Origin of the sequence: Pseudomonas arsenicoxydans, assembly GCF_900103875.1 — a bacterium.
In the GTDB taxonomy this organism is placed as follows: Bacteria; Pseudomonadota; Gammaproteobacteria; order Pseudomonadales; family Pseudomonadaceae; genus Aquipseudomonas; species Aquipseudomonas arsenicoxydans.
This window is the reverse complement of the sequence record NZ_LT629705.1, coordinates 5,355,778-5,468,252: the sequence shown is the minus strand read 5'-3', so window position 1 is coordinate 5,468,252 and position 112,475 is coordinate 5,355,778. Positions and strand designations below refer to the sequence as shown.

103 protein-coding genes, 4 tRNA genes and 1 pseudogene (2 of these 108 only partly in view) are annotated in these 112,475 nt (G+C 59.3%); 57 read left to right on the top strand and 51 right to left on the bottom strand.

Annotation, left to right across the window (positions count from 1 at the left end):
- Together BLQ41_RS25495 and hemB are read left to right on the top strand one after the other, a co-directional pair.
- A protein-coding gene (locus BLQ41_RS25495; protein ID WP_090186032.1) for a PhzF family phenazine biosynthesis protein crosses the window boundary here: on the top strand, positions 1–80 show its 3' portion. 763 nt of this gene lie to the left of the window's left edge; only the last 80 of its 843 coding nucleotides appear in the window; the start codon falls outside the window, past its left edge; the stop codon is at positions 78–80.
- Positions 81–212: 132 nt separating this feature from the next.
- Complete coding sequence (gene hemB / locus BLQ41_RS25490) at positions 213–1,187, top strand: porphobilinogen synthase (RefSeq protein WP_090186029.1); 975 nt, start codon at positions 213–215, stop codon at positions 1,185–1,187.
- 18 nt (positions 1,188–1,205) lie between these two features.
- On the opposite strand, the gene BLQ41_RS25485 is transcribed toward hemB, so the two are convergent.
- Entirely contained in the window at positions 1,206–2,741 is a 1,536-nt protein-coding gene (locus tag BLQ41_RS25485; RefSeq protein ID WP_090186028.1) for an FAD-dependent oxidoreductase, read from the bottom strand.
- Between the two features lie 161 nt (positions 2,742–2,902).
- On the opposite strand from BLQ41_RS25485, the gene BLQ41_RS25480 reads away from it, so the two are divergent.
- On the top strand, positions 2,903–3,997 hold the full coding sequence (locus BLQ41_RS25480; RefSeq protein WP_090186025.1) for a DUF1615 domain-containing protein: 1,095 nt from the start codon (positions 2,903–2,905) through the stop codon (positions 3,995–3,997).
- A gap of 79 nt (positions 3,998–4,076) precedes the next feature.
- On the opposite strand, the gene BLQ41_RS25475 is transcribed toward BLQ41_RS25480, so the two are convergent.
- Entirely contained in the window at positions 4,077–4,517 is a 441-nt protein-coding gene (locus BLQ41_RS25475) for a phage infection protein (RefSeq protein WP_090186022.1), read from the bottom strand.
- A gap of 226 nt (positions 4,518–4,743) precedes the next feature.
- Here BLQ41_RS25475 and BLQ41_RS25465 point away from each other — a divergent pair, with 226 nt between their 5' ends.
- A complete protein-coding gene (locus BLQ41_RS25465; RefSeq protein WP_090186017.1) occupies positions 4,744–5,364 on the top strand; it encodes an isochorismatase family cysteine hydrolase in 621 nt (206 codons plus the stop codon).
- A 92-nt stretch (positions 5,365–5,456) separates the two neighbouring features.
- Positions 5,457–6,080: a glutathione S-transferase gene (locus BLQ41_RS25460; protein WP_090186014.1), complete on the top strand. Its 624-nt coding sequence runs from the start codon at positions 5,457–5,459 to the stop codon at positions 6,078–6,080.
- A 67-nt stretch (positions 6,081–6,147) separates the two neighbouring features.
- Here BLQ41_RS25460 and BLQ41_RS25455 read toward each other — a convergent pair whose 3' ends face one another.
- Positions 6,148–6,588 (bottom strand): CBS domain-containing protein, encoded by a 441-nt coding sequence (locus BLQ41_RS25455; protein WP_090186012.1) that lies wholly within the window; start codon positions 6,586–6,588, stop codon positions 6,148–6,150.
- 262 nt (positions 6,589–6,850) lie between these two features.
- Between BLQ41_RS25455 and BLQ41_RS25450 the strand changes: the two genes are divergently transcribed.
- Positions 6,851–9,211, top strand: coding sequence for a DNA polymerase II (locus BLQ41_RS25450; RefSeq protein WP_167360507.1), 2,361 nt, complete (start codon positions 6,851–6,853; stop codon positions 9,209–9,211).
- On the opposite strand, the gene BLQ41_RS25445 is transcribed toward BLQ41_RS25450, so the two are convergent.
- The 3 genes from BLQ41_RS25445 to BLQ41_RS25435 all read right to left on the bottom strand — a co-directional run bounded on the left by BLQ41_RS25445 (position 9,176) and on the right by BLQ41_RS25435 (position 11,820).
- A complete protein-coding gene (locus tag BLQ41_RS25445; protein WP_090186007.1) occupies positions 9,176–9,646 on the bottom strand; it encodes a DUF1810 domain-containing protein in 471 nt (156 codons plus the stop codon). The genes BLQ41_RS25450 and BLQ41_RS25445 overlap by 36 nt on opposite strands.
- Before the next feature lie 30 nt (positions 9,647–9,676).
- The gene (locus BLQ41_RS25440; RefSeq protein ID WP_090186004.1) at positions 9,677–10,498 is read right to left on the bottom strand and encodes an aldo/keto reductase; all 822 of its coding nucleotides are present in this window, start codon (positions 10,496–10,498) and stop codon (positions 9,677–9,679) included.
- A gap of 173 nt (positions 10,499–10,671) precedes the next feature.
- Positions 10,672–11,820, bottom strand: a complete 1,149-nt coding sequence (locus BLQ41_RS25435) for an aldose epimerase family protein (RefSeq protein ID WP_090186002.1) — start codon at positions 11,818–11,820, stop codon at positions 10,672–10,674.
- Positions 11,821–12,071: 251 nt separating this feature from the next.
- Here BLQ41_RS25435 and BLQ41_RS25430 point away from each other — a divergent pair, with 251 nt between their 5' ends.
- Together BLQ41_RS25430 and BLQ41_RS25425 are read left to right on the top strand one after the other, a co-directional pair.
- Positions 12,072–12,821, top strand: coding sequence for a hypothetical protein (locus BLQ41_RS25430; RefSeq protein ID WP_090188821.1), 750 nt, complete (start codon positions 12,072–12,074; stop codon positions 12,819–12,821).
- Positions 12,822–12,955: 134 nt separating this feature from the next.
- Positions 12,956–13,741, top strand: coding sequence for a sulfite exporter TauE/SafE family protein (locus BLQ41_RS25425; protein ID WP_090186000.1), 786 nt, complete (start codon positions 12,956–12,958; stop codon positions 13,739–13,741).
- Between the two features lie 165 nt (positions 13,742–13,906).
- Here the strand turns inward: BLQ41_RS25425 and BLQ41_RS25420 are convergent, their stop codons facing one another.
- On the bottom strand, positions 13,907–15,442 hold the full coding sequence (locus tag BLQ41_RS25420) for a diguanylate cyclase (protein ID WP_090185998.1): 1,536 nt from the start codon (positions 15,440–15,442) through the stop codon (positions 13,907–13,909).
- 145 nt (positions 15,443–15,587) lie between these two features.
- The gene (locus BLQ41_RS25415; RefSeq protein WP_090185996.1) at positions 15,588–15,956 is read right to left on the bottom strand and encodes a VOC family protein; all 369 of its coding nucleotides are present in this window, start codon (positions 15,954–15,956) and stop codon (positions 15,588–15,590) included.
- Between the two features lie 179 nt (positions 15,957–16,135).
- On the opposite strand from BLQ41_RS25415, the gene BLQ41_RS25410 reads away from it, so the two are divergent.
- Both BLQ41_RS25410 and BLQ41_RS25405 read left to right on the top strand, forming a co-directional pair.
- Complete coding sequence (locus tag BLQ41_RS25410) at positions 16,136–16,699, top strand: DUF4174 domain-containing protein (protein ID WP_090185993.1); 564 nt, start codon at positions 16,136–16,138, stop codon at positions 16,697–16,699.
- 351 nt (positions 16,700–17,050) lie between these two features.
- The gene (locus BLQ41_RS25405) at positions 17,051–17,428 is read left to right on the top strand and encodes a DUF6124 family protein (RefSeq protein ID WP_090185990.1); all 378 of its coding nucleotides are present in this window, start codon (positions 17,051–17,053) and stop codon (positions 17,426–17,428) included.
- 81 nt (positions 17,429–17,509) lie between these two features.
- Here the strand turns inward: BLQ41_RS25405 and ampC are convergent, their stop codons facing one another.
- On the bottom strand, positions 17,510–18,676 hold the full coding sequence (ampC, locus tag BLQ41_RS25400) for a class C beta-lactamase (protein WP_090185988.1): 1,167 nt from the start codon (positions 18,674–18,676) through the stop codon (positions 17,510–17,512).
- A gap of 162 nt (positions 18,677–18,838) precedes the next feature.
- Here ampC and BLQ41_RS25395 point away from each other — a divergent pair, with 162 nt between their 5' ends.
- Positions 18,839–19,717 (top strand): LysR family transcriptional regulator, encoded by an 879-nt coding sequence (locus BLQ41_RS25395; protein ID WP_090185985.1) that lies wholly within the window; start codon positions 18,839–18,841, stop codon positions 19,715–19,717.
- Positions 19,718–19,847: 130 nt separating this feature from the next.
- Here the strand turns inward: BLQ41_RS25395 and gudD are convergent, their stop codons facing one another.
- Complete coding sequence (gene gudD, locus BLQ41_RS25390) at positions 19,848–21,191, bottom strand: glucarate dehydratase (protein WP_090185982.1); 1,344 nt, start codon at positions 21,189–21,191, stop codon at positions 19,848–19,850.
- A 24-nt stretch (positions 21,192–21,215) separates the two neighbouring features.
- Positions 21,216–22,562, bottom strand: a complete 1,347-nt coding sequence (locus BLQ41_RS25385; RefSeq protein WP_090185979.1) for an MFS transporter — start codon at positions 22,560–22,562, stop codon at positions 21,216–21,218.
- A gap of 280 nt (positions 22,563–22,842) precedes the next feature.
- On the opposite strand from BLQ41_RS25385, the gene BLQ41_RS25380 reads away from it, so the two are divergent.
- On the top strand, positions 22,843–23,556 hold the full coding sequence (locus tag BLQ41_RS25380; protein ID WP_090185976.1) for a FadR/GntR family transcriptional regulator: 714 nt from the start codon (positions 22,843–22,845) through the stop codon (positions 23,554–23,556).
- Between the two features lie 92 nt (positions 23,557–23,648).
- Entirely contained in the window at positions 23,649–23,876 is a 228-nt protein-coding gene (locus tag BLQ41_RS31240) for a hypothetical protein (RefSeq protein WP_090185974.1), read from the top strand.
- A 478-nt stretch (positions 23,877–24,354) separates the two neighbouring features.
- Here the strand turns inward: BLQ41_RS31240 and BLQ41_RS25365 are convergent, their stop codons facing one another.
- Positions 24,355–25,761: a hypothetical protein gene (locus tag BLQ41_RS25365; protein ID WP_090185969.1), complete on the bottom strand. Its 1,407-nt coding sequence runs from the start codon at positions 25,759–25,761 to the stop codon at positions 24,355–24,357.
- 89 nt (positions 25,762–25,850) lie between these two features.
- Positions 25,851–27,176, bottom strand: a complete 1,326-nt coding sequence (gene trhP / locus BLQ41_RS25360) for a prephenate-dependent tRNA uridine(34) hydroxylase TrhP (protein ID WP_090185966.1) — start codon at positions 27,174–27,176, stop codon at positions 25,851–25,853.
- A 176-nt stretch (positions 27,177–27,352) separates the two neighbouring features.
- Here trhP and BLQ41_RS25355 point away from each other — a divergent pair, with 176 nt between their 5' ends.
- Positions 27,353–28,414, top strand: coding sequence for an AI-2E family transporter (locus BLQ41_RS25355; protein ID WP_090185964.1), 1,062 nt, complete (start codon positions 27,353–27,355; stop codon positions 28,412–28,414).
- Here BLQ41_RS25355 and BLQ41_RS25350 read toward each other — a convergent pair.
- The 3 genes from BLQ41_RS25350 to BLQ41_RS25335 all read right to left on the bottom strand — a co-directional run bounded on the left by BLQ41_RS25350 (position 28,411) and on the right by BLQ41_RS25335 (position 30,426).
- On the bottom strand, positions 28,411–28,593 hold the full coding sequence (locus BLQ41_RS25350) for a hypothetical protein (protein WP_090185961.1): 183 nt from the start codon (positions 28,591–28,593) through the stop codon (positions 28,411–28,413). The two genes, BLQ41_RS25355 and BLQ41_RS25350, sit on opposite strands and share 4 nt — an antisense overlap.
- A gap of 100 nt (positions 28,594–28,693) precedes the next feature.
- Complete coding sequence (locus BLQ41_RS25345; RefSeq protein WP_003179723.1) at positions 28,694–28,888, bottom strand: hypothetical protein; 195 nt, start codon at positions 28,886–28,888, stop codon at positions 28,694–28,696.
- A gap of 1,169 nt (positions 28,889–30,057) precedes the next feature.
- Complete coding sequence (locus BLQ41_RS25335) at positions 30,058–30,426, bottom strand: hypothetical protein (RefSeq protein ID WP_090185955.1); 369 nt, start codon at positions 30,424–30,426, stop codon at positions 30,058–30,060.
- Positions 30,427–30,671: 245 nt separating this feature from the next.
- Here BLQ41_RS25335 and BLQ41_RS25330 point away from each other — a divergent pair, with 245 nt between their 5' ends.
- Positions 30,672–31,490, top strand: coding sequence for a shikimate 5-dehydrogenase (locus BLQ41_RS25330; RefSeq protein WP_090185953.1), 819 nt, complete (start codon positions 30,672–30,674; stop codon positions 31,488–31,490).
- A gap of 74 nt (positions 31,491–31,564) precedes the next feature.
- Positions 31,565–32,083 (top strand): cupin domain-containing protein, encoded by a 519-nt coding sequence (locus BLQ41_RS25325; RefSeq protein WP_090185950.1) that lies wholly within the window; start codon positions 31,565–31,567, stop codon positions 32,081–32,083.
- Between the two features lie 119 nt (positions 32,084–32,202).
- Here BLQ41_RS25325 and BLQ41_RS25320 read toward each other — a convergent pair whose 3' ends face one another.
- Positions 32,203–32,850, bottom strand: a complete 648-nt coding sequence (locus BLQ41_RS25320; protein ID WP_090185946.1) for a YceH family protein — start codon at positions 32,848–32,850, stop codon at positions 32,203–32,205.
- A gap of 312 nt (positions 32,851–33,162) precedes the next feature.
- Between BLQ41_RS25320 and BLQ41_RS25315 the strand changes: the two genes are divergently transcribed.
- The 7 genes from BLQ41_RS25315 (at position 33,163) to BLQ41_RS25285 (ending at position 39,685) form a co-directional block, all read left to right on the top strand.
- Positions 33,163–34,140, top strand: a complete 978-nt coding sequence (locus BLQ41_RS25315) for an NAD-dependent epimerase (RefSeq protein WP_090185943.1) — start codon at positions 33,163–33,165, stop codon at positions 34,138–34,140.
- Between the two features lie 44 nt (positions 34,141–34,184).
- A complete protein-coding gene (locus BLQ41_RS25310) occupies positions 34,185–34,925 on the top strand; it encodes a glycosyltransferase (RefSeq protein ID WP_090185940.1) in 741 nt (246 codons plus the stop codon).
- The gene (locus BLQ41_RS25305; RefSeq protein ID WP_090185938.1) at positions 34,922–35,200 is read left to right on the top strand and encodes a lipid-A-disaccharide synthase N-terminal domain-containing protein; all 279 of its coding nucleotides are present in this window, start codon (positions 34,922–34,924) and stop codon (positions 35,198–35,200) included. The genes BLQ41_RS25310 and BLQ41_RS25305 overlap by 4 nt, the downstream gene beginning before the upstream one ends.
- Before the next feature lie 3 nt (positions 35,201–35,203).
- Positions 35,204–36,712: an ArnT family glycosyltransferase gene (locus BLQ41_RS25300; RefSeq protein ID WP_090185935.1), complete on the top strand. Its 1,509-nt coding sequence runs from the start codon at positions 35,204–35,206 to the stop codon at positions 36,710–36,712.
- 8 nt (positions 36,713–36,720) lie between these two features.
- Positions 36,721–37,662 carry an SdiA-regulated domain-containing protein gene (locus BLQ41_RS25295; RefSeq protein ID WP_090185932.1) on the top strand — a complete coding sequence of 314 codons (942 nt, stop codon included), beginning with the start codon at positions 36,721–36,723 and terminating at the stop codon, positions 37,660–37,662.
- The gene (locus BLQ41_RS25290; protein WP_090185929.1) at positions 37,662–39,080 is read left to right on the top strand and encodes an ArnT family glycosyltransferase; all 1,419 of its coding nucleotides are present in this window, start codon (positions 37,662–37,664) and stop codon (positions 39,078–39,080) included. The genes BLQ41_RS25295 and BLQ41_RS25290 overlap by 1 nt, the downstream gene beginning before the upstream one ends.
- Positions 39,081–39,175: 95 nt before the next feature.
- Complete coding sequence (locus BLQ41_RS25285) at positions 39,176–39,685, top strand: DUF1993 domain-containing protein (protein ID WP_090185926.1); 510 nt, start codon at positions 39,176–39,178, stop codon at positions 39,683–39,685.
- Positions 39,686–39,848: 163 nt separating this feature from the next.
- Here the strand turns inward: BLQ41_RS25285 and sstT are convergent, their stop codons facing one another.
- A complete protein-coding gene (gene sstT / locus BLQ41_RS25280) occupies positions 39,849–41,081 on the bottom strand; it encodes a serine/threonine transporter SstT (protein ID WP_090185923.1) in 1,233 nt (410 codons plus the stop codon).
- 279 nt (positions 41,082–41,360) lie between these two features.
- Between sstT and BLQ41_RS25275 the strand changes: the two genes are divergently transcribed.
- The gene (locus BLQ41_RS25275) at positions 41,361–42,515 is read left to right on the top strand and encodes an MFS transporter (RefSeq protein ID WP_090185920.1); all 1,155 of its coding nucleotides are present in this window, start codon (positions 41,361–41,363) and stop codon (positions 42,513–42,515) included.
- 4 nt (positions 42,516–42,519) lie between these two features.
- On the opposite strand, the gene nhaR is transcribed toward BLQ41_RS25275, so the two are convergent.
- Positions 42,520–43,419 carry a transcriptional activator NhaR gene (gene nhaR / locus BLQ41_RS25270; RefSeq protein WP_090185918.1) on the bottom strand — a complete coding sequence of 300 codons (900 nt, stop codon included), beginning with the start codon at positions 43,417–43,419 and terminating at the stop codon, positions 42,520–42,522.
- Positions 43,420–43,553: 134 nt separating this feature from the next.
- Between nhaR and BLQ41_RS25265 the strand changes: the two genes are divergently transcribed.
- Complete coding sequence (locus BLQ41_RS25265) at positions 43,554–43,796, top strand: hypothetical protein (RefSeq protein WP_090185914.1); 243 nt, start codon at positions 43,554–43,556, stop codon at positions 43,794–43,796.
- 28 nt (positions 43,797–43,824) lie between these two features.
- The gene (locus tag BLQ41_RS25260) at positions 43,825–44,574 is read left to right on the top strand and encodes a TerC family protein (protein ID WP_090185912.1); all 750 of its coding nucleotides are present in this window, start codon (positions 43,825–43,827) and stop codon (positions 44,572–44,574) included.
- A gap of 73 nt (positions 44,575–44,647) precedes the next feature.
- On the opposite strand, the gene BLQ41_RS30745 is transcribed toward BLQ41_RS25260, so the two are convergent.
- On the bottom strand, positions 44,648–44,818 hold the full coding sequence (locus tag BLQ41_RS30745; RefSeq protein ID WP_167360506.1) for a hypothetical protein: 171 nt from the start codon (positions 44,816–44,818) through the stop codon (positions 44,648–44,650).
- Between the two features lie 167 nt (positions 44,819–44,985).
- Here BLQ41_RS30745 and BLQ41_RS25255 point away from each other — a divergent pair.
- The 3 genes and pseudogenes from BLQ41_RS25255 (at position 44,986) to BLQ41_RS25245 (ending at position 46,252) form a co-directional block, all read left to right on the top strand.
- A pseudogene (locus BLQ41_RS25255) lies at positions 44,986–45,713 on the top strand (peptidase C39 family protein).
- Positions 45,714–45,807: 94 nt separating this feature from the next.
- Complete coding sequence (locus BLQ41_RS25250; RefSeq protein WP_090185906.1) at positions 45,808–46,014, top strand: DUF6021 family protein; 207 nt, start codon at positions 45,808–45,810, stop codon at positions 46,012–46,014.
- Between the two features lie 22 nt (positions 46,015–46,036).
- Positions 46,037–46,252 (top strand): hypothetical protein, encoded by a 216-nt coding sequence (locus BLQ41_RS25245; RefSeq protein WP_090185903.1) that lies wholly within the window; start codon positions 46,037–46,039, stop codon positions 46,250–46,252.
- 55 nt (positions 46,253–46,307) lie between these two features.
- On the opposite strand, the gene pbpG is transcribed toward BLQ41_RS25245, so the two are convergent.
- Both pbpG and folD read right to left on the bottom strand, forming a co-directional pair.
- Entirely contained in the window at positions 46,308–47,246 is a 939-nt protein-coding gene (pbpG, locus tag BLQ41_RS25240) for a D-alanyl-D-alanine endopeptidase (protein ID WP_090185900.1), read from the bottom strand.
- A 236-nt stretch (positions 47,247–47,482) separates the two neighbouring features.
- Positions 47,483–48,337, bottom strand: coding sequence for a bifunctional methylenetetrahydrofolate dehydrogenase/methenyltetrahydrofolate cyclohydrolase FolD (folD, locus tag BLQ41_RS25235; RefSeq protein WP_090185897.1), 855 nt, complete (start codon positions 48,335–48,337; stop codon positions 47,483–47,485).
- A 275-nt stretch (positions 48,338–48,612) separates the two neighbouring features.
- Between folD and BLQ41_RS25230 the strand changes: the two genes are divergently transcribed.
- The 11 genes from BLQ41_RS25230 to BLQ41_RS25180 all read left to right on the top strand — a co-directional run bounded on the left by BLQ41_RS25230 (position 48,613) and on the right by BLQ41_RS25180 (position 59,085).
- Positions 48,613–48,689 (top strand) — tRNA-Arg (locus BLQ41_RS25230).
- Between the two features lie 32 nt (positions 48,690–48,721).
- Positions 48,722–48,797 (top strand) — tRNA-His (locus BLQ41_RS25225).
- 57 nt (positions 48,798–48,854) lie between these two features.
- Positions 48,855–48,939 (top strand) — tRNA-Leu (locus BLQ41_RS25220).
- A 77-nt stretch (positions 48,940–49,016) separates the two neighbouring features.
- Positions 49,017–49,092 (top strand) — tRNA-His (locus BLQ41_RS25215).
- Between the two features lie 398 nt (positions 49,093–49,490).
- Entirely contained in the window at positions 49,491–50,801 is a 1,311-nt protein-coding gene (gene tig, locus BLQ41_RS25210; RefSeq protein ID WP_090185894.1) for a trigger factor, read from the top strand.
- Positions 50,802–50,894: 93 nt separating this feature from the next.
- On the top strand, positions 50,895–51,530 hold the full coding sequence (gene clpP / locus BLQ41_RS25205) for an ATP-dependent Clp endopeptidase proteolytic subunit ClpP (protein WP_008062468.1): 636 nt from the start codon (positions 50,895–50,897) through the stop codon (positions 51,528–51,530).
- 111 nt (positions 51,531–51,641) lie between these two features.
- On the top strand, positions 51,642–52,925 hold the full coding sequence (gene clpX / locus BLQ41_RS25200; RefSeq protein ID WP_007946893.1) for an ATP-dependent Clp protease ATP-binding subunit ClpX: 1,284 nt from the start codon (positions 51,642–51,644) through the stop codon (positions 52,923–52,925).
- Positions 52,926–53,087: 162 nt separating this feature from the next.
- Complete coding sequence (gene lon / locus BLQ41_RS25195; RefSeq protein ID WP_090185891.1) at positions 53,088–55,484, top strand: endopeptidase La; 2,397 nt, start codon at positions 53,088–53,090, stop codon at positions 55,482–55,484.
- A gap of 148 nt (positions 55,485–55,632) precedes the next feature.
- Positions 55,633–55,905 (top strand): HU family DNA-binding protein, encoded by a 273-nt coding sequence (locus tag BLQ41_RS25190; RefSeq protein WP_002552737.1) that lies wholly within the window; start codon positions 55,633–55,635, stop codon positions 55,903–55,905.
- Between the two features lie 233 nt (positions 55,906–56,138).
- The gene (locus BLQ41_RS25185) at positions 56,139–58,010 is read left to right on the top strand and encodes a SurA N-terminal domain-containing protein (RefSeq protein ID WP_090185888.1); all 1,872 of its coding nucleotides are present in this window, start codon (positions 56,139–56,141) and stop codon (positions 58,008–58,010) included.
- A 229-nt stretch (positions 58,011–58,239) separates the two neighbouring features.
- The gene (locus tag BLQ41_RS25180) at positions 58,240–59,085 is read left to right on the top strand and encodes a DUF2242 domain-containing protein (protein ID WP_090185885.1); all 846 of its coding nucleotides are present in this window, start codon (positions 58,240–58,242) and stop codon (positions 59,083–59,085) included.
- Between the two features lie 348 nt (positions 59,086–59,433).
- On the opposite strand, the gene BLQ41_RS25175 is transcribed toward BLQ41_RS25180, so the two are convergent.
- A complete protein-coding gene (locus tag BLQ41_RS25175) occupies positions 59,434–60,474 on the bottom strand; it encodes an AraC family transcriptional regulator (RefSeq protein ID WP_090185883.1) in 1,041 nt (346 codons plus the stop codon).
- A 3-nt stretch (positions 60,475–60,477) separates the two neighbouring features.
- Positions 60,478–61,608 (bottom strand): carbon-nitrogen hydrolase family protein, encoded by a 1,131-nt coding sequence (locus tag BLQ41_RS25170; RefSeq protein ID WP_090185881.1) that lies wholly within the window; start codon positions 61,606–61,608, stop codon positions 60,478–60,480.
- Positions 61,609–61,818: 210 nt separating this feature from the next.
- Between BLQ41_RS25170 and BLQ41_RS25165 the strand changes: the two genes are divergently transcribed.
- Both BLQ41_RS25165 and BLQ41_RS25160 read left to right on the top strand, forming a co-directional pair.
- Complete coding sequence (locus BLQ41_RS25165; protein ID WP_090185878.1) at positions 61,819–63,858, top strand: oxidoreductase; 2,040 nt, start codon at positions 61,819–61,821, stop codon at positions 63,856–63,858.
- Positions 63,859–64,023: 165 nt separating this feature from the next.
- Positions 64,024–64,941 (top strand): 1-aminocyclopropane-1-carboxylate deaminase/D-cysteine desulfhydrase, encoded by a 918-nt coding sequence (locus BLQ41_RS25160; protein ID WP_090185876.1) that lies wholly within the window; start codon positions 64,024–64,026, stop codon positions 64,939–64,941.
- A gap of 7 nt (positions 64,942–64,948) precedes the next feature.
- Here the strand turns inward: BLQ41_RS25160 and BLQ41_RS25155 are convergent, their stop codons facing one another.
- From BLQ41_RS25155 to BLQ41_RS25145, 3 genes are all read right to left on the bottom strand, one after another.
- Positions 64,949–65,497, bottom strand: a complete 549-nt coding sequence (locus tag BLQ41_RS25155; protein ID WP_090185874.1) for a cytochrome b — start codon at positions 65,495–65,497, stop codon at positions 64,949–64,951.
- 188 nt (positions 65,498–65,685) lie between these two features.
- Positions 65,686–66,513 (bottom strand): phosphonoacetaldehyde hydrolase, encoded by an 828-nt coding sequence (gene phnX, locus BLQ41_RS25150; protein ID WP_090185871.1) that lies wholly within the window; start codon positions 66,511–66,513, stop codon positions 65,686–65,688.
- Positions 66,514–66,574: 61 nt separating this feature from the next.
- Positions 66,575–67,684 (bottom strand): 2-aminoethylphosphonate--pyruvate transaminase, encoded by a 1,110-nt coding sequence (locus tag BLQ41_RS25145; RefSeq protein WP_090185868.1) that lies wholly within the window; start codon positions 67,682–67,684, stop codon positions 66,575–66,577.
- Positions 67,685–67,799: 115 nt separating this feature from the next.
- Between BLQ41_RS25145 and BLQ41_RS25140 the strand changes: the two genes are divergently transcribed.
- The gene (locus tag BLQ41_RS25140; protein ID WP_090185865.1) at positions 67,800–68,657 is read left to right on the top strand and encodes a LysR substrate-binding domain-containing protein; all 858 of its coding nucleotides are present in this window, start codon (positions 67,800–67,802) and stop codon (positions 68,655–68,657) included.
- Positions 68,658–68,816: 159 nt separating this feature from the next.
- On the opposite strand, the gene BLQ41_RS25135 is transcribed toward BLQ41_RS25140, so the two are convergent.
- A complete protein-coding gene (locus BLQ41_RS25135; protein ID WP_090185862.1) occupies positions 68,817–69,689 on the bottom strand; it encodes a LysR family transcriptional regulator in 873 nt (290 codons plus the stop codon).
- Positions 69,690–69,954: 265 nt separating this feature from the next.
- Here BLQ41_RS25135 and BLQ41_RS25130 point away from each other — a divergent pair, with 265 nt between their 5' ends.
- Together BLQ41_RS25130 and BLQ41_RS25125 are read left to right on the top strand one after the other, a co-directional pair.
- Positions 69,955–71,280, top strand: coding sequence for an MFS transporter (locus BLQ41_RS25130; RefSeq protein WP_090185859.1), 1,326 nt, complete (start codon positions 69,955–69,957; stop codon positions 71,278–71,280).
- Between the two features lie 12 nt (positions 71,281–71,292).
- The gene (locus BLQ41_RS25125) at positions 71,293–72,684 is read left to right on the top strand and encodes an FAD-dependent oxidoreductase (RefSeq protein WP_090185856.1); all 1,392 of its coding nucleotides are present in this window, start codon (positions 71,293–71,295) and stop codon (positions 72,682–72,684) included.
- A gap of 6 nt (positions 72,685–72,690) precedes the next feature.
- On the opposite strand, the gene BLQ41_RS25120 is transcribed toward BLQ41_RS25125, so the two are convergent.
- The gene (locus BLQ41_RS25120; protein WP_090185854.1) at positions 72,691–74,007 is read right to left on the bottom strand and encodes a type VI secretion system Vgr family protein; all 1,317 of its coding nucleotides are present in this window, start codon (positions 74,005–74,007) and stop codon (positions 72,691–72,693) included.
- A gap of 231 nt (positions 74,008–74,238) precedes the next feature.
- On the opposite strand from BLQ41_RS25120, the gene BLQ41_RS25115 reads away from it, so the two are divergent.
- Positions 74,239–74,946, top strand: a complete 708-nt coding sequence (locus tag BLQ41_RS25115; protein ID WP_090185851.1) for a YebC/PmpR family DNA-binding transcriptional regulator — start codon at positions 74,239–74,241, stop codon at positions 74,944–74,946.
- Between the two features lie 147 nt (positions 74,947–75,093).
- Here the strand turns inward: BLQ41_RS25115 and BLQ41_RS25110 are convergent, their stop codons facing one another.
- The 9 genes from BLQ41_RS25110 to BLQ41_RS25070 all read right to left on the bottom strand — a co-directional run bounded on the left by BLQ41_RS25110 (position 75,094) and on the right by BLQ41_RS25070 (position 84,295).
- Positions 75,094–76,407: a leucine-rich repeat-containing protein kinase family protein gene (locus BLQ41_RS25110; RefSeq protein WP_090185846.1), complete on the bottom strand. Its 1,314-nt coding sequence runs from the start codon at positions 76,405–76,407 to the stop codon at positions 75,094–75,096.
- Between the two features lie 99 nt (positions 76,408–76,506).
- On the bottom strand, positions 76,507–77,634 hold the full coding sequence (gene zapE, locus BLQ41_RS25105) for a cell division protein ZapE (protein ID WP_197678901.1): 1,128 nt from the start codon (positions 77,632–77,634) through the stop codon (positions 76,507–76,509).
- 147 nt (positions 77,635–77,781) lie between these two features.
- Positions 77,782–78,828 carry an ABC transporter substrate-binding protein gene (locus BLQ41_RS25100; RefSeq protein ID WP_090185840.1) on the bottom strand — a complete coding sequence of 349 codons (1,047 nt, stop codon included), beginning with the start codon at positions 78,826–78,828 and terminating at the stop codon, positions 77,782–77,784.
- Positions 78,829–78,846: 18 nt separating this feature from the next.
- On the bottom strand, positions 78,847–79,962 hold the full coding sequence (locus tag BLQ41_RS25095) for an NAD(P)/FAD-dependent oxidoreductase (RefSeq protein WP_090185837.1): 1,116 nt from the start codon (positions 79,960–79,962) through the stop codon (positions 78,847–78,849).
- Positions 79,959–81,314 carry an FAD/NAD(P)-dependent oxidoreductase gene (locus BLQ41_RS25090; RefSeq protein WP_090185834.1) on the bottom strand — a complete coding sequence of 452 codons (1,356 nt, stop codon included), beginning with the start codon at positions 81,312–81,314 and terminating at the stop codon, positions 79,959–79,961. Before BLQ41_RS25090 ends, BLQ41_RS25095 begins: the two co-directional genes overlap by 4 nt.
- Complete coding sequence (locus BLQ41_RS25085) at positions 81,311–81,601, bottom strand: (2Fe-2S)-binding protein (RefSeq protein ID WP_090185832.1); 291 nt, start codon at positions 81,599–81,601, stop codon at positions 81,311–81,313. The genes BLQ41_RS25090 and BLQ41_RS25085 overlap by 4 nt, the downstream gene beginning before the upstream one ends.
- 7 nt (positions 81,602–81,608) lie before the next feature.
- Positions 81,609–82,403 carry an ABC transporter permease gene (locus BLQ41_RS25080; protein WP_090185829.1) on the bottom strand — a complete coding sequence of 265 codons (795 nt, stop codon included), beginning with the start codon at positions 82,401–82,403 and terminating at the stop codon, positions 81,609–81,611.
- A gap of 6 nt (positions 82,404–82,409) precedes the next feature.
- A complete protein-coding gene (locus BLQ41_RS25075; protein ID WP_090185826.1) occupies positions 82,410–83,279 on the bottom strand; it encodes an ABC transporter permease in 870 nt (289 codons plus the stop codon).
- The gene (locus BLQ41_RS25070; protein ID WP_090185824.1) at positions 83,276–84,295 is read right to left on the bottom strand and encodes an ABC transporter ATP-binding protein; all 1,020 of its coding nucleotides are present in this window, start codon (positions 84,293–84,295) and stop codon (positions 83,276–83,278) included. Before BLQ41_RS25070 ends, BLQ41_RS25075 begins: the two co-directional genes overlap by 4 nt.
- Positions 84,296–84,539: 244 nt before the next feature.
- Here BLQ41_RS25070 and BLQ41_RS25065 point away from each other — a divergent pair, with 244 nt between their 5' ends.
- A complete protein-coding gene (locus BLQ41_RS25065; protein ID WP_090185821.1) occupies positions 84,540–85,376 on the top strand; it encodes an IclR family transcriptional regulator in 837 nt (278 codons plus the stop codon).
- 133 nt (positions 85,377–85,509) lie between these two features.
- On the opposite strand, the gene BLQ41_RS25060 is transcribed toward BLQ41_RS25065, so the two are convergent.
- Both BLQ41_RS25060 and BLQ41_RS25055 read right to left on the bottom strand, forming a co-directional pair.
- Positions 85,510–86,262, bottom strand: coding sequence for an anti-sigma factor family protein (locus BLQ41_RS25060; protein ID WP_090185819.1), 753 nt, complete (start codon positions 86,260–86,262; stop codon positions 85,510–85,512).
- Positions 86,259–86,765 (bottom strand): sigma-70 family RNA polymerase sigma factor, encoded by a 507-nt coding sequence (locus BLQ41_RS25055; protein ID WP_090185816.1) that lies wholly within the window; start codon positions 86,763–86,765, stop codon positions 86,259–86,261. Before BLQ41_RS25055 ends, BLQ41_RS25060 begins: the two co-directional genes overlap by 4 nt.
- Positions 86,766–87,084: 319 nt before the next feature.
- On the opposite strand from BLQ41_RS25055, the gene BLQ41_RS25050 reads away from it, so the two are divergent.
- The 5 genes from BLQ41_RS25050 to BLQ41_RS25030 all read left to right on the top strand — a co-directional run bounded on the left by BLQ41_RS25050 (position 87,085) and on the right by BLQ41_RS25030 (position 92,537).
- On the top strand, positions 87,085–88,638 hold the full coding sequence (locus tag BLQ41_RS25050) for an amino acid adenylation domain-containing protein (protein ID WP_231997131.1): 1,554 nt from the start codon (positions 87,085–87,087) through the stop codon (positions 88,636–88,638).
- Entirely contained in the window at positions 88,635–89,960 is a 1,326-nt protein-coding gene (locus BLQ41_RS25045) for a ferredoxin reductase domain-containing protein (protein WP_090185810.1), read from the top strand. The genes BLQ41_RS25050 and BLQ41_RS25045 overlap by 4 nt, the downstream gene beginning before the upstream one ends.
- Before the next feature lie 54 nt (positions 89,961–90,014).
- Positions 90,015–90,779, top strand: coding sequence for an enoyl-CoA hydratase-related protein (locus BLQ41_RS25040; RefSeq protein ID WP_090185806.1), 765 nt, complete (start codon positions 90,015–90,017; stop codon positions 90,777–90,779).
- Between the two features lie 121 nt (positions 90,780–90,900).
- Positions 90,901–91,995, top strand: a complete 1,095-nt coding sequence (locus BLQ41_RS25035) for a catalase family peroxidase (protein WP_090185802.1) — start codon at positions 90,901–90,903, stop codon at positions 91,993–91,995.
- Positions 91,992–92,537 (top strand): cytochrome b, encoded by a 546-nt coding sequence (locus BLQ41_RS25030; protein ID WP_090185799.1) that lies wholly within the window; start codon positions 91,992–91,994, stop codon positions 92,535–92,537. Before BLQ41_RS25035 ends, BLQ41_RS25030 begins: the two co-directional genes overlap by 4 nt.
- A 43-nt stretch (positions 92,538–92,580) precedes the next feature.
- Here BLQ41_RS25030 and BLQ41_RS25025 read toward each other — a convergent pair whose 3' ends face one another.
- Both BLQ41_RS25025 and BLQ41_RS25020 read right to left on the bottom strand, forming a co-directional pair.
- Positions 92,581–93,732, bottom strand: a complete 1,152-nt coding sequence (locus BLQ41_RS25025; protein WP_090185796.1) for a M14 family metallopeptidase — start codon at positions 93,730–93,732, stop codon at positions 92,581–92,583.
- A gap of 481 nt (positions 93,733–94,213) precedes the next feature.
- A complete protein-coding gene (locus BLQ41_RS25020) occupies positions 94,214–94,555 on the bottom strand; it encodes a DUF6124 family protein (RefSeq protein WP_090185793.1) in 342 nt (113 codons plus the stop codon).
- Positions 94,556–94,684: 129 nt separating this feature from the next.
- Here BLQ41_RS25020 and BLQ41_RS25015 point away from each other — a divergent pair, with 129 nt between their 5' ends.
- Positions 94,685–95,332: a LexA family protein gene (locus BLQ41_RS25015; protein ID WP_090185791.1), complete on the top strand. Its 648-nt coding sequence runs from the start codon at positions 94,685–94,687 to the stop codon at positions 95,330–95,332.
- Between the two features lie 39 nt (positions 95,333–95,371).
- Here the strand turns inward: BLQ41_RS25015 and BLQ41_RS25010 are convergent, their stop codons facing one another.
- The 4 genes from BLQ41_RS25010 to BLQ41_RS24995 form a co-directional block, all read right to left on the bottom strand.
- Positions 95,372–97,327 (bottom strand): acetyl/propionyl/methylcrotonyl-CoA carboxylase subunit alpha, encoded by a 1,956-nt coding sequence (locus tag BLQ41_RS25010; protein ID WP_090185788.1) that lies wholly within the window; start codon positions 97,325–97,327, stop codon positions 95,372–95,374.
- Positions 97,327–98,139 carry a gamma-carboxygeranoyl-CoA hydratase gene (locus BLQ41_RS25005; RefSeq protein ID WP_090185785.1) on the bottom strand — a complete coding sequence of 271 codons (813 nt, stop codon included), beginning with the start codon at positions 98,137–98,139 and terminating at the stop codon, positions 97,327–97,329. Before BLQ41_RS25005 ends, BLQ41_RS25010 begins: the two co-directional genes overlap by 1 nt.
- Positions 98,140–98,152: 13 nt before the next feature.
- Positions 98,153–99,757 carry a carboxyl transferase domain-containing protein gene (locus tag BLQ41_RS25000; RefSeq protein WP_090185783.1) on the bottom strand — a complete coding sequence of 535 codons (1,605 nt, stop codon included), beginning with the start codon at positions 99,755–99,757 and terminating at the stop codon, positions 98,153–98,155.
- A gap of 97 nt (positions 99,758–99,854) precedes the next feature.
- Positions 99,855–101,018: an isovaleryl-CoA dehydrogenase gene (locus BLQ41_RS24995; protein ID WP_090185780.1), complete on the bottom strand. Its 1,164-nt coding sequence runs from the start codon at positions 101,016–101,018 to the stop codon at positions 99,855–99,857.
- Positions 101,019–101,195: 177 nt separating this feature from the next.
- Here BLQ41_RS24995 and BLQ41_RS24990 point away from each other — a divergent pair, with 177 nt between their 5' ends.
- A complete protein-coding gene (locus tag BLQ41_RS24990) occupies positions 101,196–102,893 on the top strand; it encodes an AMP-binding protein (RefSeq protein ID WP_090185777.1) in 1,698 nt (565 codons plus the stop codon).
- 612 nt (positions 102,894–103,505) lie between these two features.
- Here BLQ41_RS24990 and BLQ41_RS24985 read toward each other — a convergent pair.
- The 3 genes from BLQ41_RS24985 to BLQ41_RS24975 form a co-directional block, all read right to left on the bottom strand.
- Positions 103,506–104,405: a hydroxymethylglutaryl-CoA lyase gene (locus BLQ41_RS24985; RefSeq protein ID WP_090185774.1), complete on the bottom strand. Its 900-nt coding sequence runs from the start codon at positions 104,403–104,405 to the stop codon at positions 103,506–103,508.
- 147 nt (positions 104,406–104,552) lie between these two features.
- The gene (locus BLQ41_RS24980; RefSeq protein WP_090185772.1) at positions 104,553–104,954 is read right to left on the bottom strand and encodes a MerR family transcriptional regulator; all 402 of its coding nucleotides are present in this window, start codon (positions 104,952–104,954) and stop codon (positions 104,553–104,555) included.
- Positions 104,955–105,133: 179 nt separating this feature from the next.
- Positions 105,134–106,063, bottom strand: a complete 930-nt coding sequence (locus BLQ41_RS24975; RefSeq protein ID WP_090185769.1) for a LysR family transcriptional regulator — start codon at positions 106,061–106,063, stop codon at positions 105,134–105,136.
- Between the two features lie 178 nt (positions 106,064–106,241).
- Between BLQ41_RS24975 and BLQ41_RS24970 the strand changes: the two genes are divergently transcribed.
- On the top strand, positions 106,242–107,471 hold the full coding sequence (locus BLQ41_RS24970) for an acyl-CoA dehydrogenase (RefSeq protein ID WP_090185767.1): 1,230 nt from the start codon (positions 106,242–106,244) through the stop codon (positions 107,469–107,471).
- A 51-nt stretch (positions 107,472–107,522) separates the two neighbouring features.
- On the opposite strand, the gene BLQ41_RS24965 is transcribed toward BLQ41_RS24970, so the two are convergent.
- Together BLQ41_RS24965 and xthA are read right to left on the bottom strand one after the other, a co-directional pair.
- Positions 107,523–108,863, bottom strand: coding sequence for a substrate-binding domain-containing protein (locus BLQ41_RS24965; protein ID WP_090185764.1), 1,341 nt, complete (start codon positions 108,861–108,863; stop codon positions 107,523–107,525).
- Positions 108,864–108,982: 119 nt separating this feature from the next.
- The gene (gene xthA, locus BLQ41_RS24960; RefSeq protein WP_090185761.1) at positions 108,983–109,795 is read right to left on the bottom strand and encodes an exodeoxyribonuclease III; all 813 of its coding nucleotides are present in this window, start codon (positions 109,793–109,795) and stop codon (positions 108,983–108,985) included.
- Between the two features lie 277 nt (positions 109,796–110,072).
- Here xthA and BLQ41_RS24955 point away from each other — a divergent pair, with 277 nt between their 5' ends.
- Positions 110,073–110,723, top strand: a complete 651-nt coding sequence (locus tag BLQ41_RS24955) for a GNAT family N-acetyltransferase (protein WP_090185759.1) — start codon at positions 110,073–110,075, stop codon at positions 110,721–110,723.
- A 65-nt stretch (positions 110,724–110,788) separates the two neighbouring features.
- Positions 110,789–112,475, top strand: partial view of an autotransporter assembly complex protein TamA gene (locus BLQ41_RS24950; protein WP_090185756.1) — the 5' portion only. 41 nt of this gene lie beyond the right edge of the window; only the first 1,687 of its 1,728 coding nucleotides appear in the window; its start codon is at positions 110,789–110,791; its stop codon lies beyond the right edge, outside the window.

Sequence of the window (112,475 nt, the reverse complement as noted above, 5' to 3'; positions counted from 1 at the left end):
TTCAGGTCGAGCAGGTGGGCGATGAAATCTGGATCGGGGGTTCTGTGGTGACGTGCATCAGCGGCACCCTGAAGCTTTAACCCTGTGGGAGCCTGGGGTCGGGGATTATTGCCGGACCGGTAATGGTTTGTTCCGCGCCTGGGGTGTGTACCCCACACCTCGCAAGGCATAAGCTTCGTCCCCTACGACTTTTGTCTTGTTCAGGAAACCCCATGTCCAGTCAGTTCCCCGAAGCACGTCCACGCCGTCTGCGCCGCAATGCGAGCCTGCGCAGCCTGTTCCAGGAAACCGAGTTCAGCTTGAACGACCTGGTGTTGCCGATTTTCGTCGAGGAAGAAATCGACGACTTCGTGCCGATCAAAAGCATGCCCGGGGTGATGCGTATCCCTGAGTCGAAACTGGCCGGCGAGATCGAGCGCTACGCCCGGGCCGGGATCAAGTCGGTGATGACCTTCGGCGTTTCGCATCACCTGGACAGCAGCGGCAGCGACACCTGGAACGATAACGGGCTGGTGTCGCGCATGTCGCGCATTGCCAAGGACGCAGTGCCGGAGATGATCGTGATGTCCGACACCTGCTTCTGCGAGTACACCGATCACGGCCATTGTGGCGTGCTGCACAACCACGAGGTCGACAACGACCAGACCCTGATCAACCTCGGCAGACAAGCGGTGGCCGCGGCGCGTGCCGGTGCGGATGTGATCGCGCCGTCAGCGGCCATGGACGGCCAGGTCCAGGCGATTCGCCGGGCGCTGGATGAGGCCGGTTTCACCCAGACCGCGATCATGGCCTATTCGACCAAATTCGCTTCGGCGCTTTATGGCCCGTTCCGTGAAGCCGGCGGCAGCGCCCTCAAAGGCGACCGTAAAAGCTACCAGATGAACCCGATGAATCGCCGTGAAGCGGTGCGTGAATCGCTGATGGACGAGCAGGAAGGTGCCGACGCGCTGATGGTCAAACCGGCTGGCGCCTACCTGGACATCATCCGCGACATCCGCGAAGTGTCGCGGTTGCCGCTGTCGGCTTATCAGGTCAGCGGCGAGTACGCGATGATCAAATTCGCCGCGCAGGCCGGGGCCATTGATGAGGATCGGGTGGTGCGTGAAAGCCTGGGGGCGATCAAGCGGGCAGGGGCGGACCTGATCTTTACCTACTTTGCGATGGACCTGGCCCTGGCCGGGATCTGACACCTCCCTCGCGTTGAATCAGGGAGAGCCAAAAAACGGCCGGATCCCGTGGTGCTTGAAATACCGCTCGATCACCTTCGGATCAGCACAGGTCTCGGCAATCGCCACATACGTGTCCGGGCGCAACAGGTAAAACCCGTTGCGCCCCAGGCCTGCGGCTTCAAACGCCGGGCGCCAGTCGAATACGTGCAGCGGCAGGTGATGCTCGATGCACCAGGCAATCATCTCGTCGCTGGTGTCGCCGTAGACATGCACCTGCCAGGTCGGACACTTCAGTGATTCAAAATTGTCGCCCTCGCCGTCGTGGGCCCACGGCAGGCGATCGCCGCCATGAACGTGACCGGCAACGCCAGTGCTCAAGGGCGTCCCGCGATAATTGAGGGTGATTTGCGACACCGTGCGAAACAGAAATTCGCGGGTCGTTTCGAACGAGGCCATTTTGGGAATCACGAAGGGTGCCAGACGCGTGCGCAACAAATCGGCCAGGCGGCCCTCGGCGGTGACAAACGTGAATACGCGGTCGGTGGTAGTCACCAGTTTGCGGGCAAAGGCGATGCGCTCGGTTTCGTAAGTGTCGAGCAGGTTGGCCGTGGCACCACCGCTCAACACCGCTGCCAGTTTCCAGGCCAGGTTGATGGCATCGCCGATTCCGGTGTTCATGCCCTGACCACCCGCGGGGCTATGCACATGCGCGGCGTCACCCAGAAGAAACACGCGACCGCTGCGAAAGTGATCAGCCACCCGATGATGCACCCGGTAGGTCGAGAACCAGTTCACCTGATCGATCTGCACCTTCATATGTTCGATGGCGCGACTGCTGACATCTTCAAACCGCAGGGTTTCAACCTGATCGGCGCGTTCGTCGCGTACGGTGCCGATCAAGCGCGCGCGACCTTCACCGACCAACGGAAACACCGCGAGAAAGTCCGCTTCATCGAGGTCTACGTGCAGTTCGCCATTGAACGTCGGCCCGTGGGCCAGCACATCGGCGACATAGAAAATCTGCTGGTAAGTGCCACCGGGAAAACCGGTGTCGAGGGTCTTGCGCACCATTGATCGGGCGCCATCGCAACCGGCCAGATAACACGCCTGGCAGACTTCCTGTTGGCCATCGGGCAAGCGCAGCCTGACGCTGATGCCATCGCCGGTGTCCTCGAAACTCTCAAGTTCGGTGTTGCGTTCCACCTCGATGCCGAACTTTTCCAGGCGTTCGATCAGCAACCGTTCGTGCTCGTCTTGAGGGAATATCTCGAGAAAGGCGTAAGGCGTCAGGCCCTCGCCGATGCGCGTCAGCGGCAAGCGCGCCACGGGCTCGCCCTTGACCCAGAAATTCGCCGCGCCGACGCGATGGCCGTTGCGGACCACGGCATCGCTGAGGTCGAGCTGACGGTAGAGTTCGAGCGTCCGAGCCTGCACCGCCAGCGCCCGCGACGTGGTGCCCGGCGCTGACGTCTTGTCGAGAATCCGCACCCGAATCCCCAGTTTGCTCAGCCACAGCGCCAGTACCAGCCCGGTCGGGCCGGCACCGACGATCAGTACGTCACTCCGGTTCATGAGCCTGTCCTCTTCGGTGTGAGGTTCAAGTATGGTTCAGCCCGGCGGGTTGGTCAGGTCGCGTATACCCAATGGGAACAGGCAGGAACGGCAAGAGTCATAGCCTGCACCATGCCATTGATCGTATGGTGATCCACGCTCAATGGATTTGATGGAGCAACATGCAAGCCAATCGATTGATCATGAGTATCGCGGCGCTGCTGGTGCTGGCCGGCTGTGGCACCCAGCGCCCGCAGGAGCCGCCTGCCCGAAAGCCTGCCGAGGTCAAGGCCGAGATCGTGCGCCTGTTGCCGGCGAAAACGGTTGATCGCCAAGGCTGGGCCACGGATATCTACGCAGCATTTGCCGCGCAAAACATCTACCCATCGACCCAGAACCTGTGTTCGGTGCTCGCGGTCACCGAGCAGGAGTCGACCTTTCAGGTCGATCCACCTGTGCCGGGCCTGGGCAAGATCGCCCGCGACGAGATCGACCGCCGTGCCGCCAGCGCGCACATCCCCGGCCTGCTGGTGAGCGGTGCCCTGCAGGTCCGTTCATCCAACGGCAAAAGCTACAGCGAGCGACTGAGCGCCGCGCGCAGCGAACAAGAACTCAGTGCCATCTTCGACGACTTCATCGGCATGGTGCCCATGGGGCGGACCCTGTTCGGCGGCTTCAACCCGGTGCACACCGCGGGTCCGATGCAGGTCAGCATCGATTTCGCCGAGCAACACGCGAAGGAGTATCCGTACCCGGTGAACAGCACGATCCGTCATGAAGTGTTCACTCGTCGAGGCGGCATGTATTTCGGGATTGCCCATTTGCTTGGGTATCCGGTGAGCTACAAACAGCCGCTATATCGCTTTGCCGATTTCAACGCCGGTTGGTACGCCAGCCGCAATGCGGCGTTTCAGAACGCGGTGAGTCGCGCCTCTGGCATCCCTCTGGCGCTGGATGGCGATCTTGTGCGCTACGACGCGATCATGCCGGGCACTACGGAGTTGGCGGTGCGTACCCTGAGCAAACAATTGGGCATGCGCAATACGACCATTCGGGATCAGTTGGAGGAGGGCAAGAACCTTGGGTTTGAGGACACTCAACTCTATGCGCGGGTTTTCGAGCTGGCCGAGAAGGCTGAAGGTCGGCCATTGCCGCGTGCGGTGTTGCCGGGGATTGAGCTGCAAAGCCCGAAAATCACTCGCAAGCTGACGACGGCGTGGTTTGCCAAGCGGGTCGATGAGCGTTACCAGCGCTGCATGGAGCGTGCGGGCAAGTGACTGACCGCTGAAAAACAGGCATAAAAAACCCGGCGGATGAGGCCGGGTTTTTATTGAGTCCTGCAGTGAAACTACGCATTTATGCAGCGCGGCTTTCGATCAGGCGGTCGGAACCACCTTCGGCGACGCGCTTCTCGATCAGACGGTCGGAACCACCTTCTGCAACGCGCTTCTCGATCAAACGGTCGGAACCACCCTCGGCAACGCGCTTCTCGATCAGTCGATCCGAGCCACCTTCGGCAACGCGTTTTTCGATCAGACGGTCGGAACCACCTTCGGCAACGCGTTTCTCGATCAGACGATCCGAGCCACCTTCGGCAACGCGTTTTTCGATCAGACGGTCGGAACCACCTTCGGCAACGCGCTTCTCGATCAGACGGTCCGAACCACCCTCAGCCACACGGCTTTCAATCAGACGATCCGAGCCGCCTTCAGCGACAACTGGGTGAGCCGAAGTAGCGGCAAAAGCGTTAACTGCAAAAACCGAGAAAGCGATGCTGAGGAAGAGTTGGCGTTTCATGATGGTGTGCTCCGGGGGTGTCGTTGTTTGGTATGGAGCCGATGTTACGCCGCGGATTTTTTATGAGAACTTCATTGAAATGATGGTGACCATCGACGGCAATGATAGGACCAGCGGTGTCCCCTGCGTGGGCGTGATGGTTCAGTCGTCGGGTCGCCTCGGTAGGCGTGAACGGCGCTTCTACACTGGTTAGCTGGCACATGCCTTTGCCTTGGAGGAGTCGATCATGAATCCCAGTTCCTATGTTCCGACCCACACCGGCTTGTTGCTGGTGGACCCTTACAACGACTTCCTCAGTGAAGGCGGCAAACTTCACGGTCGCGCACAGCCAGTGGCCGACAGTGTCGGCACCCTGGCCAACTTGAAGGCGGTGGTGGCGGCCGTGCGCAAGGCCGGGATGCAGATTTTCTACGTCCCGCATCACCGCGCCGAGCCCGATGAACTGGCGCGCTGGAAACACCCAAGTCCCTATCAACAGAGAGCCAGCAGCGCGCAGGTATTTGCGGTGGGGAGCTGGGGCGGCGAATGGCACCCGGATTTCCAACCCCAGGCTGGGGATGTGATCGTCAAGGAACACTGGGGCGGCAGTGGTTTTGCCAATACCGATCTGGACTATCTGCTCAAGCAGCACGGGATTGAAAAGGTCGTGGTCGTGGGAATGCTCGCCAACACATGCATCGAAAGCACCGGTCGATTCGCCGCCGAGTTAGGCTATCACGTCACCCTGGTGCGCGATGCCACGGCGGCATTCAGCATCGAGGCGATGCACGCGGCGCACGAAATCAACGGGCCGACATTCGCCCATTCGATCACCACCACGGCGCAGTTGATCGAGGCCCTGGGTTAAGGCGTTCAACGTCCTGATTCACTCAACGGCAGGGAACGAGCCGGCAAACCGTGCCTCTACTGACTAACCTTGTCCCGCCAGGAGGCAGCACCATGTACCAGCTCTACGGACACCAGAACTCCGGCGCCGCCGCGATCGAGGCTGCTCTCGAGCTCTGTGAAATCCCTTATCGCTTCATCGACGTCGAGTCTTCATCGGAGGCCGCCAAAGCCCTGGAGAAGCTCAACCCGCTCAAGCAGATTCCGACCCTGCAACTGCCTGACGGCAGCATTCTCACCGAAAGCGCGGCGATCCTGATTCACCTGGGGCTGGCGTTTCCCCAGTCGAACCTGTTGTCGAGGGACCCCGCCGAGCGTGATCAGGCGATCCGTGGCCTGGTGTACATCGTCAGCAATTGCTACGCGGCCATCGGCATCATTGATTACCCCGAGCGCTGGCTGATCGAGGCGGATGCAGCGTCCAGGGAAAATCTCATGGCCGGCGCCCGCCGTCGGTTGCACTGGAGCTGGGAAGTGTTTGCCGATCAGTTTTCCGGCGAGTTGTATCTGGACGACGAGACGCCTGGCGCACTGGATGTGCTGGCGGCGGTGGTGACGCGGTGGGCGGGCAGCCGCGAGCATCTACGCCATGCCCGACCGGGCTTCTACGCATGGCTGATGCGAATCGACCGGCACCCGACGTTGGCACCGGTCTTTGCCCGGCATTGGCCGAACTGACAAACATCAACAAGTAAACGTGGGAACGAACAGGTTCGCTCCCACAGGATGCACGGTGTTTTTTCAATCAGTCGCCGCGAATGTACTGCTCCAGCTGGCGGATCAGTTCAGCCTGTTCGGCAATGGCTTCCTTGACCAGGTCGCCGATCGACAGCAAACCGATCAGCACGCCGTTTTCCACCACCGGCAAGTGCCGCAGGCGTTTGTCGGACATGATGCCCATGCAGGTTTCGACGGTTTGGTGGGTGTCCACGGTGATCACCGGCGACACCATGATGTCTTCGACCGGTGTACCCACCGAAGAGCGGCCCTTGAGCACGAGTTTGCGCGCATAGTCACGCTCACTGATGATGCCGACGACTTCGCCATTTTTCACGACGGGCAATGCGCCGACGTTTTTCGCGGCCATGACCATCAGCGCTTCCAGGACCATTTGATGCGGCGCAATGGTGTGGACTTCGTGATTCTGTTCAGCCTTTAACTTCAGCAGTTGGGCGACGGTTTTCATGGCGGTTTCTCAGGTGTTGTCGTTGTTCTTGAAGAATCGTAGACCCAAGCGCTGAGGGCAAGGCAGAAAGCGGCAGATAACCCTCAAAAAACGCCATTCAGCGGTTTTTCTTTGGTAAACCTGAAGTATTCCACTGTTATTCACGAATCGATGGGCTGAACTCAGTCCCGTGTGGGCGAACCTGCATCCACCTCGCAGAGAAGGCTATCAATCGCAATGACGCGTAGAATCGCCACCTGAATCAAATCTTGAGGTTGCAGTGGTGGATTTACAGCAGGGCTTCGTCCTGACTCGGCATTGGCGCGATACACCGACCGGTACGCAAGTCGAGTTCTGGCTGGCGACCGATGCCGGGCCCCAGAGAATTCGCCTGCCTCATCAGCCGTCGGTGGCGTTCATTCCGGCGGTCCAGCGCGAGCAGGCCGAAACGGCGTTGCACGGCGAAAAAAACGTTGAGCTCAAGCCGTTGGCCTTGCAGGATTTCGAGCACCGCCCGGTGCTCGGCTTGTATTGCCAGCAGCACGGTCAGTTGATGCGCCTGGAAACCGCGCTGCGTAAAGCCGGCGTCGAGATGTTCGAAGCCGACGTGCGACCACCGGAACGCTACATGATGGAGCGTTTCATCACGGCGCCTGTGCTGTTCGGTGGCACGCCTGACGCCGAGGGCCTGTTGCTCGACGCACAAATGAAGCCAGACCCCGGCTACCGACCGACACTCAGGCTGGTGTCCCTGGACATCGAAACCACCGCCCAGGGCGAGTTGTATTCCATTGCGCTGGAAGGCTGCGGCGAGCGTCAGGTCTACATGCTCGGCCCACCCAATGGCGACGACAGCGAGGTGGATTTCCAGCTTGAATACTGCGACTCGCGAACCCTGCTGCTGAAAAAACTCAACGAATGGTTCGCCCGCCATGATCCCGACGCGATCATCGGCTGGAACGTCGTGCAGTTCGACTTGCGCGTGCTGCACCAACACGCCCGGCAGTTGGGCGTACCGCTGAAACTGGGGCGTGGCGGCGAAGAAATGCAATGGCGTGAACACGGCAGTCGCAACCATTACTTCGCCGCTGCCGCCGGACGGTTGATCATCGACGGCATCGAATCGCTGCGTTCGGCGACCTGGAGTTTCCCCTCGTTCAGTCTGGAAAACGTCGCGCAAACCCTGCTCGGCGAGGGCAAGGCGATCAGCACGCCGTACCAGCGCATGGACGAAATCAACCGCATGTTTGCCGAGGACAAACCGGCCCTGGCCAAGTACAACCTCAAGGACTGCGAACTGGTGACGCGGATTTTCGCCAAGACCGAACTGCTGACCTTCCTGCTGGAGCGTGCCAGCGTCACCGGTTTACCGGCCGATCGCAGCGGTGGCTCGGTGGCGGCGTTCACTCACCTGTACATGCCGCTGATGCACCGTCAGGGCTTCGTCGCGCCCAACCTTGGCACCAAGCCCGCGCAGGCCAGCCCCGGCGGCTTCGTCATGGATTCGCAACCGGGCCTTTATGAATCGGTGTTGGTGCTCGACTACAAAAGTCTTTATCCGTCGATCATCCGCACCTTCCTGATTGACCCGGTGGGCCTGATCGAAGGCTTGCAGCACCCTGACGACAGCGAGTCCGTGCCGGGCTTTCGTGGCGCGCGTTTTTCCAGAACCCGGCATTGCCTGCCCGCCATCGTCGCCCGGGTGGCCGAAGGTCGCGAGACCGCCAAACGCGAGCACAATGCGCCGCTGTCGCAAGCCTTGAAAATCATCATGAACGCCTTCTACGGTGTGCTGGGTTCCAGCGGCTGCCGTTTTTTTGATACGCGGCTGGCGTCGTCCATTACTTTGCGCGGTCACGAGATCATGCTGCGCACCCGCCAGTTGATCGAAGCTCAGGGGCACACAGTAATCTACGGCGACACCGACTCGACGTTCGTCTGGCTGCGTCGTGCCCACGGCCAGGAAGAGGCCGCGCAGATCGGTCATGCGCTGGTGGACCACGTCAACCAATGGTGGCGGGAACATGTGCAGCAGGAGTACGGGCTGCAAAGCGCTCTTGAGTTGCAGTTTGAGACTCATTACACGCGCTTTCTGATGCCGACCATTCGCGGGGCCGAAGAGGGCAGCAAGAAGCGGTATGCCGGGCTGGTCATCCGTGCCGATGGCACTGACGAAATGGTCTACAAAGGGCTGGAAACCGTACGCACCGACTGGTCACCGCTGGCCCGGCAGTTCCAGCAAGAGCTGTACTCGCGGATCTTCCATCGCCAGCCTTATCAGGATTACGTGCGCGATTATGTGCGCAAGACCCTGTCCGGCGAATTCGATGACCGTCTTATTTATCGCAAGCGCCTGCGCCGCACCCTCGATGACTATGAGCGCAATGTGCCGCCCCACGTCCGTGCGGCACGGATCGCCGACGACTTCAACGACCGGCAGGGCCGTCCCCGGCAATACCAGAACGGCGGCTGGATCAACTACGTGATCACCGTTGCCGGGCCCGAACCGCTGGAGATCCGCAGTGCCCCGATTGACTACGACCATTACGTCACCCGCCAACTGCAACCGGTGGCGGATGCGATCCTGCCCTTTGTCGACGACGACTTCTCAACCCTGGTGGGTGGGCAAATGGGTCTGTTTTAAGTCCAGTAGCGACAGCGTCCAGGCATCCGGTATGCCATGAAAATACTGATCCAGCGCCTGATGGAACACGCTGCCCTTGGGCGAAAACTGGGCAAACAATGTCATCGAGGAATGAAACTTCAGGTTGTCGGGATGACCGAAAATCTCGGCGATTGAGCGATTCTTGGTGTTCAGGACCAGTTGTGTACAGGTTCGCAGGCGCGTACCCAGCTGTGGGTGCTCAAGGTAGGCAAGCGCCTCTGCGTGGGAGCGGATCGCGAAATGCCGCGACATCTCGCTGCCGCCCAGGCCGGCTAACTGCGGAAAGATAAACCACATCCAGTGACGACGTTTTTGACCGTTGCGCAGTTCTTCCTGGACCCGTTCAAACACGGGGTCCTGAGCCTGGACAAACCGTGGCAAATTAAAAGCATCGAGCTGATCGGTGCTTCTCATGCAGAAGTCCTCTGACAACACCGCGATGGCTTAGACCATGGCCAATCGCTGTTTGCGTTGTGGCGCGTGAAACGCTTGGTCCAGCGCCTTCAAGTCCTCGTCTTCGAGCCGCAGTTGCGCGGCCTGCGCATTCAGTTGCACATGTTCGGTTCTGACCGCTTTGGGGATGGCGATCACATCAGGCGTTCGCAGTATCCATGCCAGTGCAACCTGGGCGGGGCTCACTCCGTGACGGGCGGCAATCTGTTTGAGCGCCGGATTGGCCAGCAGTTGCCCGCCCTGACCGATGGGACAGTATGCCATCAGCGGTTGATGATGCTGGTGACACCAGGGCAGCAGATCAAATTCGATACCGCGCTCTTCCAGGTTGTAGAGCACCTGATTGGTCGCGCATGCGGGTGAGGCCAGCTCTTGAAGATCATCCACGTCGAAATTGGATACGCCCCAACGACCGATCTTGCCTTCCTCGCGCAGGCGTTCGAAAGCTTCGACGGTTTCCTCAAGCGGATACTGGCCGCGCCAGTGCAGCAGGTACAGATCGATATAGTCGGTTTTCAAGCGCCGCAAACTGCGTTCGCAGGCCTGCGGGATGCCTTTGCGGCTGGCGTTGTGCGGGTAGACCTTGCTGACCAGAAAGACTTTGTCGCGCATTCCCTCGATGGCTTCACCCACCACTTTTTCCGCGCCACCTTCTGCGTACATTTCAGCGGTGTCGATCAGGGTCATGCCCAACTCGATGCCCAGGCGCAAAGCGGCGACTTCCCTGGTGTGTTGCGAGGGATCTTCTCCCATACGCCAGGTGCCTTGGCCGATGACCGGTACGTTGACGCCGGCCAATTCGAGGGTGCGCATGAAAATCTCCTAATTTTGAATCGAAGCATACTCTTTGATTGGCAGCAAAATTGCCCGGTGGTTCCGCTCCTGAAATCAAAAGATCGCAGCCTCGTTGCACTCGACAGCTCCTACAGAGTGCGCAAAACCCTGTAGGAGCTGTCGAGTGCAACGAGGCTGCGATCTCTTGTTCTTTATTTGGCCGAAAATTTCAGCACAGTGTTTTGGGTATAGACCTTGCCCGGATCGAGTCGCGTAGACGGGAAGTTCGGCTGGTTCGGCGAGTCCGGGTAATGCTGGGTTTCGAGGGTAAAGGCACCCCAATGTGCATAGACTTTGCCGGCCTTGCCCTTGACCGTGCCGTCGAGGAAGTTGCTGGTGTAGAACTGCACGCCTGGCTCCGTGGTGTAAAGCTGCAAGCGACGGCCCGATTGCGGATCGCTGACATCGGCGGCCAGTTGGCTGACGTCGCCCTTGGCGTCCAGCGCCCAGTTGAAATCGAAACCACCCTGTTTCGGTTCGGCGAATTTCAACTGCGGGTGATCGGCCTTGATGTTTTTGCCAATGGCGGTTGGCTGGGTGAAGTCCATCGGTGTGCCGGCGACCGGGGCCAGTTCGCCGGTGGGAATCAGCTTGCCGTTGACCGGTGTGTAATGGGTCGCGTGCAGGGTCACAAGTTGTTTGAGTACATCACCGTTGCCGGCACCGGCGAGGTTGAAGTAGCTGTGGTTCGTCAGGTTCAGCACCGTCGGTTTATCGGTCGAGGCCTTGTAATCGATGCGCAGCTCATTGTTCTCGGTGAGGCTGTAAGTGACCTCGGTTTTGAGGGTGCCGGGAAAACCCATTTCACCGTCCGCCGACACATACGTCAGGGTCACGCCCACCGAATCCTTGCCTTTGCTCGGTTGGGCTTTCCATACGTGCTTGTCGAAACCCTGGGGGCCGCCGTGCAGCGAGTTTGAGCCATCGTTGAGCGGCACCTGATAGCGCTTGCCGTCCAGTTCGAAGGCCCCGTTGGCCAGGCGATTGCCAAAGCGTCCGATGGTCGCGCCAAAGTACGCGGTACCGCCCTGATAGCCCTGAACGTCGTCGAACCCCAGCACCACATCGTCGAACTTGCCGTTTTTGTCCGGCACCTTCAACGACTGCAAAATCCCGCCATAGGTAATCACCGTGGCCTGCATGCCGTGGCTGTTGCGCAAAATGTATTGCTCGACGGGGCTGCCGTCACGGGTCTTGCCGAAGGCTTTGTGTTCGCTGGACAGGCCGGCGGCATGGGTGGGGAGGGTGGCGATCATAAGAGACAGTCCGAGGCCGCAGAGTGGGTATCGGGATTTCAACATGGTTGACCTTCCTTTTTGTTGTTTTTAGCAAGTAGTAATACTAATGCTCGGTTTTCAATGCCGAGCAAGGAAGGATTTATAGCTTATATGCGTCATGTTGCAATTATAAAGTATGACTAATTAGATGGGTCTTCTGTCGGCAACCAGCGTTTACGGACCATCGGCACTGCACTTTTTGCGCATTGACGGCTCTATCCATGGCCAGCCTGCGGCGATTCCCACCGCCGGCCAATGCCCAAGTCAAAGTGCTCATGGCCCAGGTTTTTGCCTTTTTTACCTCGCTGATCCGTCGTCATTGCCTGCTGCTGGCGGGCCTGTCGATGCTCTTCGCCAGCGGTTGCAGCCAGCAGCAGGGCAGCGACATCGTCACTCAGTTGCGCGAAGGCACGCCCCAGGAGTTTCTCCAGACCAGTGTCGACCGCATGGCGACCCTGACGATGCGCGACAACCTCGACAGCCTCTATTTGCTGATGAGCAAGTTGTATTTGCGCAACCCTGATGAGTTGAAAAAGTCCGGCTTTCTCGATGCCCAAACGGCTGGCAAGCAAGTGCGCCTGGCCATTGAACAACAGCAGCCATTGCCAACCCTGGGTGGCAAGAAAGATCTGGCGGCGCTGAGGTATGCCATGAGCCCGCAGTTTCTCGGCGACCGGGTCGGCGCGTTCATCTACGCCATCGGCAGCATGCTGGTTACCGCCCACGGCAATCGTGTCGAGTTCTACATGACCGACGCGATCAACCCGATGTTCGTCAGCAACGCCGCACGCAACATCGAGAAAGCCACCTGGATATTGAGCCAACGGCAAAACAAAAATGGCCAGCCCTTGCTGTTTTCCAATGAGATTTCCGAGGAGGGCAGCAACCTGAGTTTTGCCGTGGAATTCGGCAAGATCGTCGCGCGACTGGACCTGCTGACGCAGATGCTGGACGAGCGCTACCGACGGATCGGCCTGAACTATGCCCAGAGTTTGCTGTTCTTGAATTTCTTGCCGGTGCAGTAGATCCCTTGTGGGATTTTGTGTCGGGGAGAGTGGCGTATGAAGGAATAACGATAGGTCATATCGATATAACTGGTTATAAGAAAAATCGCTATGCTGCGGGCCAGATTTCTCATGCGTTTTTTGTGGGCGTGTTAATGGATTTCGTTAACTTCGGGTTGGTAGTTGCTGGATTGGTCGTCGGCTTCATCGTCGGCATGACCGGCGTGGGCGGTGGTTCGTTGATGACCCCGATTCTGCTGTGGTTCGGGATCAATCCGGCGACGGCGGTGGGCACGGACCTGCTGTACGCGGCCATTACCAAATCCAGCGGCGTGCTGGTTCATCGCAAGAACAACAACATCGACTGGGCCATTACTGGCTGGCTGACGCTCGGCAGTGTGCCAGCGGTGGCGCTGACCCTGTGGTTCCTGAGCCAATTGCAGACATCGCCCGAGGCGATGAACGCGGTCATCAAACAGGCGCTGGGCTTTGTGCTGTTTGCCACGGCGCTGGCGATTCTCTTCAAGAAACGCCTGCTCGACTTCGCCCACAAACGTGCAGGCGGCCACTACAACCCCAGCGGTAAGCGCCTCAATGCGCTGACGGTCGTTACCGGCCTGGTCCTGGGCACCATGGTCGCGCTGACCTCCATCGGCGCCGGCGCCCTGGGCACCGTCGCACTGTTCATCCTCTACCCGCTGCTGCCGACCCGCCGTCTCGTCGGAACGGAGATCGCTCACGCCGTGCCGCTGACCCTGGTCGCCGGTCTGGGCCATGCCAGCATGGGCAACATGGATTGGCACGTGCTGGGCTTCTTGTTGCTCGGTTCGCTGCCGGGGATTTATATCGGTAGTCACCTGACGGGTCGGATCTCCGATGAAATACTGCGCCCTTGCCTGGCCACGATGCTGTTGCTGATCGGCTACAAACTGGCGTTCTAGCGAGAGCGTAGTACTTTCTATACTGCGCAAATGAATGTGGATGCATCGGCGCGCCAAGAGATGGAAATCGCCTTGCGTGAGGCCGTGCAACAGCAGGTATTTGAGTTGTTTTACCAACCCAAGATTGGCTTGCCCGACGGAGAACACAACCTGACATCCAGCCTGTTACGAATCGGCAAGCTGGACTTGATCACGACCCTTTGATTTAGCACTGTACATAGCGCTGTCCGCACGTCGAACGAAGGCGTCAAATGATTCCGATGGAACCCAGGTTGCAACGCCGAAGCTACAAGTCACCTGCCCTGTCTCATCAAATGGGAGGGTGCTTATCAGAGCTCGAAGCTTCTCTGCCAACAGCCTTGTATCGTCCAGCTCGCTACCCGGGCAGATCAATGCAAACTCTTCCCCGCCCGTTCTGCACAGCAGATCGGTTTTGCGTGTTGCCGAACGTATTCGTGTGCACAACGACTTCAGAACGTTATCACCACACTGATGCCCCCAGCGGTCGTTGATGTACTTGAAGTGATCGATGTCGAACATGATCAGCGATAGCGGCTGGTATTGCGCGTTAGCCTCGATGAGCAGACGCTCCATCAACTCTTCGAAGTACCGGCGGTTATAAACCCCGGTCAAGTGGTCGGTAATGTTTAATAAACGCAAGTCTTGCGTGCGCTCTTCAACAAGCGAGAGGGCGCGCGTACGCTGAGTGATGAGCAAGTACACCAACAAGGTCATCAGCAGCGTCAACCCTGCTCCGAACACGACAATTAGGCTGGTATACAATGCGTGGCTGTTGGCGACCAGAAATGTTGAGCTTGGCCGAAACTGCAGCAAGTAATTTTGGTCAGCTACTTTCAGCAGCCGCTGCGCGTAGAGCGTTGAAGGGGTCGCCGGTGCCAGGCTCTGATAAATAGTTGGCCCCTGATGCTCCCCGTCGATCAATGAAAGCGTCACGTTCAATCGTTGCAGGCTTGGTAATGGAATGCCTTGCTCCATCAAGGAAGCCAAGCGGACGGTGGAGACAACGAACCCCTGCAAGCCGTCATCGTTCAATGTCGCTTCAGAGGACTCGTGGAATACGGGTGCTACAAAGAAAACCCCCGATTGCCCATTGGTCATTTTCAACGGTTCCGACACGACTATCTGATGTGTTTCTCGTGCCTTGCTCATCAAGGCCTGGCGACCCGGGCGAGCCAGAACATCCATGCCCGGAATGATCTTTACGTCATCGCGCTTCAATAGGTAGAGCAATATCCAGTGTTCCGGCCGACTGGCGAGGGGGACTATTTCGCCGGTCACGGGATTAATTTCATGATATGAAAAGTCACTGGTGCCGTTGAGGAGCGCCTTGGTGCGAAACGCTTGTAAATCTTTCTCGAGAATCCTCGGTACCCAGCTATAGGCTTCGTCCTCTCCAACCAGGGGCGTGACGAATCCCAGAAATTCCTTTTCAGTGACATCGTCGGCGTTGATAAAAAAACGCCGCACAACATCTAGTTTCAAGACCTGAGTGTTAAAGCGTCGTTGAAGGCGACTGAATCGTTCGTCGACCTCCAGTTGGAACGCAACGCTAACGGTGCGCTGCTCTGACCCAACGAAAAGAATCAATACCAAGGCCGTGACGGCCACTCCCGCCAGGCATACCAGAGCGCAAAGGGTCACGTCCGATGCTTTGAGGGCGTACCGACGAGAAGACATCATTTCGTGTTCCTTGCTCATCGCCAAAAACAACGTACAGGCACCTGAAGTTATTTGGGAATATCGGCACGCCTGCCGATTTCTTTATAAGCCAGGTGCTGGAAGTCATCCCGTCCTTTTCGAGTATTTCGGGGGACCTTCAGCCGCATCACTCTCGGGTGAAAATCTCCAGCAGATGCCCGTCCGGGTCATCGAAATACACCCGTCTTCCACCGCCGTAGTCATTGATTTCGTTCGCTCGCTGCTTGCCGGGATCCGCCCACCAGGGTTGCTGGCGTGCTTGCAGTCGTGCGAACGCCGCATCGAAATCCTCCTCGCCGATCAAAAAAGCGTAGTGTTGGGACGCGATCGGCGGGTCGTTGTTGTAGAAATCCAGCGACACGCCATTGTCGAGCTTGACGATCAGCATCGGCCCGAACGGTTCCGCGCGGGGCAGCCCAAGCATTTCTGTCAGATAGTTTGCGGATGTCTGTTTGTCACGACACCAGACGATGGTGTGGTTCAACTGAGCGCTCATGGCGTGTTCCTCACGGCGGTTCAGACGGTTCATCTTGAAGCATGAGATTAGCCCAGCCTGTTGCGCAATGACCGGCCTGACCTAAGCTTGGGTCAAGGCGAGACACAATTGCGGGCGTCACCCGGAACGATCACCGCAATGCGCGATCATTAGAGCGTGGATATCAAAAGGAGATGCGCATGCTCATCAGGTCTTTGGTCCTGACTACACTGCTGGCCTTTGCCGGCCCCTTGCTCGCCGCCGATGATGGCTCACCTCTGGACATCGACAAGGGCAGGGCCCGGCCACTGATTGTCATTGCTCCCAGCACAGTCGACCCGGTGTGGATGGGGCTGAAAAAGGCCCTGAACGATCCGGCCAACAAGGACGGTGTCGCCCAGCGAAACATCAGGGTGTACACGGTGCTGAACATGTTCGGCCAGCTCGACGGCAAGGATCTCGGCCAACAGGACACCATGGCCCTGATCCGCTCGCTGAAGCTCGGTGCGGGGGCGTTGCCCAAAGTCATCCTGGTGGGCAAGGACGGCGAGAAGAAGTTCGAGAGCTCTGGGGAAGACTCGAAATCGGTCGATTTGAAGAAGATTTTCGACACCATCGACGCATTGCCGGCGGCCGAGAAAGAAGCTGCAGCACCGGCGGTCGCGCCCCCCGTTGCAGCCGAGCCAGCCGCCAAAGGCGCCAAAGGCGCAAAACCGGGTAAACCGGGCAAACCCGCCAAGCCCGCTGAAATGCCGGATGATTGAACACAATGGCGTCCGGCTTGAGCCGGACGCCTTGCTGAGCGCGTCCACACCGTTGTCGCATTCGCCGACAATCTCATGGCCTTCACTGGCATCAGAGATTTCCTGCAAGACGTGTCGTCCATTTTTTGCACGGTAGCTACAAAAAAACCGAATGTTGCGCGCATAGACGTATTGGTTTCATTGGTCTCGGAAATTTCCTGCAAGTCCTGTCGGAATGCGTGAACTGGATTCTGTCAGAACGCGCCGTTAGCCTTCGTCAGCCACCGCACACATCGCGGTCGGACGTGGGAGTCCGCAACACTGAGGGATCCAGGGACGAAAACACCAATGGCCAGAAAAGGAGCCTCGTCTATGAAGAAGTTCGGCAAAAATGATGCGCAACGCCCCACCGACGTCAGTTACCTCAAGCTCGTCCGGCTTGGCGAAACGAGCGGGCGCGACACCAACATTCGTGTGCGCAAGCCAAGGCGTTCCGTCCCGATCAACCAGATTCTCACGATTGCCCCTGGCGTCGATACGCTCACGCTCTTGCATCAGGCCAGTGAAACGCTCGCTTCGCTGAATGCCGTGATTGCGAATTTCGCCCACAAGCTGGACGGCTCGAACCGGGCAATGTTGGGGGCGATTCAGCAGTTGGCGGGGATAGCGCAGTTGTTGGTGAATCAGGCGCGGGACAATCTTGATCCGGGAAACGCTACGCCTGACGATCATTCGCCGACTCGGCATTGAGCTGACGTCGTTACAAACAATGGGCGACCTTAAAGGGTCGCCCATTTTTATTGCCCGAAGAATGTGGCGGGGCGCTTTTGATTACTCAGCGAGGGCACTCATTATTTTGTGCGCCAACCGGATGCGCTCCGGGTTCGGGTAATTCTTGTTCGCCAGAATCACGATACCGATGTCTTTCGACGGCACGAACGCGACATAAGCGCCGAAGCCACCCGTAGACCCGGTCTTGTTGAACCATGCCGTGTCTGGCGCAGGTTGCGGCGGGTTCAGCCACTGGACCTTATGTGCCTGCATCGCCATTTCTGTCGAGTTGCCGGTGAGCAAAGTATCGAGGCTGGCCGGGTAGTGGTAGAACTCCCAACCCAACCCCTGGGTCATCTCGCCTACGGTGTAGTAACCGCTGTGAGTGAGGGCGATTGCCTGCTGCAACGGTTTTTCCAGCGTCGCCGGTTTCAGGTTTGCTTCAACATAACGAAGCAAATCCGCAGCGCTGGTTTTCACCCCGTACGCCTGCGAATCCAGCGCCCCCGGGCTCACCCGCACCGGTTTGTCATCCTTGCTGTAACCCTGGGCATAAAGCCCCATTTGATCGTGCGGCACGTTAAGGAAGGTGTGCTTGAGCCCCAGTTGCGGCAGCAAGGTTTTTTCCATCAACTCATCGTACGGCTGGCCCATGCCTTTGGCCGCCAGATAACCGGACAGCCCAAGGCTGGGGTTCGAATACTGGCGGTGGGTGCCCGGGGCATAAACAGGTTTCCACTGTTTGAAGTAGGCGAGCATTTTGTCTGGATGATCGGCCTCGTCAGGGAACTGCAGCGGCAGTCCGCCGGCCGTATAAGTACTCAGTTGCAGCACGCTGATGGTGTCGAACGCGCTGCCGCGCAACTCGGGCCAGATCTGGCTGGCCCGGTCGGACAAGGACAGTTTGCCGCTGACCTGGGCGTAGGCAACCAGCGTGGTGGCGAAGGTTTTGCTCACCGAGCCGATTTCGAACAGGGTGTCCTTGCTGACCGGTTTGCCGTCCTCTTTCGAGGCCACGCCGTAGTTAAAGTAATGCTGCTGGCCGTTCTGGGTAATCGCGATCGAAACCCCGGGGATATTCTGTTGCTGCATGACCGGCCCGATGGCGGCTTTCACCAAGGCGTCGAGTTGAGCGTCGGACTGAGTCGCGGCGATACAATGGCTAGCCCCCAGCAATAGCGTGAGAACGCTGCAGGACGCGAGCCTTTGTCGATTGATTTTGAACATGATGTGAACCACTCTCCATGAGTTGTCATGACGTTAACCGCTGTACTGCGAACGGTTTTGCGACACCGTACCGTTAACGGGCGGGCCAAATCTAGGCAGTCGACCCGCAATCCACAAACGATGATATTTCGGGTTAGCCATTAGAAAAATTTGGGAGTAGGCATGATTCGACCTCATCTGCCGCTGAATGCATTACGTGCCTTCGAGGCTTCCGCGCGCCATTTGAGTTTTACTCGGGCGGCGGTGGAACTGTACGTCACGCCGGCGGCAGTGAGTCATCAAGTCAAAAGCCTTGAGGCCCAGCTTAACGTGACACTGTTCAAGCGCTTGCCCCGTGGCTTGATGCTGACCAGTGAAGGGGAGACCTTGCTGCCGGTGCTGCGCGAGTCCTTCGACAGAATTGCCGACACCCTTGGTTGTTTCGAGGGCGGGCATTTTCGGGAAGTGGTTACCGTGGGCGCCGTGGGGACGTTCGCGGTGGGGTGGCTGTTGCCGCGACTGGCGGACTTCCAGGCGAAACATCCATTCATCGATTTGCGCCTGTCGACCCACAACAACCGGGTGGATGTAGCGGCTGAAGGGCTGGATTACGCGATTCGGTTTGGCGCCGGAGCGTGGCACGGGATCGAGGCGTCAAAGCTGATGGAGGCGCCGTTGTCGGTGCTTTGCGTTGCGCAAATCGCCGAGCAGTTGCGAGAGCCGGCCGACGTACTCAAACAGACGCTGTTGCGTTCGTATCGCACGGACGAGTGGCCCGAGTGGTTTCTGGCTGCCGGGTTGCCGCCTCATACGCCGCCCTCCAGGAGCATCGTCTTCGACTCCTCGCTCGCCATGATGGAGGCCGCCCTGCAAGGTGCAGGCGTGGCCTTGGCTCCGCCGCTGATGTTCGCCCGGCAGCTGGCGACAGGGGCGATCGAGCAACCGTTCGCGATCGGCATCACCACCGGCAGCTACTGGCTGACCCGCTTGCAGTCGCGAGCGGAAACGTCGGCAATGACAGCGTTCAAGGACTGGCTGCAGCAAGCGGCCAGGACGAACTGACGAATACCATTGCTCCTGTAGGAGTGAGCCTGCTCGCGATGGCGGTGTAACAGTCAACGATGATGTTGAATGTTATGGCCTCATCGCGAGCAGGCTCACTCCCACAGGGGATTTTCTGTGCTGCGAGGGTTTAGCGAACCAGGCACGGCCGCTTGTTATCGAACTTCCATCCCGGAATCAGAAACTGCATCGCCACGCTGTCATCGCGCGCGCCCAGGCCCATGCCTTTGTACAACTCATGGGCCTTGGCCAGTTGGTCCAGGTCCAGTTCCACCCCCAGTCCCGGTTTTTTTGGCACCTGCACGCAACCGCCGACGATTTGCAGCGGCGCCTTGGTCAGGCGCTGGCCGTCCTGCCAGATCCAGTGTGTGTCGATGGCGGTGATTTCACCCGGTGCGGCCGCCGCGACATGGGTGAACATCGCCAGGGAAATGTCGAAGTGGTTGTTGGAGTGCGAGCCCCAGGTCAGGCCCCATTCGTGGCACATCTGCGCCACGCGCACCGAGCCCTGCATGGTCCAGAAGTGTGGGTCGGCCAACGGGATGTCCACCGATTGCAACTGGATCGCGTGGCCCATTTCCCGCCAGTCGGTGGCAATCATGTTGGTCGCGGTTTTCAGGCCGGTGGCGCGGCGGAACTCAGCCATGACTTCACGCCCCGAGTAACCATTTTCCGCACCGCACGGGTCCTCGGCGTAAGCGAGCACGCGATGCTGGTCGCGGCACAGGCGAATGGCTTCCTTGAGTGACCAGGCTCCATTGGGATCGAGTGTAATGCGCGCCTCGGGAAAGCGTTCAGCCAGCGCCGTGACGGCTTCGATTTCTTCATCGCCACTGAGCACGCCGCCCTTGAGTTTGAAGTCCTTGAAGCCGTAGCGAGCATGCGCGGCTTCGGCCAGGCGCACCACAGCGTCGGCGGTCATGGCTTTCTCGTGACGCACGCGGAACCAGTCGTTGTCGGCGTCCGGTTCGCTGCGATAAGCGAGGTCAGTCTGGTTGCGATCGCCCACATAAAACAGATACCCGAGCATCTTCACTTCATCGCGCTGCTGGCCTTCGCCGAGCAGGGCGGCGACCGGCACGTCGAGGTGCTGGCCGAGCAAGTCGAGCAGGGCGGCCTCAAGGCCGGTGACCGCGTGGATGGTGATGCGCAGGTCGAAGGTTTGCAGGCCACGACCGCCGGCATCGCGATCGGCGAAGGTCTGGCGGACCTGGTTGAGAATCTTCTGGTACGTGCCGATCGGGCTGCCAACCACCAGTGAGCGTGCATCTTCCAGCGTTTGGCGAATACGCTCGCCACCGGGTACTTCCCCGACACCGGTGTGGCCGGCGTTGTCCGTGAGGATCACGATGTTGCGGGTGAAAAACGGCCCGTGGGCGCCGCTCAGGTTGAGCAGCATGCCGTCATGTCCTGCCACCGGCACCACTTGCATGCTGGTGATGATCGGGGCTTTTGCGGTGTCTTGTGCGTTCATTGTCTAGTCCTTGCAAATCAGGATTCAGGCGTGGTTGGGCGTTGGTTTGCCCAGCGCGACGGCGGGCGCTGTTTTTGGTTTATTGCGTGCGGCGAAGACGATGATTGCCGCGATGATCGACGTGGCAGCCAGGCCGTAGAGACCGCCCTGAATCGAGCCGGTGTGTTCTTCGAGCAGGCCGAAAGTGGTGGGGGCGACGAAGCCGCCGAGGTTGCCCACCGAGTTGATCAGCGCGATCACACCAGCGGCGATCCGTGCATCCAGGTAGGCCTGGGGAATCGGCCAGAACAGCGAGGACGCCGATTTGAAACCCAGCGCTGCAAAGCAGATGGCGACAAACGCGAAGATCGGTCCGCCCGTGGTGGACATGAACATCCCGGCGGCAGCGATCAGCAGTGCGGTAGCGACCCAGGCTTGTTGGTGTTTCCATTTCGCCGACAGCGAGGCAAAGGCGTACATGCCGACAATCGACAACAACCACGGAATCGAGTTGAACAGCCCGACCTGAACGTCGCTCAGGTCACCCATTTTCTTGATGATGCTCGGCAGCCAGAAGGTCGCGGCATAAATGGTCAGTTGTATGAAGAAGTAGATCAGGCAGAACAGGATGATCTGACGATCCTTGAGCAGCGTGGCCAGCGACGGTTTGATCGGCGTCGCGGCTTCGCGGGCCAGTTGTTCGTCATCGATGGCTTTGACCAGTGCGTCTTGCTCGGCGCGGGTCAGCCATTTCGCGTCATGGGGTTTGGAGTCAAGCCAGAACCAGACGAATACGCACAGCCCGACTGAAAACATCCCCTCGATGAAATACATCCACTGCCAGCCATGCAGGCCGAATCCACTGACCTGCAGAAGCAACCCGGACAGCGGGCCGGAGATCAGCGAAGCAATAGCCGAACCGCTGAGAAATATGGCAATCGCCTTGCCGCGCTCAACGCCTGGCAACCAGCGGGTGAAGTAATAAATCACCCCAGGAAAGAACCCGGCTTCGGCCACGCCGAGCAGGAATCGCAGGATGTAAAAGTGGGTTTCGTTCTGGATGAAGGCCATGCAGGCGGCCACCAGGCCCCAGGTCAGCATGATCCGGGTCAGCCAGATGCGTGCGCCGACTTTTTGCAGAAGCATGTTGGAGGGCACTTCGAACAGCGCGTAACCGATGAAGAACAGGCCGGCACCGAGGCCGTAGGCGGCAGCACCTATGCCCAGGTCCTGCTCCATGTGGGCGCGGACGAAGCCGATGTTCACGCGGTCAATGTAATTGACGATGAACATGATGACGAAGAGCGGCAGGACATGGCGTTTCACTTTCGAGATGGCGGACTTCAGGACCGAATCGGTGCCGTCGTGCATCCCGGATATGGATGTAGTCACTTGGTTTTCTCCCACTGATTATTTTTATGCGGGGTGAGGCTGAGGTGCTGTGTGTTGATAGACATCATACAACTAGGTTTTTTCGGTGTGCAAGCGCTTAGAACCAACAAAATAGCGCTATAGCCGTCTTTATCTATTCTTTTTTCCTTTGAGTTGGTCTGTTATAGGCTCAAAACCTGGCCTGACTTGAGTGTTGTCATACAAGTTGGGCGAGCTTTTCTTGAGATTCCAGCGGGTCTCAGTGCTACGATTCCGATAGCCCTGTTACCGGACGATCACCATGCAAGAAGACCTCGATGCGCCTGCCCGCAAGCGCACCCACAACCTGGCCCATGACCTGGTAGCCAAACTGACCCAGAGCATCCTGCTCGGCCAGATGCTGCCGGGGGACAAGCTGCCGTCGGAGAACACGATCGTTCAGGAGCACGGGGTCAGTCGCACCGTGGTGCGTGAGGCGATCTCCAAGTTGCAGGCCTCGGGCCTGGTGGAGACCCGTCACGGCATCGGCACTTTTGTGCTGGAGCGTGCACCGGAGCAGGGGCTGCGCCTGAATGTCGACACGGCCCTGGGGGTGCGAAGCATTCTGGAGTTGCGCATGGGCCTGGAAACCCAAGCCGCGGCGCTGGCGGCGATGCGTCGCACCGATCAGCAACTGGTGCAAATGCGTGAGGCGCTCGATGATTATCAAAGCCTGCTCGCCAACAACGACAGCTGCGTCGAAGCCGACAAGCGTTTTCACCTGTTGATCGCCGAAGCCACCGGCAACGTCTGCTTCACTGAAATCATGCAGCACCTGGGCAGTGCGATGATTCCGCGAACCCGGGTCAATGCAGCCGAGCGCGGTGCGGCGGATTTGAGCAAGTTGGGGCAGCTCGCCAATCTTGAACACGAAGCGATTTTCAACGCCATCAAGCGTCAGGACCCGGACGCGGCGCGGGCCGCCATGTGGCTGCACCTGACCAACAGCCGCGACCGGTTTTCGGCCGGTGCCTGATCACCGTTTGTCTACTCGATAGCACCCCACTCCCGCGCCTGCTTCCAACGAGTACGGCCCAGATTTGCTGGACCTCATCAATGAGGTGTGTGATGGCTAACGACTCGATGCTGCAGGGCGGCACTCCCAATAACGACCCCACCAGACCCATGCCCGGCACGGACGAGCCGACGCTGGATCACGACGCTCCACCCGGCATGGACCCATCGCGGGACCCCGCCAGTGCGGGCGATCGACCTGATGACTGGATGGATCCGGCTGCGGACGAGGACGTACCGCCAGCCGATGAACCCACCCCTTTATCCGATGACAGGCGCTAAAAAAAACCGGCCAATGCGCCTGATGCTGTTCACTTAATAAAGCATGGTTATTGATCGTTCCCACGCAGAGCATGGGAACGATCAGGACGCGCAAGCGTTGAGCAACCAGGCCGGCCCGTAGGCCGCCTCGCTTTTGCTTTTGATCTTGATGCACCGCCGCCTCGAGAGGCCGAGTGGAGGTTCTGCGCAGTGGGCAACCCGGCATGGATGCCGGGTTAGCCGCCCCCGGCCATGGATGGCCGATGGCGGCGGGCCCACGGAGCAGGACCGGAGCGAGGGCATGCCGAGCCTTAGCGAGGCACCGAACGTCAGGGGCAAAAGCGCTTGGTTACTTGGCGCTTCTCCAAGTGACCCGCCGTCAGGGCGGAACCCTAAGCCGCCGTTACCGCAGAAACGGATATGTACCCAACCCCAACCCCAAAACTGTCTTAAGTGAACGACATTACCGCCAACGCACCGGGTTTATATGTCGAGACAATCACTCGACACTAACCAAGGTCGTACGCACATCCGCGATCCATCCAGAGTGATAACGGGTCCGGAAGAAGTAACCGTAATCCTGAAGGAAATACATCGTGGCAGTGGCTTTAAGTTCGTCACCTTGCAACCTGCAACTCAACTCCTTGGCGCCGCCCTGCAAAGACGAGTTGACCTGCGAAGCATCTATCTGACGCTCAACCACGCAATCAAGGGTTTCCGTTTCAACCGAATTGCCTTTGAGCGTGCTACGCCGTTGTTGGGTAAGTTGATAGCCCAGCGATGAACCGACAGCCATAGATCGCCAGTCGCCGGTAAATGTCAGCTTGTCGGTGTCGACGGCATACGACACTGGCAATTCACGATCGGTGTACTGACGATCAAGGCGCAGAGTCAGCAATCCTCTGAAATTGACCGAACGGGTATCCGACACCTTGCCTGGCCATTGCAACAGCAGTTGCCCGCTCTGCGGATCGGTTTCATAGCGTTGCTCACTCTGCGACGGCGTGCCGCGCAGGTAGCCGAGGTTGTGTGAGCGCACAACGACCCGGTTGATCGACTTGAGGGGCGGTGGCAGTTTCAGATCGGCAATCGACTTGAGGACCTCGGCTTTGACAGGACCGGACTGATAGCTCGACGCAACTTTGCTGCGGGGCGAGTAGGGCGCCAATGACGACAGTTGCGGCGGCGTTGCCGCGCAGGCCGCATTGAGCAGCGTTCGCACGTCAGCGCTTTGCTCGAAGGTTTTTTGCGGGGTGTCGGAGAACACGGTTCCTCGGGTGATCCGGTCTTTTTCATCCAGTTTGAAAGCGCTCAGCACTTGGTAGGTTTGGCGCGTGCAATCCACGTGATAACGGTAGCGGGTTTGCCCAAACAAGACTTTGTAGTCAGCGTCGGTCAGCAGCGTCGGCTCATCAATAGCGCCCCAGAAAAACCGCGAAGGCCCTTCACCCTGCAGGCTGTTGCGGTCAATCATCAGTCGGCGTTCGCCGTCGCTTCCCTGCATGATTCGCCAATCCGAAGGGGCAGTCTGGGCGCAGGCGTTGGTGAAGCTCGGGTTCTGCATCAGACGTGCCGCCAGCGCCTCGGATACCGGGCTGTTCATACGCGTTTTGTGGGACGTGGGGGGAGTGCTGGAGAGGAATGTCGTGTCGAGGAACAACGCAGTGGCGCTGGGTGTGTTGCAGTTCGCTTGCAGCTGCAACGTCGACCGCGTGGTGGTGAGGTTGCGCTCGGGAATGCTCACCTGAAAGCTGAGCGTTTCCCCATCGCGCATCAGCGAGTTGGCCAGCAGTGGCTCCTTGACTACGTCTGCCATCGTCACGGGAGGAGACTTGGCCACAGGTGCAGGCGCACTGGCGCAACCTGCAATCGACATACACAAACCGACAACGGCAAAGCGGGTCATAGGCATTCCAGGCGATACGCGCCACATACATGTGAACTGAAGTGGTCGGCATCGCGAGGTGATTCTTTAGCTTAAGGCGCTGCTGTTGATTACATCGCCCCGACATCGCGCATCAACAACCCGAACCGCAGATCCACCGCATCCGGTATCGGCACATACACCGTGTGTCCATCACCGGGCGCCACGTCGATAGGCTCGCCTTTGACGTTCTGCAACTGGTGCAGATCGAACTGAAAATTGCCCTGGGGCGTCATCAGTTCCATGTGATCGCCCAGGCCAAACCGGTTCTTCACTGTGACTTGCGCCATCCGGTCTCGCCGCTCCCCCGTCAGCTCGCCCACAAACTGCTGGCGCTCTGAAACCGAACTGCCGTGCTGATAATTCTGGTATTCGTCGTGCACGTGCCGGCGCAGGAAACCTTCGGTGTAGCCGCGTTGGGCCAGGGACTCCAGGTCCGTCATCAAGCCGCGATCGAAGGCGCGACCAGCCACCGCATCGTCGATTGCCTGGCGGTAAACCTGGGTGGTGCGTGCGCAATAGAAGTGCGATTTGGTCCGGCCTTCGATCTTCAGAGAGTGCACGCCCATCTGCGTCAGGCGTTCGACATGCTGCACCGCGCGCAGGTCTTTGGCGTTCATGATGTAGGTGCCGTGCTCGTCCTCGAAGGCCGGCATCAGTTCGTCCGGACGATTGGCTTCCTGCAACAGGAACACCTGATCCGTCGGCGCACCGATCCCCAGGGTCGGCTCGGGCTGGAAGGTCTGGACGATTTCGCCAAGATGATTTTCCGTGGCTTGAGTCGCCGAATATTTCCAGCGGCAGGCGTTGGTGCAACTGCCCTGGTTCGCGTCGCGCTTGTTCATGTAGCCCGACAACAGGCAGCGCCCGGAGTAGGCCATGCACAACGCGCCGTGGACGAAAACTTCAAGCTCCATCGCCGGGACGTGCTGGCGGATCTCGGCGATCTCTTCCAGCGACAGTTCTCGCGACAGGATGATCCGGCTCAAGCCCTGTTGCTGCCAGAACTCGACACTGGCCCAGTTCACCGTGTTGGCCTGCACCGACAGGTGGATCGGCATCTGCGGGTAATGCCGGCGTACCAGCATGATCAATCCCGGGTCGGACATGATCAGCGCGTCCGGCGCCATGGCAATGATCGGGGCCAGGTCTTTGAGGAAGGTCTTGAGCTTGGCGTTGTGCGGCGCGATGTTCACCACCACGTAGAAGCGCTTGCCCTGGGCCTGGGCTTCGCTGATGCCGAGGGCCAGGTTGGCGTGATCGAATTCATTGTTGCGCACCCGCAGGCTGTAGCGCGGCTGGCCGGCATAGACCGCGTCGGCACCGTAGGCAAAGGCGTAACGCATGTTTTTCAAGGTGCCGGCCGGGGCCAGCAATTCGGGAGCGAGCAGAGTCATGGCTGTGTCGACCGCAAAGCCGGCAAGGGTATTCCACTGGTCCGCGGGCTTTATTGATCTGGATCTATGCTTGATGAACAAACGGATGGCACTCGCGCGAACCGTGGCTGACTAAGCATCAGCACCGCTCTTCAGCACAAGAGCATGCGCCCCCTGCGCACTGAGATGGATCCGACATGAATCAAGAGACCGTACACAACAAATCGCTGGTGATCCTGCTAGGGCTGGTCACCATTGCGTTTATCTGGATTTTGCTGCCGTTCTACGGCGCGGTGTTCTGGGCAGTGATCCTCGGGATTCTGTTCACGCCCCTGCAGCGTCGGATGCAAGTGAGATTCGGCTGGCAGCGCAACGTGACATCGCTGATTACCCTGAGTATCTGCCTGGTGATTGCGATCCTGCCGGTGATCATCCTCAGTATCTTGCTGGTCCAGGAAGGGGCCATGCTTTACAAGAGCATCGAAAGCGGCGAACTGGACATCGCGGGCTATGTGACGCACTTCAAACACAGCCTGCCGCCGTATTTCCAGCATTTGCTCGATCGGGCCGGGGTCGGCGAGCTGAACGGGCTGCGGGAGAAAATCATCAAAAGTGCGGTGACGGGCAATGAGTTTGTCGCCACCCAGGTCTTCAGCTTCGGTCAGGGCACGTTCGATTTTGTGGTGGGTTTTTTCATCATGCTGTACCTGCTGTTCTTTTTTCTGCGAGATGGCGCCGAACTGGCCCGGAAAGTTCGCTCCGCAGTCCCCCTGCAAGAGCACCAGAAACGCCGATTGCAGCTCAAGTTCAACCGCGTGGTGCGCGCAACGGTGAAAGGCAATCTGCTGGTGGCGATCACACAGGGTGCGTTGGGCGGTTTGATTTTCTGGTTTCTGGACATCCCGAGCGCGTTGCTCTGGGCGGTATTGATGGCATTTCTGTCGCTGTTACCGGCGGTGGGGGCGGGGATTATCTGGGCGCCGGTGGCGGCATTCTTCCTGTTCACCGGGGCCATCTGGCAGGGCGTGGTGCTGGGGTTGTTCGGGGTGTTTGTGATTGGACTGGTGGACAACGTGCTGCGACCGATCCTGGTGGGCAAGGATACTAAGATGCCGGATTATCTGATCCTCATCTCAACCTTAGGCGGCTTGGCTGTTTTCGGCCTGAACGGCTTTGTCATCGGGCCGCTGATTGCGGCGCTGTTCATGTCGAGCTGGGCGATCTTCATCGAAACCAAGCCGCGGGTGCAGCTGCCTTAGGCGCTGAGGTGGCCCATGCCGAGGCGTTGCGACAATGCCTGGGCGGCCGGCAGTGATGTGAGCGGACCGCTGATCGGCTCGCCGTCCTGCACCAGATACCAACAGGCGAGCAATCCCAGCTCTCTGAGCGGTGCGGGAACGGCGCTGCCGATAACGGACATGATCTGAACCTGGGACATAAGTACCTCCATCAATCGATGAAGCTACCTTACGGATCTGGCGTTTGAACGGACAATCAACACTCTCGATAGTCGTCATTGACGCGGATGAGTCTTGGACTCAGTCGACGACCAGATCGAGCATGTGAACCACTTCCTGCTCATTGAGCAGGCCCTTGCGCACCAGGTTTTCGGCCAGCAGCGAAAGAAACTTGGCGCTGCGATGGCCTTCCAGGTGCTTGAGTTCGGTCAGTGCGTTGTACACCTTGCTGGAAGTGCACAAGCCGACAATGCGATGCGGGTTTTGCGTTGGCATGAGGTCGTCCTTGTTTTTATCAACCTGTTGTTTACGCACAATGTGCAAGCTTGCGCACCGGACATGACATAAATATGACCGTTTTCCCCGGCGCGGGGGAAGGGCGCTCAAGTCAATCTTGCCAACATGAACCGCCAGCGCTGTCCCGACAACGACCTTGACGCGATTTTTCCAGACGTTTGCCGACGAACGGTCACAAAAAAGCCCCGCTGGTGAGGCGTGATGTTGTTCGTTTAATGAGTTTTTGGGGTTGGGTTGGGTTGGGGGCATATCCGTTTCTGCGGTAACGGCGGCTTAGGGTTCCGCCCTGACGGCGGGTCACTTTGGAAAAGCCCCAAAGTAACCAAAGGGCTCTTGCCCCTGACGTTCGGTGCCTCGCTAAGGCTCGGCATGCCCTCGTTCCGGTCCTGCTCCGTGGGCCCGCCGCCATCGGCCATCCATGGCCGGGGGCGGCTAACCCGGCATCCATGCCGGGTTGCCCACTGCGCAGAACCTCCACTCGGCCTCTCGAGGGGGCGTGCACCGCCCAAAGCAAAGCGAGGCGGCCTACCGGCCGGCCTGTTTGCTGAACGCTTGCGCGTAGTGATCGTTCCCCAGAGCGTGGGCGCGATCAAAAAGCGAGGTGGCCTTCCGCGGCCAACCCGGCTTTGGAAGATGTACTCAATACCTGTGGGAGCGAGCTTGCTCGCGATGGCGGCATTACAGGCAACCTCACAGCCGACTGACAGGGCCTCATCGCGAGCAAGCTCGCTCCCACATTTTGACGGTGTACACCCGTGGCTCCTCACCACTCATCAGGTCGAGCGTTAGCTCGCCTTTAGCTTTTGATCTTGATCTTGATCTGCCCCGTCGGAAGGCCGAACGCAGGTTCTGCGCAGTGGGCAACCCGGCATGGATGCCGGGTTAGCCGCCCCCGGCCATGGATGGCCGATGGCGGCGGGCCCGCGGAGCAGGACCGGAGTGAGGGAATGCCGAGCCTAGGCGAGGCACCGTACGTCAGGGGCGCTAGCGTTTGGTTACTTGGCGCTCTTCCAAGTGACCCGCCGTAAAGGCGGAACCAATAGCAGCCGTTACCCCAAAAACGGATATGTACCCAACCCCAACCCCAACCTCAAAACGTTCTTAAGTGAACATCATTACGCTGATGAGGCGAGGCCTGATGAGCGCTGTTACCAGCGACCATAACCATGAGGAGGGCCGTAGTAACCGCGCGGCGGGCCGTAATAGCCACGCGGCGGACCGTAATAAACCGGCGGTGGTGCGTAGTAGACCGGCTGCTGCACGTAGACCGGTGCCGGCTGGTAATAAACCGGTGGCGCCGGTTGCACATAGACCGGCTGCGGCTGCGCGTAAACCGGTTGTTCCACATAAACAGGCCGGTTGCTGTTGATGATGGCCGAACCGACGATGGCCGAGCCAACGATCGCGCCAAATACCGCTGGACCTTGCCAACCGCCACCGCCGCCATGGGCTTGCGCTTGCCCTGCGATAGCGAGTGCGCCGATCAGCAAAGCTACTGTGGGGATTTTACGGATCATGATAATTCCTCGGTTCTTCGACCCGGCGCTTGCGTCTGCAATAGACCCAAGGATTGTCGCGGGGATACATCTAAGACAGCGTTTTTTTCAAAATCAGCACAGCCGATAGGTAAATTTTGTGTAAGGTCTGTACCGGTTTGCTGACGGTCCGGCGATACCTTGCGCGGACCCGCCGTTATGATCGAACACAGCTGATGGAATGGCTAATCCCGTCCATCTGAAAGTGCTATTGAAGGAGAAGTTTCATGCAGATGAACCCCAACAGAGACACCCTGTTATGTATGTCGCTTTCCGGGCGCCCCGGCAATTTCGGCCTGCGGTTTCACAATCATCTGTATGAGCAATTGGGCCTGAATTTCTATTACAAGGCCTTCAGCAGTCAGGATCTGCCGGGTGCGGTCGGCGGTATCCGGGCGTTGGGCATTCGTGGTTGCGGGGTGTCGATGCCGTTCAAAGAAGCGTGTATCGCATTGGTTGACGAACTGGACGCGTCTGCCGCGGCCATTCAATCGATCAACACCATCGTCAACACCGACGGCCACCTCAAGGCCTACAACACCGATTACATTGCCATCGCGCAATTGCTCGACACACACGCAGTGCCCAAGGACTCGACCTTTGCCCTGCGCGGCAGCGGCGGGATGGCCAAGGCCGTGGCCAGTGCGTTGCGCGATGGCGGCTATAAAAACGGCCTGATCGTCGCCCGTAACGAGCGCGCCGGGCGTGCGCTGGCGCAGTCTTTGGGCTATGAGTGGCAGGCGGAACTGGGCGACCGACGCCCACAAATGCTGATCAACGTCACCCCGATCGGCATGAGCGGTGGCCCGGAAGCGGATCAACTGGCCTTTGATGCTGAAACCATCGCAGCTTCCGAGACGGTCTTCGACGTCGTGGCGATCCCCTCGGAAACACCGCTGATCGTGCGCGCTCGTGCCGAAGGCAAACAGGTGATCACCGGGCTGGAAGTGATTGCGATCCAGGCGCTGGAGCAGTTTGTGCTGTACACCGGCGTGCGTCCGACAGATGAGCAGTTTCAAAAAGCGGTGGAGTTTGCCCGTAGCTGATCTGGCGCCGCGCCTATACTGCTTTCCAGCCAGCGAAGACTGGCCCTTCAGTAAAACCGTGACCGAGGTTTCCCATGCATCCGCCCATTCTCAACCTGAATCAGGTCGAACTCGAATCGTTGCCAGACGCCCTAGCGCCCACCGGCGAAACCGCTGGACGCTATCAGCAGAAAATGGCCCGCGTCGGTCAGCAACTCGGGGCGCAAAAGCTTGGTTATCGATTGTATGTGCTGGAACCTGGCATGCGCGGCAGCCCGTTTCACAATCACCGGGTCAACGAAGAAATGTTTTACGTGGTGGCCGGAGAGGGCGAGGTCCGTCTTGGTGCCGAGCGCTTCCCGATCCGCGCCGGTGACGTGATCGCCTGCCCGCCGGGCGGTCCCGAAGCGGCGCACCAGATCATCAACAACAGCCAGGGCGAACTGCGCTATCTGGCGGTCAGCACCCAACAGTCGCCGGAGATTTGCCAATACCCGGATTCCGGCAAGTACGCGGTGATGGATGGCTTCAAGGTCGACGCCGACGGCAATGCCTCAGGCTTCGTCGCCATCGCAAGGCCCGGCGACGGTGTTGATTATTGGGATGGCGAGTAGCCGCAAGCGCTTGCAAACCCATGTGGGCGCGAGCCCTGCTGGCGATGACGGTTAATCAGTCGAAAAAATGCTGGCTGACAATCCGCTATCGCGAGCAGGTCTGAATCTTTGCTATCGGGTTATTCGAGGCGGGCCAAGCGCTCTTCCAGTGCTGCAATTCGCGCTTCGAGTTCTTCGATTCGCTCAATCGACACGCCGCTGCCGGTGCCACGTTCGGTCGGGTTTTGCCGGGCGGCGAGGATGGCTTCGATATCCGCCGGATCACCCAGTGCGTGCATGTAGCGGTCTTCCCGCTGCCCGGCCTGACGCGCAATCAACAGGGCCAGGCCACGAGCAATCAGGCGCTCCAGTTGATGCACGACCTGTTCGGCGTCCTCGAATTCATGCATGCGCCCGCTACGGGTCAACAGCTCGTTGACTGTCTGCGGGCCACGCAGGAACAACAGCCCCGTCAGAATCACCTGCGCCGGTACCAGTTCCAGCGCCTTGTCGACCTTATGCTCCCAGCGGTCGGCGCGACTGCCCATGACCAATTTGGTAAAACCACGGCCTTCGAGCGCGCGCAGGCTTTGGCCGACCTGGCCCTGGGTGAGGTTCATCACCGGTTCACGGCTGGTTTTCTGGTTGCAGGCGATCACCAGGGCATTGAGAGTCAGTGGATAGGTTTCCGGGCTGGTGGCCTGTTTTTCGATCAGCGAGCCCAGAATCCGGATTTCCGTGCTGTTGAGCCGAGGCTCGTCAAACGTCGTCTCTTGCTCGATACTCATGATGCTGCATCCTTACCCGATTCATATTCTTTAATCCGCTGGCGAGCACTTTAGATCGGCGAGCGCCAATGGCAACTGAATTTGTTGCTTCTGCTTGCCTAAAGTCATGAAATCTACATAATCCGTTAACGTTTTTTTTACAATTCTGCGGGCACCGTATGCGGGGTCGCGGGCCTGTACCGCACACATGGAAGGACGCGGCGCCCCGGCATATCGGCGATGCCACGGGTCTGTTGACTGCACTCTGGAGTTAGGCATGAAGTTGACGTTGTCATTGTCCCCCGATAATGCGCTTATCGGCGGGGCCCCGCTATGACCATTCTGGTTACCGGCGCCGCTGGTTTTATTGGGTATCACACGGTTCAACGTTTGTGCCGGGAAGGTCTTGAAGTCGTCGGTATCGATAATCTCAACGACTACTACAGCGTCGAACTCAAACAGGCACGGCTCAAGGAGCTGGAGGCGTTGTCGGGCTTTCACTTCCAGACACTGGATATCGTCGACAAGCCTGCCTTGATGGCGCTGTTCAAGGAGCGTTCATTCACCCATGTCATTCATCTGGCAGCCCAGGCAGGCGTTCGCTACTCGCTGGACAACCCGGATGTGTACGCGCAATCGAACCTGACCGGTTTTCTGAATGTGCTGGAAGCCTGTCGGCATCATCGCCCCGAGCATTTGATTTATGCATCGAGTAGCTCGGTGTATGGCACCAATGGCAAAATGCCGTTTTGCGTTGAAGATGCCGCCGACCATCCGATTTCATTGTATGCAGCCAGCAAACGCGCCAATGAGTTGATGGCGCACAGCTATTGCCATCTCTATGGGATGAAAGCCAGCGGTCTGCGGTTTTTTACCGTTTACGGACCTTGGGGGCGTCCTGACATGGCGCTGTTCAAGTTTACCGAAGCGATTCTCAACGGCAGGCCGATCGATATCTACAACCAGGGGCTGATGTCGCGTGACTTCACCTACATCGACGACATCGTCGAAAGCATTGCCCGTTTGCGTACCCGGCCGCCGCTGGCGGAAGGGGCCGCTGAGGGTGCCAACCGGATTTTCAACATCGGGCGCGGCGAACCGGTCGCGCTGCTGGACTTCATCGATTGCCTGGAGTCCGCGCTGGGGGTGAAAGCGCAACGAAACTTCCTGCCAATGCAGGCGGGCGACATGGTCAAGACATGGGCCGACGTTTCGGCCTTGTCCAGCTGGGTCGACTACAGTCCACAGGTCGCCGTTGAAACCGGCGTTAAAGAATTCGTGAAGTGGTATCGCCACTTTTATCAGGTGTAATTCGTTCGCCCTTGATAAAAAAACCAAGGAAAAAGAGGGCCTGTATGAGCCATGACATTTTTGTATCCGTGCTGATTCCAGCAAAGAATGAAGCAAACAACCTAGTGCCTTTGATTGAGGAAATTCGTGTTGCGTTGGCCGGTGAGCGTTACGAAATCATCGTCGTCGATGATGGCAGTACCGATACCACGTTGCAGGAGCTGGGGCAGATCAGAAATGGCGGCTTGAGCGAATTGCGGATCCTGCATCATGACCGTTCGCTGGGCCAAAGTACCTCGCTCTACCACGCGGCTCAGGCTGCTCGTGGGCAATGGCTGGCCACACTCGATGGCGACGGTCAGAACGATCCGGCCGACATTCCCGGGATGTTGGCGCTGGTGCGCGGCCAGCAGGGTGTCGCCGACCTGCAACTGGTCGCCGGGCATCGGGTCAACCGTCGTGATACGGCTAGCAAACGCTGGGCGTCGCGATTTGCCAACGGCCTGCGTCGCCGCCTGCTCAGGGACGATACGCCTGACACCGGTTGCGGGTTGAAAGTGATCGAGCGTGCGGCGTTTTTGCGCCTGCCGTACTTCGACCATATGCATCGGTTCATTCCTGCACTGATCCAGCGCCAAAACGGCCGAATGGTCGTCCATCCAGTCAACCACCGGGCCCGCACCGCCGGGGTGTCCAAGTACGGCAACCTCGATCGTGCCCTGGTGGGCATTCTCGACCTGTTCGGCGTCTGGTGGCTGATCAAGCGCACGCGGCTCAACACCGATGCCCAGGAGGTTCAGCAATGAATTTCTCCAGAGAAACGTTGTGGCTGGTGGTCGGGTTCACCGGCCAGATCGCTTTTACCGGTCGTTTCGTCTTGCAGTGGCTGTACAGCGAATACAAGAAACGCAGTGTGATCCCGGTGAGCTTCTGGTACCTGAGCATCGTCGGCAGCACCTTGCTGCTTTTTTATGCGATTTACCGACAAGACCCGGTGTTCATCGCCGGTCAGGCGTTCGGTTCCATCGTCTATTTTCGCAACCTGCAATTGATTGCGAAAAGCAGGCAACCGAAGGAATAAATCATGCGCAGATCCCTTTCTCCCCGGGTTGAATGCCTGGGCTTGATGCTGCTTGCTTTCTTGTTGATCGGTGCGGGACTCGGGCTGCGTCAACCAATGAACGTGGATGAGGAGCGCTTCCTCGGTGTGGCGCTCGAGATGCTGCATAACGGTTCGTGGCTGATTCCTCACCGCGCCGGGGAGATCTACGGGGACAAACCGCCGATTTTCATGTGGGCGGTGGCGTTCTTCACCTGGCTCACTGGCAAACCTGATATTGCCCTGTACATCCCCGGCCTTTTTTCGGCCGTGACGGTCACGGCCATGGTCTACGACCTGGCCCGCCGGTTATGGAATCAGCGCATCGGTCGCACCGCGGCGCTCTTGTACCTGGCCACCTACCAGACCTACAGCATCCTGCGCACCGGCCAGATCGACAGCTTTCTGATTCTGTTCACGTCCCTGGGCATGTACGGATTGGCCCGTCATTTGCTGGTCGGGCCCGCCTGGCGCTGGTTTTACGTGGGATGCGCCGCGATGGGCATTGGCGTCATCACCAAAGGGGTCGGCTTCGTTCCGGCACTGATGTTGATTCCGTATGCCTATGCGGTGCGCAAAGGTTGGTCGGGCGTCGTAGCCATGCCCGGCGAAGCGCGCAAGTGGGCACTGGGCTTTTTGGTCTTTTTGGGCGCTATCGCCATCTGGCTGCTGCCCCTGGCCTTGTCCATCGTGCTCAATGGCGCCGCGGATGAAGTGGCGTATGCGCGCGAGATCCTGCTGCGCCAGACCGCGGGGCGCTATGCCGCTGCGTGGGACCACCGAGAGCCGTTCTGGTACTTCTTCGTCAACGTTATCCCCCAATACTGGTTGCCGCTGGTCCTGGCCCTACCGTGGCTGGTGCCCGCCTGGCGCAGGCAGCTTGCCAAGCGTGACGGTCGAGTGCTGGTGCTGCTTGGCTGGGTGGCGCTGGTCGTGCTGTTTTTCTGTCTGGCCAGTGGCAAGCGCAAGTTGTACATCTACCCGGCACTGCCAGGGTTGGTACTGGTCTCGGCGCCGTTGATTCCCTGGTTGCTCAGACGCTGGTTCGCCAAGCGCCCGCGCGGGCGACGGATTTTTCAGGCAGTGGTGGTGTGCTGGTTCGTGCTGTGGTTCGCTCGTGGATTTATCGAACCGATGAAGGACGGGGCCAATCCGCATAAAGAAATCATGGCGCAGGCGGCGACCTTGACGCACGGGGCTGACCTGGTAATGGTCCAGTGGCGCGAGGGCCATTGGCTGTACGCCCGCCAGCCGATCGTGCATTTCGGGATGGCCAGTTCCACCGTCGAGCAGGCCGCGCAGTGGCTGCGTGAACACCCTCAGGCCTACGCGTTGGTGCCGGACGAGTTGCTGGGGCAGTGTTTCAACCCCCAGGGCGCCCGTGAACTCGGCGAGACATCCCGTGCAGAGTGGTCGATCGTTGGCGCCGATGCCGATAACGGCAAATGTCATGCAGTACAGCCGGAACACGTGTATCGCTTTACTTGGAATTAAGGAAGAGCATGAGCAAACCCTGGAAGGTTGGAGTGATCGTTATTGTTGTTGGGTTGGCACTGCTTTTCGCGGCTAGCCTACGGTTTTCCTGGCACTCGCAGTTGTATGGACACTGGCACAACAAGTGGTACGGCAATCAGGACCCGGTAAAAAATATCTGGTTGCCGGACTACCGGGCGGTTATCGACGCCAAGCCACTTCCCGGCGTGACCAATTTGTCGGGCATTGCCTATGATTTCGATCGTGGGCGCATGCTGGGCATTACCAACGGCGAGCCCATGGAGATTCTGGCGTTGAGCCGCGACGGTGATGTGCTTGAGCACTATCCGCTGATCGGGTTTCAGGACACTGAGGGCCTCGCTTACATCGGTGGCGGACGGGTGGTGATCGCCGACGAAGTGAAGCAGCAACTGGACATCATCACCTTGCCGGACACCCCGGGCCCGATCCACGTGGAGGGCGCCAGGTTTCTCGCCATCGGGGTCAACCTGAGCAACAACAACAAAGGGTTCGAGGGCGTGACCTATGACGTGGCCAATGACCGTGTCCTGGCGGTCAAGGAGCGAGACCCGCGGCAGTTGTATTCGGTCACGGGCATGCTTGCCTCCCTGGGTGGGTCATTACAGATTCGTATCGATGACCTGACCTCCTGGGTGGACCGCAGTGTGTTCAGCCGTGACCTTTCCGAGCTCTTTTACGATCCGCGAACAGGGCACTTGCTGATGTTGAGCGAAGAGTCCAACAACGTTACCGAACTGGACGAAAAGGGTAATTTCGTCAGCATTCTTTCCCTGCGCAGCATGGCAGGCGACCTCAAGAAAAATGTGCCGCAAGCCGAAGGCATGACCATGGACGCCGATGGCGAGCTCTATATCGTCAGCGAGCCCAACCTGTTCTATCGGTTCACCAAGGCGAAGGGCACTCTGGGAGTTGGTGCGGAGAAGCTTTGATGAAGTTGGATTACAGTCGGTTTTTGACCCGTAATATCACCTTGCTCGTCGCCGTTGCCATCGTGCTGTTGTTTTTCTGGGGCCTTGGCAGCGTGCCGTTCCTCAGCGTCAACGAAGCTCGCAGGGCCGTCACCGTCCGTGAAATGCGCGAAGCAGGGAGCTGGCTGCTGCCGTACATGAACGGTGAGCTGTACCTGTCCAAGCCACCGTTCTTCTATTGGGTGGGTCTGGTGTCGACGGGCGTGCTGGGCAGTTTGTCCGAGTGGAGCGTGCGCTTGCCATCGGCCCTGGCTGCGACGGTATGTTGCATCGGTATTTACCTGTATGGCTCCCGCCTCGCCGGACGTCAGGCGGGCTTGCTGGCCGCGGTGTTCCTGGCCGCCAATGGCGCGTTCAGCCTGTTCGCCCGCCGCTCTGAAATCGAGATGTTTTTGACCCTGCTGTGTTTCGGCGCGTTGTTGGCGGCCTGGCAGTATGTTTTCAGGCAGGGCCGAATCGGCTGGAGTCGGCTCAGCTACGTACTGTTGGGGTGTGCGTTGCTGACCAAGGGGCCGGTATGCCTGTTGTGGGTGACGGCACCGATTCTGGCTTATGCCCTGATCTATAAAGATTCCCGCGCCAAAGCCTACCTGTGTGATGGCTGGGGCTGGATAATTGCCCTGGTGCTGGGCAGCTCCTGGTATGTGGCTGTGTCTTTCAGTCAGGGCTGGGGCATTTGGGCGTCGATCATCAGCGAAGACATCGTGAACAAAATCGACGGGCAGGGTGCCGAGGCCTGGTATGCCTATCTGCTGTACCTGGCCGGTGATTTCTTTCCTTTCTGGTTGATTATATTTGTGCGGCCTCGAGCGTTCTGGGCGCTGATTCGCTCGCGTCGCGAAGCGGGCATGTTGCTGTGCTGTTGCCTGCTGCCGTTGCTGGTTTTTTCCATGTTCACCGAGAAGCACGGCAAGTACCTGTTGCCGATTTACCCGGCTGTCGCGCTGCTGCTGGCGCTGCACTGGACAGCGTTGCTTGAGGAAGCGAAAGGGCGCTGGCGGGTTGGCCTCGCCACGGTGCCTTACATCATGCTTGCCGGGTTTCTGGTGTTTTATGTATTCATTGAAGGGCAGGTGCTGGCGCATCGGTTCGGCGGGCTTGAACAGGTAGCCACCCTGGCGGCCAAGCAACCGGATCAGAAAGCCTACAGTGTTGGTGAGCCGGACATCCGCTTGGTCTATTACATGGGCCGGCCCGTGGAAGCGCTGACGGTTGCAGAGGTGAGCGGGGTGAAACAATCGGACGCGCGACTGTTCGTTCAGGAGCCGCTGCCGCCTGAGTTGCAGGACCTGGCGTCGTGCAAGATCGGCGAGATTGACCCGTATCTCAAACCGGGTCGTTCGGCGTTACTCCTGCGGCTGGGGGCTGATTGCCGTTGAATCCTCAGGTGGACGCCGGATAAAAGACCCGCCGCAAGCGCGGTGCACCGTTATAATCGACCCACGATTCACTCCTGTCATCACACGAGACTGCCATGACCATTTCCCTGTACGACGCATCGGTTCCGGTTTTCAAACAAATGCTCAATGCCCTGAGCGACGTTCTGAACAAGGCCGAAGCCCACGCCACCGCCAAGAACATTGACCCAAACGCCTTCCTGCAAGCGCGCCTGTACCCGGACATGTTCCCGCTGGTGCGCCAGGTGCAGATCGCCGTTGATTTCGCCAAAGGCGTTTCCGCGCGTCTGGCTGAGGTCGAATTGCCGAAGTATGACGACAGCGAAACCACCTTCGCTGAGCTGCAAGCCTTGATCGCCAAGGTTCTGGCCTTCATCGGCGAGATCAAGCCTGAGCAGATCAATGGCAAGGAAGGCATCGAGATCATCACCCGTCAGGGCACGCCGAAAGAGAAACGCTTCACTGGCCAGGCCTACCTGCTGACCTACGGCCTGCCGCAGTTCTTCTTCCACGTCACCACTGCTTACGCACTGCTGCGTCACAACGGTGTGGAAGTGGGCAAGCGCGATTACATGGGCGCGTTCTAAACCGCCCAGGCATTAAAAAGCCCGCCAAGGTGCAAACCTTGGCGGGCTTTATTTTTTGAATCAAAAGATCGCAGCCTCGTTTCACTCGACAGCTCCTACAGGCAGTACGCATCTCAATGTAGGAGCTGTCGAGTGAAACGAGGCTGCGATCTTTCGATCTTTGTTACGCCAGACGCTCGGCTTTTTCGTCTTCGCCCAGGCACGCGGCAGCCGTGAACAGCACGTCTGTGGAAGAATTCAGCGCCGTCTCCGCAGAGTCCTGCAACACGCCGATGATGAAACCTACCGCCACCACCTGCATGGCGATTTCACTCGGGATGCCAAAGAGGCTGCACGCCAGTGGAATCAGCAACAGCGAACCGCCGGCCACGCCCGACGCGCCGCAGGCACAGATCGCCGCCACCACGCTCAGCAGGATGGCGGTCGGAATGTCGACGGCGATGCCCAGTGTGTGCACGGCGGCCAGCGTCAGTACGGTAATGGTGATCGCCGCGCCGGCCATGTTGATGGTGGCGCCCAGCGGGATCGAGACCGAGTAAGTGTCTTCGTGCAGGCCCAGACGCTTGCTCAGCTCCAGATTGACCGGGATGTTCGCTGCCGAACTGCGGGTGAAAAATGCGGTGATACCGCTTTCCCGCAGGCAGGTCAGCACCAGCGGATAGGGGTTGCGACGCAGTTTCCAGAACACAATCATCGGGTTCATCACCAGCGCCACGAACAGCATGCAGCCCAGCAACACGGCCAGCAGATGCGCATAGCCGATCAAGGCACCAAAACCCGAGGTGGCGAGCGTCGAGGCCACCAGGCCGAAGATCCCCAGCGGCGCGAAACGGATGACCAGGCGCACGATCAAGGTCACGCCATTGGACAGGTCGCCAAGCACTTCGCGAGTCGTGTCACCGGCGTGGCGAATGGCAATGCCCATGCCGATTGCCCAGGCCAGAATGCCAATGAAGTTCGCGTTCATCAGCGCGCTGACCGGATTGTCGACCACGCTGAGCAGCAGGCTTTGCAACACTTCGCCGATGCCACCCGGCGCGCTCACCGCGACGTCATGCGTGGCCAGTACCAGGCTGGACGGGAACAACGTGCTGGCAACGACCGCCACGACAGCGGCGGCAAACGTACCGAGCAGGTACAGAAACAAAATCGGCCGGATATGGGTTTCCTGGCCGTGCTTGTGGTTGGCGATCGAGGCCATGACCAGCACGAACACCAGGATAGGCGCGACGGCTTTGAGTGCTGACACGAACACTTTGCCGATGAACGCGGTGGACTTCGCCACGTCCGGAGCGAACAACGCCAAGGCAATTCCGGCGATCAGGCCGATGACGATTTGCGAGACCAGGCTCAAGCGTTTCAGGCGTTGCAATAGCGAAGGGGATGAAGCAGTCATAAAACGGCATCTCTGATTATTAGGTGCGGGGGTGTCACGACATCAATGCCAATGAATGGCCGATGAACAGGGTGTACGTATCGCAGGGCGCGGACTTTATCACAGCGTGCTCTTGATCCTTCAGACCTGTGACGATCTGCCGCCCGCGTGATCAACGAGATAGGCAGGTTCGTGCAACCCTGATTGGAAACACTCTGTTAAGATTCGCCATCCTCATTTTCAAGTCATGCCAGTGGGCCTTCGGGTCATCGCTGGTGTCGTCGTTTTCTGGAGTTCCGCATGCTGTTGCCCATTCTTCTGTTGTCCGCCGCGGGTTTTACCGTGCTGACCACGGAATTCATCATCGTCGGCCTGCTGCCGGCGATCGCCCGAGACCTGGACGTCAGCATCCCGCAAGCGGGTTTGCTGGTGACCTTGTTCGCGTTCACCGTCGCTGCGTTCGGGCCATTCCTGACCGCGTACTTCGCCCGGTTCGAGCGGCGCAAACTGTTCATCTCGGTGTTGATCATGTTCGGCCTGGCCAACACCCTCGCCGCATTTGCGCCGAACATCTGGGTGATGGCCATCGCCCGCTTGATCCCCGCTCTGGGGCTGCCGGTGTTCTGGGCGCTGGCCAGTGAAACGGCGGTGGACATCGTCGGGCCTGATTATGCCGGGCGCGCCATTGCCAAGATCGGCTTCGGTATTGTCTGCGCCACGGTGTTCGGCATTCCGGTCGGCACGCTGATTTCCGATGCATTCGGCTGGCGCAGTGCCTTTGGCATTCTGGCGGTGATCGCGTTTGCCAAGGCGTTGCTGCTGTTTGTCTACTTGCCGAAGACCAACCTGCATCAGCACCAAGTGAGCTTTCGTTCGCAATTCAAGATTCTGCGCAGCCCGTTGATGCTGGGGCATGTGTTGCTGTCGATCCTGGTGTTCAGCGGCATGTTCACCGCTTACACCTACTTGGCGGACATCCTTGAGCGCCTGGCTGGTTTCAACGGCACGGTGGTCGGTTGGTGCCTGATGGGCTTCGGTGCGGTCGGGCTGATCGGTAACTCGCTGGGCGGCCGCGCGGTGGATCGTAATCCGTTGATCGCGTCCATGATGTTCTGCGCGTTCATGATTGCCGGCATGGTGGCGTTGGTGCCGAACATTCATTCACCGCTTGGTCTGGCGGCGGCGATGGGCATTTGGGGCGTGACTCAAGCGGCATTGTTCCTGGTCAGCCATGTGCGCTTGATGAAGGCCGCCCCCGAGGCGCCAGCCTTTGCTGCCTCGCTGAACATTGCCGGGGCCAACCTCGGGATTGGCTTGGGCGCGATGGTCGGCGGACGCGTGATCGACAGCGTCGGCCTGGGCGGGCTGGGTTTTGCCGCCGCCGCGTTTATCCTTGTGTCGATTCTGCTGGCAATGGCACTGATGACCATGAAGCCGCGCGAAGTCTGCGCCTGAGGCTTCAATCGTCAGTGAACAGCTCGCGTCGGGCACCTTCGGTAATGGCGACAATGCCAGGGTGCTTGACCTTGCGTTCCACTGAAATGGCGTAAAAAGACTCGGTCACCGCGTCGGTCTGGCCAATCAACTCCACGCCGTATTGGCGTTTCACTTCATCGGCAATCACGCTCGGGCCAATGAAAATACCGCTGCCCGATTGACCGAATGCCTGCATCAGCGCGCTGTCGTCGAACTCACCGACGATGCGCGGCTGGATCTGCTGCTCGGCAAACCAACGCTGCAAGCGACTGCGCACCACGGTTTCCGGCCCGGGAATCAACAACGGTGCGCCATGCAAGCTGCGCGGGAAGTCCTGGCCATACTGCGCTGCCAGTGTCGGGGTCGCGAAAAAGCTGATCCCGCATTCCCCAAGTTTCTGGCTGTAGCCCTTGATGTCGAGGTGCGACGGCATTGGGCTGTCGGAAATCACCAGGTCCAGACGCTGAATCGCCAGGTCGGCGAGCAGGCGTTCGAGTTTGTCTTCGCGGCAGGTAATGCGCAGCGGCTCGCTCAATTCCATGGTCGGCGCAATCAGGCGATAGACGATGGACTTGGGTACCACATCGGCCACGCCGACCCGAAACAGAATCTGTTGTTCGTTGGGCTGCGCCCGCAGCATCAACTCCAGTTCGCCCCCCAATTGAAACATTTGCTCGGCGTAAGGCAGCGTCTGGCGGCCGGCCTCGGTGAGTTCCAATTGCCGGCCGACGCGCCTGAACAGCTCGATGCCATAGGTCTGCTCGAGCAAGGAAATCTGTCCGCTGATGGTTTGTGGGGTCAGGTTCAGTTGCTCACAGGCGCGCACGATGCTGCCGGTTTTGGCGACCACCCAGAAGTAATGCAATTGTCGGTAGTTGAGCATGACGACCTACAGTTCGTAAAAACCGAAGTATAACCGCTGAAAATACGAATTTTCCTGAAGTGTCTGCCTCCCTAGAATGCCTCGCTATCAACGGGCCATCGGTTCGGTCCGGATTGTTCTATCGAGGAAATCACATGAAGCTTAAAACCACGGCACTGCTGATTACGTCTTTACTGGTGCTAGCCGGTTGCGACCAGGCCGAGAAAAGCGCGCAACAGTTGATGGGCAAGGCTGCAGAAACTGCAAAACAGGCGATCGATGACACCCACAAGGCCGCCGAGCAAGCGATCAGCGATGCCACGGGTGGCCTGATCAGCAAGAAAGAGCCATCCGGCGAAGACAAGCAGAAAGTCGAATCTTCGTCCCAGGAAATCTAAACCGTCTACAACGAGTCAGGACTGACCCATGGAATACCTTTTAGAACTTGCTGCAAGCCCCACCGCCTGGGTTGCCCTGGCCACGTTGATCGTCATGGAAATCGTGCTCGGCATCGATAACCTGATCTTCATCTCGATTCTGACCAACAAATTGCCAGAGCAGCATCGGCAGAAAGCACGGCGCATCGGCATCGGCATGGCGCTGATCCTGCGATTGGGCTTGTTGAGCACCATCGCGTTCATCGTCCAGTTGACTGAGCCGGTGATCGATATCCTCGGCCACGCGTTCTCCTGGAAGGACATGATCCTGATCGCCGGCGGCCTGTTCCTGTTGTGGAAGGCGACCACCGAGATCCATCACAGCATGGACCCGGCGCCGGAAGATCCGATGTCGGCGACCTCGACCGTGACCCTGGGTTTCGCCGCTGCGATCGGGCAGATTCTGATGCTGGACATGGTGTTCTCGATCGACAGCATCATTACCGCTGTAGGCATGACCGAGCATTTGCCGATCATGATCATCGCCGTGGTGGTGTCGGTGCTGGTGATGTTGCTGGCGGCTGACCCGCTGGCCAGGTTCATCAACGACAACCCGACGGTGGTGATGCTGGCGCTGGGCTTCCTGATCATGATCGGCATGACGCTGATCGCCGAAGGCTTCGGTGCCCACGTACCGAAAGGCTATGTATATGCCGCCATGGCGTTCTCGGCGACGATCGAGGGGCTGAACATGATGTCGCGGCGGGCCAAGCAGAAGCGCATTGCCGCGCAAGCTTAATCGCCGATAAACGAAACGGCCGCCTGTGCTCGAAAGAGTCCAGGCGGCCGTTTTTTTATAAGTCCAGAGTACGTCAGTGAACCGGCGCTTCGCGCACAGGCGGCTTATCGGTCTTCGCCTCAGGCGCCGATTGAACCGGGTGGTGATGATGGCGACGGGTAACACGCAGGACACCCCACAACATGGCGGAGGCCACCGCCAACCAGCCAGAAACCAGCATCACGATTGTCATTGTCAGGCTCATCAGTGCCTCCACTTTGCCCTGTAGCGGGCACACACTCTTTGCAAATGACAGTCTAGTCGCTGCTGTGTTTCAGGCCATGGACCAAAGGTCAGCACTCTGCGACCTGTTCGCTCTATCGAATGCACTCAACTGCAGGTAAAGGCTATACCGGCGCCTTGCGGCGTCCTATGATCGACGGCCAAGCCGGGAGCGTGTTGCCTGGCATCTGAACAAGAGAGTGATGATGGAGCGGGTATTTTCTCGGATTCGAATGGCGCTGCTGGTTGTCGGCTGCGTTGCAGGGTTGGCGGGTTGCGCGGGGAGCGTGGCGCCGGAGATCAAGCGTCTGCCGGAACGTGTTGAGCTCAGCGGCACGTTCTATCGGGGACAAGACTTTCAAAGCGGCCCTCAGGTCTTGGCCAGCATGCTCTCGCAGCAAGGCATCGTGATCACGCCGGGGCTGCTTGAGAAACCGCTGCACCTGCCGGGCGCCGAAGCCCAGCTACAGCAGAACATGCAAAACCTTGCCCGTGAGTACGGGATGGTGGTGTATCCCCTCGATAGCCGTTTACCTGCGTTGTTGACCCAGGTCGCCGCCGGTTACCCGGTGATGGTGCGCTTTACCGAAGGCTCGGCAATGTGGGCCGGACCGCGTTACGCCATCCTTGCCGGATACAATCGCCAGAAGCAAACGGTGTTGCTGCGCTCTGGAATGAATCACCGCAACCTGATGAGCTTCAGCTCGTTTGAGTCATCGTTCAAGGACGCCGGCGGCTGGGCCGTGCTGATCCAGAAGCCCAATCAAATCCCGGTCAACGTTGATCCGCAGCGCTGGCTGAAGGCTGCGAGTGATCTCGGTCAGGCAGGGCAGGAGCAGGCTGCCGAGCGTGCGAAGAAGGCGTTGAGCACGCAGTAAGCTTCCGTTCGTCATGTGCCGGGCACCGCTGCGCGTACCTGGCTTCTAAGTGGTAAGGCCCGGACTTCTCCGGGCCAGCCCCAAGGAGGCGCCCATGGCTCAATCCAATACTCCCTCTGGCCCGCACTCGTCTGAACATTCTTCAGGGGATGAACTGGGTTTTGATCCGGATTCGCCGGACCTCGCGGATCCTCAGGTCGATCCCATTGGTCCTGCCAAGGCGCCCAGAGACATAAAACCGGGCGAGGAGGGCAAGACGCCCGCGAAGCCTTATGACCCGCTTGCCGACCTGAAACCCTGATCTCAACTGTGGTGAGGTGCGTATGTCTACCGATTCGAGTTTCAACGACAAACGTCCGGACAGTGTTCCCACAACCCCTGAAGAGGGCGTTGATCCGGTCATGGATCCCAATGATCCGTTAAGAGACCCTCTGGCGCGTCCGATGGTCGTGCCAACGGATCATCCCCACGGCACCCGAGACCCGAGTGCGGGGGATGGCATTCCGGATGACGACCAGATGCCGCTGCCCAACGATTGATGCCAGACGAAAAAAAGCCCCGAATTATCGGGGCTTTGTTTTTGCTGTCGCCGAATTATTTCGAGGCTTCGACAACGCCGCTCTGACGGTGCTTGAGGTTTTTTTCCGATTTGTATTGCAGGGCTACAGATGGCACGTCCGTGCCCTTGCCGGTTTCGACCCAGTTACGTATACGGGTGGCATCGGCAAAGTGCGTGTATTTGCCGAAGGCGTCGAGGATCACCAGCGCAACCGGGCGATTGCCCATGCTTGTGACCAACACCAGGCAGTGGCCGGCTTGGTTGGTGAAGCCGGTTTTCGTCAGTTTGATGTCCCAGTTCGGCTTACCGATCAAGTGGTCGGTATTGTGGAAGCCCAGGCTGTAGTTTGGCTTGCGAAACGAGACGGTTTTTTCTTTGGTGGTGCTCAGCTCCGTCAAGATCGGGTACTTGTGCGCAGCGATCAGCAATTTGCTCAGGTCGCGCGCCGTCGAAACGTTGCGAGGCGAAAGGCCCGTCGGCTCGACATAGTGAGTGTTGGTCATGCCCAGCGCCCTGGCCTTGGCGTTCATGGCCGCAATGAATGCGACATAACCGCCCGGATAGTGATGCGCAAGGCTGGCGGCGGCACGGTTTTCCGAGGACATCAGTGCAATCAGCAGCATTTCCCTGCGCGGCATTTCACTGTTGAGTTTGACCCGGGAAAACACCCCTTTCATTTCGGGCGTGTCGCTGATGTTGATGGAGATGTACTCATCCATGTTCTGCTTGGCTTCAACCACGACCAAAGCAGTCATCAGTTTGCTGACCGAGGCAATGGGTACAACCACGTCGGGGTTGCTGGCGTAGATGACCTTGTTGGTCTGCAGATCCATCAGCAATGCGCTGCCGGAAGCGATCTTCAGATGCGATGTATCGCGTGGGGCCGAGGTGGTATCAGCGGCGTAAACCGCTGGCGTGATGAACGTCCCTGTAAATGCAAAAAATAGGCTCAGGATAGAAAGACGGATTTTCACGCTGGCAGACTCTTAATGTGTTGATAAGCCGTTATGTAACGGGCTGTTTCGTAAAAGCGCGACATTCTGGAGTATGGCTGAATAACTGTCGATGGTTGTTCAGGTAGGAGGTGAAAGTCTTTGGAAACATGAAATAAAAGTCATTTTCCGGCGGATGGTCAGTCTTATACGGCAGGCAAAAAGAACCCCGCTATTAGCGGGGTTCTTTTGATTATCGCTGGCGTCTTGATGCGAACTCAGCTGTGCAGCGTTTCCGCTGCGTACAAGGTGTTTTCCAGCAGGCAAGCGCGCGTCATCGGGCCCACGCCGCCTGGCACTGGTGTGATCCAGCCGGCGCGGGGCAGGGCGGTCTCGTAGACCACGTCACCCACCAGTTTGCCGTCTTCCTGGCGGTTGATGCCGACGTCGATCACGATCGCGCCTTCCTTGATCCACTCACCTTTGACCAGGCCTGGCTTGCCAGCGGCAACGACCACCAGATCGGCGCGGCCGACGTGACCGGCGAGGTCCTGGGTGAAACGGTGAGTGACGGTCACGGTGCAACCGGCCAGCAGCAATTCCATTGCCATCGGGCGACCCACGATATTGGATGCGCCGACAATAACGGCGTCCATCCCGTACAGGTTTGCACCGGTGCTTTCCAGCAGGGTCATGATGCCTTTTGGCGTGCAGGGACGCAGCAGCGGAATGCGCTGAGCCAGGCGGCCAACGTTATAGGGATGGAAGCCGTCGACGTCTTTATCCGGACGAATGCGCTCCAGCAATTTGGACGCATCCAGGTGTGCGGGCAACGGAAGCTGAAGCAGTACGCCGTCAATAGACGGGTCTTCGTTCAGGCGATCGATCAGATCGGCCAAGGCTTCTTGAGTGGTTTCGGAAGGCAGGTCGTAGGCTTGGGAAAGGAAGCCGACCTCTTCACAGTCTTTACGCTTGTGCGAGACATAAACCTGAGAGGCAGGATCGCTGCCGACCAGGATCACCGCGAGGCCGGGCGTGCGCAAACCTTGCTCGCGACGCTCGGTGACTCGTTTGGCGATCTGCTGGCGCAGGCTGGCGGCGATCGATTTGCCGTCGATTAGTTGTGCAGTCATTGCGCGTGATTAACCATCGAGAGGGGAAAAAAAGAGAACGCATTCTCGCATGTCATGAGGTGAGGGCAAAGGCGCTTGGTCTGCAAATTCCTCTAACCCCTTTAATTAAATGAATTTTTTATAAAAAGGATTTGACGGCCTTCGGGGCGCTCTATACTATTCGTCGCACTTGTCGGGCACAGCCTAGCACTGGATAAGAAGGTTGAGCGGAATTACGGTTCTGCGAGACTGGAAAGCACTTAGTTTGTAGTCCTCCAAGAGTACAGATTAATAAGGCGCCCGTAGCTCAGCTGGATAGAGCATCCGCCTTCTAAGCGGATGGTCGCAGGTTCGAGTCCTGCCGGGTGCGCCATTAGGCAGCTTTGGCACAAGTAGCGCAATATGGTGGGCGTAGCTCAGTTGGTAGAGCACGGGATTGTGACTCCCGTTGTCGAGGGTTCGATCCCCTTCGTCCACCCCATATTTCGAAAGGCGCCAGATTAACAGTCTGGCGCCTTTGCTTTAACAGCTTCATACCGCGGATGTGGTGGAATTGGTAGACACACTGGATTTAGGTTCCAGCGCCGCAAGGTGTAAGAGTTCGAGTCTCTTCATCCGCACCAAATAAAGCTTTACCCAAGCCGTTGGCCTGGTTGAGGCGCAGCAAGGTAGTTGTTTGGCTTCCTTGCAAGGCAATATGGTGGGCGTAGCTCAGTTGGTAGAGCACGGGATTGTGACTCCCGTTGTCGAGGGTTCGATCCCCTTCGTCCACCCCATATTTCGAGAGGCGCCAGATTTAACAGTCTGGCGCCTTTTTTGTTTTAGCGGTTCGAGTATTAAGCGGCTGCATGTCCTGGGTCGTAGGGTGGGGTTTTCATCGTATTTTTGTTTCTCGATGATGCCGATCCGCCCGTCGGTCCCTTCGTGGGGTCGGCTGTCAGGGATGGATTGCCGATTTCTTCTATATATAGAAGTATTGGTGCAAAGCCCTGGCATGACTGGCTGTATTTGCTAACAGGGCGAGGCACAACCGTTTGTCCCCGCCTATAAATTGCCTGCTGCTTTTTTACCCGTTTTCAGTAGGGTGACTTCTTGAGTTTGACCCACTAGAATGCATGCCCTTGATTCTGGGGTCGGAAACGGCCGGCTAACGTCTGTGCAACGAGGAATATCCATGCAAGTTTCTGTTGAAAATACTTCTGCTCTTGAGCGCCGCATGAGCATCACCGTGCCGGCTGAGCGCATCGAGACTCAGGTCAACAAGCGTCTGCAGCAGACTGCCCAAAAGGCCAAGATTGCTGGCTTCCGTCCAGGCAAAGTGCCAATGAGCGAAATCAAGCGTCGTTTCGGTGCTGATGCGCGTCAGGAAGCGGTAGGCGATGTGATCCAGTCGTCTTTCTACGAAGCGGTTGTCGAGCAGAAGCTGAACCCGGCTGGCGCTCCTTCGATCGAGCCAAAATCGATGGAAGCCGGCAAAGATCTGGAATACGTCGCTATTTTCGAAGTGTTCCCTGAGTTCACCGTTGCCGGTTTCGACGGTATCACCGTAGAGCGCCTGAGCGCTGACGTGGCTGATGCCGATCTGGACAAGATGCTGGACGTGCTGCGCAAGCAGAACACCCGTTTCGAAGTGGCTGATCGCGCTGCCCAGAACGAAGACCAGTTGAACATCGATTTCGTCGGCAAGGTCGACGGTGAAGTGTTCGCCGGTGGTTCCGCCAAAGGTACTCAGCTGGTACTGGGTTCCGGCCGCATGATCCCTGGTTTCGAAGACGGTCTGGTTGGCGCTAAAGCCGGCGAAGAGCGCGTTCTGAACCTGACCTTCCCAGAGGACTATCAGAACCTCGACCTGGCAGGCAAAACCGCTGAGTTCACCGTGACCGTGAACACTGTTTCCGAGCCAAAACTGCCAGAGTTGAACGAAGAGTTCTTCGCTCAATTCGGCATCAAGGAAACCGGTCTGGAAGGCTTCCGCGCCGAAGTTCGCAAGAACATGGAGCGCGAGCTGCGTCAGGCAATCAAATCCAAGGTCAAGAATCAGGTTATGGACGGTCTGCTGGCCACCAACCCGATCGAAGTGCCTAAGGCTCTGCTGTCCAACGAAGTCGACCGTCTGCGCGTGCAGGCTGTTCAGCAGTTCGGTGGCAACATCAAGCCTGACCAACTGCCGGCCGAGCTGTTCGAAGAGCAAGCCAAGCGCCGTGTTGTGCTGGGTCTGATCGTGGCTGAAGTGGTCAAGCAATTCGACCTCAAGCCTGACGAATCCCGCGTTCGCGAAATGATCCAGGAAATGGCTTCGGCCTACCAGGAGCCTGAGCAGGTTGTGTCTTGGTACTACAAGAACGACCAGCAACTGAACGAAGTTCGTTCTGTTGTGCTGGAAGAGCAAGTTGTGGATACTGTTCTGCAGAAAGCTAGCGTGACCGACAAATCGGTCTCTTACGAAGAAGCAGTCAAGCCGGTAGAAGCTCCACAAGCCGACTGATCGTTTTTGCGGTAAGAAGCACACACCATAAGCCAGCCTTCGTGCTGGCTTATGCGTATTCAAGACATAACTATTTGGGAGTGACTGCAGAGCATGTTCCGTAATTCGTATATTCAGCAGAACTCTGATATCCAGGCCGCAGGCGGCCTGGTCCCGATGGTTGTCGAGCAATCTGCTCGTGGCGAGCGCGCCTATGACATCTACTCGCGCCTTCTCAAGGAGCGAGTGATCTTTCTGGTTGGTCCGGTAGAGGACTACATGGCCAACCTGATCTGTGCGCAACTGCTGTTCCTTGAAGCGGAAAACCCGGACAAGGACATCCATCTCTATATCAACTCCCCGGGCGGTTCGGTGACGGCGGGCATGTCGATCTACGACACCATGCAGTTCATCAAGCCAAACGTGTCGACCACCTGTATCGGTCAAGCGTGCAGCATGGGCGCGTTTCTATTGACTGCCGGTGCCAAGGGCAAGCGTTACTGCCTGCCGAACTCGCGTGTGATGATTCACCAGCCACTGGGCGGTTTCCAGGGCCAGGCTTCGGATATTGAAATCCATGCCAAGGAAATCCTCTTCATTCGTGAGCGTCTGAACACGCTGATGGCCAAGCATAGCGGGCGCACTCTTGAAGAAATCGAGCGCGACACCAACCGCGACAATTTCATGAGTGCAGAAGCAGCGCGTGAGTACGGGTTGATCGATGAAGTCATCAACCAGCGCCCCGCTTAATTAAGCAGCTCAAAATAAGGTTGGTCGGCGGGTCCGATCACCAGCGGGCTTGAAAAAGCCCGCAATAGCCTTCATCTTGTGTTGCAAGCCTATCGGATTTGGATCGAACGAATGACTGACACCCGCAACGGCGAGGACAACGGCAAGCTGCTCTATTGCTCCTTCTGTGGCAAAAGCCAGCATGAAGTGCGCAAATTGATTGCCGGCCCCTCGGTCTTTATCTGCGACGAGTGCGTCGACCTGTGCAACGACATCATCCGAGAGGAGGTGCAGGAAGCCCAGGCCGAAAGCAGCGCGCATAAATTGCCTTCGCCTAAAGAAATCAGCGGCATCCTTGATCAGTACGTTATTGGTCAGGAGCGTGCGAAAAAGGTTTTGGCAGTAGCGGTGTACAACCACTACAAGCGCCTGAACCAGCGTGACAAAAAGAATGACGACGTCGAACTCGGCAAAAGCAACATTTTGCTGATCGGCCCGACAGGCTCGGGTAAAACCCTGCTTGCCGAAACACTGGCCCGCTTGCTGAACGTTCCGTTCACCATCGCCGACGCAACCACCCTCACCGAGGCGGGTTACGTAGGTGAAGATGTCGAGAACATCATTCAGAAGCTGCTGCAGAAGTGCGATTACGACGTAGAAAAAGCCCAGATGGGCATTGTCTACATCGATGAGATCGACAAGATCTCGCGCAAGTCTGACAACCCGTCGATCACCCGGGACGTTTCCGGTGAAGGCGTGCAGCAGGCCCTGCTCAAGTTGATCGAAGGCACGGTCGCTTCCGTTCCGCCTCAAGGTGGTCGCAAGCATCCGCAGCAGGAATTCCTTCAGGTCGACACCCGTAACATCCTGTTCATCTGCGGTGGTGCGTTCTCCGGTCTGGAAAAGGTTATTCAAAACCGTTCCACCAAGGGCGGCATCGGTTTCAACGCGGAAGTTCGCAGCAAGGAAGAAGGCAAGAAAGTCGGTGAGTCCCTGCGTGAAGTCGAGCCTGACGATCTGGTCAAGTTCGGTTTGATCCCGGAATTCGTCGGTCGTCTGCCGGTACTTGCCACGCTGGACGAGCTTGATGAGGCTGCACTGATGCAGATTCTCACCGAGCCGAAAAATGCGTTGACCAAGCAGTACGCCAAGTTGTTCGAGATGGAAGGTGTAGACCTGGAATTCCGGGCCGACGCGCTGAAATCGGTCGCAAAACGTGCGCTGGAACGAAAAACCGGTGCCCGTGGCCTGCGTTCGATTCTCGAAGGTGTGTTGCTCGACACGATGTATGAAATCCCCTCGCAGTCCGAGGTGAGTAAAGTCGTGATCGATGAAAGCGTTATCGAAGGCAAGTCCAAGCCACTGTATATCTACGAAAACAGTGAGCCGGCTGCCAAGGCTGCGCCAGACGCCTAAGCGTCACGCTGCTGGAACAAAGAAGGGGCCTTCGGGCCCCTTTTCTTTTAAAGCGTTTTTAACACCCGCTTTGCGCTTGTTTTTTTTCAGGGCAACCCCCATCTTGGTTTCAAGCTTACTTCCATCTGTTTACGGCCTTATGGCCGCCGTAGAGGCGAAATCATGAAGACAACCATCGAATTGCCTCTCCTGCCATTGCGTGATGTTGTGGTTTATCCGCACATGGTTATCCCGCTGTTCGTGGGGCGCGAGAAATCCATCGAAGCCCTCGAGGCTGCGATGACGGGCGACAAGCAGATCCTTCTGCTGGCTCAGAGAAACCCTGCTGACGACGATCCCGGTGAAGATGCACTTTATCGCGTAGGTACGATTGCGACTGTCCTGCAGCTGCTCAAGCTGCCTGATGGCACGGTCAAGGTTCTGGTCGAAGGCGAGCAGCGGGGCGCCGTGGAGCGCTTTAGCGAAGTGGACGGCCACTGCCGTGCCGAAGTCTCGCTGATCGACGAAACTGAAGCGCCAGAGCGCGAATCGGAAGTGTTTGTCCGTAGCCTGCTGGCCCAGTTCGAACAATATGTGCAGTTGGGCAAGAAAGTCCCGGCTGAAGTCCTGTCGTCGCTCAACAGCATCGATGAGCCTGGTCGCCTGGTAGACACCATGGCCGCGCACATGGCGCTGAAGATCGAGCAGAAGCAGGAAATCCTCGAAATCATCGATTTGTCGGCCCGGGTCGAGCACGTTCTGGCGTTGCTGGATGCCGAGATCGATCTGCTGCAAGTCGAAAAACGCATTCGCGGTCGTGTCAAAAAACAAATGGAGCGCAGCCAGCGCGAGTACTACCTGAATGAGCAGATGAAGGCCATTCAGAAAGAACTCGGCGACAGCGACGAAGGCCACAACGAAATCGAAGAGCTGAAAAAGCGCATCGATGCCGCTGGCCTGCCCAAAGATGCCTTGGCCAAGGCCCAGGGTGAACTGAACAAGCTGAAACAAATGTCGCCAATGTCCGCGGAAGCGACCGTGGTGCGTTCGTACATCGACTGGCTGGTTCAGGTGCCGTGGAAGGCCCAGAGCAAAGTGCGCCTTGACCTTGCGCGCGCAGAAGACATTCTCGATGCAGACCATTACGGTCTGGAAGAAGTCAAAGAACGGATCCTCGAATACCTCGCCGTGCAAAAGCGCGTGAAGAAAATTCGGGGGCCGGTGCTGTGCCTGGTCGGTCCTCCAGGGGTGGGTAAAACCTCTCTGGCGGAGTCGATTGCTCACGCCACCAACCGCAAATTCGTCCGTATGGCCCTCGGTGGCGTGCGTGATGAGGCGGAAATTCGTGGACATCGCCGTACTTATATCGGTTCGATGCCAGGAAGATTGATTCAAAAGATGACAAAAGTGGGTGTCCGCAACCCGCTGTTCCTGCTCGATGAAATCGACAAGATGGGCAGTGACATGCGTGGCGACCCGGCGTCGGCGTTGCTGGAAGTGCTCGACCCCGAGCAAAACCACAACTTCAACGATCACTATCTGGAAGTCGACTACGACCTGTCCGATGTGATGTTCCTTTGCACCTCGAACTCCATGAATATTCCACCGGCGCTGCTGGACCGGATGGAAGTGATTCGTCTGCCGGGCTACACCGAAGACGAGAAGATCAACATCGCGGTCAAATACCTCTCGCCGAAGCAGATTACGGCTAACGGCTTGAAGAAAGGCGAGCTGGAATTCGACGCCGAAGCGATCCGCGACATCATCCGCTACTACACCCGCGAAGCCGGTGTACGTGGGCTGGAGCGTCAGATTGCCAAGGTCTGCCGCAAGGCGGTCAAAGAGCATGCGCTGGAAAAACGCTTCTCGGTGAAGGTCACGGCCGACATGCTTGAGCACTTCCTCGGCGTGCGCAAATTCCGCTACGGCCTGGCTGAATCGCAGGACCAGATCGGTCAGGTTACCGGGTTGGCGTGGACTCAGGTGGGTGGCGAACTGCTGACCATCGAAGCCGCCGTCGTGCCGGGTAAAGGCCAGTTGATCAAGACCGGCTCCCTGGGTGATGTGATGGTCGAATCGATCACCGCGGCGCTGACCGTTGTTCGCAGCCGTGCCAAGAGCCTGGGGATTCCCCTGGACTTCCACGAGAAGCGCGACACGCACATCCACATGCCGGAAGGGGCTACCCCGAAAGACGGCCCTAGCGCCGGTGTGGGCATGTGCACGGCCCTGGTGTCGGCATTGACCGGCATTCCGGTGCGTGCGGATGTTGCCATGACAGGCGAGATCACACTGCGTGGTCAGGTGTTGGCGATTGGTGGTTTGAAAGAAAAACTGCTCGCCGCCCACCGTGGCGGAATCAAGACGGTGATCATTCCTGAAGAGAATGTGCGCGATTTGAAGGAAATTCCTGACAATATCAAGCGAGATCTGCAGATTAAACCGGTTAAATGGATTGACGAGGTCCTGCAAATTGCGCTGCAATACGCGCCGGAGCCCCTGCCTGATGTGGTTCCAGAGATAGTTGCAAAGGATGAAAAACGCGAGTCTGACTCTAAGGAAAGAATTAGCACGCATTAGTACGCATTTGCCTGGGGGGCTTCCTTGACAGCTTTTTAGAGCCCTTGTTATAAAGCGGCTCTTAAGTGTCTGTAGGCCATTCAGCACTCGTTTTTGCTTTCACCAAAAAACTTAGAATCATACTCAAATAGATATAAGGGGACTTAGAGTGAACAAGTCGGAACTGATTGATGCTATCGCTGCATCCGCTGATATCCCGAAAGCTGCTGCTGGCCGTGCGCTGGACGCTGTAATCGAATCCGTCACTGGCGCTCTCAAGGCTGGCGACTCTGTTGTTCTGGTTGGTTTCGGTACTTTCTCCGTAACTGATCGTCCAGCTCGCATCGGTCGTAACCCACAGACTGGTAAGACTCTGGAAATCGCAGCAGCCAAAAAACCAGGTTTCAAAGCCGGTAAAGCACTGAAAGAAGCTGTCAACTAAGTTCGATTCAGGTTTTTGCCTATCCGGGTCGGGGTCATGCCTGACCTGGCAGCGGAACGGTAGTCCGGTCGGCAACTCGCCGAATCGAGACACCGAGGCTCGCAAGTTCGAGTCATCGGTCCGCTCCGCCAGTTACGAGAAGGCGCATCCTCGGATGCGCCTTTCTTCTATCCGGATTCTACCCACGCTCCACGGTTGCCTAATTTTGAAGTTCAACCGTTTCTGGGGGACGCATGCTGCAGAATATCAGGGACAATTCACAAGGCTGGATTGCCAAGACCATTATCGGGGTCATCGTTGCACTGATGGCTTTGACCGGTTTCGACGCCATCTTCAAGGCCACGACGCACAAGAATGATGCGGCCAAGGTCAATGGTGAAGAAATCAGCCAGAACGAGCTGAGCCAGGCGGTCGATATGCAACGCCGTCAGCTCATGCAACAGCTGGGCAAGGATTTCGACGCTTCCTTGCTCGACGAAAAAATGCTGCGCGAATCGGCCCTCAAGGGCTTGATCGATCGCAAACTGCTGCTGCAAGGCGCAGAAAACTCGAAATTCGCTTTCTCCGAAGCGGCTTTGGATCAAGTGATCCTGCAAACGCCTGAATTCCAGGTGGACGGCAAGTTCAGTCCTGAGCGTTTCGACCAGGTGATTCGTCAGCTGGGCTACAGCCGTATGCAGTTCCGCCAGATGCTGGCTCAGGAAATGCTGATCGGTCAGCTGCGCGCTGGCCTGGCGGGTAGCGGTTTCGTCACCGACGCACAGGTTCTGGCTTTCGCCCGTCTGGAAAAACAGACTCGCGACATGGCGACCTTGAACGTCAAGGTCGACCCGGCAGCGGTGAAACTCACCGACGATGAGGTCAAGGCCTATTACGACGAGCACGCCAAAGAGTTCATGACTCCGGATCAGGTCGTCATCGACTACCTGGAATTGAAGAAGTCTTCCTTCTTTGATCAGGTCGCCGTCAAGGACGAAGACCTGCAAGCGGCGTATCAGAAAGAAATCGCGAACCTGTCCGAGCAACGCCGGGCTGCGCACATTCTGATCGAAGTGAACGATAAAGTGACCGAGGCGCAAGCCAAGGCCAAGATCGAAGAGATTCAGGCGCGTCTGGCCAAAGGCGAGAAATTCGAGGCGTTGGCCAAGGAATTCTCCCAGGATCCGGGTTCGGCGAACAATGGCGGTGACCTGGGCTACGCAGGCCCTGGTGTCTACGATCCGGCATTCGAAACCGCGCTGTATGCGTTGTCCAAGGATCAGGTTTCCGGGCCGGTTCGCACCGACTTCGGTTTCCACCTGATCAAGCTGTTGGGCGTTGAAGCGCCTGAAGTGCCGACGCTGGCCAGCCTGAAAGACAAGCTGACCCGCGAGCTGAAAACCCAGCAGGTCGAGCAACGTTTCGTCGAGGCGACCAAGCAACTGGAAGACTCCTCGTTCGAGTCCTCCGACCTGGCCCAGCCAGCGCAAGACTTGAAACTGACCGTTCACACCTCCAAGCCGTTCGGCCGCGAGGGTGGCGAAGGTGTTGCAGCCAACCGTGCCGTGGTCACCGCTGCGTTCAGTCCTGAAGTGCTGGATGAGGGTGCCAACAGCACCGCCATCGAGCTGGACCCGGAAACCGTGATCGTGCTGCGCGCCAAGGAACACTTGAAGCCTGCACAGCTGCCGCTGGAAGCCGTCAACACCAGCATCCGTGCACAGTTGGCCAAGGAACACGCCAGTTCGGCCGCCAAGACCAAGGCTGATGAGTTGATCGCCAGCCTGCGCGATGGCAAGACCCCGTTGAACAAGGCAATCGACGGTCAGAACTGGAAAGTGACCCAAGCCGTGACTCGCGCTCAGGAGGGGATTGACCCTACCGTGCTGCAAGCGCTGTTCCGGATGCCGAAACCTGCCGCCAAGGACAAGCCGACCTTCAACAGCGTGACCCTGGCCGATGGTAACCTGGTGATCGTGCAGCTGAACGGCGTGAACGAAGCGGCTGCGCCGACTGATGAAGAGAAGGCTCAATACCGTCGCTTCCTCGCCTCGCGCATTGGCCAGCAAGACTTTGCGGCCTACCGCAAGCTGTTGGAAAGCCAAGCCGAGATCAAGCGTTTCTGACGCTTGACCGAGTCGCCCGCAACACAAGGACCCCGGCCGAAAGGCTGGGGTTTTTTATGGGTGAAATCAAAGCGCCACGGGTTATCCGTCGCCTGGATGTTTACCTCGCGACTTTTTCCTGTAAATGGCAGTCATTAGACGTGTATCTCTTTTAAGACACTAATCGATGCTCCGCTAAGCATCGATCTGTTGCACAATACGCCCCGGACCGTTTTCCTCAGGATGTTCAATGTTTAAATCAATTCCCATGCGGGTTGTCGGGTTGGCGCTGTTGCTGGCTGCCGCCGCCGGCTGCTCGTCGAAGAAAGCCCCCATCTACGAGCATGAGAACTTCAATGACTCCGGGACATTTTCGCGCAATTACCCGGTGACTGATGCGCAGACCTGCGAAGCCGCCCGTCGGGCGCTGCTCAGCCAGGGCTACATCATCACCAGCGCCGACCCGAAACTGGTCAGTGGACACAAAAGCTTCCAGCAGACTGGCGAGACCCACATGGAGATCAGCTTCAGTGTGGTGTGTGCCGATGATGGCAGCGAAGGCCATCACGCGACCATGTTCGCCAACGCCTTGCAGGATCGTTATGCGCTGAAGAAAACCAACAACTCCGCCAGCGTGGGCGTGGGCGTTTTGGGTTCGGTATCGATGCCGATCGGCTCGTCCGATGATTCGATGGTCAAGGTGGCCAGCGAAACCGTATCGTCGGCCAAGTTCTACGAACGTTTTTTTTCCTTGGTAGAGCTGTTCCTGCCGCCGGAAGCGAAAAAGGCTGCGCACATCGTCGAGAAACCCAAGACCGACCTGGGTGTGCCTGAGGCCAAGGCTGCTCCGGCTCCGGCTCCGGCTCCGACGCCAGCGCCCGCAGCAGAGCCTGCGCCAGCACCTGCAGCGGACCCTGCACCCGCACCCGCACCTGCCGCTTCGGAGCCGGTTGCACCGCCTGCTGAAACAGCGCCGATCACTCCGGTTGAAAACTCCGAGCCGTCATCGTCCACCGAAACGGTTGCACCACCGCCTCAATCAACCCTGCCACCACCGAGCGAGCCGATTCCGGCCATGCCGACCGCCGCTCAGTAATCGGCAAACATTTCGGGATCGGGTCGCACGACACCGATCCCGAAATGGCTTCTGGATTGATCTGCGTCAAGCCAGGCTGAAGTCCTACAGCCGCTATCGAAAAAATCCTGTGATAAATTCCTGACCGCCTGCTACGTTTTATAAGTAGCCGCTGAGCGGCGTGCCTGCGTCATTTTTCTTTCACGTGGGCACTTTATGCTCAAGGCGCTGGTCATTTATTCAGGTATTTTTTAAACAAGTGGTATGGGGGATTTAGCAATGGATGACTATCAAGAAGAGCTGCTCGAGTATCAGGCGTTTGAACTGGACCCGTTGGAGCCCGCGGAAGACGCTACAGAGTTGTAAGCGTTACGCGGTTTGGCGATGACTGCGGCGAAACTCGCCGGGTGTCTGGCCATTCCAGCGTTTGAAAGCCCGCTGGAAGGCCTCGGCTGAGGCAAATCCCAGCAGGTAGGCGATTTCACCGAACGCCAGTTCCGTGTCACGGATATAGGTCATGGCCAGGTCGCGACGCGTGTCATTGAGAATGGCGCGGAATTGCGTGCCTTCCTCGGCGAGTTTGCGTCGCAAGGTCCAGGTCGGCAGTTTCAGGCGTGCCGCCACTTCTTCCAGGTCGGGTTCCCGGCCACCATTGAGCAATGGCCCCAGCAACTGAGTGATGCGTTCACGCAGGCTGCGGGTGCGTGTCAGTTGCTCCAGTTCCCGTTCACACAGCTGTAGCAAGTGGCGCCAGGTACTCGGGCAGTGCTGCGGGTTGCGCTGGGCGAGACTGGCCAGGCTCAGGCGCAGTTGATTGTGTTCGGCGCCGAACTGAATCGGACAATCACCCAGCACCGCATAAGCTTCTCGGTAGTCCGGTTCGCTGAACTCAATGTCGATCCGCTCGGCGCGAAGCGGGTCGACGCTGAGGGCGGACAATTGCTGCAACCAGCCGGCGATGATCGAATCGACCACGAAGCGGTTGTAGGCGTTATAGGGACTGATCGAGTAGAACCGCAGCCACGCACCTTGAGCGTCTTCGAGAAAGCTCGATTGCCCCCGATAATTGGAGCCATACAGCGCCTCGAAGCGGATCAGGCAGCGTGCCGCTTCACGCACGGTTGGCGCCTGTGCTGCGGTGATTCCGGCCAGGCCCGCCTGGCTCAGGCGACTGAGTTGGCCCATGCGCAAGCCCAGCGCCGGGTCGTTGGTCAGTTGAATGGCGCTGTGGCCCAGGCGCATGTAGCGCGGGATCGACAGCCGCGCACCAGCCTCGGCCAGCCGCGCGGTATCCAGGCCGTATTGGTGAAGCAATGGCTGCGGGTCTGCTCCATGGCTGCGCACAGCGTCGGCCAGGCTATGAACAAAGCCTACCGACAGATCCCCGAGGCGCATCGGCAGTGGTTTCATGATTCACAACCAGAGGTTCAGCAACCGCGCGCCACGGGCGTTGCCGTCGGCGAACTGTTGCCCGTTGTTGCTGAGAAAGCTTTGACCGGCGCTGCCCTGGTCCCAGAACTGGCCACGAAGAAACACGCTCATGCCGGCCACCGCCTGGCTACTCGGCGGTTGCGACGTCAGTGTCAGGCGGTGCCAGGCCTGGCCTTCACTGATATCGCCAGGTTTGAGGCTGACGGAGCCTGGCGTGGACAACCCCTTGTATCCGCGCCAGGGTTGGTCCCAAGTGCCGCGCCCGACCACAAAAGCCGGGACGGCGACGAACTTCGCGCCTTGGTCATCAAGCTTGCGGTAATTGTCCGGATACCAGCTGTCGCTGCCGATCAGTATGCCCAGGCGACCGGCCGGGGTGTCGACGACATTGAGGGTATGGTCTTCATTGGCGCCGAGGACCTCGGTTGCATCGAAGACCGGATGCATCTGGCGTTGCGGCTGACCGATCGGCAGCCCGTCGCGCCCGAACACCACGCTGCTATTGTACAACTCACCGCGGCCGATTTTCAGCGTACCGTCTATAACGCTCGGCTCGGGCAAGACGATCGTGCCGGCCACCAGCGTTACGTGGAATTCTTTCGCCAGGCCACCAAACAGCGCCTGGTAGTCCTTGGCCATGCCTTTGGCCTTCATCCGCAAGTGAGCGTCATCGTAACGACTTTCGCCCTTGGCGCTGATCAGCGCGCGGACGAACTGCACGGGATTGCTCACCGCCAGCCAGTTCATGGCTTCCTTGAGTGTGCTGGCCTGGTACAGCTCATCTTTTTCGCCGGTGACCATCAACCAGGTGCCGACATGCTCGGGCAGCACGACGATGGTCTTTTCATTCAACAGGCCCTGGTCCTGAGCTTTCTGCAGATAGGCCGCCAGCTTGCGGTGCAGGCGCTGGGGGCTTTGATAGTCGGTGGGGAACAGCTCGGGCTGGATGCCCAGCAGATTGCCGCGATCCCCGGGCGTGCCTTGATCGATTGCCAGATTGATGCGCAGGTCCGACAGATAATGACCCACCGGGCGGTCCGCGGCCCACATGGCGTAGGTCGTGAGGACGGCGATCAGGGCCATGGAGAACGTCAGGTACAAAAGTTTGCGCATGGGGAAACAGTCAACGACCGGGAGCAGGGTTCGCGACTAGGGTAGGGCGCATGCCGGTGCTTGCCAAGGGGCGCTGCGCATTTGGATCAATAAGTTGTCAGTTTCGGTCATTGAGTGACAGGGACGCGACTCTTAGTCTGTCCACCATGACTGACGGGAGCCGAAGAGCCCCTGCATTTTCCCCGTGATCGCTCGATGTGGAGTTACCGAATGGCCGCCGCTCACTACCCGCACCTGTTGGCCCCGCTGGACCTGGGTTTTACCACGCTGCGCAACCGCACCCTGATGGGGTCGATGCACACCGGTCTTGAGGAGAAGCCCGGCGGTTTCGAGCGCATGGCAGCGTACTTTGCCGAACGTGCCCGTGGCGGCGTTGGCCTGATGGTCACCGGCGGTATCGGCCCGAACGATGAGGGCGGCGTCTATTCCGGCGCGGCCAAGCTGACCACTGAGGAAGAAGCGCTCAAGCACCAGATCGTGACCCGCGCGGTACACGAGGCGGGCGGAAAGATCTGCATGCAGATTCTCCATGCCGGCCGTTACGCCTACAGCCCGAAACAAGTTGCGCCGAGCGCCATTCAAGCGCCGATCAACCCGTTCAAGCCTAAAGAGCTGGACGAGGAAGGCATCGAGAAGCAAATCAGCGATTTCGTCACCTGCTCGACCCTGGCGCAAAAAGCCGAGTACGACGGCGTGGAGATCATGGGCTCCGAAGGTTATTTCATTAACCAGTTTCTCGCCGCCCACACCAACCACCGCACCGACCGTTGGGGCGGCAGCTACGAAAACCGTATGCGCCTGCCGGTGGAAATCGTGCGCCGCGTCCGCGAAGCCGTTGGCCCCAACTTCATCATCATCTTCCGCTTGTCGATGCTCGACCTGGTGGAAGGCGGTAGCTCCTGGGAAGAAATCGTGACGTTGGCCAAAGCCATCGAGCAGGCCGGTGCGACGATCATCAACACCGGCATTGGCTGGCACGAAGCGCGGATTCCGACCATCGCCACCAAAGTCCCGCGTGCGGCGTTCAGCAAAGTCACGGCCAAGCTGCGCGGTTCGGTGAACATTCCCTTGATCACCACCAACCGCATCAACACTCCGGAAGTGGCTGAACAGATTCTGGCCGAAGGCGACGCAGACATGATCTCCATGGCGCGTCCGTTCCTCGCCGACCCGGAGTTCGTCAACAAGGCTGCCGCTGGCCGTGGCGATGAAATCAACACCTGCATCGGCTGCAACCAGGCGTGCCTGGATCACACCTTCGGCGGCAAATTGACCAGTTGCCTGGTCAACCCGCGCGCATGCCATGAAACCGAGCTCAACTATTTGCCGGTGCAACAGATCAAGAAAATCGCCGTGGTCGGTGCCGGTCCTGCCGGGCTGTCGGCAGCCACCGTGGCTGCCGAGCGTGGGCACTCGGTGACGCTGTTTGACTCGGCCAGCGAAATCGGCGGCCAGTTCAACGTCGCCAAACGTGTGCCGGGCAAGGAAGAGTTCTTCGAAACCCTGCGCTACTTCAACCGCAAGCTGCAGACCACCAATGTCGAGCTGTGCCTGAACACCCGCGTCGACGTGGCGAAACTGGTTGAAGGCGGTTACGACGAGATCATTCTGGCCACCGGTATCGCGCCAAGAACTCCGGCCATTCCCGGGATCGAGAACGCCAAGGTGCTGAGTTACCTGGACGTGATTCTGCAGCGCAAACCGGTCGGCAAGCGTGTGGCAGTGATTGGCGCGGGCGGTATCGGTTTCGACGTGTCGGAATTCCTGGTGCATCAAGGCGTGTCGACCAGTCAGGACCGTGAAGCGTTCTGGAAAGAGTGGGGCATCGACACCCATCTTGAAGCACGCGGCGGTGTCGCGGGGATCAAGGCCGAGCCGCATGCACCGGCGCGGGATGTGTTCCTGCTGCAACGCAAGAAATCCAAGGTCGGTGACGGCCTCGGTAAAACCACCGGCTGGATTCACCGTACCGGTTTGAAGAACAAGCAGGTGCAGATGCTCAACAGCGTTGAATACCTGAAGATCGACGACGAAGGCCTGCACATCCGCATCGGTGAAACCGGCGAGCCGCAACTAATGGTGGTGGATAACATCGTGATTTGCGCCGGGCAGGATCCGCTGCGTGAATTGCAGGAGGGTCTGGTGGCGGCGGGGCAGAATGTGCACTTGATCGGTGGCGCGGACGTGGCGGCGGAGCTGGATGCCAAACGGGCGATCAATCAGGGTTCGCGGTTGGCGGCGGAGCTGTAATAGCAGGTTCAGCGCGCCAATGATCATCGCGGGCAAGCCCGCTCCCACAGGTTTTGCGTTGTTCACAAATTTGGTAGCCGACGCCCTCCCTGTGGAAGCGGGCTTGCCCGCGATGGCCTTCTCAAGGCTGCTAAGATGCTGGCTCTTTACCCAGAGCCGGCATCAATGCTTCTCCCTCCCAACGACTGGCTACCCCAGGCCCCGCTCCAACTCCTGCACCTCGACTGGCTAAGCACCGCCGGCATCGAGGTCGCCATCCTGCGTCTCGACCAGATCGATCCACTGATCAGCGGTAACAAGTGGTTCAAACTCATCGAACACCTCAAAGCCGCCGACCGGATCGGTGCCAAAGGCATCATCAGCCTGGGCGGAGCCCACTCCAATCATCTGCATGCGCTGGCGGCTGCGGGCAAACGTTTTGGATTCAATACGGTGGGACTGCTGCGCGGCCATCCACAAGAAACCCCGACGGTGAAAGACTTGCAGGCGTTCGGCATGCAGCTGCACTGGTTGGGTTATGGCGGTTATCGAGCGCGGCACGAAGCGGGTTTCTGGCAGCCGTGGCAGGCGCAATATCCCGACCTGTATCCGGTGCCTGAAGGGGGTGGCGGTTTGCAGGGAGCACTGGGCTGTGTGCAATTGAGGGCAATGGTCAGTGAGCAACTGAGCGGTCTGGGCTGGAGCGACTACCACGGTTGGTGGCTGGCCTGCGGAACGGGCACGACGCTGGCCGGCCTGGTGCTGGCCGAGGCGGGTAGACGCAAGGTGTACGGCGCGCTGGCGGTGCCTGACGATCATGGAGTCGCGCAACAGGTCGCATCAATCATCCACGAGGCGGGTTTGCAGCATTCGGCTTACGAGCTGTTCGACGCCAGCCGGGGCGGCTTTGCCAAGGTCGATCCGTTGCTACTCGACTTCATTGAACAGACCGAACTGGCCAGCGGCCTACCGCTCGAACCGTTGTACACAGGCAAAGCGTTGCTGATGCACAAGCAGCAAATCGAGGCGGGAACATTCGACAGGGGCACGCGCCTGATCTTCATCCACACCGGCGGCTTGCAAGGCCGCCGCGGATTTCAATGAGTGGCGTTCAACTGCGCTTGGGCATCATCCGCAGCAACGTGTTATCACCCACGACATAGTGGTGATAAATCCCCGCCAACGCATGCAGGCCGATCAGCCAGTAACCAATGGTGCCGCCCAGCTCATGCCAACCCTGCATTTGCTTGGCCAGCGTCTTGTCTTCCGGGATCAGCATCGGCAGGTCGATACCGTAGAACATCACCTGTTGCCCCTTGGCGCTGGTCACCAGCCAGCCAAGTATCGGCATCGCGATCATGAAAATGTACAACGCCCAGTGCATCACCCTGGCGAGCGTGACTTGCCAGTGTGGAGACGCCGGGAAGATCTGCGGTGCCGGGCCCAGGCTGCGGGCGAATAGTCTGAGCCAGACCAGCACGAACACTGTCAGGCCCAGCATGAAGTGCGATTCGGTTATCAGTGCTCGGCCGCCACTGCCTTTGGGAAAGATCCCGCGAAATTCGATACAGGCGTAAACCAGCGCCAGCAGAACCAGCATCAACCAATGCAGCGTGATCGATACAGTGCTGTAGCGTGATTCCGAGTTTTTCCACGGCATACGGTGTTCCTCACAGTTCTGGTCAAAAGCCCACCGTTCTTGTTCGACGATGTTCCTTTACTGTAATCCGCTTTAGCGGTTTTGCCTGTGGCTATTTCGCCCTTCAACGCTCTGGATCAAGTCACAGTGCAAAAAAAAGCGCCAGTTCCGGTTGGGAACGGGCGCTTTTTCTTGCCGGCGGCGCGTAATCAGCTGCTTTGTGGCATCTCGCCATTGGCCAGTCGTTTGTTGATGTCGGCGATCACCAGCGGCAAGTCGGTGATGGTGTCGATCATGTAATGCGGCCGCGAACCTTCGAACAGCGCGTGAATCCGCTTGCGCTCGCTGGCCAGTTGGTCGCTGCCGAGGGCGCGATAGCCTTCATAGTCCAGGCCCAGCGCATTGCCCGAGCAGATCAGCGCAACGGTCCACATGCCGGCGCGACGACCTTCGAGAATGCCTGGCACGGTGTCATCGATCTTCACGCAGGCGCCGACATCCTCGATGCCCAGCGCAATGACGTTGGCCAAGGCCTGGGCCGGCCACGGGCGACCGTTGGGGACTTCATCGGTGGCGACCACGTGGTCGGCCACGTAACCATTGGTGGCCGCGAGCTCGACCACTTTGTCCATGACCTGCTTTGGATACCCGGAGCAGGAGCCGATTTTGATGCCTTGCTCACGCAACTGGGCAATGGTGTCCAGCGCGCCGGGAATCAATGCCGAGTGCTCGGCGATTTTCTCGATTTGCAGCGGCATGAAGCGTTGGTAGATGGCGGTGACGTCATCGTCGGTCGGCGTGCGTCCGAATACCTTGCGATAACGTTCGGCGACTTCCGGCTGATCACACAGGGTGCGAATGTGGTCCCACTTGCCCATGCCCATGGGCCCGCGAGCTTCCTCGATAGAGACCTGGACATCGAACTCGGCGAACGCTTCGACAAAAATCTGCGTTGGCGCGAACGAACCGAAGTCGACCACGGTGCCGGCCCAGTCGAGGATGGCGGCCTGGAGTTTGGTTGGGTTGGTGTAGTTCATGATGATTTGATCCTGTGGCAACTGACGAATGAAGGGCTGCTTTTGGTGGAACCGGTGGCGGTTAGATTTCCAGTACTTCCATCTCGCGCAACACCTCGGCTACCGCCGCCACGGCCGCGTGCATCTCGGCTTCGTTGACGTGGCCGATGCAGCCGACGCGGAAGGTTTCGACCTGGGTCAACTTGCCGGGGTAGAGGATGAAACCCTTGGCCTTGACGCGTTCGTAGAATTCCTTGAACTGGTAGCGCGGGTCTTTCGGCGCGTGGAAGGTGACGATGATCGGCGCCTGGATCTCGGCGGGCAGGAAGCTGCGCAGCCCCAGCTTGGCCATGTCATCCAGTAGCACCTGACAGTTGTTGGCGTAACGCTTATGCCGCGCCGGCAAGCCGCCTTCTTCGTTGTATTGCAGCAGGGCTTCATGCAGCGCCGCGACCACATGGGTCGGTGGGGTGAATCGCCATTGGCCGGTCTTGGCCATGTAGGTGTGCTGGTCGAACAGGTCCATGGCCAATGAATGCGAGTTGCCGGCGGCGTTGGCCAATGCTTCTTTGCGGGCGAAGACGAAACCCATTCCCGGCACACCTTCCAGGCACTTGCCCGAGGCGGCGATCAATGCGTCGAACGGCACCTGTTGCGCGTCGATCGGTAGGGCGCCAAACGAGCTCATGGCGTCGATGATCAGGCGTTTGCCGTGTTGCGCGATGACGTCGGCGATTTGCGGCAGCGGGTTGAGGATGCCGGTGCTGGTTTCGCAATGGATCAGTGCGACGTGGGTAATGCTGGCGTCGGCGTGCAACAGGCGGTCGACGTCGGCGGCGGTGGTCGGTTCGTCTTCGGCGGTTTCGAAGGTGCTGAACGAGCGGCCGAGTACCTCGCAGATTTTCGCCAGGCGTTTGCCGTAGGCGCCATTGATCAGCACCAGCACTTTGCCGTCACGCGGCACCAGGGTGCCGATGGCCGCTTCGACGGCGAAGGTGCCGCTGCCTTGCAAGGGCACGCAGTGGTGGCTGTCGCCGCCGTTGATGATGGCCAGCAGTTGCTCGCAGAGGCTGGCGGTCAGTTGATTGAAGCGGTCATCCCATGAACCCCAGTCGACCATCATCGCCTGGCGGGTGCGGCTGGAGGTGGTCAGTGGGCCGGGGGTGAGCAGGATTGGCTCGGCAATACTCATTCTTGTGTCCTCGCAAAAGCTCTCTGTGGGATGAAGCTACGGGACATAAATTGCAATTCGGCGTGCTATCAATCAAATTGTTTGTTGTTATGCCAGCCATCAGTGAGAGTTATCCATGAACCTGTTCCAGCTTCGCGCCTTCGACGCGGTGGCCCGCGAAGGCAGCTTCACCCGTGCGGCCGAGCGCCTGTTCATTAGCCAGCCAGCGGTGACCGGGCACATAAAAGCATTGGAAGAGCACTACCAGATCACCCTGCTGCGCCGTACTGCACGGCGCGTGGAGCTGACGGAGGAGGGCACCAAACTGGCGGCGATCACCCGGGCGATGTTCGGCCTGGCCGAAGAGGCGCAGGTGATGCTGGAAGCGAATCGGCAGCTGCTGACCGGGCGCCTGGAAGTCGCGGCGGATGGCCCGCACATGGTCATGCCGATGCTGGCCAGTCTGCGTGCGCGGTATCCGGGGATCACGGTGAACCTGCGCTTGGGCAATGCCCAGGAAACCTTGGCCGCGCTGCTGTCCGAACACGCCGACGTGGCGGTGTTGACCGAGGTCGAGCCGCGCAAGGGGTTGCATCTGCAAGCGTTGAGCGAGTCACGGATTTGCGCGCTGGTGCCGGCCGGGCATCCGTGGGCACAGCGTTCGAAGGACGTACAACTCAAGGAGCTGGATCAGGTGATCATGGTGTTGCGTGAGCCGAGTTCAATTACCCGGCGCACGTTTGATGAGGCGTGCAGCCAGGCAAAGGTCAGTCCGCGAGTGTTGTTGGAACTGGACAGTCGTGAGGCGGTGACTGAAGCCGTTGCTGCGGAGTTGGGCGTTGGCGTGGTGTCTTCAGTGGAAGTCAGCCATGACCCGCGGGTGGTTGCGGTGCCGATTGTGGGTGAGGGGTTGGTGAACCGGCACATGATCGGGTGCATGGAGCGGCGGCGGGATTTGCGTTTGATCCGGGCGTTTTTTGATTTGGCGCCGTAGGAATGTGATCGTTCCCACGCTCTGCGTGGGAATGCCTCAATGGAAGCTCTGCGTCCGCTTTGGGACGCGGAGCGTCCCGGGCTGCATTCCCACGCAGAGCGTGGGAACGATCATTGAAAACTGTGGGAGCGGGCTTGCCCGCGAAGGGGCCGGACCTGTTTACACCAGACTCTCGCGAACCATCTCCAGAAACGTCGCCACCACCCGCCGCGAACTCTGCTCACGCAAGCACACCAGTGTCTCGGTCAGGCGCCGGGTGCAATCGGTAATGGGTAAAGCGCAGACCCGCGAATCCGCGCCAAACTCGGCAGCCGACACCACGCCAACGCCAATCCCCACGACCACCGCCTCACGTGCCGCTTCCCGGCCCTCAACCTCGATCGCCGGGCGAATCCGAAACCCGGCCCGGGCCATTTCCTCTTCCAGGGTCTGACGGGTCACCGAGCCGATTTCCCGCAGCACCAGCGGCGTGTCGTCCAGATCAGCGAGGCAGATCGACTCACGATTCGCCCACGGATGATTGCGCGACACGAACGCCACCATGGGGTCGTTGCGCAGCGGTAGAGAAATCAATCGTTCGTCACTGACATCCCGGCCCAACAACGCCAGATCGGCCTGATAGTTGAACAGGCGGAACAGCGATTCATCGGTGTTGCCGGTTTCGATCTTCACGCTGATGCCGGGGTAGCGCTCACAGAAACGCGCAATCTGCGGCAGCACATGCACCGGTGCATCCACCGCGAGAATTAGGCTGCCAGTCTGCAAGGCCCGGGAGTCATGCAAGAGCTCCTGCGCCTCAGCCTCGATCACGAACAGCCGCTGGGTAATGCTCAGCAGACGCTCGCCCAGGTCCGTCAGGCGCACCGAGCGTTTATTGCGGTGGAACAGCAACACACCGAAGCGCTCTTCGAGTTTGCGCACCTGATCGGAAATTGCCGGTTGGGTAAGAAACAGCCGCTCGGCGGCTTTGGTGAAGCTGCCGTGGACGGCCACGGCGTGGAAGGCTTTGAGCTGGGCGTGAGAAACCGACATCGAAACCTCCAGTAACAAGCTGAGCTTATATTGGAAATACGATAAATCGATTTCACTTATTAATCAGTAATTGTTTTTATCGGCCTCAGCCCCGGTGACTGGTCAGTCGAACAGCATCGGTGGCCATGAGCCTGTGCGTGCAATTACAGGTTCATCTGACCGGTATCGCCCTAGGGAAGCGGCGATATCGAAGTGCTTAACAATAAAAACACAGGCGTTTTCTTCCAATTCTGCCGGCACACTCACACCTGAGGTCAGAACCACAATGAACAATCCCATCGGCACCATCAAGCGTTGGCGCGTGCAGATCTTCGCGATCACCTGGCTCGCCTACGCCGCGTTCTATTTCACTCGCAAAGCGTTTTCCGTGGCCAAACTGGGGATCGCTGAAGACCCCACGTTCATGCTCGACAAAATGGCCATGGCCAACCTCGACGCCATCTACCTGACGGCATACGCCATCGGTCAATTCACCTGGGGCATCCTCGCCGACCGCTTTGGCCCAAGGGTCGTGGTGCTCGGCGGGTTGCTGATTTCTGCGGCGGCCGCCCTGGTGATGGGCAGTTTCGCGACGTTACCGATTTTCGCCACCTGCATGTTGATCCAGGGCCTGGCCCAGTCGACCGGATGGTCAGGACTGTGCAAGAACATTGGCAGTTTCTTCCCCGCCGAGCAGCGCGGCAGGGTGCTAGGACTATGGAGCTCCTGCTACGCCTTTGGCGGGCTGGTGGCCTCGCCGTTTGCCGGCTGGTGGGCGTACACGCTCATCGGCACCTGGCACGCGGCGTTCTTTTCCAGTGCGGCGGTGGTTGGGCTGGTCGCCGTGCTGTTTTTTATTTTTCAACGCAACACACCGCAAGACGTCGGCTTGCCGGCGGTGGAGCCGGAACCGGAACTGACGGCGGAAGAATCCCATGCGCAGAGCAAGATCAGCGTACTGGAGCCGTTAAAGGAAATCCTGCGCAATCGCACGGTGCTGGTTCTCGGCCTGGCGTACTTCCTGTTGAAACCGGCGCGCTACGCGATTCTGCTGTGGGGGCCGGTGATCGTCTTCGAGCAGATGCCCTCGGTGGGCAAGGTCGGTGCGGCGATCATTCCCACCTCGTTCGAACTGGCCGGGCTGCTGGGGCCGATCCTGTTGGGCCTGGCTTCGGACAAACTGTTCGGCGCCCGACGCATGCCGGCCTGCGTGCTCAGTCTGTTGGCGTTGACCATTTCCCTGACGCTGTTCATGGGCGCTCTGCACACCGGCAGCGTCATGCTGGTGGTGGCACTGTTGTTCGTCATGGGCCTGACGCTCTACGGACCGGACTCGATGATCAGCGGCGCGGCAGCGATTGATTTCGGCACGGCCAAGGCGGGTGCGACGGCGGCCGGTTTTGTTAACGGTTGCGGTTCGGTCGGAGCGATTCTCGGTGGCTTGCTGCCGGGCTATTTCGACTCGGTGACGGTGTTCATCGTCTTCGCCGGCTGCGCAATGTTCTCCGTCCTGGTCCTGATCCCGCACTGGAACAGCCGTCCGGCTGGCCTGCGTACCGACAGCGCCTTTGTGCCCAACCAGGCGATGCCTGTAAAACCCCTGCGTACCTGAGGAAAAAAACCGATGAGACCTTTCTGGCTGGAACAGGCGCTGGAGGCCGAGACCTGCGCGCCGTGCGAACCTTTGTCGGACGACACCCGCGCCGATGTGTGCATCGTCGGCGGTGGTTACACCGGGTTATGGACCGCGATCATGCTCAAGGAGCAGAACCCCGAACTGGATGTGCTGCTGATCGAGGCAGACATCTGCGGTGCCGGCGCGAGCGGTCGAAATGGTGGTTGCGCGCTGTCGTGGTCGGCCAAGTTTTTCACGCTGGAAAGGTTGTTCGGTGTCGAGGAAGCGGTGCGCCTGGTCAAGGAGTCGGAGCGCAGCATTTATGCGATCGGCGCCTTCTGCGAACAGTACGGCGTCGATGCCGACTACCGCCTCGATGGCACGCTTTACACCGCGACCAATCAAGCGCAATGCGGTTCGACCGATGCGGTGATTGCCGCATTGGAGCGCAACGGCATCAATTCCTTCAGCCAACGACCGGTCGCCGACGTGCAACGCATGGCCGGCTCCAGCAAACACCTGGAAGGCTGGTTTTCGCCAGCCGCCGCGAGTGTGCAGCCGGGCAAACTGGTGCGCGGTTTGCGCCGGGTCGCCTTGCAACTGGGTGTGCGAATTCACGAGAACACCGCGATGACCGGGCTGGAGGAGGGCAAGCCTGCCGGGGTTAAAACCCCCGGCGGCACCGTCCGCGCCGACCGTGTGGTGCTGGCCATGAACGCCTGGATGGCCCGTGCGTTTCCCCAGTTCGAACGCAGCGTGGCGATCGTTTCCAGCGACATGCTGATCACCGAGCCGCGACCCGATTTGCTCAACGAAATCGGTTTGACCAGCGGGGTTACCGTGCTCGATTCGCGGATATTCGTGCACTACTACCACAACACCCCGGACGGGCGAATCATGCTCGGCAAGGGTGGCAACACCTTTGCCTACGGCGGGCGAATGTTGCCGGTGTTCGATCAACCGTCGCCTTATGCCGGTTTGTTGCAGCACAGCCTGAACGAGTTTTTTCCGGCGTTCGCCGAGGTCAAGGTCGAGGCCACCTGGAACGGTCCTTCGGATCGGTCGGTCACCGGTTTGCCGTTTTTCGGCCAGATGAGCACCTGCGGCAATGTGTTTTACGGTTTCGGTTATTCCGGCAGCGGCGTCGGCCCGTGCCATATGGGCGGGCAGATTCTAGCCTCGCTGGTTCAGGGGCTGGACAACGTCTGGACCCGTTCACCTCTGGTCAATGGCCCCTTAGGTTTTTTCCCGCCGGAGCCGATTCGCTACCTCGGCTCCTTGATGGTGCGCAACGCCATCCGCCGCAAGGAACGCGCAGAGGATCACGGGCGCCGGCCTCGGCATTTGGACGTGCGCCTGGCCAAGTTCGCAGCGGCGGCGGGCAAGGCCGACAAGGGATGAGCGCGTCTATCGATTGACCAGCCAATCGAGCAGCAAGCGACCATCGCTGCGTGGCGGGTAAGCGCTTCGTGGCGTTGGCGGATTGCCTGCGGTGGCGCACAGCACCGGACGGTCCGGGTCGCTGTCGAGAAAACTGATGAGCACCTCGGTGCCGGCGAGTGGCAGCCTGGACGGGTCGATCCGCCCGTCCGGCGTTGCCAGGGCCAGGGGAATCCACAGGCCGGCGATTTCATCAGTCAGTGGCGTTGGCCATAAGCTGACGTGTATCCGTCCTTGATCATCCAGCACCGCCGGTTGCCCGACCGGGCCCAGCACGCGCGCCGGTTGCAAACCGGCAATGACGGGGCGGGCCTGTTTCAGCGCGGGCCGGAACACTGTCGACCAGGGAATGGCGCTGAACTGATTGCTGTAGTGCCAGGCCCTGCCGGGTGCGACCTCGGAGAGAATCGACGGCTGCTGGCACTGATGCTGAATGTCGGTCAGCAGCCATTGATCGTTGAAGTTCGTGATCGGATGTTCCGACACTTGCACGATGCACCCACTGCGCAGATCACGGTGGTTGCTTTGACCCTCTATCTGCCGATGCTTGCAGCGCAGGCGTTCGAGGATTCGGCGACTGACCTGAGCACGGTCGAGGCATGGCGCGATCGGGTTAGCGCCCGGCGTTGGCGAGGCGTGACGCTGGAACAATTCGCGGATCACCGGGCCGTTGGCCGACTCGGCCGTCTCGCCGTGAAACGGCATCAGCCGCGGCGCCTGGGGAAAGCTCAGGCTGTCATCCGCCAGCACCAGCACATGGCCGGCGCGCTGATGTTCGAAGTGAAAGTGGATACCTTCTTCCTCGCACAGGCGTTGCAGGAATGCCAGGTCGCTCTCCTCGAACTGAATGCAGAATGGCCGGACGGGGTAGCGCGGGCTCGGCAGTTCAAAGCGGTAGCTGTCGGTGGGTAACGCGTTTTCTGTCAGCAACTGACGCAGGATGTCGGGCACGCTGAGCTGATGAAACACCCGCCGATGACGTTGTCCGTCCAGCTGCTGAAGGCGCGGTACCAGCACCAGGTTGTAGCCGATCCCATTCGGGCCACGATGTTCGCGACGGACACTGTGTAGCAGCCCGTGAATGCCGGTTTCACCGCCCAGGCACAGGAACGCCGGCTGATGCAGCAACTGTTCGAGTTTTATCGCCGGCGTCAGACCGATCACTTCGATGTCGAAACGATAAGGCTGGTTGAGGCTTTCACGGCCACTGAACTGCGACACCTGCACAGTCAAACCGTCGTTCAGGAGTGCCAGGGTGTAGGGACTTTCCTTGTCGTTGTGCATCGAACACGCTTCTGCCATGGGAGATGGGCGCAGAGGGTACGAAACCACGGCCATGAATGGTCAGCGTAAATCGACTTTTCGGAATTGCCCTACAAGCAGTGGTGAAGATGTCGATACGTCATGGGCATGAACGGGTGGATTTTTTGGTCGATTGCCTTCTTTAGGCCGTATAAACTTGCGCCATGCGTCGGCCAATAGATGTCTCGGCGCCATAGATCAAGAGAGTGAGTAATGGGCGCACAGTGGAAGGTTAAACACAAAGAAGCGGCATCTAACGCCAAGGGCAAAATCTTCGGCAAACTGGTGAAAGAAATCACCATTGCTGCGCGTAACGGTGCCGATACTGCCACCAACGCTCACCTGCGCCTGGTGGTCGAGCAGGCCAAGAAAGCCTCGATGCCAAAGGAAACCCTGGATCGCGCGATCAAGAAAGGCGCGGGCCTGTTGGGCGAAACCGTGCAATACCATCGCGTGACGTATGAAGGCTTCGCACCGCATCAGGTGCCGCTGATCGTTGAATGCGTGACTGACAACATCAACCGCACCGTGGCTGAAATCCGCGTGGCGTTCCGTAAGGGCCAATTGGGCGCTTCCGGTTCGGTGTCGTGGGATTTCAACCATGTGGGCATGATCGAAGCGTCCCCGGACAGCCCTGATGCCGATCCGGAAATGGCCGCGATCGAAGCCGGTGCCCAGGATTTCGAGCCCGGTGAAGAAGAGGGCACGACCCTGTTCCTGACCGAGCCTGCAGACCTGGACGCGGTTCAGAAGGCCCTGCCTGAGCAAGGCTTCACGGTATTGTCGGCCAAGTTGGGCTACCAGCCAAAAAACCCGGTCAGCGGTTTGAGCGACGAGCAGATGGCTGAAGTCGAGGCGTTCCTGGAAGGCCTCGATAACCATGATGATGTGCAGGACATGTTTGTGGGTCTGGCGGGTTAAGCATTCCGGCGTTGACGGCATTGTCGCCTGACAGGCCGTCTTCGCGGGCAAGCCCGCTCCCACAAGGGTTTTTGTGTCGTTCACTTATTTTGTGATCAACACAGTCCCCTGTGGGAGCGGGCTCGCCCGCGATTGACCGCGCAGCGGTCACTGAATATCAAGTAATTCCACAATCTCACTGAACCCGGGCCGCGCCAGCACATCCGGCTGACAGCAACGCTGCTGCAACGCTTCCAGTCGGGCACGTTCTGCATCGCTCAACCCCGAGTCGATCCGCTCGAGCAATTCCCCCAGCAACACCCCGAATGCCCGCACTTCGATCCGTTGCAGCGCGCGGCTTTCCAGGCTGTCGGAGGTCGCATGAAACGACGCCGCGCCGAAGTCCCCCAGCAGACAATCCCCGTGCTCGTTCCACAAAATATTGTGGCCGTAGAGGTCGCCGTGGGTGATGCCTTGGTCGTGCAAATGCTCGGCCACCGAGGCGATGCCGCAGGCCATGCGCAACGCGACGTCGGCACTGAAACGGGTGTCCTCGGTGTACACGTCACGGGTACAGGATGCCAGGCTTGGCAGTGCAGCCAGGTTGCGATAGCTCGGATCGATCAGTTGCATCACCAGTCCGGCCTGCTGCTCGGGATGATCGGCGATGCGGCCTTCGACCCGAATCAGATTGGGATGAAGGCCGGCTGTTATGCAGGCGTTCATTTCGTGCAGTGGCGAGCCGTCGCTGGTCATTTCACCTTTGTAGAGTTTCACCGCGACGGCGGTGGCCGCTTGGCCTGGCCGTGCCCATGTGGCGCGATGAATCACCCCTGAAGCGCCTTCGCCCAGTTGCTGTTCCAGGCGCAACTCGGTCCATGCAATGCTCGTCGTGGCATCGAGCGCAGCCACATCCGCTTCGGTTTCCAGCGGGTTACCGGCATAAGCCAGCCAGGTCAGGCTTGGCAGGGTCAGCAACCACTCGGGAAGTTCGGTCAACTGGTTGGCGGCAATGCGAATCAGCTCGAGTCGATGGCACTGACTCAGGCGCTCGGGCAGGCGCTGCAAGCAGTTGCCGGCAAGCATGAGCTTTTGCAGGTACGGCCGATTACCCAGTTCTTCGGGCAGTTCGACGATGCGGTTATCGGTCAGGATCAGCCAGCGCAGTAATGGCGGCAACGCTTCGGCGGGCACCTTTTCAATCGCATTGGCCTTGAAGCCGATCATCGTCAGCGCGGCGCATTGACCGATGCAGGCCGGCAGTTCGGTGAACAGGTTGTCCGAACAAAACAGCACACGCAAACGGGTCAGGCGATGCAGGTCGTCGGGCAGGCTGCTCAAGGCGTTGCCGCTGAGATTGAGCACTTCCAGCGAGTCCGCGAGGTCGAAGATTTCTCGTGGAAATTCAGTCAGGCCGCAGGCCAGATCCAGACGGGTGATGCCTGTCAGTTGACCGGCGCGCAATTGGGCGAGGGTATCCATGGGCGGGTTCGCTATTGATCAAGGGAAGGGCGCGGGCGGCATGATACCGGTAAATCTGTTCGGCCTGCTCGCGAAGGGGCCGGGGCGGCACCACAAAAACTATGGCTCGCGCACTTCCACCAACTGCCCCAACCGGCTGCGCGTACGCGCCAGGTCTATCGCATCGCCGGCCAGGCTCTCGCACAACGACTGCTGGCCAAGCAACGTCAGGTGTTTGTCCTGATCGTACAAAACGTCGATCAAATTGATGAAACGCTGCTGCGCCGCGATCGAGCAGTCTGCAAGGTTCGGCAGGGCGTCGATGATCCAGCGGTCGAAACGCCGGCACAACTCTAGATAATCCATGACCGCCGTGGGGTGTTCGCACAGGTCGGCGAAGGTAAAACCGATGGTGCGTTCGTTGCAATATCGCGCGGGGAGGTGGCGGGTGCCGACCGGCAACTGCAGGGGTGACGTGTCACGTTCGGGCAATTCCAGCGCCTGACGTTGCGCCACCGAGCCCGGCCAGACGTACCGGCCCTGGGTAAACAGCTGATGCGCGTGGGTTCTCATCTGGCTGCGGTAGTCGTGTGGCCCACCAACCTCCATGACTTGCATGCGCGCATGGATCAAGTCGATCACCGGTTTGAAACGCGCGTGGTAGAGCGGGTTGGGCAACAAACCTTCCGGCGAGTAATTGGAGGTCACCAACAGCAGGATGCCGCGGCGAAACAGGGCCTTGAACAGCCGGGTGATGAGCATCGCATCGCCGATGTCGTGGACATGGAACTCGTCGAAACACAGCACACGGCAGTCGCTTAGCAGCGTATCGAGGGTAACGCCCAGCGCATCGGGATGATCACGATGGGTGAACATGCCCTGATGCAGCCGGGCAAAAAATTCATGGAAGTGCAGGCGCTGTTTTCCGGCAATCGGAATGGCCTGGAAAAAACCGTCGAGCAGCCAGCTCTTGCCGCGACCGACCGCACCATGCAAATACAGGCCCGGGAGGGTTTTTTTCGAGGTGCCGAGCAGGACCGAGGCGTGCTGCGCCATGCAGTCGATTACCCGTTGCTGGCTGTGGCTGAGGGTGTAGCCCTGAGCGTGGGCCTGGTGACGGAAGTAGTCGTGAATCACTCGACCTGTGGCGGTGCAGCTGGCAGGTGCAGCGAACGCCTTGCCGAACAAGCGGCGCAGCATCGGCCAGCGTGGCGGTCGTGGCGAATGGTTGGGCGGTCGAATGGCCACTGTGAGGTTACCCCGTCGTCGTCAGGCAGACTCCCTCGAGCTGCCGCGGCGTAGTTTAACCAAACGGTGAATAAATCGACTACTGCGACGCGTACTCCTGCAGCAGCGTTGGCCAGCTACTGCAGAGAGTGCGTCATGCCTGATGATCTAGCGTTCGATGCTGCGATTCCAGCGCGCATTCCACGCCGGACGCTGTTCGTTGACCTGGTCCCAATCGATCGCAATCGCAGTGGTCAGATACTGCTTCATTGCCTCGACCTGACCACGGGTCTTGTCGGTGGTCGGGGTATTGGGGTTGGACGGGATCTGGTCGCCATCTTCAAGCGCGGCGGCTTGTGCTTCCGGTGTCAGCAGGAAAGCAGCGAGCTTCTGCGCCAGTTCCGGTTGAGTGTTATTGGCGATGGCGCACTCGGCCACGTTGAGTACCACGGCGCCTTCTTTAGGCTGCGCGTATTCCACCGGCATGCCTTTGAGTTTGAGTGCGGTGACCTGGGTCGGGGTCAACGGGAACAGCGCGGCTTCGTCGGTCTGGAGCATTTCGGAAATCTTCGCCGAGCTCGGAATGTATTCCAGCACGTTGCGCCCGACGGTGTTCGGCCATGCCTTGAAGCCCGGCTCGACGTCGGTTTCGCTGCCGCCCTGAATCCGGTTGAACATCAGGAAACCGTGCAGACCGAAGGTCGAAGACGCCATCGACTGGAACACCAGTTTGTCCTTGAAGCGCGGATCGGCCATGTCCATCCACGAGGTCGGCGCCGCCCAGCCTTTTTCCTTGAACAGACGCGTGTTGTACGCCAGCCCGGTCACCCCGAGGCTGACCGCCACCGCTTGATCCTTGATCCGCCCCTTGGCCGGAATCTGCGCCAGTGGCGCGCTGTCCTGGAGTTTGTCGCACAGGCCCATGGCGATGGCGCGGTACATGATGCCGTCGTCGAGGAACATCACGTGCATCTGCGGGTTGCCTTTACTGGCCTGGACCTTGGCCAGGATATCGGCGGACGTGCCCGGCACGATCACCACTTTGACGTTGTTGGCTTTCTCGAAAACCGGCAGCACCTTGTCGGCGTAGAGCCGCTCCATGGTCCCGCCGTTCATGCCCAGATACAGCGTGGGTTCGGCCTGTGCCTGGGTGACCGTGAGCAGGGCGGTCAGACAGGAGAAACCGAGCAGTGCACTACGTTTGACGTTATTCATTGGCGCGACCTTCCTCTATCAAGCTACGGAGATGGAGTGAAACCGGGTGATGGAAAACGCATCCAGCGGCGTCTTTGAGGCGCCGCTGCAGATGATCTCGGTGAGCGCCTGGCCCACCGCAGGACCGATCTGGAAGCCCGCGCCGGCAAAGCCGAACGCGTGCAACAGACCCGGTCGGGTGCTGCTATGTCCGATCACCGGCTGGCGATCGGGCAGGTAACCTTCGGTGCCGCTCCAGGTGCGAATCGCCTGGGCGCCTTGCAGAAACGGGTAAAGCTCGACGGCCTGGCGCAGGATCTCGATCACCGCGTGTTGGCCGGGCCGGGCGCGCGCCCCGTCGAGGGCAAAGCCCTGACCGCCGCCCAACACACAATTACCGCGTGCCACCTGGCGTGCATAAATACCGCCGCCCTCGACACCGGTGCTGGCATTCATCACCAGCGGCAACGGTTCGGTGACCAGCATGGCGGGATGGCCTGCGTGCATGGGCACCGCTTCGCCGAAGTGTTCGGCCAGGTTGCCAGCCCAGGCACCGGCGCAATTGAGCAGCCAGGGCGCGTGCAATTCGAGGCCGGTTTGCGTGCTGACGCGAAAGCGCTGGCCGTCGTGTTCCACCGCCGTGACCGGGCATTGCTCATGGATTTGCGCACCGTGGCGCCGCGCCGTCTGGGCGAAGGCCGGGGACACCAGTCGCGGGTTGGCGTGGCCGTCGTCCGGGCAAAACGATGCCCCGACGGCGACATCGCCGACCCAGGGAAAACGTGCACGAAGTTCATTGCGATCGAGTACCTGCAAGTCGAGGCCGAAGCCCTGGCTGCTGGCGGCATAGTCCTGCAAGGCCTGAAGATCGTTATGACTGCGGGCCAGTTTCAGGTGGCCGCTGCGCTGATATTCGCCGTCGATGCCGATCAGTTGTGGCAGCTGTCCCCACAGCGCGTGGGCCTGTTGCGACAACGGCAGTTGCGACAGCGGACGCCCCTGGCGCCGCACGCCGCCGTAGTTCACACCGCTGGAATGCGAGCCGCAAAAGTCTCGCTCCAGCAGGGCCACGCGGCGACCGGCCTTGCTCAGAAACAGCGCAGCCGAGGCACCGACAATGCCGCCGCCAATGATGATTGCATCGACTTCGATCATGGCTCGATCTCCAGACCGAACGGCAGGGGTTTGATCGGTGCCTGAGCGCGCAGTCGGCCGATTTGCGACACCGGGCGTCCACTTTCGCAGGCAATGACTTCTGCCGCGGCGGCGCCGCACATCCGTCCCTGACAACGGCCCATGCCCACGCGGCAATGCGCCTTGACCCGGTTGATCTCCCAATGGCCTTCGCGCACCACTTCGCGGATATCTGCGGCCCGGACTTCTTCGCAGCGGCAAACCATCACCTCGTCAGGCGTATCGGCAGCCCAGTGTTCGGGAAACATGAAGGCGCGTTCCAGGCCGTGGCGAAAGGTCTCGATGCGCCCCAGTGCCCGCTCCAATTGCACGCCACGGTGGGGCGCGATCGGGGAACCGATGTCTTCGAGCAGTGCCAGCGCTGCGCGTTCGCCGGCCATTTCAGCGGCGTCGGCGCCCATGATGCCGGCGCCGTCACCGGCCAGATAAACCTCGGCGACACTGCTGCGACCGGCGCTGTCACGCTGCGGCAGCCAGGCGCGGTTGAGCGGGTTCCAAGTGAATTGGCAGCCGAGCAAATCGGCGAGTTGGGTTTCGCTGCGCAGGCCGTGGGCGAAGGCAACGGCGTCGCACTCAAGCGGTTGTTCACCGTTGGCGTTGGACCAATCCAGCGATTGCACGCGCTGTTCGCCATTGATGCGTTTCAGGGTTGCCGCTTGATGCACCGGGATGCCGTGGGCGGTCAGCCAGCTGCGGTAATAAATGCCTTTGGCCAGGGTGGACGGTTGCGACAGCAGGCCGGGGAGGGCACGGGCCTGGGCACTGAACGGCGAACTGTCGAGCACCGCGACCACCTTTGCGCCGGCCTTGGCGTATTGATACGCCACCAGATAGAGCAATGGTCCGCTGCCGGCGAACACCACGCGTTCACCGATGGCGCAGCCTTGGAATTTCAGGGCGATCTGCGCCGCGCCGAGGCTGTAGACACCCGGCAAGGTCCATCCCGGCACCGGCAGAATCCGGTCGGTGGCGCCGGTGGCGACGATCACGCGGGAGAACTCCAGTCGTGCGGCACGCGTCTCATGCACGGTGTCCAGTGCGCCGGCTTCGGCGTTCCAGACCAGCGTCTCGGGGCGATAATCCAGTTGTTCGCGCAACGCGTCGATTGTCTGATGCAACGCATTGGCTTTGCGCGCTTCAAAGCCATAGAGCTTGACCGCTGAGCGCTTGAAGTTCGCCGGCTGGCGCCGATAAATCTGCCCGCCACCGCGCGCCGCTTCATCGAGCAACACCGGGCGAACGCCATGCGTGACCAACGTCTGCGCCGCACGAATCCCGGCCGGCCCGGCACCGACAATGATTACAGGCTTCATACCGAGCGCCCCGGTTCGCGGGTGATGTGCTGGTCGGGTTCGAGCAGCGTCGAGCAGGCGCGCACGCGTCGGCCATCGCCCAGTCGAACCCAACAGTCCTGACAGGCGCCCATCAGGCAGAAACCGGCCCGGGGCTGGGCACTGAAGTCGCTGCCGCGCAGGTGTTCGCTGCTGGTCAACACCGCCGTCAGCAGCGTGTCACCGAGCAACCCGCTGGCTGGTTGGCCGTCGAGGGTAAAGGTCACGGCCGGGCGGTCGCCTTCGGCCAGTCGTTTCAGCAGAGCCATGGCGCCCTCATTGTTTACCCACAAGAACCCGATCCAGTCCGTAGACCCGATCAAGCAGAATCATGGTCAGCGCAGTCAGCGCAATTACCAATGCCGAGACCGCCGCCATCATCGGATCGATGGATTCGGTGGCGTACACATACATGCGCACCGGCAGGGTTTGCGTGGCCGGCGAGGTGACGAAAATCGACAGCGTGACCTCGTCAAAACTGTTGATGAACGCCAGCAGCCAGCCGCCAGCGACTCCCGGCAGAATCATCGGCAAGGTGATTTCCCGAAACAGCGTGAAGCGTCCGGCACCCAGCGATTGCGCGGCGTGTTCGGCGCTGCGGTCCAGGCCGATGGCCGAGGCCAGCACCAGGCGCAACACATACGGTGTAATCACCAGCACATGGGCGAAGATCAGCCAGGCAAAACTGCCGTTGACCCCCATCAGCGCAAACAAACGCAGCAACGCAACGCCCAGCACCAGGTGCGGAATGATGATCGGCGACAGGAACAGCCCGTTGAAAAAATCCCGTCCGGGAAACTCGAAGCGGGTGATCGCCAACGCCGCTGGCACCGCAATCAACGTCGCCAGGCTGGCGGCGCAGAACGCCAGGATCAGGCTGTTGTAAAACGCATCGATAAAGTCGGCACGCTCGAACACCGCACGGAACCAGCGCAAGGAAAACTCGGTGGTTGGCAGGCTCAGGGTGTTTTCCGGGGTGAAAGCCACCAGGCAAACCACCACCAGTGGCGCCAGCATGAACAGCACCACCAGGGTATGGAACAGCAGGGCGAAAGGACCGTTCTTGGACATGACGAGTTATCCCAATGACTTCTTGTAGCGGCCTTCGATCATTCGGTTCCACGACAGCATGATCAGCAGGTTGAGCAGCAACAGTGCGACAGCGATGGCGGCGCCCATCGGCCAGTTGAGCTCCGACAGGTACTGGTCGTAGATCAGCGTGGCGACCATTTTGATTCGACGCCCGCCCAGCAAACCGGGAATGGCGAAGGAGCTGGCGGCCAGCCCGAACACGATCAAGGTGCCGGACAACACGCCGGGCATGATCTGCGGCAGCACAACCTGGCGCATCACGGTGAAGTGGCTGGCGCCCAGCGACATCGCGGCCTGTTCCGCGGCGGGGTCGAGTTTCTGCAGCGAGGTCCAGACCGGAATGATCATGAACGGCAGCATCACGTGAACCAGTGCAATCACCACCGCGAACGGCGTGTACAACAGCTTCATCGGTGAGCCGCCGAACGCTTGCAGGGTCTGGTTGACCAGGCCGTCGGCGCCGAGCAAAAGACTCCAGCCGAAGGCGCGCACGACCACCGAAATCAGCAGCGGGGTGAGGATCAGAATCAGGAAAATCGAGCGCCATGGCGCGCCCATGCGGCTGAGGATGTAGGCCTCGGGCACGCCGATCACCACGCAAAGCAGGGTGGTCAGGGCGCTGATCCACATCGTGCGCAGGAAGATTTCGTAGAAGTACGGATCACCCAGCAAGCTGCTGTAGTGGCCGAGGGTATAGGCGTCGCCGTTGATGCCCGAGCTGTAGTCGAAGACGTTGAACGACAGCACCAGCGTCAACAGCAGCGGGATGGCCAGCAGACTGATGTACAACGCCAGGGCCGGTGCCGACAACAAATAGCCTTGGCGTCCCTGGCGAATGGCGGCGAGCGTGCTCATGCCAGCACCTCGTCGACGGTCAGCACCCGCAGCAATGTCGCATCCCAGTCCAGCCCGACAGCCGTGCCTTCGTTCAAGGGCGCCGAACCATCGTTGCGGCGCACCACGCTGAGTTCGCCCAGGGACGTGGAAACGCCATACAACCATTGGCTGCCGAGAAAGAAGCGGCTGACGATGTGGCCTTGCAAACGGCCCTGGCCTTTGTCCCGCAAATCGATTTTTTCCGGACGCAGACTCAAGGTCAGTTCGCCGCCGCTGTTCACTTGAACCACGCCAGCGCCGTCACGTTCACCGGGCAGCAGATTAGCCTTGCCGACGAACCCGGAAATGAACTCAGTGCGCGGGTGCTCGTACAGGGTGTAGGGCGCGTCGATCTGAGTGATGCGCCCAGCCTGCATCACCACCACGCGATCACTGATCGACAACGCTTCGGACTGATCGTGGGTGACCATCAGCGTGGTGATCCCGACTTCGCGCTGGATGCGGCGGATCTCGAATTGCATCTCTTCGCGCAGGTTGGCGTCGAGGTTCGACAGCGGCTCATCAAGCAGCAGCACCGGTGGCTCGATCACCAGCGCTCGCGCCAAGGCAACACGCTGGCGCTGGCCGCCGGAAAGCTCACGCGGGTAACGCTCGGCATGCTGGTTCAGGCGCACCAGTTTCAACACCCGATCCACCCGCTGTTGCAACTCGGCCGTGGGCACTTTGCGCATCCGCAGGCCGAAGGCGACGTTGTCCTTGACGGTCATGTGCGGGAACAGCGCGTAGCTCTGGAACACCACGCCCAAGCCACGGCTGGCGGGTTTGGCGTGGGTGATGTCGCGGCCGTCCAGCACGATGCGCCCGCTGCTGACTTCGACGAAGCCGGCGATCATTTGCAAGGTGGTGGTTTTGCCACAGCCGGAGGGGCCGAGCAGGGAGACGAACTCGCCTTTCTCCACCGAGAGGTTGGTGGCGACGACGGCGTCGATTTCGCCGTAACGTTTGCCGAGTCCTTCAAGTTGCACAAAAGCCATAACTGCGCTCCACCTGAGATTGTTATGCGTCGCCCGAAGGCGCGCTTTTTTGTATGGGCAGATACGAAAAGATCTTGCTGGGTGCGTTGGCGCTCGACTTCGGTCGGCTGCCGCTGTTGTTCGAATCGCCCCTGTCTGGACGCAGAGTAGGACGAAGACTAGGATGGGCTCAATGGCCTATTTCACTGAAGCGAAGACTATTTTCAGTTTCATTCAGTGAGTAAATTTATTGTCGAGAATCAACATGACAGATTCCGCTGAACGGAATGAAAACAAAAATGAAGTCGGTGTCGGTGCGGTCTCCAGATTGTTTGCGGTGCTGCGCAGCCTGGGTGACTCCGTCGAGGGCGGGGAGCGAGTGACACAGCTCGCCCAGCGCATCGGTCTGTCGCAACCGACTACGCATCGTCTGCTGCGCAGCCTGATGGACGAGGGCATGGTCGAGCAGGATGCACGCAGCAAACGCTATCGCCTGAGCCTGGAGTTCTTTGCCTTGGCAGCCCGCGCCGGCAACACCGGGAACCTGCGCGAGCTGGTGCGCCCATCGTTGCTGCGGCTGTCGGCGTCTTTGGGAGATTCGTTGTTTTTACTGGCGCGCAGCGGTTTTGATGCGATCTGTCTGGACCGCAGCGAAGGGCCGTTTCCGATTCGCACGTTTACCGGCGATATCGGCGGCCGGGTGGCGCTGGGTGTGGGGCAGGGCAGCCTGGCGATCCTGGCCTTTCTGCCGCAGGAGGAGCGCGAGACGGTGATTCACTACAACTTGCCGCGGCTCAAGGATTTTCACCTGTACGACGAGGTGTTCCTGCGCTCTGAGGTCGAGAATGTGCGCACGCTGGGTTACGCCGGGCGAAACACGGGGGTGCTGCAAGGCATGGCCGGCGTGGCGGTGCCGATTCTGGATCGCGAAGGGCGGGCGGTGGCAGCGTTAAGTGTGGCCACGGTTAGTGACCGATTGGGGCCGGATCGTCTGCCGACCGTGGTTGAGATGCTCAAGCGCGAAGCGGCGCTGATCGGGCCGAGGATCAACCCGTTTGATCCGCTGCTGCGTAGGCCTTCGCAGGTGTTTGGGCAGGGCTGAACACGGTCGACCAGTCGCTGGATACCTCTGTGGGAGCGGGCTTGCCCGCGATAGCGTTGGATCAGTCACCATCATTGTTGGATGTGCAACCGCTATCGCGGGCAAGCCCGCTCCCACAAGGTGTGTGGTGGGTTCAGAATTGCGTGGTTTGCTTGAGCCTCTGCGCCGCCGGCAGGTTACTCGGGCTGACCATCGCGTAGTTGTACCCGGCGCCGGACCAGTACTCGGCCTGCAACTCGCCATCGCTGCGACTGCCCCGAGGCAGCAGGTTGTTCTTCGGTCCGGGCGGACGCACGTAGAAGCTGATCTTGTGGCCGCTCTGATCCTCATAAACGACCATCGCCGCCGGCCCTTGCTCGGTGCTGAGCAACCGGCCGCTGACCGGTCTGAAACCTGAGTCCGACAGATCCGGCAGGCGATTGGCTCGAGAGAAATAACGGTCGAGCCAACCTTGCATGTCACCGTCGTCGCTGACCTTATAGTCCGCTGGCAGGATGCCTTGCTGAGCAATCAAGCGATAGGCCTGCATGGCGTCGGTCATCGGCGGCGAGGAGCTGACCAGCGTTATCTCCCGCGCCTGCCAACCACTCAATCCACCCACACCGACCGCCATCAACAGCACGGCGGCGCTGGCCAGATGTCGGCGGGTCTGACGTTTCAGGCGCTGGCGGATCAGCGCCGGGTCGAGTTCGGGGTTGGCTGTGGAATGCAAGGCGCCGCTCATGGCCGCGCGCAGTTGTTGGGCGTCCTGCTGCCAGGCGCGCACTTGCGCAGCCACTTCAGGGTTGCTGGCCAGGTAAGTCTCGACCAGGCGTCGGTCGGCGTCATTGAGTTGGTGGTCGACGTAGGCGTGCAGGTCACGCTCGCTCGGGGGCATGCTGATCATTTGAGTATCCGCAGAGAAGGGCTGGTGATTTCGCCGTCGCTGAGTTGGCGCAAGGCCTGGCGGGCGCGGGACAGGCGGGACATCACGGTGCCGGTGGGGACGTCGAGAATGACGGCGACCTCTTTATAACTCAAACCTTCGACCGACACCCAGAGCAGCAGCGCACGCTGCTCGGTGGTGAGTTGGTCGAAGGCTTGCAGCGTCGATTGGGCCATCACGGTGCGCTCGACTGAGGGCTGCGCATCGTCACGGCCGGTGAAGAATTCGAGCATGCGCGCGTATCGCCGGGAGCGCCGGTGGGCGTCGAGAAACTGTCGATAAAGGATCGAAAACAGCCAGGCGCGCAAGTCGCCTTCGGGGCGCTTGTCGCCCCAACTCGAGAGGGCTCGCTCCAGGCTCGACTGCACCAGATCGTCAGCGCTGCTGGGGTTGCGCGTCAACGACACGGCAAAGCGCCGAAGCCTGGGAATTATTTCACGCAACTGTTCGTCGATTTCGTTCATGAAAAGGGGCGTGTCTCTGTCTGTGAAGGGCGGCAGTGACAAGGAAGACGCCGGCCACTGCAGATTATTCCCTCTGCCGGAAAAGAAAATCCCACCGTGAATTCCTGTAGGACTTTTCTCGATTGGTTGTCATCCCTGTAATGGCATCACACGTCGCGGCTCAACCCTCACAGCAAGCGCAAACGGCATTCGGCCAGCCTGATCAACAGGCTCGGCAGCATCGCCGGATGTGCGCTTTCAAATTGAGCCCGATGAGATTTTCGATATGCAAGAACATGCAAAAACACTGAAGCCGGCATTGGCTTGTTCCCCGTTGCATATGTCACCTGTTGATCAGGATCGTTGGCAGCCATTCGGTCATGGGCCGGCGGTTACGCCAGCGTTTTCCTTGATCCATCACGCCATTGAAGCGCAAGCAGCGACCACCCCCCAAGCGGTTGCTGCCCATTGGCAGGGGCAAACCATCACCTACAACGAGTTGAACAGGCAGGCCAATCGACTGGCTGGGTTGCTGATCAGCCAAGGTGTCAAACCAGGCGATCACGTTGCGTTGTTTGTAGAACGCTCGATCCCCATGCTGGTGGGGATGCTGGCCGTGTTGAAAGCGGGCGCGGCCTACATCCCTCAGCATGTGGGCATTACACCTGCGCCACAACTGCGCCACATTATGGAGGTTGCCGATTCACGAGTGGTGCTGACGCTGTCGAGCCTTCAATCACGGCTTCCGCTGACGCCAACGCAGCACTGCATTTGCCTCGACGAGTTCATGAGGTTGCCGTCAATCCTCTCAGACGAAGTGAACGTGGGCGGTTCGCTGTCGTCGACCCCGGATCAACTTTGCTTCGTTCTGTTTACGTCAGGTACCACCGGATTGCCCAACGGGGTTCGGGTTACCCACCGCAATGTCTGCAATATCCTACTGACCGAACCTGGCAACCTCGGCATGAGGCCAGGGATGAAAGTCGGGCAGATTCTGAATATCGCTTTCGATATGGCCGCTTGGGAGATGCTCGGTTGCCTGGCCCACGGCGCGACATTGATGATCCGTGGCAAGGACATTGAGCAGACCGCCGAGCAATGCGATGTGCTGATCGCCACGCCATCGATTCTCGGCACCCTCGATCCGGTGCGCTGCCAGCAGGTCAAGGTCGTGGCGGTTGCCGGGGAGCCGTGCCCGCAACCCCTGGCTGATCGCTGGTCGTCGTTCTGCACATTCTTCAATGCCTGCGGCCCGACCGAGACCACCATCGTCAATACCATGCAGTGCTATCGGGTTGGAGAAGCACTGACCATTGGCAAACCCACGCCGAACAATACCGTGTACGTACTCGATGAAGCCGGTCAGCCCTGTGCGGTCGGGGAACAAGGGGAAATGTGGGCCGGCGGAGTCTGTGTGACGGCGGGCTATCTGGGCAATGCCGCACTGACTGCCGAACGGTATCGTCCCGATCCATTTCTCGGTCAGGGCCGAATGATGTTTCGCACGCGCGACTTGGGGCGCTGGACGGCACAAGGTGATCTTGAGCACTTGGGGCGCGTCGATGATCAGGTCAAGGTGCGGGGCTTTCGCGTTGAGCTCGACAGTGTTTCAGCGGTACTGGAGTCGTGCGACGCCTGCGAGCGGGCGGTGACGCTAAAACTCGACAATCGCCAGCTGGTGGCCTTTGTCAGTCCTGCAACGACGAACATCGATGAGGCGAGACGTCGCTGCGAGGAGCGGCTGGCCTACTATTGTGTCCCTTCTCTGATGATTGCCCTGGACGTTATTCCGCTGACATCACGGGGCAAGGTCGACAAGCGGCTGCTGCTGGACATGGCATTGGCGCACCAGGCCGGGTCTGATACCAACGCTGCAGCTGTGGTGAACGCATGAGCGCCGCTCGCGGTTTGCCCGCCAAACGTGCGCTATGGCGACGGCTTGGAACGCTGCCCCTGTTTTCCCATTACAACCGTCTTGTGGCGTTGGTTCTGGGACTCAATGGTGCCGCGCTGCTCCACGGGCTGAATGCCGGGCAATGGTGGACAACTTCTGGTGTTGCCCTGGAAACATTAGCCGGGCTGGTGTTGGCGAATCTGTCGATGGCCATTCTGATTCGCCAGCAATACATCATCAATCTGCTGTTCTGGCTGGCAACCCGGGCTCCCACCTCGTGGCCGCTGGCGGTTCGTCGCTCGCTGGCCAAGGTGTATCACTTCGGTGGTCTGCACAGTGGCGCAGCCTTGGCGGCCATTGGTTGGTTCGTCGCGTTACTCGGCTCATTAAGTTGGCATTGGATGGAGAGCCTGGGCGGTGTTTCACTCGCGCTTCTGTGGGTGAACGGCGGGTTGCTGGGCGTGTTGTTGCTGGTGGCGACCATGGCTCATCCACGGATTCGCGCACGCTTTCACAATGGGTTCGAACGCACACACCGCTTCGGTGGCTGGACAGCGCTCGTGCTGTTCTGGGGGTCGACGCTGATGTTTGCCCAGGATCAGAACCCGCAATCGCCGTTGCCGGAAGTGCTGGTAGCGTCGGTGCCATTCTGGATGTTGGTGGTGCTGACCTTCAGTATTGCCCTGCCATGGCTGCGTTTGCGCAAAGTGCCGGTGCAATTGATCAGGACTTCACCCCATGCAGTGATTGCCCGGTTTGGACATGTCACGCCATTTGCAGGTTCGTCCAATGCCATCAGTCTCAATCCGCTCTTGGAATGGCACTCATTTGCCAACATTCCCACCCCGGGAGAGGCCGGTTTCCGCCTGATTATTTCCCGCGCGGGAGACTGGACCGGTGAGTTCATCGAACAGCTGCCGACCCACGTCTGGGTCAAGGGCATCACCACCGCCGGCGTTGCGCACATTGAAACCTTGTTCAAATCGGTGGTGTACATCGCCACCGGCAGTGGCATCGGCCCGGTGCTACCCCATCTGCTGGCCAGGCAAGTACCGATACGCCTGATCTGGTCGACCCGCAGTCCACGAAAAACCTACGGTAACGAACTGGTCGAGGAAATCCTGCGGGCCGAGCCCGATGCCTTGATCTGGGACACCGACCTGCTGGGCAAACCTGACCTGGTGCAACTGGCCTATGACGCGGTTCAAACGTTCGGAGCAGAGGCCGTGATCTGCATTTCCAACCAGGCGCTGACGCAGCGGGTGGTCGAGGAAATGGAAGGACGGGGCATTGCAGCCTACGGCGCTATCTGGGACTCCTGAGGCGTGCGTGAGCGCCCGCCATCCAAGCATTCGACATTATTCAATGAGGTCACCATGTACACACTGATCGAACGTCATGATCGAGTCGTCCTGATTCGTCTCAATCGTCCGCAAGCGCGCAATGCCCTGAGTTACGAGGTCATGCGCGAACTGCTGGATAGCCTGCAACGCTTGGACAGGGATCCGTCGGTGGGGTGTTTTGTCATTACCGGAACGGCGGATTTTTTCGCGGCCGGCGCCGATATCAAGGAGATGAGCGAAAAGTCCTACCTGGACATGGTCCATGAAGACTTCTTTGCCGAGTGGGAAGCCTTTGCTGCTTTACGGACGCCCAAGCTGGCGGTTGTCGCCGGTTATGCCTTTGGCGGCGGTTGTGAGTTAGCCATGATGTGCGATTTGATCTTTGCTGCCGATACCGCGCAATTTGGCCAACCGGAAATCAAGTTGGGTGTGATGCCCGGGATGGGCGGCACCCAGCGCCTGACGCGTCTGATCGGTAAATCGAAAGCCATGGACATGATCCTGACGGGGCGCTCGATGTCGGCCCATGAGGCCGAGCGGGCAGGGCTGGTCTCAAGAGTGATAGAGGCGGCCGATCTGCTTGAGCAATCCATGGCGGCCGCGCACACCATCGCAGGGTATGCCAAAAGCGCCACCGTGGCCGCTCGCGAAGCAGTTGATCGCGCGCTGGAACTTGGGTTGCGCGAAGGCTTGCTGTACGAACGAAGGAGCTTTCATGGATTGTTTTCCACTCCCGGGCAAAAAGAAGGCATGCAGGCTTTTCTGGATAAGCGTGAGGCCTGTTTTAACCGGGTCTGACGGGGTTCGGGCATTCGTCGCTCGTGATGCTTTGAAAGAAACTACAGTTCAGAGGGAATAATCCTACGTGACGTTCGTCTCATAGCTCCTTCCCCCTGTGGCCTACGCCCTGGAGTTTTTCATGGTTGATCGCTCAACACCGCCAACCGGGCCTTTACGGCCACCGCTGAGTGCCGCGAGCCTGACGTTGCGACTGACTGCCATTGCTGTGGTGGTCGCCGCTCTCGCCGGGGCATTTGCCTACGTCAACGGCACACTCGACCCACAGCGCCTGACGCCGAAAAAGCTGATCAATGTGCTGGAAACCAACAATGGCGTGCACCCCGGCTTCCGGCGGAACCACTCCAAAGGCGTGTGCGTGATCGGTCATTTCGAGAGCAGTGGCGAGGCGCGCAGCTATTCAACTGCTCAGGTGTTCAACGAAGCCCGAACCCCGGTGGTGGGGCGATTCGCGCTGCCGGCCGGCAATCCTTATGCGCCGGACAACAGCGTGCCGATTCGCAGCATGGCGCTGCGCTTCACCCAGGCTAACGGTCAGCAGTGGCGCACCGGGATGAACAGCATGCCGGTGTTCCCCGTGGGCACTCCCGAAGCGTTCTATCAATTGCAGCAGGCGCAGTCACCCGATCCGGCCACTGGCAAACCCAATCCTGCTGCCGTGCCGGCGTTCTTCGGTGCGCATCCGGAAGCCGCACCCTTCCTGGCGTGGATCAAGACGGCCAAACCGTCAGCCAGTTACGTGACGGAAACCTATAACAGCGTCAACGCGTTTTACCTGGTGAACGCCGCCGGACAGCGGCAAGCGGTGCGCTGGAGCATGGTGCCGGTGGCGAAGGATGCAGCCGGCGCAACGGCGCCGGAGGGCGGCGACTTCCTGGAAAAAGACCTGGTGCAGCGCATTGCCGCAGGACCGTTGCGTTGGCAGTTGAACATCACCCTGGCCAACCCCGGGGACCCGGTCAACGACGCCAGCAAGGCTTGGCCCGATGGCCGCAAGGTCCTGAATGCCGGCACCCTGGTTCTGGAAAGCACCCAGCCGCAGCTCAATGGTGAGTGCCGAGACATCAACTACGACCCGCTCGTATTGCCCGCCGGTATAGAAGGTTCCGACGACCCATTGCTCGCTGCTCGTTCAGCCGGTTACGCCAGTTCCTACTTGCGCCGTACCAGTGAAGTCAGCCAGTTGCCTGCCGCTAAACAGGAGGCTCAACAATGAGCACTCAACCGAATCATTTCGCTCCTTTGGCGCGACTGCTGCACTGGCTGATGGCGCTGATGATCATTGCCATGCTGTTTATCGGTGCTGGCATGGTGGCCTCGGTGTCCGAACGGCATGAGTGGCTGATCCATCTGCACAAGCCTTTGGGTGTCGCGATTCTATTGTTGGTGATCGTGCGCTTGGTGGTGCGTTTTTCCACGCAGCAACCACCACTTCCGGCGGACCTGCCAGGTTGGCAAGTGCTGGCGGCGAAGGCCTCGCATGTCTTGTTGTACGCCTTGATGCTGATTTTGCCGCTGCTGGGCTGGGCGATGATTTCAGCCGCCGGGGACCCGGTGATGCTGAGCAGTTCGATCCAGTTGCCGTCAATCCTGCCCGCCAATGCGCAGGTGTTTGCGTTTCTGCGCAAGTCTCACCGGTATCTGGCGTATCTACTGTTTCTGACGGTGCTGGTGCATCTGGCGGCCGCGTTGTTTCACGGCTGGGTGCGTCGCGATGATGTGCTGGACAGCATGTTGCGAGGAAAGGATCGCGTCTGAGTGAGTCATGGCTGCATGCCCGGCATGCAGCCATCGAGGTTGATCAGCGCAGGGTGTCGACCATCTCGGCAATGGTCGTCAGTACGTCCTTGCCCAATTGCTTCGAGCGTTTGCCCGACCAACCGGTGAGCGCATTCGGCGCGTCATCGTTGTCCTTGAAAGGCATTTCCAGGGTCAGCGAGAGGCAGTCGAATTTCTCACCGACACTGTTGCAGGCCAGCGTCATGTTGGCTTTGCCCGGCTCGTCACGGGTGTAACCGTGTTTGGTCTGGAAGTCTTTGGTCAGGTGTTTCAGGTGAGTGCGGAAATGCTCTTCGAGTTTTTCAATCCGCGGCGTATAGCCCGGGTTGCCTTCGCAACCGGCGGTGAACACATAAGGAATTTCTTCGTCGCCGTGAACGTCGAGGAACAGATCGACGCCGTACTTTTCCATTTGTTGCTGAACAAACCACACTTCCGGGCTGATTTCCTGGCTGGCGCTCTGCCACGCACGGTTCAGGTCCTGGCCCATCGCGTTGGTGCGCAGGTGGCCGTGGAAGGCGCCGTCGGGGTTCATGTTCGGCACCAGATACAGATCGGCGCTGGCCAGGAGTTTGTTCAGCACAGGATCGTCGTGCCGTTCCAGGCGTTCGATCACGCCCTCCATGAACCATTCGGCCATGTGTTCGCCGGGGTGTTGCTGGGCAATCATCCAGATCTTGCGCCGACCTTCGGCGCCGGTGCCTTTGCGCAATAACTGAATGTCTCGACCTTCTACGCTTTTGCCTGTGGCGAGCAGTTCGGTGCCGGCCTTGGTCAGCGCTTGTTCGATCAGCCAGTCGTGACGACCTCGGCTGTAGGGTTCGAAGTAAGCAAACCAGGCGTGGGTGGCTGTGGCCTCAAGGCTGAAACGCAGGCAGTCGCCTTCAAAGATGGTCGGCACGCGGAACCAGTTGACGTGGTCGTAGGACGCTACGGCCTGATAACCATCCCAAGCCTTGTTATACGAAGACTTGCTGGCATTGTTCAGGCGAAACCAGTGCTCTTGACCGACGTGCAGACCGCTGGCCTTGAAGTGAAACCATTGGAAGTGTTGGCTGCGGGTGTCCGGCTTGATGGCCAGCAATGCTTGCAACGGGTTGCTGATGTCCAGCACTTCAATGTTGCCACTGTCGAAGTTGGCGCTGATGTCGAAGGAAGATTTGGCCACGCTCATAGTCGATTCCTGAATATGATTTATGGCTGATACTTTACACGCTGGGAAGGGAAACACCGGGGGAAATTACGGGGGGGTGGAAGGGGGGCGTCTTCCTTGACGCTGACGCAGCTTAGAGACTGTGTAATCGATTCTCAAGAGCTATTTTTCATAAGTTTCGGCCAATGATGCCGGGCTTATTCCGCTGACGTATGTTGTTTCGCTATTGGCCGCGCATTCCAATTTGCAGCACGTAACGTCTTCATTTACCTGAAGGCGACGCCAGAATAATTGGCAAAAAAAAACCCGGCAAAAAAGCCGGGTCAAAAACCGTGATTAGCCTGATGAGGAGATAGTCCAGAAGACCGACCTAAGGTCTCTTGACCATCCACTGATCTCGCGACCAGCTGCATGCAATAATAATCATTCTCGTTTGCAAGTCAAATGATTTTATCTGCACGATTGGAAAATTCTTCCCGTCCTCTGCTCAGGCAAGTCCGTCTCATAGCGCCTGAGCGCCTTGCAGAGACCGATCTATCATCGCCTTGGCCATGTCGATCATGTGCACCGTAGAAAACGCCAGGTCCCGGCTCGCGCCATTCAGGTTGTTGGCTGATTCGTACGCGGTGGCAGCGGCACATCGCAAAAGGTCCGAGGCGTGAACCAGTGCTTCTTCTGCGCTGATATCCGGTTTCACATCGAAGAAACGCTCCTCGGCGGCCACTTCTGACACAGCTGGTTTCAAGTAATAGTCCAACGCTCGCTGCGCAGCGGCATAGCCTTTGGTGGAGGTGAGGGTGGTGTCGATTTGCAGGTCCGACAAGTCGTTGCTGGGGTTGGTCATGACGATGGCAAGCTCCGTGATAGATTCAGATCCGTGAATCAATCCTAGTACGATCTGTATTTGTGGCCGGAATTTAAATACTACAATTTGTGTTTTGTTGGTCGGAGTACCCAACGTATCGTGCCGCACATGGATAAATGGATTGAGTTGGTCAAAGCCAAGATGAGTGAACTCAAAGTCACTCAAGAAGTACTCGCCGACCGCCTGGGGATGTCCCAGGGTGGCGTGGGTCATTGGCTGAATAAACGCCGTCAACCGAGCATCGAAGACATGAACCGTGTCTTGCGGGCGCTCGGGATGGAATTTCTGGAAGTGGCGATGGTGATCCGCGAGCCTGTGGTCCTGCTGGACGATGAGTTGTCCCTGACACAAAAGTACAACCCGTACTTCCGTTACCCGGTCAGCGACTGGCGAGAGCCTGCCCAATTGCGTGAGGGAGAGTTGCCGGAATACGGCAAACCACGGTTTGAACTCACGGATTACCACGCGCAGGGCAAGGCGTTCTGGTTGGTGGTGGTCGGCGATGCGATGACCGCACCCACCGGCATCAGCATCGCCGAAGGCATGATGATTCTGGTGGACCCGGCCATCGTGCCGGAACCTGGAAGACTGGTCATCGCCCAGTGGCCAGACAGCGACCAGGCGACCTTCCGCAAGCTGATCGAAGAGGGCGGGCAGCGTTATCTGGTCCCGCTCAATCCGACGTATCCGAAAGCCCTGTACACCGAGGAATGCAGAATCCTCGGCGTGGTAGTTCAGGCAACGGCCAGATTCTAATCAGATCGGTCCTCGCAGAGCGTAGGACCGATCCTCATTTCAAGCTTCTTCCAGCTCGACCAACGCACTGCCTTCGGCGACCATCTCGCCTTCCTGGCAATACAGTGCCTTGATCACCCCGGCGTGTGGCGCACGAATGCTGTGTTCCATCTTCATCGCTTCCAGCACCACCAGTTGCGCCCCGGCTTCAACGGTTTGCCCGGCCTCTACCAGCACGCGCACGATGCTGCCGTTCATGGGCGCGGTCAGCCCGCCTTGATGGCTGTGGCTGGCTTCGACGGCGCTGATCGGGTCGTAGGACTCGATACGACGCAACTCACCGTTCCATTGCAGATACACCACCTCACCACGGCGGATTACCCGATGCTGGCGACGTACGCCGTCGTTTTCGGTCAGCAGTTGCTCACCTTTGAGTTGTGCAGTGTGGGCATCAACGTTACCCAGTGTCAGCGCCCGGTCCTGTCCCTCGCAGCTCAAATGCAAGGTGATTTCTCGCGGCAAACCGGCACGCAAACCGTTGCTGATGCCCCACGGCGAACTCACATCATCGGCGCGCACGGTACGCGGCAAGCTCTGGGCAAACGCTTGGGCGGCGGCTTGCCAGAATTCGTCGCCCAGATCCGCAGGCGCCGGCAGCAATTGCTCCTGATAACGCGGGATAAACCCGGTATCCAGCTCTGCCGCAGCGAACGCCGGGTGAGCGATGATCCGACGCAGGAAGTTGATGTTGGTCTTGAGCCCGCCGATGGCAAACTCATCGAGCATGCTCAACAAGCGCAAGCGCGCCTGCTCACGGTCCTCGCCCCAGGCAATCAGCTTGCCGAGCATCGGATCGTAGAACGGTGACACCTCGTCGCCTTCTTCAACACCGCTGTCGACCCGACGTCCCGGTCCTGGCACAGATTCGCGGTACAGCTCCAGGCGTCCGGTGGCCGGCAGGAAATCGTTGCTTGGGTCCTCGGCATACAGCCGCACTTCGATGGCGTGGCCGATCAGCGGAACCTGCTCTTGCGTCATCGGCAACGGTTCACCGCGCGCGACACGAATTTGCCAGGCCACTAGGTCAAGGCCCGTGATGGCTTCGGTGACCGGGTGCTCGACCTGCAGGCGCGTGTTCATCTCCATGAAGAAAAACTCGCCACGCGAATCCAGCAAAAATTCCACGGTGCCGGCACCGACATAACCGATGGCCTGTGCCGAACGCACCGCTGCTTCGCCCATGGCACGACGCAACTCCGGGCTCAAGCCTGGCGCGGGTGCTTCTTCGACGACTTTCTGGTGTCGACGCTGGATCGAGCAGTCTCGCTCATTGAGGTACAAACAGTTGCCATGCTGATCGGCGAAGACCTGGATTTCCACGTGACGTGGTTTGAGCAAATATTTCTCGACCAGCATCCGTGAATCGCCAAACGAGGATTTGGCTTCACGCTGGGCCGAGGCGAGGGCTTCGGCCAATTGACTGACATCCTCGACGACTTTCATGCCCTTGCCACCGCCACCGGCCGTGGCTTTGAGCAGCACCGGGTAACCGATGCGTTCGCAGGCATCGCGGAAGGTGTCGAAATCCTGAGCTTCACCGTGGTAGCCGGGCACCAATGGCACACCGGCGGTTTCCATCAAGGCTTTGGCGGCGGACTTGCTGCCCATCGCATCGATGGCGGAGGCCGGCGGGCCGAGGAAAATCAGGCCTGCTTCTTCAATCGCGCGGGCGAACCCGGCGTTCTCCGACAAGAAGCCATAACCCGGATGAATCGCCTGGGCGCCGCTGGCTTTGGCGGCAGCAATCAGTTTGTCGATTTGCAGGTAACTGTCGGCGGCTTTGCTGCCACCGAGGTCGACGCGGATATCCGCTTCGCGGCTGTGCCGGGCATCACGGTCGGTGGCGCTGTGCACGGCCACGGTGGTCAGGCCCAGGGCCTTGGCGGTGCGCATCACCCGGCAGGCGATCTCGCCGCGGTTGGCCACCAGCAGGGAAGTAATGACAGGTGCGCTCATCAACGCGGCTCCTTGGTGGTGGGTGCTTGCCAACTCGGCGGACGCTTTTGCAGAAAGGCACGCAAGCCTTCCTGACCTTCGGGGCTGACGCGGATACGGGCGATGGCGTTTTCGGTGTAGCGGCGCAGCGCCGGGGTCAGCGCGCCGTTGCCGACCTCACGCAGCAGGTCCTTGCTCACACGCATGGCGGCGGGGCTGTTGAGCAGCAGGTTGTCGATCCATTGTTCGACGTTTTGTTCCAGCTCGACGGCCGGAAAGCTCTCGGATAACAGGCCGATTTCCCGCGCCCGTTGACCGCCGAAACGCTCGGCGGTCAACGCATAACGGCGTGCCGCGCGTTCGCCGATGGCTTGCACCACGAACGGACTGATGACGGCCGGTGCCAGGCCGATGCGCACTTCCGACAGGCAAAACTGCGCCTCATCCGTGCCGATTGCCATGTCACAGCAACTGATCAGACCCAGTGCGCCGCCGAATGCCGCGCCTTGGACCACGGCCAATGTCGGGATCTTCAACTTGGCGAGGTTGTACATCAACTCCGCCAGTTCCCGGGCATCGTCGAGGTTGGTGTGGTAATCGAGCTCGGCCGATTGCTGCATCCAGGCCAGGTCGGCCCCGGCGCTGAAATGCTTGCCGCGGCCCCGCACCAGCAAGAACCGCAGGCTGGCATCTGTCGAGACCTTGTCCAGCGCGAGGATCAGTTCACGGATCATCTCGGCGTTGAATGCGTTGTTCTTTTCTTCGCGGCTGAGCCACAAGGTCACGAAACCCCGCGGGTCGGTCAGCAGCTCGAGGGTGTTGAAGTCGCTCATGGTTTTCTCCCGATCACATCCGGAACACGCCGAAGCGGCTCGGTTCGATTGGCGCGTTCAACGACGCGGACAAGGCCAGGGCCAACACATCGCGGGTCTGGGCCGGATCGATGACGCCGTCGTCCCACAACCGTGCGCTGGAATAGTAAGGGTGGCCCTGTTCTTCATATTGATCGAGGATCGGTTGTTTGATTTCGGCTTCCTGCTCGGCGCTGAAACCCTGGCCACTGCGCTCGGCCTGCTCGCGTTTGACCTGCACCAAAACGCCCGCAGCCTGCTCGGCGCCCATCACGCCGATGCGTGCGTTCGGCCACATCCACAGGAAGCGCGGATCGTAGGCGCGCCCGCACATGCCGTAGTTGCCGGCACCAAAACTGCCGCCGATGATCACGGTGAATTTCGGCACCTTGGCGCACGCCACCGCGGTCACCAGTTTCGCGCCGTGCTTGGCGATGCCGCCGGCCTCGTATTTCTGGCCGACCATGAAGCCGGTGATGTTTTGCAGGAACAGCAGTGGAATGCCGCGCTGGCAGGCCAGTTCGATGAAGTGCGCGCCTTTCTGCGCGGCTTCGGCGAACAGGATGCCGTTGTTGGCGAGGATCGCGATCGGGTAGCCGTGCAGGTGGGCGAAGCCGCACACCAGCGTGGTTCCGAACAGCGCTTTGAATTCGTCGAACACCGAACCGTCCACCAGCCGCGAGATGACTTCGCGCACGTCGAACGGTTGCTTGGCGTCCGCCGACACCACACCGTACAACTCGTCGCTGCTGTAGAGCGGGGCGATGGGCGTGCGTTGTTGCAGTTCACCCAGCTTTCGCCAGTTGAGGTTGGCAACACTGCGCCGGGCAATGGCCAGGGCGTGTTCGTCACTTTCGGCGTAGTGGTCGGCGACCCCGGAAATCTTGCAGTGCACATCGGCACCGCCCAGGTCTTCGGCGCTGACCACTTCACCGGTCGCGGCTTTCACCAGCGGCGGGCCGGCGAGAAAAATCGTCGCTTGCTGGCGCACCATGATCGCTTCGTCCGCCATGGCCGGCACGTAGGCGCCACCGGCAGTGCACGAACCCATCACCACCGCGATCTGCGGGATGCCCATGGCGCTCATGTTGGCCTGGTTGAAGAAGATCCGACCGAAGTGTTCGCGGTCCGGAAACACCTCATCCTGGCGCGGCAGGTTGGCGCCGCCGGAATCCACCAGATAGATGCACGGCAAGCGATTCTGCTGGGCAATGGTCTGGGCGCGCAGGTGTTTTTTCACGGTCAGCGGGTAATACGAGCCACCTTTTACCGTGGCGTCGTTGGCGACGATCATGCACTCGACGCCTTCCACACGGCCGATCCCGGCAATCACGCCAGCAGCCGGAACGTCTTCGCCGTAGACCGCATAGGCCGCCAGTTGACTGATCTCAAGGAACGGCGAGCCTGGATCGAGCAGGCGATTGATCCGCTCACGGGGCAGCAATTTGCCCCGCGAGATGTGACGTTCTTGCGCCTTCGGGCCGCCACCTTGCTGCACTTGGGCGAGCAGGGTGTGCAGGGCGTCGACCTGTTTGAGCATCGCCGCGCTGTTGGCCGCGAACTCCGCTGAACGAGGGTTGAGCTGGGTATGCAGAATCATGACTTACTCCGTAAGCAGCTGTAAGCGGCAAGTTACAAGCGGCAAGTCAAAGCTGTTCTCTTGCAGCTTGAAACTTGCCACTTGCAGCTGACGAAATTCATTTCGTCTCGTTGAACAGTTCGCGACCGATCAGCATGCGACGGATCTCACTGGTGCCAGCACCGATTTCGTACAGCTTGGCGTCACGCAACAGGCGTCCGGCCGGGAATTCGTTGATGTAGCCGTTGCCACCGAGAATCTGGATCGCGTCGAGGGCCATTCGGGTCGCGCATTCGGCGCTGTAGAGGATTACTCCAGCAGCGTCCTTGCGGGCGGTTTCGCCACGCTCGCACGCCTGGGCCACCGCATACAGGTAGGCACGGCTGGCGTTGAGTTGGGTGTACATGTCGGCGACTTTGCCCTGGATCAGCTGGAATTCGCCGATGCTCTGGCCGAATTGCTTGCGGTCGTGGATGTACGGAACGATCAGGTCCATGCAGGCCTGCATGATCCCGGTCGGGCCGCCGGACAGCACGACGCGCTCGTAGTCGAGGCCGCTCATCAAAACTTTCACGCCGCCGTTGAGGATGCCGAGGATGTTTTCTTCCGGCACTTCAACGTCGTCGAAGAACAGTTCGCAGGTGTTGGAGCCGCGCATGCCCAGCTTGTCGAACTTGTTGCTGCGGCTGAAGCCTTTCCAGTCACGTTCGACGATAAACGCGGTGATGCCATGTGGGCCTTTTTCCAGGTCGGTCTTGGCGTAGATCACGTAGGTATTGGCGTCCGGACCGTTGGTGATCCAGGTTTTGCTGCCGTTGAGCACGTAGTGATCGCCGCGTTTATCGGCGCGCAATTTCATCGACACCACGTCGGAGCCGGCATTCGGCTCACTCATGGCCAGGGCACCGACGTGCTCGCCACTGATCAGTTTCGGCAGGTACTTGGTTTTCTGTTCGTGATTGCCGTTGCGGTTGATCTGGTTCACGCACAGGTTGGAATGCGCGCCGTAGGACAGGGCGACCGAGGCTGAGCCACGGCTGATTTCTTCCATGGCCACAACGTGGGCCAGATAACCCAGGCCAGCGCCGCCGTATTCTTCCGCCACGGTGATGCCCAGCAGGCCCATGTCGCCGAATTTGCGCCACAAGTCGGCCGGGAACAGGTTGTCGATGTCGATCTGGGCCGCGCGCGGCGCGATCTCTTTGGCGACGAAGGACTGAACCTGATCGCGCAGCATGTCGATGGTTTCACCGAGGGCAAAGTTCAGGGATGGGTAGCTCATGGGTCACCTTTTGGCGTTTTTGTAGGGTGGGGAGGGCAGTGATTCGGCTCTCACCTTTACGTTAACGTAAGCCTGTGACGAATGGCTGTCAATCACCCTTTACGTTAACGTCAACTTGAGCGAGAGTAGAGGCACATCTTCTGTATCAACCCACTAATAAAGACAATAGGGGTCGTCATGGATCAACCCAGTGCAAACCCGCAGCGCAGCTACACTCGTGGATCCCAGGACAAAGCCTTGTTGGCGATGACCATCGGCGAAAAGTTCGATCAGACCGTCGCTCAGTATCCGACCGGGGAGGCGCTGGTCGTGCGTCATCAACAGCTGCGCTACACCTGGCAGCAACTGGCCGAAGCCGTCGACCTGCACGCCAAAGCACTGTTGGCGTTGGGATTGCAGACCGGTGACCGGCTCGGCATCTGGGCACCGAACTGCGCGCAGTGGTGCATAAGCCAGTTCGCCAGCGCAAAAATCGGTGTGATCCTGGTCAACATCAACCCGGCGTATCGCAGCTCCGAACTCGAATACGTGTTGAAGCAATCCGGCTGCCAATGGCTGGTCTGCGCGGGTTCGTTCAAGACCTCCAATTATCACGGCATGCTCCAGGGCCTTGTACCGGAGCTGGCTGAGCAATCCATCGGTAAATTGCAGAGCGAGCGCTTGCCCGAGTTGCGCGGTGTCATCAGCCTGGACGCACAGCCGCCATCCGGCTTCCTGCCGTGGTCGCAACTGGCCGACCTGGCGAGCAGCGTGTCGACAGAGCAATTGCACGCGCGTCAGGACAGTTTGCATTTCGACCAGCCAGTGAACATCCAATACACCTCCGGCACCACGGGCTTCCCGAAAGGCGCGACCCTCAGTCACTACAATATTCTCAACAACGGTTACATGGTCGGCGAAAGCCTCGGCCTGACGTCCAGCGACCGGCTGGTGATTCCGGTGCCGCTGTATCACTGCTTCGGCATGGTCATGGGCAACCTCGGTTGCATCACCCACGGCAGCACCATGATTTACCCCAACGACGCGTTCGATCCGCTGCTGACCCTGACCACAGTGGCGGAAGAAAAGGCCACGGCGCTCTACGGCGTGCCGACCATGTTCATCGCCATGCTTGATCAGCCGCAGCGTGCCGAGTTTGATCTGTCGAGCCTGCGCACCGGGATCATGGCCGGGGCGACGTGTCCGATTGAGGTGATGCGCCGGGTGATCAGCGAAATGCACATGAGCGAAGTGCAGATTGCCTACGGTATGACGGAGACCAGTCCGGTGTCATTGCAGACCGGTCCGTCAGACGAACTGGAATTGCGCGTCACCACCGTCGGCCGCACCCAGCCGCAACTGGAAAGCAAGATCATCGACGAGGCGGGCAACCTGGTGCCACGCGGCACCATCGGTGAACTGTGCACGCGCGGCTACAGCGTGATGCTCGGCTACTGGAACAACCCGCAAGGCACCGCCGAAGCCATCGATCAGGCCGGCTGGATGCACACCGGTGACCTGGCCAGCATGAACGAGGAAGGCTACGTCTGCATTGCCGGGCGCAACAAGGACATGATCATCCGCGGCGGCGAGAATGTTTACCCGCGTGAGCTGGAAGAGTTCTTCTTTACCCATCCGGCGGTAGCCGATGTGCAGGTGATCGGGATTCCGTGCTCGCGTTATGGCGAAGAGATTGTCGCCTGGATCAAGTTCCACCCGGGCCATAGCGCCACGGAACAAGAGCTGCAGGCCTGGTGCAAAGAGCGCATCGCGCACTTCAAGACGCCGCGCTACTTCAAGTTTGTGGAAGAGTTTCCGATGACCGTGACCGGCAAGATCCAGAAATTCCGCATGCGCGAGATCAGTATCGAGGAGTTACGCGAAAAGCAGGTCTGACAATTTCGTCCCTGTGGGAGCCAGCCTGCTGGCTCCCACAGGGACGGTGGTGAAAGCCCGAATCGCAGAAAGCACAAAGGGGAGCCGAAGCTCCCCTTTAATTTGTCGTTGCGCATGCTCTTTTTTTATTATTGAGGGGCGGTCTGTTGTTGTTTTTAGGGACCGTGACCCTTTACCGCTGTTTTTGTCGATCCCCATCCGGGATCAAGAGCAAACGTATTTTTTTGAGCGCTGATCTACTTTTTCGCTGAGCGATCCAACCAGTTCGGGAGCTACCTGAAGGTAGTTTTATTGTTCTCTGCCCGGTTGCGGGTTACTCCGAAAAGCACCCTGAAAAGCACATCCTCTCCAAAAAAATCTGTTAGCTGCGTCTCTGCCGTGTTGTTTTTGTTATGTCAGAGTCGTTACGTCTTATTTTTATTAGGTTTGCCGCTTTTTTTGTTCTTGTTATGCCATAGAGATAGCAGAAGCCGTGCCAACTTTTTAAAAGCCTTTAAAATCAAGGCTTTGAGTTTTTCGTAGGATATATCCCTCAGGCAAACCCCTACAATTTGTTTCCGTGTTACTCGCTTATCCCCCACGTTTGAGATGTGGCGGTAACACCTGGACACATCACTGGGCGCTGCGAGCCTTTGCCACGCGCGAACCGGTCGGACGTCCCAGCACGGAGCAAATCTGCTGGCCGGCCAGAATCAAGGCGTCCAGGTCTATTCCGGTGTCGATGCCCAGACCATTGAGCAGGTACACCACGTCTTCGGTGGCGACGTTACCGCTGGCGCCCTTGGCGTACGGGCAGCCGCCGAGGCCGGCGATGGAGCTGTCGAACACCGCGATGCCTTCCAGCAGACTGGCGTAGATGTTGGCCATAGCCTGGCCATAGGTGTCATGGAAATGTCCGGCCAGCTTTTCACGCGGCACCTGGGCCGAGACCACTTCGAACATCTTGCGGGTCGCGCCGGCGGTGCCGGTGCCGATGGTGTCGCCCAGGGAGACTTCATAGCAGCCCATGGCGTAGAGCTCGCGGGCGACGTAAGCGACTTGCTCAGGCGCAACGTTACCTTCGTAAGGACAGCCCAGCACGCAGGACACGTAACCGCGCACGCTCACGCCGTGTTGTTTCGCCGCGTCCATGATTGGCACGAAACGCTCAAGACTTTCGCTGATCGAGCAGTTGATGTTGCGTTGCGAAAACGCTTCGGAGGCCGCTGCGAACACCGCGACTTCCTTGACCCCGGCCGCGATTGCATCTTCAAACCCGCGCAGGTTGGGGGCGAGTGCACCATAGGTCACGCCGGGCTTGCGCTGGATCTGCGCGAAGACTTCTGCGGAACCGGCCATTTGCGGCACCCACTTGGGCGAGACGAAGCTGCCGACTTCGATGTAGCCAAGGCCTGCGGCGGTCAGCGCGTCGACCAGTTGTACCTTGTCGGCAACGCTGATCGGTTGGGCTTCGTTTTGCAGACCGTCGCGGGGGCCGACTTCGACCAGGCGTACGTGGGTGGGTAGGGACATGGGAATCGACCTGTGCTGATTGTCTGAATACTGAGGGAACCCTGTAGGAGCGGGCTTGCCCGCGATAGCGGTGGGTCAGCCAGCATCAATGTTGAATGCCATGACCTCATCGCGGGCAAGCCCGCTCCCACAGGAGATCGTGTTGACCTATTGAACCGTTTCCTGGCTCTTGATCGTCTGCTCCAACGCCTGGGTGCAGCGCTCTTGTGCGGTGTCCAGTTCCAGCTTCATCTGCTCGATGTCGAGCATCTGCTGCTCCAGCTGTTCGCGGCGCTCGGCGATCTTGCTCAACATGGTTTGCAGTTGTTTCTGATTGCCGCCGGTGGGGTCGTAGAGTTCGATCAGCTCGCGGCATTCAGCCAGGGAGAAGCCAATGCGCTTGCCCCGCAGGATCAGCTTCAGGCTGACCTTGTCGCGCGGGGTATAAATGCGCTCCTGGCCACGACGCTCAGGGCTGAGCAGGCCTTGCTCTTCATAAAAGCGAATGGCCCGCGTGGTGATGTCGAGCTCGCGGGCGAGGTCGGAAATGCTATAGGTCTGGCTGCTCATGGAAGCGCTCAAAAAAAGGTCATGATGCTAAGCTAATGGCAGGTTGACGTTTACGTCAAGGGGCATGGATCCTTGGTGTTGCTGCTGGCCTCATCGCGGGTAAGCCCGCTCCCACAGGGATCGCGCTATACCTGTGGGAGCGGGCTTGCCCGCGAAGAACGATAACGCGGTGCAAAGCCCTACACCTTATCGAGCTTCTTCTCATGCGCCGTCACTTGCTGGCACAACTCGATCATCTGCTCGCGCATCCAGCGGTTGGCCGGGTCCTGGTCGGTGCTTTCGTGCCAGTAAAGATGGGTTTCCACCGGCGGAACGTCGTTGACCGGCAGGTTCACCGAATACAGCTCATGGCGACGGGCGAAACGCTCGGGCACGGTCATGACCATGTCGGTCTGCTGCAGCACCTGGGAGGCCATCAGGTAATGCTGCGAACGCAGGGCGATCTTGCGCTGAATGCCCATTTTCCCAAGGGCCAGGTCGACATGGCCCAATCCGCTGCGGCGGCTGGAAATGTGAATGTGGGTCAGCGACAGGTAGTCGTCGAGGGTGAATTTCTCCTTGCCCGCCAGCGGATGGCCCTTGCGCATGGCGCACACGTAACGGTCTTCCATCAGCTTGACGTGGCGCACTTGCGGGTCGGTGTTGAGCGGCGCATCGACGGCAAAGTCGAGTCGTCCGGCCGCCAGCTCCTTGGTGGTCTCCCGGCGTTTCGACAGGAAGCTCTCGATGATCACTGTCGGCGCCAGACGGCGCAGGCGCTGGAACAGCGGCGGCAGAATCACGGCCTCGGTGAGGTCGGTCATGCTGATGCGATACGTCTTGACCGCTTGCAGCGGGTTGAAAATCCGGCTTTCCTGCACCGACACGCGCAGCAGCGAGAGGGCGTTACGCACGGGCCCGATGATGTTCTGCGCCATCGGTGTCGGCACCATGCCTTGTGCGGTGCGCACGAATAACGGGTCGTTGAAGGTCTCGCGCAGGCGGGCCAGGGCGTTCGATACCGCAGGCTGAGTAATGCCGACAATCTGCCCGGCGCGGGTCAGATTGGCTTCGGTGTAGATCGCGTCGAAGACGATGAAAAGGTTGAGGTCGACCTTGCTCAGATTCATTGCGCGGCACTCTTATTGTTTGGGGCTTTTTGTTGTGGCCGGAGGCCTTTGCGATCACCCGATCATATATCGGTGATGAATGTTAATACACGCCGAGAATAGGCTAGGTAAATTTTCGTAGCTGTTCTAGCATCGATTGCATGACCTAAACAACCTCTTCCCAAGAAGGTAATTGCTCATGGATTTCGCTTATTCGCCCAAGGTTCAGGAACTGCGTGAGCGCGTGACCGCGTTCATGGACACTTACGTTTATCCCGCCGAAGCAGTGTTCGAGCGCCAGGTTGCCGAAGGCGATCGCTGGCAGCCGACAGCGATCATGGAAGAGCTCAAACTCAAGGCCAAGGCTGAAGGCCTGTGGAATTTGTTTCTGCCTGAGTCCGAACTCGGTGCTGGCCTGACCAACCTCGAATACGCGCCACTGGCGGAGATCATGGGCCGCTCGCTGCTCGGTCCAGAGCCATTCAACTGCTCCGCGCCAGACACCGGCAACATGGAAGTCCTGGTGCGTTACGCCAATGAAGAACAGAAACAACGCTGGCTCGAGCCGCTGTTGCGCGGTGAGATCCGCTCGGCATTTGCCATGACCGAACCGGACGTCGCATCGTCGGATGCCACCAACATGGCTGCCCGCGCCTTGCGTGATGGCGACGAGTGGGTGATCAACGGCAAGAAATGGTGGACCTCAGGCGCTTGTGATCCGCGCTGCAAGATCCTGATCTTCATGGGCCTGAGCAATCCGGATGCGCCGCGCCACGCCCAGCACTCGATGATTCTGGTGCCGGTGGATACCCCGGGCGTGAAGATCGTTCGTCCGCTGCCAGTGTTCGGTTATGACGATGCACCGCACGGCCACGCTGAAGTGCTGTTTGAAAACGTGCGCGTGCCGTACGAAAACGTCCTGTTGGGTGAAGGACGTGGCTTTGAAATCGCTCAGGGTCGTCTTGGTCCGGGCCGTATTCACCACTGCATGCGTTCGATCGGCATGGCTGAGCGCGCGCTGGAATTGATGTGCAAACGTGCGGTGAACCGTACCGCGTTCGGTAAACCGCTGGCCCGTCTGGGCGGCAACATCGACAAGATCGCCGACTCGCGCATGGAAATCGACATGGCGCGTCTGCTGACGTTGAAAGCGGCTTACATGATGGACACCGTCGGCAACAAGATTGCGAAAAGCGAGATTGCGCAGATCAAAGTAGTCGCGCCGAACGTGGCCTTGCGGGTTATCGACCGGTCAATCCAGATGCATGGCGGGGCAGGGGTGTCCAACGATTTCCCGCTGGCCTACATGTACGCCATGCAACGCACCCTGCGCCTGGCCGACGGCCCGGACGAAGTGCACCGCGCGGCGATTGGCAAGTTCGAGATCGGCAAGTACGTGCCAAAAGAGATGATGCGTAGCGGGCAGTAACCAACTGCACACAGATCGTTCCCACGCAGAGCGTGGGAACGATCTGCTTGGTCAATACACCCAAACCTCAACCCGCCGATTCTTGATCCGCCCTTCATCCGCGCTGTTCGTCGCCACCGGCATCTCGGCGCCAAAACCGCGTATCTCGCGAAACACTACGCCTCCTTTCACCAGTTCGCGCCGCACCGCCATGGCCCGCAGCTTCGACAACAGATCGGCACGCGCCGGGTCACTCTTCGCATCGCCAAATCCCACCAGCGTCACTTGCCGAGCGGTCTTGTCGTGCTGCTTTATATAGTCGAGCACCCGCGACAAATCCTGTCGGGCCTTGTTGTCCAGGGTCGCGCTGCCTTCTTCAAAGCGAAAATTCACCGACAAGCGTTGTGCATGACGACTGAGCGCCTGGTAGGCCTCGGGCATCAGGGCGTTTGGCGTCACCGTCATGGCCTGCACGGTCTGGGCAATGAAGCCGTTGGCCGCGACAATTGCCTGGCCTTCGCTGCTTTGAGCAAACGTCACCAGCGCTTGGGCCCAGGGGTTTTTCCCCTGCGGCGGCAGGTAAAAGAACAGTCGCCGGGACAGCGGATAATCTTCCGTGGCAATCAGGCTATTGAGCGGCGGCATGGCCTGGGATTGTCCATCGACGATTGCCACGGCCTTGGCCTGGCGCACGTACGGCAACCCGATAAAACCAATACCTTGCGGGTCCTGGCTGACAGCGTCGGACAATTGCTCGCTGGATTCGAAGCGTTTCGCGGCGCTATTCAGGGTTTTCCCACGACGACTGAGGACCAATTCCTTGAAGGTGTCGTAGGTGCCCGATTGGTCATCGCGCGCGTACAGATGAATCGTCCCGCCACGGCCGCCCAATTCTTCCCAGGTTTTGGCTTCGCCGCTGAAGATGCGCGCCAGTTGTTCGGTGTTGAGTTGATTCAGCGGGTTGTGCGGATGGAGGATGATCGCCAGTCCGTCAATGGCAATCACTTGCTCGGCTTCGGGGCTTTTAAAGTCGCCCAGCGGTTCGAGTTCCAGGCGTTCGCTGTCCTTGATCGGGCGCGACGAGGCGGCGAGATCGGCCGAGGCGTTTTTCAGGGCGCTGAACCCGGTGCTGGAACCATGGGCCGCGACATCCACCGCTACCCGTTGTCCCTGAGCGGTTTCGCCGACGATACGCAGTTCGTTGGCTTTGTCCGGGACTTCGCGGTGAACCTTGAGCAGGCCCTGTTCGCGCATTAACCCCTCGACCAGCGCCGGCCCCAGTGCCGCACCGATGGTATTGGAGCCCTGGATGCGCAAGACCAGACCATTTTCGGAGATTGGCAAATCGCTTGCCGAAGTCGTCAATGGCAAACCGGCGCACAGCATCAACAGGAACAAAACGCGCAGCGTCATGCCGGCACCTTATATAGCCAAGGAAAGTGCCGGGAGAATAAGTCAGTAAAGTTTCCGAAAGATGACAGTGATCGTTCCCACGCTCTGCGTGGGAACGATCATGTGTGAAGGCGGGGGGATCAGCTCAACTCAAGCCAGATCGGCGCGTGATCCGACGGCTTCTCCATGCCGCGCAGTTCGTAATCCACTCCGGCGTCCTTCACCCGTGACAACAAGCCGTGAGACGCCATGATCAGGTCAATCCGCAGCCCGCGCTTGGGCTCGTCTTCAAAGCCGCGGCTGCGATAGTCGAACCAGCTGAAGCGGTCGGCCACGTCCGGGTTCAAGTGGCGAAAACTGTCCACCAGGCCCCAGTTTTTCAGACGGGCCATCCACTCGCGTTCTTCCGGCAGGAAGCTGCATTTGCCGGTCTTGAGCCAGCGTTTCATGTTGTCCGGGCCAATGCCGATGTCACAGTCTTCCGGGGAAATATTCACATCGCCCATCACCACCACCGGCTGTTCATTGGTGAATTGCGATTCGAGCAACAATTGCAGGTCGCTGTAGAAACGTTCCTTGGCCGGGAACTTGGTGGGGTGATCGCGGCTTTCGCCCTGTGGGAAATAGCCGTTCATGATGGTCACCGGCACGCCATCGGCATCGGCGAACGTGCCCCAGATGAAGCGCCGTTGAGCGTCTTCTTCATCGGTGGAGAAACCCTTTTGCAGCGAAAGGGGTTCTTTACGCGAGAGCAGGGCGACGCCGTAATGGCCTTTCTGCCCGTGGAAATACACGTGATATCCCAGCGCCTGAACCTCGGCCAGCGGGAACTGGTCGTCGTGAACCTTGGTTTCCTGCAGCCCGATAACGTCCGGCTGATGCTTTTCGATCAGCGCCGCCAGCTGATGCGGACGAGCGCGCAGCCCGTTGATGTTGAAGGAGACGATCTTCATGGTCGGCAGTCCTGGCAAAAGGGCGATGCTAGCTGACCTGTAGGAATCGGGCCAGTGTTGAGGCAGGGGAGTTACCTTGTTCTGTCAGACATGTGGTGTCTTTACTGGGCTGACTGATTTCTCAAGTCTGGTCTATACCTTGTGGGAGCGAGTTTGCTCGCGACGACGGCTTACGCATCGGCACTGATTTGGATCAGCAAGGAACTGTGTCGGCGCTATAGGCTCGTAACCAGAAGAGCGCAGTCATTTGAACCGCGCCCCGGGGAGAAATACCGTTATGCCCGAAACCTCGACCGCCATTGCCGATATCCACATGCTCGACAGCGGCTATGCCCACGAAGCGCGCTCCCTTCTTTACCACGCCTACCGACACGAGCCGACGTTCGGTTACCTGTTCGAAGCCGAACGTCCAGGCTACGAACATCGCGTGCGGGCGACCGTGCGCGAGCTGGTCAAACAACATTTTCTGCAGGATTTGCCGGCCATTGGCCTGCTGGTCAACGACCGGTTGATCGGCATCGCCCTGATTGCACCGCCGCAACGCCGGTTGGGCATCACCGAAAGTTGGGCGTGGCGCCTGCGCATGGTGCTCAGCACCGGTTTTCGTTGCACCCGTCGCTACCTCGATTACCACGCGGCAGTGGCTGCCTGTGTGCCGACCGACTCGGTGCACGTCCTGCCGTTACTGGGAATCCATCCACAGTTCCAGGGCCAACACTTCGGCGAACAACTACTGCAAGCGGTGCACAACTGGTGCGCGGTGGATGAAAACTCCCAGGGCGTGATCCTCGACACCGGGAATCCTCGTTATCTGGAGTTCTATAAGCGTCAGGGTTATGAGGAAATCGGCGAGGTCGCCGTAGGACCGATTCGCGAGCACGTGTTTTTCCACGCCAATCCCCAGGTGTTACAAACAGCAACGGCATAAAGGTAGAACTTTCACCCCACGCCAGGCTCTATCACGCTCCCAAGCTCGTGATAGCATCCGCGCCTATGAAGTTTCCAGGAAGATTTACCAGTGGCGTGCTGATGCTGTTAACCAGCTGCGCGGCGCTGGCGCAAAGTGAATTGGATGTGCGGATCAAACCGTCCAACGATGAACTGAAAGCCAATATAGAGGGCTATATCGGCAGCCTCGGCGATCGTGACGAGCAAGCGTTGCTGCGCTTCAGTCGTGGCGCCGAGGAGCAGGCGCGCAAGGCTGCCCAGGCCTTGGGTTATTACCAGCCGCACATCGACAGTGACGTGAAGGGCGGCAAAAACCCACGCCTGGTGCTCAATATCGATCCCGGCGAGCCAGTGCATTTGCGCAATGTCACGATTCGCATCGATGGTCCTGCCGCGTCCCTCAAGGCCTTTCGTGTCCCCCAAAGCCATGCGCTGCAAAACGGCGCCGTGCTCAACCACGGCAATTACGAAGACGCCAAGCGGCTGATTCAGAACCAGGCTTCGCGCTACGGCTTTTTCAGCGGCCATTTCACCCACCAGACACTGTCGGTGGACCCGCGAGCGGGCGTCGCCGACATCGAGCTGATTTATGACAGCGGCCCGCGTTATGCCCTGGGCAAGGTCAGTTTCGAAGGTGACACGCCGTTCGACGAAGACCTGCTGCGGCGTATGGTGCCGTTCAAGCAAGGCGCACCTTACGATTCCGAACTGATCGCCGAACTCAATCAAGCCATGCAGGCCAGCGGCTATTTCGAGAGCGTGCGGGTGGATGCGGCACCCACGGCGGCCGAGAACGATGTGATTCCGGTCGACGTTAAACTTGAAACCCGCAAGCCGCGGACCATGGGGCTGGGTCTGGGTTTTTCCACTGACGTCGGCCCGCGGGTCAAGGCTAACTGGACCCGGCACTGGGTCAACCCGCAGGGGCACAGCTATGGCTGGGAGACCGAAGTCTCGGCGCCGCGGCAGAACGTAGGTGTGTTCTACGACATTCCGCTGGACCCGCCGCTGACCGACAAACTGCGCTTCGCCGGCGGTTATCAGAACGAAGAAATCGCCGACAAGGACTCTCTCAGTAAATTGCTGACACTGGGACCTGAGTGGCACAGCAAATTGCCCAGTGGCTGGCAGCGCGTGGTCTCGCTCAAATGGCAGCGCGAGGAATACCGGCTCGGCGACGATTCGGGGCTCAGCACCTTGCTGATGCCGGGCATCACCTATTCGTATCTGAAAAGCGACAACCGCATCGATCCGCACAACGGCTATCGCCTGCAATTCGAGACCAAAGTGGCCAAGGAAGGCTTGGGTTCGGACACCAATCTGGTGTACGGCACCGCGCTGGTAAAAGGTCTGACCACGGTCTTCGATAAACACCGTTTCCTCGGTCGGGTTCAGGTCGGTGGTAGCGCCACCAATGGCTACAAGTCCGTTCCGCCATCGTTGCGTTTCTTCGCCGGTGGCGATCAGAGCGTGCGTGGTTACGATTATCAGAGCCTGTCCCCGGAAAACTCCGACGGCGACCGCATCGGTGGCCGCTACATGGTCGCTGGCAGCGTCGAGTATCAGTATTCCATCGCCGAAAAATGGCGGGTCGCGACCTTTGTTGACCAGGGCAACTCCTTTAATACACTCGACCTGCCGAACCTCAAGACCGGCGTTGGTATCGGCGTGCGCTGGGTTTCGCCAGTGGGGCCGATTCGTCTCGACCTGGCCCATGCGCTAGACGACGACG

What these genes read in the sequence shown, in the direction of transcription:
- BLQ41_RS25120 (WP_090185854.1), bottom strand. Translation starts at nt 74,007, where the DNA reads ATGCACAACGACAAGGAAAGTCCCTACACCCTGGCACTCCTGAACGAC.
- BLQ41_RS25065 (WP_090185821.1), top strand. Translation starts at nt 84,540, where the DNA reads ATGACAGATTCCGCTGAACGGAATGAAAACAAAAATGAAGTCGGTGTC.
- gudD (WP_090185982.1), bottom strand. Translation starts at nt 21,191, where the DNA reads ATGAACGCACAAGACACCGCAAAAGCCCCGATCATCACCAGCATGCAA.
- BLQ41_RS25300 (WP_090185935.1), top strand. Translation starts at nt 35,204, where the DNA reads ATGCGCAGATCCCTTTCTCCCCGGGTTGAATGCCTGGGCTTGATGCTG.
- BLQ41_RS25245 (WP_090185903.1), top strand. Translation starts at nt 46,037, where the DNA reads ATGTCTACCGATTCGAGTTTCAACGACAAACGTCCGGACAGTGTTCCC.
- BLQ41_RS25045 (WP_090185810.1), top strand. Translation starts at nt 88,635, where the DNA reads ATGAGCGCCGCTCGCGGTTTGCCCGCCAAACGTGCGCTATGGCGACGG.
- BLQ41_RS25335 (WP_090185955.1), bottom strand. Translation starts at nt 30,426, where the DNA reads ATGATCCGTAAAATCCCCACAGTAGCTTTGCTGATCGGCGCACTCGCT.
- BLQ41_RS25345 (WP_003179723.1), bottom strand. Translation starts at nt 28,888, where the DNA reads ATGCCAACGCAAAACCCGCATCGCATTGTCGGCTTGTGCACTTCCAGC.
- BLQ41_RS25250 (WP_090185906.1), top strand. Translation starts at nt 45,808, where the DNA reads ATGGCTCAATCCAATACTCCCTCTGGCCCGCACTCGTCTGAACATTCT.
- folD (WP_090185897.1), bottom strand. Translation starts at nt 48,337, where the DNA reads ATGACTGCACAACTAATCGACGGCAAATCGATCGCCGCCAGCCTGCGC.
- BLQ41_RS25325 (WP_090185950.1), top strand. Translation starts at nt 31,565, where the DNA reads ATGCATCCGCCCATTCTCAACCTGAATCAGGTCGAACTCGAATCGTTG.
- ampC (WP_090185988.1), bottom strand. Translation starts at nt 18,676, where the DNA reads ATGTTCAAAATCAATCGACAAAGGCTCGCGTCCTGCAGCGTTCTCACG.
- BLQ41_RS25145 (WP_090185868.1), bottom strand. Translation starts at nt 67,684, where the DNA reads ATGAGTATTGCCGAGCCAATCCTGCTCACCCCCGGCCCACTGACCACC.
- BLQ41_RS25055 (WP_090185816.1), bottom strand. Translation starts at nt 86,765, where the DNA reads ATGAACGAAATCGACGAACAGTTGCGTGAAATAATTCCCAGGCTTCGG.
- BLQ41_RS24985 (WP_090185774.1), bottom strand. Translation starts at nt 104,405, where the DNA reads ATGTCCCTACCCACCCACGTACGCCTGGTCGAAGTCGGCCCCCGCGAC.
- BLQ41_RS25125 (WP_090185856.1), top strand. Translation starts at nt 71,293, where the DNA reads ATGAGACCTTTCTGGCTGGAACAGGCGCTGGAGGCCGAGACCTGCGCG.
- BLQ41_RS24975 (WP_090185769.1), bottom strand. Translation starts at nt 106,063, where the DNA reads ATGAATCTGAGCAAGGTCGACCTCAACCTTTTCATCGTCTTCGACGCG.
- BLQ41_RS25460 (WP_090186014.1), top strand. Translation starts at nt 5,457, where the DNA reads ATGTACCAGCTCTACGGACACCAGAACTCCGGCGCCGCCGCGATCGAG.
- BLQ41_RS25315 (WP_090185943.1), top strand. Translation starts at nt 33,163, where the DNA reads ATGACCATTCTGGTTACCGGCGCCGCTGGTTTTATTGGGTATCACACG.
- BLQ41_RS24990 (WP_090185777.1), top strand. Translation starts at nt 101,196, where the DNA reads ATGGATCAACCCAGTGCAAACCCGCAGCGCAGCTACACTCGTGGATCC.
- BLQ41_RS25140 (WP_090185865.1), top strand. Translation starts at nt 67,800, where the DNA reads ATGAACCTGTTCCAGCTTCGCGCCTTCGACGCGGTGGCCCGCGAAGGC.
- BLQ41_RS24995 (WP_090185780.1), bottom strand. Translation starts at nt 101,018, where the DNA reads ATGAGCTACCCATCCCTGAACTTTGCCCTCGGTGAAACCATCGACATG.
- BLQ41_RS25090 (WP_090185834.1), bottom strand. Translation starts at nt 81,314, where the DNA reads ATGAAGCCTGTAATCATTGTCGGTGCCGGGCCGGCCGGGATTCGTGCG.
- BLQ41_RS25025 (WP_090185796.1), bottom strand. Translation starts at nt 93,732, where the DNA reads ATGAGCGTGGCCAAATCTTCCTTCGACATCAGCGCCAACTTCGACAGT.
- BLQ41_RS25330 (WP_090185953.1), top strand. Translation starts at nt 30,672, where the DNA reads ATGCAGATGAACCCCAACAGAGACACCCTGTTATGTATGTCGCTTTCC.
- lon (WP_090185891.1), top strand. Translation starts at nt 53,088, where the DNA reads ATGAAGACAACCATCGAATTGCCTCTCCTGCCATTGCGTGATGTTGTG.
- BLQ41_RS25445 (WP_090186007.1), bottom strand. Translation starts at nt 9,646, where the DNA reads ATGAGAAGCACCGATCAGCTCGATGCTTTTAATTTGCCACGGTTTGTC.
- BLQ41_RS25160 (WP_090185876.1), top strand. Translation starts at nt 64,024, where the DNA reads ATGCTTCTCCCTCCCAACGACTGGCTACCCCAGGCCCCGCTCCAACTC.
- BLQ41_RS25000 (WP_090185783.1), bottom strand. Translation starts at nt 99,757, where the DNA reads ATGATTCTGCATACCCAGCTCAACCCTCGTTCAGCGGAGTTCGCGGCC.
- BLQ41_RS31240 (WP_090185974.1), top strand. Translation starts at nt 23,649, where the DNA reads ATGGCTAACGACTCGATGCTGCAGGGCGGCACTCCCAATAACGACCCC.
- BLQ41_RS25035 (WP_090185802.1), top strand. Translation starts at nt 90,901, where the DNA reads ATGGTTGATCGCTCAACACCGCCAACCGGGCCTTTACGGCCACCGCTG.
- BLQ41_RS25290 (WP_090185929.1), top strand. Translation starts at nt 37,662, where the DNA reads ATGAAGTTGGATTACAGTCGGTTTTTGACCCGTAATATCACCTTGCTC.
- BLQ41_RS25350 (WP_090185961.1), bottom strand. Translation starts at nt 28,593, where the DNA reads ATGTCCCAGGTTCAGATCATGTCCGTTATCGGCAGCGCCGTTCCCGCA.
- BLQ41_RS25135 (WP_090185862.1), bottom strand. Translation starts at nt 69,689, where the DNA reads ATGTCGGTTTCTCACGCCCAGCTCAAAGCCTTCCACGCCGTGGCCGTC.
- BLQ41_RS24955 (WP_090185759.1), top strand. Translation starts at nt 110,073, where the DNA reads ATGCCCGAAACCTCGACCGCCATTGCCGATATCCACATGCTCGACAGC.
- BLQ41_RS25040 (WP_090185806.1), top strand. Translation starts at nt 90,015, where the DNA reads ATGTACACACTGATCGAACGTCATGATCGAGTCGTCCTGATTCGTCTC.
- BLQ41_RS24980 (WP_090185772.1), bottom strand. Translation starts at nt 104,954, where the DNA reads ATGAGCAGCCAGACCTATAGCATTTCCGACCTCGCCCGCGAGCTCGAC.
- BLQ41_RS25455 (WP_090186012.1), bottom strand. Translation starts at nt 6,588, where the DNA reads ATGAAAACCGTCGCCCAACTGCTGAAGTTAAAGGCTGAACAGAATCAC.
- BLQ41_RS25155 (WP_090185874.1), bottom strand. Translation starts at nt 65,497, where the DNA reads ATGCCGTGGAAAAACTCGGAATCACGCTACAGCACTGTATCGATCACG.
- BLQ41_RS25475 (WP_090186022.1), bottom strand. Translation starts at nt 4,517, where the DNA reads ATGAAACGCCAACTCTTCCTCAGCATCGCTTTCTCGGTTTTTGCAGTT.
- BLQ41_RS25005 (WP_090185785.1), bottom strand. Translation starts at nt 98,139, where the DNA reads ATGAGCGACTTCAACACCCTCGAGCTGCTGACCGACCCGCGGGGTTTC.
- sstT (WP_090185923.1), bottom strand. Translation starts at nt 41,081, where the DNA reads ATGACTGCTTCATCCCCTTCGCTATTGCAACGCCTGAAACGCTTGAGC.
- BLQ41_RS25430 (WP_090188821.1), top strand. Translation starts at nt 12,072, where the DNA reads ATGGCCCAGGTTTTTGCCTTTTTTACCTCGCTGATCCGTCGTCATTGC.
- BLQ41_RS25440 (WP_090186004.1), bottom strand. Translation starts at nt 10,498, where the DNA reads ATGCGCACCCTCGAATTGGCCGGCGTCAACGTACCGGTCATCGGCCAA.
- BLQ41_RS25095 (WP_090185837.1), bottom strand. Translation starts at nt 79,962, where the DNA reads ATGATCGAAGTCGATGCAATCATCATTGGCGGCGGCATTGTCGGTGCC.
- BLQ41_RS25060 (WP_090185819.1), bottom strand. Translation starts at nt 86,262, where the DNA reads ATGATCAGCATGCCCCCGAGCGAGCGTGACCTGCACGCCTACGTCGAC.
- BLQ41_RS25410 (WP_090185993.1), top strand. Translation starts at nt 16,136, where the DNA reads ATGCTCATCAGGTCTTTGGTCCTGACTACACTGCTGGCCTTTGCCGGC.
- BLQ41_RS25365 (WP_090185969.1), bottom strand. Translation starts at nt 25,761, where the DNA reads ATGACCCGCTTTGCCGTTGTCGGTTTGTGTATGTCGATTGCAGGTTGC.
- BLQ41_RS25320 (WP_090185946.1), bottom strand. Translation starts at nt 32,850, where the DNA reads ATGAGTATCGAGCAAGAGACGACGTTTGACGAGCCTCGGCTCAACAGC.
- BLQ41_RS25080 (WP_090185829.1), bottom strand. Translation starts at nt 82,403, where the DNA reads ATGTCCAAGAACGGTCCTTTCGCCCTGCTGTTCCATACCCTGGTGGTG.
- BLQ41_RS25170 (WP_090185881.1), bottom strand. Translation starts at nt 61,608, where the DNA reads ATGCGCAAACTTTTGTACCTGACGTTCTCCATGGCCCTGATCGCCGTC.
- BLQ41_RS25275 (WP_090185920.1), top strand. Translation starts at nt 41,361, where the DNA reads ATGCTGTTGCCCATTCTTCTGTTGTCCGCCGCGGGTTTTACCGTGCTG.
- BLQ41_RS25305 (WP_090185938.1), top strand. Translation starts at nt 34,922, where the DNA reads ATGAATTTCTCCAGAGAAACGTTGTGGCTGGTGGTCGGGTTCACCGGC.
- phnX (WP_090185871.1), bottom strand. Translation starts at nt 66,513, where the DNA reads ATGAACTACACCAACCCAACCAAACTCCAGGCCGCCATCCTCGACTGG.
- BLQ41_RS25185 (WP_090185888.1), top strand. Translation starts at nt 56,139, where the DNA reads ATGCTGCAGAATATCAGGGACAATTCACAAGGCTGGATTGCCAAGACC.
- BLQ41_RS25355 (WP_090185964.1), top strand. Translation starts at nt 27,353, where the DNA reads ATGAATCAAGAGACCGTACACAACAAATCGCTGGTGATCCTGCTAGGG.
- BLQ41_RS25405 (WP_090185990.1), top strand. Translation starts at nt 17,051, where the DNA reads ATGAAGAAGTTCGGCAAAAATGATGCGCAACGCCCCACCGACGTCAGT.
- BLQ41_RS25180 (WP_090185885.1), top strand. Translation starts at nt 58,240, where the DNA reads ATGTTTAAATCAATTCCCATGCGGGTTGTCGGGTTGGCGCTGTTGCTG.
- BLQ41_RS25260 (WP_090185912.1), top strand. Translation starts at nt 43,825, where the DNA reads ATGGAATACCTTTTAGAACTTGCTGCAAGCCCCACCGCCTGGGTTGCC.
- BLQ41_RS25030 (WP_090185799.1), top strand. Translation starts at nt 91,992, where the DNA reads ATGAGCACTCAACCGAATCATTTCGCTCCTTTGGCGCGACTGCTGCAC.
- BLQ41_RS25295 (WP_090185932.1), top strand. Translation starts at nt 36,721, where the DNA reads ATGAGCAAACCCTGGAAGGTTGGAGTGATCGTTATTGTTGTTGGGTTG.
- BLQ41_RS25435 (WP_090186002.1), bottom strand. Translation starts at nt 11,820, where the DNA reads ATGTTGAAATCCCGATACCCACTCTGCGGCCTCGGACTGTCTCTTATG.
- BLQ41_RS25070 (WP_090185824.1), bottom strand. Translation starts at nt 84,295, where the DNA reads ATGGCTTTTGTGCAACTTGAAGGACTCGGCAAACGTTACGGCGAAATC.
- BLQ41_RS25010 (WP_090185788.1), bottom strand. Translation starts at nt 97,327, where the DNA reads ATGAGCGCACCTGTCATTACTTCCCTGCTGGTGGCCAACCGCGGCGAG.
- clpP (WP_008062468.1), top strand. Translation starts at nt 50,895, where the DNA reads ATGTTCCGTAATTCGTATATTCAGCAGAACTCTGATATCCAGGCCGCA.
- BLQ41_RS25110 (WP_090185846.1), bottom strand. Translation starts at nt 76,407, where the DNA reads ATGGATACCCTCGCCCAATTGCGCGCCGGTCAACTGACAGGCATCACC.
- nhaR (WP_090185918.1), bottom strand. Translation starts at nt 43,419, where the DNA reads ATGCTCAACTACCGACAATTGCATTACTTCTGGGTGGTCGCCAAAACC.
- BLQ41_RS25465 (WP_090186017.1), top strand. Translation starts at nt 4,744, where the DNA reads ATGAATCCCAGTTCCTATGTTCCGACCCACACCGGCTTGTTGCTGGTG.
- BLQ41_RS25085 (WP_090185832.1), bottom strand. Translation starts at nt 81,601, where the DNA reads ATGGCTCTGCTGAAACGACTGGCCGAAGGCGACCGCCCGGCCGTGACC.
- BLQ41_RS25075 (WP_090185826.1), bottom strand. Translation starts at nt 83,279, where the DNA reads ATGAGCACGCTCGCCGCCATTCGCCAGGGACGCCAAGGCTATTTGTTG.
- BLQ41_RS25175 (WP_090185883.1), bottom strand. Translation starts at nt 60,474, where the DNA reads ATGAAACCACTGCCGATGCGCCTCGGGGATCTGTCGGTAGGCTTTGTT.
- BLQ41_RS25050 (WP_231997131.1), top strand. Translation starts at nt 87,085, where the DNA reads ATGTCACCTGTTGATCAGGATCGTTGGCAGCCATTCGGTCATGGGCCG.
- BLQ41_RS24970 (WP_090185767.1), top strand. Translation starts at nt 106,242, where the DNA reads ATGGATTTCGCTTATTCGCCCAAGGTTCAGGAACTGCGTGAGCGCGTG.
- BLQ41_RS25485 (WP_090186028.1), bottom strand. Translation starts at nt 2,741, where the DNA reads ATGAACCGGAGTGACGTACTGATCGTCGGTGCCGGCCCGACCGGGCTG.
- BLQ41_RS25380 (WP_090185976.1), top strand. Translation starts at nt 22,843, where the DNA reads ATGCAAGAAGACCTCGATGCGCCTGCCCGCAAGCGCACCCACAACCTG.
- BLQ41_RS25425 (WP_090186000.1), top strand. Translation starts at nt 12,956, where the DNA reads ATGGATTTCGTTAACTTCGGGTTGGTAGTTGCTGGATTGGTCGTCGGC.
- BLQ41_RS25480 (WP_090186025.1), top strand. Translation starts at nt 2,903, where the DNA reads ATGCAAGCCAATCGATTGATCATGAGTATCGCGGCGCTGCTGGTGCTG.
- BLQ41_RS25115 (WP_090185851.1), top strand. Translation starts at nt 74,239, where the DNA reads ATGGGCGCACAGTGGAAGGTTAAACACAAAGAAGCGGCATCTAACGCC.
- BLQ41_RS25310 (WP_090185940.1), top strand. Translation starts at nt 34,185, where the DNA reads ATGAGCCATGACATTTTTGTATCCGTGCTGATTCCAGCAAAGAATGAA.
- BLQ41_RS25420 (WP_090185998.1), bottom strand. Translation starts at nt 15,442, where the DNA reads ATGATGTCTTCTCGTCGGTACGCCCTCAAAGCATCGGACGTGACCCTT.
- BLQ41_RS24965 (WP_090185764.1), bottom strand. Translation starts at nt 108,863, where the DNA reads ATGACGCTGCGCGTTTTGTTCCTGTTGATGCTGTGCGCCGGTTTGCCA.
- trhP (WP_090185966.1), bottom strand. Translation starts at nt 27,176, where the DNA reads ATGACTCTGCTCGCTCCCGAATTGCTGGCCCCGGCCGGCACCTTGAAA.
- BLQ41_RS25130 (WP_090185859.1), top strand. Translation starts at nt 69,955, where the DNA reads ATGAACAATCCCATCGGCACCATCAAGCGTTGGCGCGTGCAGATCTTC.
- BLQ41_RS25265 (WP_090185914.1), top strand. Translation starts at nt 43,554, where the DNA reads ATGAAGCTTAAAACCACGGCACTGCTGATTACGTCTTTACTGGTGCTA.
- BLQ41_RS25020 (WP_090185793.1), bottom strand. Translation starts at nt 94,555, where the DNA reads ATGACCAACCCCAGCAACGACTTGTCGGACCTGCAAATCGACACCACC.
- clpX (WP_007946893.1), top strand. Translation starts at nt 51,642, where the DNA reads ATGACTGACACCCGCAACGGCGAGGACAACGGCAAGCTGCTCTATTGC.
- tig (WP_090185894.1), top strand. Translation starts at nt 49,491, where the DNA reads ATGCAAGTTTCTGTTGAAAATACTTCTGCTCTTGAGCGCCGCATGAGC.
- xthA (WP_090185761.1), bottom strand. Translation starts at nt 109,795, where the DNA reads ATGAAGATCGTCTCCTTCAACATCAACGGGCTGCGCGCTCGTCCGCAT.
- BLQ41_RS25415 (WP_090185996.1), bottom strand. Translation starts at nt 15,956, where the DNA reads ATGAGCGCTCAGTTGAACCACACCATCGTCTGGTGTCGTGACAAACAG.
- BLQ41_RS25165 (WP_090185878.1), top strand. Translation starts at nt 61,819, where the DNA reads ATGGCCGCCGCTCACTACCCGCACCTGTTGGCCCCGCTGGACCTGGGT.
- BLQ41_RS25285 (WP_090185926.1), top strand. Translation starts at nt 39,176, where the DNA reads ATGACCATTTCCCTGTACGACGCATCGGTTCCGGTTTTCAAACAAATG.
- BLQ41_RS25100 (WP_090185840.1), bottom strand. Translation starts at nt 78,828, where the DNA reads ATGAATAACGTCAAACGTAGTGCACTGCTCGGTTTCTCCTGTCTGACC.
- BLQ41_RS30745 (WP_167360506.1), bottom strand. Translation starts at nt 44,818, where the DNA reads ATGAGCCTGACAATGACAATCGTGATGCTGGTTTCTGGCTGGTTGGCG.
- BLQ41_RS25395 (WP_090185985.1), top strand. Translation starts at nt 18,839, where the DNA reads ATGATTCGACCTCATCTGCCGCTGAATGCATTACGTGCCTTCGAGGCT.
- BLQ41_RS25015 (WP_090185791.1), top strand. Translation starts at nt 94,685, where the DNA reads ATGGATAAATGGATTGAGTTGGTCAAAGCCAAGATGAGTGAACTCAAA.
- hemB (WP_090186029.1), top strand. Translation starts at nt 213, where the DNA reads ATGTCCAGTCAGTTCCCCGAAGCACGTCCACGCCGTCTGCGCCGCAAT.